Origin of the sequence: Halobacillus litoralis (assembly GCF_009856415.1) — a bacterium.
Lineage (GTDB): Bacteria > Bacillota > Bacilli > Bacillales > Halobacillaceae > Halobacillus > Halobacillus litoralis_C.
This window is the reverse complement of sequence record NZ_WMEZ01000007.1, coordinates 1-114,306: the sequence shown is the minus strand read 5'-3', so window position 1 is coordinate 114,306 and position 114,306 is coordinate 1. Positions and strand designations below refer to the sequence as shown.

Below are 114,306 nucleotides of genomic sequence, written 5' to 3'. Positions count from 1 at the left end.
TCTTCACTACGTCGCCCGTCTTTCCCATATTTCTAAGCAGGAATCTCAAAAACTAGCGGAACAGTTGCTGGATCGTGTTGGTATCGCGGATGCCAAAAATCGAAAAATATCCAAGTACTCCGGTGGCATGAAGCAAAGACTCGGGATTGCACAAGCGATGATCCACAAGCCGACCGTTCTTTTGCTTGATGAACCGGTATCCGCTTTAGATCCAATCGGTCGTCGCGATGTATTAAATTTGATGGAAGAATTGAAGCAGGAATCTACGTTGCTCTATTCCACTCATATCCTAGGGGATGCGGAGGAGGCAAGCGATGAAATTCTCCTTATGCACAAAGGAGCTATTGTAGAATCAGGTTCTCTTCAAGAAGTAAGAAAACGACATCAGGTAGATAAAATCACTTTACGCTTTGAAGGAAACATGCAGGCTTATAAAGGGAAAATCGAGGCGTTCCCGTTCGTCACACATACAGACATTCAAAAGCAAAATATCCATGTGTATGTACAAAATGTCCATGAGGCTCGTGACGTTTTGTTAGAGCATGTAAACAAGGAACAATGGCCCCTTCTTTTCTTTGAAGTAGGACAGACGACGCTTGAGGATCTATTCATGAAGGTGGTGAATGAGCATGCAATGGATGACCATCTATAAAAAGGAATGTCTGGAGTCCGCAAGAAATTACAAGTGGGTTTGGGTTCCTCTTGTCTTTATTCTTTTTTGTATCATGGACCCTTTGACAACCTATTACCTCCCTCAAATACTTGAATCTACTGGAGGGCTTCCGGAAGGTGCGACCTTTGATATGCCGACTCCACCACCAGCGAATGTATTCATGATGAGTATCTCGCAAATGAATACACTTGGAGTGCTTGTCATCGCCCTGATTACGATGGGAACGATCGCTGGAGAACGAAAATCGGGTGTAGCGGAACTGATTCTTGTAAAGCCGGTATCCTATACCAACTATGTGACCGCCAAATGGGCAGCCCACATCTCACTCGTTCTTCTTTCTATTTTCGTCGGCCTGCTTGCAAGTTGGTATTATGTTCAACTTCTTTTTGGTGACATATCCTTCATTTACGTATTGATTACAACTGCCTTTTATGGCGTTTATATCATTTTCGTTCTCAGCATTAGTCTTTTCATGAACACATGGACGAAAGTTCCCGGCTTTGTCTTGTTTTTAACCATCAGTATCCTCATGATATTAAATATCATCTCAAGTGTATTTTCTCACCTTTTGGAATGGAGTCCAACAAAGATTCCTTCCTATCTCCCCTCTTTGCTAAGAAGCGGAGAAGTGGAGACAGACCTTTGGTTCGCAAGTCTATTCACCATTGTTACAATTGTTCTCCTTCTTTTCGGAGCCATACAGACCCTAAAACGAAAAGAGATTGTATAGCCAAAACACACCAGACCAGGTCATCCAAAATTTGGATGACCTGGTCTGGTTATTTATGGGGAACAGACGTGTGATTTGTTCTTCTTGGTAATTGGGTATAGACTATTAGCATCTATTGCATTCGAAGTTGATAAAGGAGAGATTTTCATGAAGCCAACTGCATTGATCACAGGAGCCTCGGGTGGTATCGGATATGAGCTTGCCCGTCTATTCGCTAAATCAGGGTATAACTTGATTGTCGTTGCACGATCCGAAGACAAGCTTCATCAGTTAAAAGAGGAACTGGATGGTCATCCGATCACAATCATTCCTAAGGATTTATCAGAACCTGGAGCAGCTGAAGTTGTGTATAGTAAAGTGAAAGAGCTTGGTCTCCATGTTACTGTTCTTGTAAATAACGCTGGTTTTGGTTTGAATGGTCTTTTTGAAGAGCTCCCTCTACTAGACCAACAGAAAATGTTGCAGGTAAACATCAATGCCCTTACTGAACTTACCCATCTGTTTTTACCTGAAATCAAAGCCGCACGCTTTCGCTCCATCCCTAAAGGGGTATTGAATGTAGCGAGCACGGCTGCCTTTCAGCCTGGTCCAAAAATGGCGGTGTACTACGCTTCCAAAGCTTACGTCCTATCCTTTTCAGAAGCTCTTGTAGAAGAGCTTAAAGATACAAGCGTGACAGTTTCAACCTTGTGCCCAGGGGCAACAGAAACGAACTTCTTCAAAACAGCGAAAGCAGAGCATACGAAACTTGTAAACAGTACCATGTCTCCAGAATCAGTAGCCAAGTCCGGATTTCTCGGCTTTGTGAAAGGAAGACGAGTCGTTATTCCCGGGGCGATGAACCAGGGGTTAGCCTATGCCTCCAAGTTCATTCCACGCTCATTCGCCGCTAAATTAGCTCATTATGTCGATAGCTAAGGAGAGGTCATACAAGTCTATTTGCGAACATTCTCTTTTTCTCCTTCCCCCCTTCCTATATAATAGAAATTACTGGTAAACACTTTTAAGGGGGCTGTACATGAAGAGATTAATTGTATGGTTTTCATTCTGTCTATGTATTGGTGCCGTGACAGGAGCTTATTTGTATGTACAAACTCAAGGGGCATCCACAGCGCAGGGTGTAACAGGAACAGTGAATGCAGAAGAACTGAAAGCCTATGAAAGAGATGGGAAGAATCCTTTTGGAGGAGAGATTTCAGGGCCGGAGTTGACTGACAAGGAATACCAGGAATATATTCATGGCATGTCACATCAGAAAGTGAAAGCAGATGAAAAATGGACGTTTTTTGAAATCCACCCCCTTCGCATTTCCTGGCTGCTTGAACATTTGGAAACGAATGACTTGACCCATAAGCATGTCTATAAACAAATTTTAATGAAATGGGCTGATGAGGATTTTTCAAATGCTGTAGCTGACCATAACACGATTTGGGAAATGCAACGTGGCACGATTGGAAAAGCGAAGCGTCTCCTCAGTCCTGAGGAAGAAGCCGAATATATAAATGAAAACAACTGACCCGATCATCTCGAGTCAGTTGTTTTTTTACATTTCTTCAGCGGATTTCCTGAATCCATAAAAAGAGCGGTACCCTTGATGAACATAGTAACCCTCGGATTTTGTGGATGCTAACATTTCCACGCGTGTACTTGGATAACATTCGTGAGCGGTTTGGATCAACTTCTCCGCAATCCCTTGATTTCTAAAACTTTCTTTCACGAGCAGATCACAAATATACAACGTTATGGAACCATCTGTCAGCCCTCTGAGGAAGCCGACGAGTTCATGATCCACAACCGCAACCAGAGCTGGTTCTGAATTCAACCAGGAGCATAACGTTTCCTCACCGCGTTCCACAAGGCCGCTCCATCCTTCTTTTTCATTCAATTGCTGGACAGCCTCAAAATCTTTTTCAAGAAACGTACGAATTTGAATAGTCTCCATGTCATCCTACCTTTCGCTATGATTAAGATTTTCCCCTTTGAGCCGTCACCCAGTCTATTGATTCTTTTTATCTATTCTTTATTACGTTTGATTCCCTTAAACGTTTCAAGTTATATAAGAAAATCTGACTATTTTTCAAATAACCTTTAAATTCTTCCTACTTCCTGGAAGCAAACCCTACCTGAAACACTAGCAATGGGTCGGAAAACAAATCAGAATTATTAAGAATCAGATGGAGCAAAGTATGGTAAAATGTGAACGGGAGTTTTTCTTTTTATGTTCAAGGAGTGGAAAACATGTGGAAAAGAATTTTACTGTTCGCGACATTGATTTTTCTCGCCGCTTGTTCTTCGCAGAATTTATCGCTTGAGGATTTGAAAACGGCTTATCCGGAAACGTTCGCTCAGCCGGTAGATGACTTATCGGAGGAGAAGAAGGAGAAGCTTGGTCTTCCTGAAGATATGCCATTCGAAGTCACCCAGGTTGAGTCAAATGTCGAAGACGAGAGAGTCGATGTCCTCTACCAATCGAATGGTTCAGAAAAAGCCATGGTGAGCACTTTGTATGAGCCAGGGAACATTCTTCAAGAATCTGAACTGCAAGTCCCTTTGAACTCTGGGGCTATCGCTGGTGTCCAGGAAAAAGAGGATCATATTTTTGTAGAATGGTATGATGGAGATCTCGATGTCATCTATCAACTGGAATACTATGGTCCTGAAGAGGAACGGGCAGAAAAAGCAATGAATGTTGCAAACGCTATATAAAATCCTATGTCTCTTTCTAATAGGATTTCTAAAGAAGAGCCGTCACGTATCGCGTGGCGGCTCTTCTCACTTTCCTATAGTTTTTCTAGTTTCTTAAAGTTCCGACTGATCGGTCTCGGAGCTTTAAGTCGATCAAAAAAGACCATGTAATTGTTTTTCTTCTCATCGACTTCCTCAATAGAACCTTCACCAAAAACAGGATGTTTAACACGGGTTCCTTTTTCGAAGAAGTCACCAGATGGTTCTTTCTCGAGGCGGTGAGATGCATGTATATACTCTTTTGCCTCTTCTATGAGGGATTCATCCAGCTCTCCGATGCGGTCATAAAGCTGGTCTTCGACTTCAAATATAAAACGGGAAGGGTATTTCTTTTGTCCACCATTTTGAAAGCCTTCAGATTCTGTTAAGTAAAGTTCCTGTTCCGCTCTCGTCACAGCTACATAAGCCAGCCTGCGCTCTTCTTCAAGTCCTCTTTCTTTCCGCTGTCTAATCGCACGGACATTGGGAAGAACACTTTCCGACATACCTATTACGAATACATAAGGATACTCCAGCCCTTTGGCTGTATGAATCGTCATGAGTTTAACGGAATCCACCTGGTCTGCCCTGTCATCGTCTGTATAGAGGGCAACCATTTGTAGGTACTCGTCCAAATCAATATCTTCGCCGAGCGTTTGCTCATACTGGACAATGGAATGAAGGAGCTCGGTCATATTATCCAACCTCTCCTGATCCCCGTCTTCTCTCCGGTAAGCTTCGTATCCTGTCACTTGCATGGCCTCTTGCAATAGTTCCGATACTTTTCGCTTGCTTCGGATCTCCTTCAAGTACTCGATGGCTTCTATGAAAATGCGTGCACCTGTACGCCTTAGGCGATCGTGGTCAGCATATTTTTTCAGGGTTTCATAGAGGGATTGCCCCTCCTCTTCCGCTTTTTCTCTAAGAAAACTCATCCGCTTCTTTCCAATTTGACGTTTGGGTACATTAATGATGCGACTGAAAGACAAATCATCCTGAAAAGCAATCATCCTCAAATGAGCGAGAGCATCCTTAATTTCCAGACGGTCAAAAAATTTAAAACCTCCGAAAATCTTATATTCGATGTTTTCAGCAATCAGTTCTTGTTCTACAAAGCGTGATAAGTAATTCGCTCGATACAAAATGGCGATTTCACTCAAATTTGCTTTCTTTTTTTCCACGATTTGTTTAATCCTACTTACAATCCACTTCGCTTCCTGTATCTCTTCCTTTCCATGATAATGAACCACTTTCACTCCAGAAGGATTGACAGGAAGCATGTCCTTATCCACCCTGAAATAATTATTCCGAATCAAAGCATTTCCCAATGATAGGATTTCCGGTGTGGAACGGTAATTTTCCTTCAAAAAGATGGTCTGAGCATCAGAAAAATAATTCTCGAAGTCAACCATATACTTAGGATCGGCTCCCCGCCATTCATAGATCGTTTGATCGGGATCACCAACGACGAATAAATTTCCTTGTTTTTCAGCAAGCATCTTCACAAGTTCGAATTGCTTAAAGCTGCTATCCTGAAATTCATCGACTTGTATATAAAAAAGTCGATCCTGCCATTTTTCAAGCACTTCTTTATTCTGCTCGAAAAGAGTAAAAACAAAATTGAGTAAATCATCGAAGTCCAGCCCGTACACACGCTTTTGCTTCTTGAGATATTGCTGAATGATCTGACTGTCAAGGTCTCCTGAATCTTCTACGGAAGGCATGGCCCCACGCAAGATCATTTGTTGGACATAATGGGTGTTCCCTTTAAGTATTCCGATCTTATCGAGAATCCTTTTGAATGTTTTATCATTGAGTTTTAACCCCATATCTTCAAAAATCTCTCTCAGTAGAACTTTCTGATCTTCCACGTCCAAAATGACAAAATTCTTCGGATAAAAAAGTCTGTGGATATCTTCACGTAGGACACGGACACAAAAACCGTGATATGTGGTTATAAAACCTGTGTCCTGTTCTCCCCCAATTAATTTTTTCACCCGCCGTCTCATTTCATGGGCGGCTTTGTTTGTAAAAGTTACAGATAGTATATTAGCAGGGTCGATTCCAAGCTCATTTACGATGAAGGCATACCGGTGAGTTAAGGCTCGTGTCTTGCCAGAACCTGCACCAGCGATGACGCGGACGTACCCTTCTGTAGATACGACTGCTTCTTGTTGTGATGGATTAAGCTCGTCCAGTAGTTCTTCCATATCGATCACCTTTCAAGAACATTTGTTTGTATTATAGCACATTAGGTAGTTGGCAGTCTGTGTTCTTATGTTTGAATGAAAGGATTCACTGAACCATTTTGAGAGAAGAAAATAAATATGGAGGAAGCACCCAAAACCGTAACTGTTTTAAGTGGATATTGTGAGGGAGTTGGGATAGCCGGCCTTTTCTTCACTTCTTAATGGGTGGAATCATTGGAGAATGGCTGTTGGGTTGATAAAAATGGGGTGCACGACCACCTTCTGGAAAATGAGGGCTGCTTTCCTTTAATATCTTGTCTTGGGTAAGGAATTGCGTACTTAAAGGGTTTGCTTTCGATCACCCTCGTGCTTATGAATTACGAAGGGAGGCCGGTTTTCAGGAAACGGATAAAGCTCTGAACTAGCCCCCATGGCCGGTCGGAAACCCTCTTTCACACCTATTCGAACCTCGGCTTCAACCCCGTTTCCAAGAAATACTTCGTTGCTTGTTGGACGTTCATAAATGTCCGTACCCCATCCAACTGGATACGATTCTCTGCAAATTGCATCACTACCTGGGGGCGCATGCCGGCAAGAACAACTTCAATGCCCAACAACTTAAGACTCATCATAAGGTTTTTCAAAAGGACCGCCCATTCTTCGTCAATCGAAGTGATGCCCGAAAACTGGATCGCCAAACGACTCACATTCTGTTCCTGGCATAAGACAGGTACTCTTTCCAATAAGATATGACGCTGTTCTTCTCTTAAAATCGGCTGTAATGGTAAAAGAGCATACCCTTTAGCAATGGTTACAATATTAGCCGTCATTTCTTCAATCATATGAATCAATTCTTTCTCTCTTCTTGATTGCTCCGTCATATTGAAAATTCGGATGAGGATAAAATTCTCCCCTTCATGAGTGAAGCGTTTTGTGTAAATGTGCAGCACCATGTCCATACCCTGCCACTGAAACTCCATCCCTTCAAAATCTATGTCCTTTTTCTCTTTGATAGACTTAGACAGGAGCCTTTTTTCTGGCGCTAACTCTGGATACAAATGATTGAGTTTTTCTCCAACGATGCGCTCTTCCTCTAATTGGAACATCCTTACATAGGCAGGGTTGACATAAGTGATGGTATATTCTTCGTCACTAATCAGTACTCCCTCATCCAAAAGGTCCATCGCATTCCGTAATAGCATGAGTATCCCCCCAGTACAAATCTCTTACTTTTATTATGATGATATACATGAGAAATGCAAGGTAATTCGCCACTATTGTCGAAATATTACGACTAAATAACAATCCCCTTCCATATCTTCAACTTAATGGCAGGATTGTGGAAGAATCAGTTTCGAGCCTATTGTTGAGTGTATCGGGGCTGCGGGGAATAACTCCCTTTTCGCGGCAGCGCGATAATCTCGAAGCTGAGTCTTCCACAATCGGGAGCTTTTGTCGAATAAAAAAGAAGAAGTGCGTCAACGGTTCAAGAGCTGAGCCGCTGACGCACTTCTTCTTAAGCTTTTTCCATCTTGTCGCACTTAGACAAAATCGCTACGTGTTTTAAATTACCAATGGAATCAAATTCTATTTCAACATAATCTCCTGGTTTTACAAAGCTAAGCCTCTCTCTGAGTACAGAAAGTTCATTCTTAAATTCGGATTCTTCGACCAAAATCGCATAAGCCCCTTCGTATCGATCCAGTTTATATTGATTCACCGATTCAATCCCCTTCTGTTTTAAGATCAGGCACCATGCAGGACAGGCGTGCCTTGGTTGTTCCCATTTCCTTTTATGGTATAAATCCACTTATTACAAAGCATTCCCTTCCTTATTCATGACTAAACATGTCGAAATTAGAGGTCTGGACAACATTCATATGGCGTGGTAAAATAAAACTAACAAACGTTAGTTAGTGAAAGGAGAGAGCTGAATGACAAAAGAAACAATTATTGAAGAGAGTCTTAAGCTCTTTGCCAATTATGGATACGAAAATACGACACTTGCCAATATTGCGGAAGCTGTTGGAATAAAAAAACCTTCTCTTTATAATCATTTTGATAATAAAGAAGATATTTTTCTCCATGTTCTTTATGACGTGGGAGAAAGAGAAAAGAGTCATTTGATGAATCAAGCAGGCTCCATTCAACAGGATTCAGTGGCTGATCACCTTCATGAGATCTATCGTGTCTATCTCGACCATATGGCTCATTCTACAGAAGGCATGTTTTTTAAGAGGGTAACCTTTTTTCCGCCCGACGAATTCGCAGATGAAATTAAGAAAGTATTCTTGATGGTCGAAGATTGTATGACTGATCTTATCCGCCCGGTATTTGAACGTGGAATAGAGAAGGAAATCATCCGCCCTCTTTCTACAAATACGCTGACTTCCGCATTTTATACGTTGATTGACGGTTTGTTTCTGGAAGAAAATTTTTATGACCGGGATGTTTTTGAAAAAAGACAGGAAGCGAGCTGGCAAATTTTTTGGCTTGGCATTAAAAACCCGGAACATTAGGGAGGTATGAAACGATGGCATGGATTTATTTATTCTTCGGTGCTTTTTTCGAAATCGGCTGGGCTGTTGGATTGAAATTGTCAGAGGGCTTCACGGATCCCCTCTTTTCAACCATTACCGTCATTTGTATCATTATCAGTTTCACTTTTTTCACGAAAGCATTAAAAGTCATTGATATTGGAACAGGTTATGCGATATTTACAGGGATTGGCGCAGCAGGTACAGCTTTAATCGGGATGATCTTTCTTGGCGACGGAGGCGGAGCTGGGAAAGTCTTTTTTATTATGCTTTTAATTACAGGCATTATTGGTTTGAAAATGTCTGAAACCACTTCAGAACAGGTACAACAGGAGGGATAAGGATGGCATGGGTATTTTTAATGATGGCTGGAGTAGGCGAAATGACGGCCATGTTCTTCTTGAAGCTGTCGGATGGCTTCCAAAAACGTAAACCGGCGTTCATGGCTATCCTTGCAGGGGCAGCGAGCTTCTATTTTCTTTCTTTATCCCTAAAGGACCTTCCAATTGGAACGGCTTATGGGATATGGACAGGAATTGGGTCGGCAGGTACCGTTTTGCTGGGCATTTTTTTCTTCAAAGAAAAAGCGAATCGAAAGCGTCTGTTATTCATTACTTGTATCGTTGCCGGCGTCATTGGTTTAAAAATGGTTTCTTAGACGTAAGATACGCTTGTAATCTTATTTTCGAACGCTTACAATAAAATAAGCAACAATCTACAATATTCGACAAAACCTGCCTTTTTCTGTCGTTTTGTAGTGATGGAGGAAATATAATGAGAAGAATTTTACTTGCCATTCTTATGATTATTGTCATCGGTTTCAGTTATGTCGGCTATACAAGTATGGATACGGATGCAAATCCTTCCATTCCTAAAGAAACAGAAAGTTATTGAATTCAATGATTTAAAACCCCTTCGCAGAAGCGAAGGGGTTTTGTTTTTGTATAAAAGATGGCGTCGAATAGTGAAAATGAAAAAGCTTATTTCTTAGGAAAATCCACTTCTAAGTCTTCTCCCCATTTTTCTTCTAAATATTGATCGCGACCGGAATTTCCACGGTAAAAATCGTACCTTAGATTATTTTTCTTATAATAATCCTGATGGTATTCCTCCGCTTTATAAAACTCTTCCGCTTCCAGGATAGGAGTGACTAATTCATTCTGAAAGCGACCTGAATTTTGAAGTGCTTGTTTGGATTGTTCAGCGATTTCCCTCTGCTCAGGGGTGTGATAAAAAATGGCGGTCGTATATTGGTACCCTCGGTCCACAAACTGCCCTTCGTCATCGGTCGGATTGATTTGTCTCCAGAAGACATCGAGAATCTGTTCATAGGAAATGACGTCTGGATCAAAATAGACTTGGACAGACTCAATATGTCCCGTTCCTCCAGAAGATACTTCATCGTAAGAAGGATTTTCTGTTTCCCCTCCCGTATAACCGGATACGACACTATGGACGCCCTTCAGTTTTTCAAATGGAGGCTCCATACACCAAAAGCACCCTCCCGCCAAAGTTGCCACCTCGTACCCTTCAGGGATCTCACTTGCTGTCACAGCTTCACTATCATAATTTCGTTTTGTTAAATAGGCATAAGCTTCCGGGATGGCAAAAACAGCAACTAATGAAAGTACGGCTATAATCATGACCCATTTTGTCCGCTTCTTCACATCCTTCACCCCTTTTGGCTATTTTCTTCAGAATAACACGTTTATCTGTGGCAATTGAAATGCTAACACTCTTTCTATGTGCACGCTCATTCTTCCTCTTCCAAAGTTAAGCCATCCACATGTTTTCGATCCATTACTTTTTTTATCTTCCTATATTCCTTGGATTTGAAAATAATATCAAAATCATAATCCTCCGGGTAAAGTTCCTCAGCTGAAATGTGGAGTTTCAAGCGCTTGTGGTTGTATTCTTTCTTTTCCCCTTTGATTTGGACAACATAATTCCCTAAAGCATCCGGTCCTTTATAGACGATCCCCATTTCTTCTTCTGAAGGGATCCAGACATTATCCCCCATCTGAAAACCTGCTTTCTCTTTCTTCTGAGCTTTGCGTTTTTGCCTGTACCGATTAATCGCCATTTGCTTAGCATAGGACGGATTTTTTAAAAGTTGATCGTCTTTCGTAAAGCTCCCTTTTTGCTTATATGTGATGTCATAAGCATGATTGAGGATTTCCGGATGCAATCCTAATTTATAGGCGATATCAAACGCCTGACTTTTCCCAGCTGTTCCGATTTGCAGCTGGTACGTAGGCTTCAGAGTTTCTAAATCGAATGCCATCGCTCCATTAACAAATCCTTCTTTTTCCATGGCATAGGTTTTCATTTCACTATAATGAGTGGTCGCCAAAATGGTCGAGCCTTTGTTCGCAAGTTGATCCAGAATGGCAGTCGCCAACCCCATGCCTTCCCCTGGGTCTGTTCCTGAACCGATTTCATCCAGAAGAAGCAAGGAATGATCATTCGCTTGTTGTAAAATGTGAATCAAGTTCGTCAGCCTTGAACTGAAGGTGCTCAAATTTTCTTCAATGCTTTGCCCATCCCCGATATCGACAAAAACATGTTGGAAAAGAGGTAACCTGGTACCAGGCTGTGCAGAAATCGGCAGACCACATTGGGCCATCAAACAAAACAGACCGACTGTTTTTAAGGTTACCGTCTTCCCTCCTGTATTCGGTCCAGTAATCAGCAGGGCTTGATCATCTACACCCATATGGAGATTCAGCGGAACGGCTTTTTCTCCTAATAAAGGATGACGCCCTTCCTTGACCTCCATTTCCCCCTGGGAAAAGGTCGGTGAATGACCATCAATAGCCTTGCTGTATTTCGCCTTTGCAAAAAGAACATCATACTGGTGCATCGTTTCCATAGCGATATTCAATTCATACTCCTTTTCCAGAACAGAGGCAGTTAAGGCATAGAGAATTCTTTCCACCTCCTGCTCTTCCTGCATTTTCAAAAGCTGGACCTGCTCTTGAAGGGACGTCACTTCATGTGGTTCTATGAATAACGTGGCTCCAGAAGAAGATTGGTCAAGGATCACACCCTTCACTTTGGATCGGTTTTCTCTTTTGACAGGAAGGGTCAACCGCCCCCCTTTATCTACTGGCCTTGTCTCTTGAAGAAAAGAGCTATACTTTTTAGCTGAACTTTCCATTCTGGTTTTCATGTTGCTGAGTGTTTTGTCTATTTTTCTTCGCAGCTTTCCTAACTCTTTTGATGCAGACTCATCGATTTGGCCATGGCGTATGTTCCCATAAATCTCTTCTTCCAATTGGGATAAATCCGCAATGGAATCGACATACAAGGAGATGGTCGGGGCTAGAATCTGCTTATCTTTCATAAACCGTTTCAACTTTGTACAATGCTCCAGAAAAGAGACAAGGGAACCAAATTGCTGCGGGCGTATATAGATGCCTTTGTTCCCTTGATCAATCATGACCTGAATGTCACCCAATGTATGAATGGGTACATGACTGTGACGATCGATAATAGCTCGAGCTTCTTTGACTTCCTCATGCATTCTTTCCAATTTCTTTTGGTCATTGGATGGTTGCAACCCCAAAATCGTTTCTTTCCCACGATCCGTATGAGCAAAGTCACTGACCCTTGTTAAAATAGTGTTCAAACCTAAACTTTCAAATGTTTGCTGATTCAATGTTTTTTCCTCCTCATTTTGACAGGTGATCAATAAAAATAAAAAAGTCCGCAACAAGCTGAAGATAGCTCGCTGCGGACTTCGTAAGGACACATAAAGAATGTCGTTCCACGAATGTACGAAAAAAAGCTATGACTGAATAAGCCAGTCATAGCTTTTAGGATCGTTTTATCCAGCTATGCTTATGCTTGTTCTTAACTGTTCCTGAAAAAGGGTATAACAAACCAAGCATGCTTTCGCACACTTTTTTTCAGGACGTATCCGGTTCATGGATTAGTTAAGAACAACCACACTCATAAATCATTTCTCCTTCACGGGTTAAAAGTTACATTCGTGGAACCATCACCTGTGTTCCCTTATAATATATGACAGGTTCCCCCAACTGTCAACGGCTGAAGATATCATTTAAAAGAGAACTATCCAACAAATCTGTTCTGGCACCTAAAGAACGCTTCATAATTCTTAAAGCATTTTCATTATCATTTTTATACTCAGAAGCTGTCCCATTTTCCGGCACCCAAATATTGTATTCCCTCATATAAGCATCATTCGCTGTAAAAATCACGCAGATATCACCCGCTACTCCAGTCAAAATAAGGTTTTTCACATCTAGATGATCTAAGAGAATACTTAACTGTGTTCCAAAAAAACCCGAATGCTTTGGTTTAATAATAAAGTAATCATCTTCATCAGGCTCCATTTGTTCAACCACAGGTTTTCCTATCCCCTTTTTACACTCTTCCAGTAATTCCGTTGCATTGTCCTGCCAAAGTCCAAAGTTATCATTCACATAAATCACTGGCACGCCTTGCTGTTTGACCTCTTTTTTGAATTTACGTAAACGCTTTGCGACAGGAAGACTGTTTTCGAGTAGGTTTTCTCCACCATCAAAGTCCATTTTATTGATCATATCAATGATGATGAGTGCTGTATCCTGCTTCATAATTCTACAATCACTCCCCTTAGAAACGTTCGGGACCAGCGGGAATTTGCCGCTTATGTTCCGTCTTCTTGTGAAGTTCTTTTAAATTCTTTTCATCTTCGGGATCGATCTTTTCCCCTCTCAGATAAGCATCGATCGTATCATATGACATCCCCAGTTCTTCTTCATCTGTCTGCCCTTCCCAAAGTTCAGCACTTGGTTTTTTATGAACGATTGAGTCCGTGACATTCAGTGCCTTCGCCATTTCCTTCACTTCTTCTTTTCTGAGATTGATCAGAGGAACAAGGTCCACTCCCCCATCTCCGTATTTCGTAAAGTAACCGGTATAATCTTCTGCGGCATTATCCGTACCTACGACAAGGTAGTTATAGTTGTTTCCAACAGCATAAAGCGTACTCATACGGAGACGGGCCTGAAGGTTCGCACCACCGAGCTGAGACTTCTCATCATTCCAATCCCCTTTTTCATTCAACTGATTCTTAATGGTGTCGTAAGTGGTTTGATAAGCATCCGTCAATTCAATACCAACATAATCAAGCTCTGCTCCTTCTACGACAGCCAACGCATCAGTTTGGTCTTCCACCCCTTTATTAATGGGAAGAATTACACCTAAAGAATTTTCAGGAAACGCCCGCTTGATCAAATAGGACACCACTGCAGAATCAATCCCGCCGCTGATACCGACCAAAAGACCGTCAGCACCTGCTTCTTCTGTCTTCTTCCGCAGCCAATCCGTCAAATACTCAATTCTCTCTTCCATGTTCATAAACTCCCTTCATTTTACAATCTTAAAGATTGCTTTCCTTAAAAAGGGAGAACATAAACCTAAAGCTTGCTTAAGAGAGTAATTAAAGTATTTTGCAGGATTGTGGCAGACTCTATTCCGAGATGTTTCGGGGTTCGTTGCTTGGGATGAGCGTCAGGGGTGGCTGGGAAGCTACTCGTCCAGTTCCATCGCCCAGACACTCGCGTCATAAGCAGAACAGCAAAGGAATGAAAAGGCACATTCCTTTGCTGTTCTGCCTATGCTAGTCCTGTCTACCAGGGCGATTCCGCATTTGAATACCTTCCTGTGGGGGAGTGCAGAGCTTCCTCGGCTATGTCCTGCGGGTTCTCGCCTATCTCCTTTCTCCCACGGGAGTCTCGCAGCTTCCCAACCACCCCATTCGATGAGGATGAAAAACGAACCCCTATTACTTAGAAGGAGCGCCTTCTAACTTCCTTGTCCAATAGTCATGAAGCGTGCTGTAACAGGATTCAGCATTACAATGGGGACGTTACAGACTACTCCATTTCGACAGATCGTGGAACTCTGCTTTTGTGGAGTGGTTTCGAGACACTGATATAATAAAGGGGCGGAGGGGAATGGTGAGACCCCACAGGACGCAGTCCGAGGAGGGTCACCGCGCTCCCGCGGAAAGCGAGTCATTCCCCGCAGCCCCCCATCCACTCAACAAAAGTCTCGAAACTGAGTCTATAAACAAATGACTTTTCATTTTTTCTGATTTAAGCAATAATGTAGGTTAGTGATCCTCTTGAAGGAGTGAAAGAAAATGATCGAACAAGAAAAACACGTACTCGTTATTTTCCCGCATCCCGATGATGAAGCTTTCGGAGTTTCCGGGACCATTTCATCTTATATAAAACAAGGAACCCCCCTTACCTATGCGTGCCTCACACTCGGAGAAATGGGACGTAACCTCGGTAAACCAACATTTGCAACGAGAGAATCCCTGCCTGAAATCAGAAGGAAAGAATTGATTAAAGCTGCGGAAGCGATGGGCATTGAAGATCTTCGCATGATGGGATTGAGAGATAAGACGCTTGAATTTGAAGATGATGGTGAAATGAAAGCTATGGTCCGCCAATTGGTTGATGAACTTCAACCCTCTTTGGTCATCAGTTTTTATCCTGGATTTGCCGTCCACCCCGATCATGAAGCGACTGCACGGGCAGTGGTGCGGGCTTTGAGGGAAATCGATGAAAAAGATCGACCGAAGTTTCACGCGGTAGCGTTTGCTAATGATACGGAAGAGAAGTTAGGCCAGCCCGATGTCATCAATGACATCCGCTCCGTGCAAAACGAAAAATTAGCAGCGATGCGCGCCCATATCTCACAAACCGCACGTATGCTTGAAATGCTCGAAGAGGGTATCAAGGTCAATGACCCTGAAGCGTTGAAATGGGTGACAGACGAACGGTTTTACACGTATGATTGGAATAAAGACAATGTCGAGTAGAGGGCAGCTTTAATAAGCTCCCCTCTTTTTTGTGAAATCATCAAGTATTGTCACAAGATAGTCTAAAATCAAGCAAGAATGTCAAAGCTTTAGATGATATCCTGAGTGTAGGTGTTGACTATCAATGACTCCAATACACAGATAAAGGAGATGCCTAATGAAAAAAGTATTCTTATTCATTCTTTTATTACTTGTGGTCAGTGCTTGTTCTGTAAACAATGACGAGCAGGATTCCTCATCAGCGGAGGAAAATAATAAGGCAGCTGAAGTTCCTGAAGTACAAGTGGAATTTGAGCATGAACCAATCCCTATTAACGAAGAAACGACCATCCAAGCATCTGTCACCCAAGGCGGAGAGCCTGTCCCGGATGCAGAATATGTAGAATTTGAAATTTGGAATAGCGAAGATGGACAGGATTCTTCTGAAACGTTCGAAGCAAAGCATACAGAAAGCGGCGTGTACACGATTACTCATAGCTTTGCAAAAGAAGGTACGTATCAGGTGATTGCTCATACTCAGGTCGATGACCTCCATACGATGCCTCAGAACGAGGTGGCCGTTGGGCAGCAAGCGGATGCCAGTGGACACGAACATGGAGATCATAGTGGAAAGTTCATGGTTCACTTGATGACAGATCAAACCTTTAAAGCTGGAGAAGCATCGACACTCACTACACACATCAACCACATGGAAGAACCTTTTTCTGAAGCGCTTGTGCGTTACGAAATCAGCTCGGATCAAATGGAAAAACACATGTATATCGATGCTGAAGAAAAGGAACCTGGAGAGTACACAGCGAATTATACATTCCCTGAATCTGGTTCTTACACCATCAATATTCATTATGAGAAACCAGCCGAGGAAATCCACGCACACCAAAAAGAGAACATCGAAGTTGTCCAATAAATATAAGAAAAGCCCGGAGCATACCGATATGCTCCGGGCTTTTCTATTGAGTCATTATACTTCTGTGTTTTGAAGCTTCTTCTTCTTCGCCATTTTCTCACGTTCGTTCTTATTCAAATACTTCTTACGAAGACGAACATTTTCAGGCGTTACTTCGCAATATTCATCATCATCAAGATACTCAATGGCTTCTTCCAGCGTCATTTGGCGAGTTTTCTTGATTGTGTTTGTGGTATCTTTGTTCGCTGAACGGATGTTGGTCAAGTGTTTCTCTTTAGTAATGTTAACGGTAAGATCATTCTCACGGTTATGCTCACCGACAATCATTCCTTCGTACACTTCTGTACCAGGTTCAACGAAAATGGTTCCACGGTCTTCAAGGTTCATGATTCCATAAGTGGATGCTTTCCCTTTATCAAGAGAAACCAGAACACCTTCTCGACGTCCGCCGACTTGACCTTTTACAAGTGGCGCATAGCCATCAAAGGTATGGTTCAAAATTCCATAACCGCGTGTCTGGGTCATGAACTCTGTCGAATAACCAATCAAACCACGAGATGGAACGAGGAACTCGAGACGCACTTGGCCATTCCCATCGTTGACCATGTCCTGCATTTCACCTTTACGGTAACCAATGGATTCCATAACTGCACCTTGGTATTCTGCAGGTGTATCAATTTGAACACGTTCTACCGGTTCACACGTTTGTCCATCGATTTCTTTCAGGATAACTTTCGGCTTGGATAGTTGAAGCTCATACCCTTCACGACGCATATTTTCCACTAGGATGGAAAGGTGTAGTTCACCACGTCCTGAAACCGTAAAGGCATCCGGGGAATCTGTTGGATCGACACGCAAGCTGACATCCGTCTCAAGCTGTGTCATCAAACGTTCTTCAATTTGACGGGACGTTACATATTTTCCTTCTCGACCAGCAAACGGACTGTTGTTGACAAGGAATGTCATTTGTAGTGTCGGTTCGTCAATACGAGGGATTTCCATCGCATTCTGGTGTTCAGGTAGACAGACAGTTTCTCCGACGTTAATATCTTCCAAGCCAGCCAGCGCGATAATATCTCCAGCTTTTGCTTCTTCAATTTCAACACGTTTCAAACCGATGAAACCGAACAACTTGGAAACACGGAAGTTTTTCACTGATCCATCCTTCTTCATCAAGGATACTTGCTGCCCCACTTTGATTGAACCATTGAAGACACGCCCAACTCCGATACGGCCAAGATAATCATTGTAATCAAGCAACGTCACTTGGAATTGTAGTGGTTCTTCTTTTGTATCTACAGGAGCTGGAATGTTGTTCATGATCAATTTGAAAATTGGATCCATTGTTTCCTGCTGATCCTCTGGTTCATCTCCAGAAGTTCCGTTCAATGCAGAAGCATAAACGACAGGGAATTCCAACTGCTCATCATCAGCGCCAAGCTCGATGAACAGATCGAGAACTTCATCGACAACCTCATCCGGGCGAGCATTCGGGCGGTCGATTTTATTCAATACGACGACAGGTGTCAATTTTTGTTCCAATGCTTTTTTCAACACAAAACGTGTTTGAGGCATACAGCCTTCATAAGCATCGACAACAAGAAGTACACCGTCAACCATCTTGAGGATACGTTCTACTTCTCCACCGAAGTCAGCGTGACCCGGGGTATCTAGAATATTTATACGCGCATCATTATAATTGATGGCGGTATTTTTGGCTAAAATCGTGATTCCGCGTTCTTTTTCCAAATCATTAGAGTCCATGGCGCGCTCATCGACATGCTCGTTATCACGGAACGTTCCGGAATAGTGAAGCATTTGGTCGACCAATGTTGTTTTTCCGTGGTCAACGTGCGCGATGATCGCTATATTACGAATATCATCTCTGTGTTGCATGAAGCACACACCTCTTTCGTATCACAAATTATTCAACCCTTCTATTATAACATAGTTCTATTACCATAGATACCAGCTTTACATATCGTTAACATCAGAAGCCAAAGTACACCCTCTCAAACAGCCAGAAGCTCCACAGTTACAATCTTACACTTCAAGCCTGACCCCCCATTTATTCCCAGGTGTACCAGGTACAACATAGAGGTGATTGCGTAAAGGGTACAGGAAAGAGTACAATATAGGGCAGTTCGTACCTGGTACCAATATGTGCGATTAACGCCCCGGGTATTCAGTAATTCAGGAAATTAGGTGTAGAAATGAAGACGAAACGTATGGGAGATTGGCTTGAGGTCATCATCCCTGACCAATGGGACGGGTTGACGATCGAAAAAATTCTGAAGAAAGAATGGAATGTACCAAGAAAATTAATGCATAGTTTCCGTTCCAACAAAGAAGTGACTTTAAACAATGAGAACCCTCATTGGAAAACGGCGAAAGTCAAAAGCGGTGACACTTTACGTGTCCGGCTCTTCCGCCCGCAACCACTTGAGGTGACGCCGACTTATATGGATATTGACGTCATTTATGAAGATGACCACCTATTGGTCGTCAATAAGCCAGCCGGCGTATTTACACATCCGAATACACCGCACGAGCATGACACCCTTGTAAATGGAGTGGCCTTTTATTTCCAAATGAATGGCATTGAGGCGACCCCGAAATATGTCCATCGTCTGGACCGGGATACTTCAGGGGCCATCCTTTTTGCCAAACACGACCTTGCTATTGCCATGCTGGGAAAAGAGCTGAAGGAGCGGAAAATTAAAAGAACGTATTTAGCATGGGCACACGGAAAGCTGAAGCCGCGTCGCGGGAAAATCGAACAACCGATTGGAAAAGACCGTCACCACCCTGTAAGAAGACGAGTCTCACAAGGTGGCCAGCATGCGGAAACGCATTACGAAGTTCTCTCGTACGATGCAGCCCACGATGCTTCTCTAGTGAAATTACAGTTACAAACCGGGAGGACTCATCAAATCCGCGTCCATCTCAGTCATATCGGACACCCGCTCCTAGGGGATGAAATGTACGGAGGAAAAGGAAGCATCGATTACAAACAAGCCCTTCATGCTGCGAGGCTTACGTTGACTCACCCGTTCACTGAAAAGGAAATCCAGTGTCTTGCCATGCCTGCAAACGATTCACCATTATTTTCAGATGAGCAAGTACAGTCTTTAGACCAATCATCCTCTTCATAAGAGAAGCCGCCCCAGTAGGGAGCGGCTTTTTTTCATTTGATTGAATCATAGAGTTCGTCATATCTCTCAGCACAGGAAAGGTCAAGTTCGGTGAGTCCCTTCGCATTCCAAGAGGTCAGCTTAAGTGTAACCATTTTATAATCGATGCTGATGAATGGATGGTGTTGAATGTCCTCGGAATACTCAGCGATATGGTTGACGAACTGGACGCCCGTCAGGAATTCTTGAAATCGGTACCGCTTAACAATGAATTTTTCGTCCGTAAGTTTCCAACCGTTTAACTGGGAAACTCGGCGTTCCTTTTCTTCTTGCGGGATCAACTTTTCTTCCATTGTTCACTCCTCCTTTTGATCAAACCAAATCCATGAATGACTCAAGATCAGAAAGACACAGTTCCAACGCATGCACCCAGAAATCTTTCTTTTCTAAATCTACATCCAAATGTTTCTTCGCAAGCTCCTCCACGGTCATCTTACCTGTATCTTGAAGCAAGGAGATATAACGATCTTCAAAAGCTGGACCGACTTCAAGAGCTTTTGCATAGATTCCCATACTGAACAGATAACCAAAAGTATAGGGGAAGTTATAAAAAGGGACATCCGTGATGTGGAAATGCAACTTGGAAGCCCAAAATGTCGGATCATACTCGTCTAACGTTTGGACGTAGGCTTCTTGTTGAGCCTCTGTCATCAACTCGTTCAGCCTCTCCGTTGAAACGACTCCTTGCTTGCGTTCATCATAAAAACGTGTTTCAAACAAGAACCTTGCATGAATATTCATGAAAAAGGCCACGCTACGCTGAACTTTATCCTCCAAAAGCACCAGTCTTTCAGCTTCCGTAACCGCCTCTTTAACGGCTGCATCTGCAACAATCATCTCTGCAAATGTTGATGCGGTTTCAGCAACATTCATCGCATACCCTTGATTCAACTCAGGCAATTCATTCATGACATGCTGATGATAGGCATGGCCAAGTTCATGTGCCAGTGTCGCTACACTCGAGGGACTGCCGGAATACGTCATGAAAATTCTCGTTTCCCCGCTGTCAGGGAAGCTTGTACAGAATCCACCCGGTTGTTTTCCTGGGCGGTCCTCTGCTTCAATCCACCTTTTTTCAAAAGCCATCTCTGCAAAGTCCGCCATTTTGGGGCTGAACTTCCTGAACTGCTGGATAATGAACTCTGCCCCTTCTTGGAAGCTCATTTTCTGATCAGCTTCTCCGAGGGGTGCTTCTACATCATAAAAGCTCAATTGTTCAAGCCCTAATCTTTCCGCTTTCTTTTTCAAATAGGGTACGTAATGCTTCTTATATTCCGTAATCGTCTCCCACATGGCATCCAACGTTTTTTCACTCATTCGATTGTAGTCGAGCGGTTCTTTTAAGACATTCTCCCAACGGCGGTGTTTATAGGTCTGAAGCCTAAAACCTGATAAGTGGTTCAACGTCTCTGTGAATAGATCCGAAGCCTCTCCCCATGTTTCTTGCAGTTTATCGAACGCTTCTTTCCTCACCGATCGGTCGGGGTGATCCAATTGATTAGATGCTTGCCCCACAGATAACTTTTCCCCATTCAACTCAATCGATAACTTCGCGACAAGAGCATCATACATTTGTCCCCACGCATGATAACCATCCACCCCTAGGTCATTAATGAGAGATTCTTTCCCTACTTCTAATTTGTCCTTAGCAAGAGAACGCCTCTCATTCAAAACAAATGAAATCTCTTTAAAAGGGGCCTGATTTATTAAGGATTTCCATACATCGTCATCGACCTGAACAAACACTTGGTCCATTTCAGTTAATGCATTACCTAAACGCGCACCCATTTCACTTCTTTTTGATTGCCACATACTTGCTTTTTTATCATGAACATTCTGCGCACTCAAACAACTCACAAAAGCACCGAATTCACTTAATTGCTTTGTCACCACTTGCATAACCTCTACAATTTTTCTGAGGTCCTCTGTTTGATCTGTATTTTTTGGAGGTGTGAACTGACGAATCGATGCCTCCAAATCATCCATTAGGCGTTCGGTTTTTATCACATAATCTTTCAGCTCTACTGACTCACTACCTCCCTGAAAAATGGAGTCTAAATTCCAAGTCACTTCATAGGTACCCATGACAACTTCCCCTCTCTTCTATGTAAATTTTCCTTGTTAAAAGCCTCTTCTATTATATCAGAATTTTCTAACCACCTCTTTAATGATCCTGTTGTCCACTTTTCTCATATTTTGTCACATTTGGTTGAAATGTTTTTGATATGTTATTGTAATACAAATGAAACCTTTCTGACTATTCAATCGTATTATGAAGTAGAATGTTTAGAACCCGTCCACTCTGTTTTTATGACCAGTCATTAGAAAGGGGATAACAAAAATGAAAAAAAGAATTGAATATGATGCCACAGAAATTGCAAGTGTTGCAGGAGGATCGGCTATTTTGACCACCCTTCTCTACCTAACCATCTATATATTATAATGACTCAAAAAGCTCCCTCGCTATGGGAGCTTTCTTTATTTACCTTCGTACATATAAGCTCCCGTTTGTGGGAGACAATACAACTTCGTGCAACCTTTATGGTTAGTTTTATGAAGGAATTCTCATTATAATAGAAAATAGTCGATAACAATGAAGGAGGGTTCCTTTTGTTTCAAGACCATCGCGGGTATCAGCAAATGCTACAACCAGACCAAATCACATTCGGCTTGACCATCCCCATCGAAAACTATGATGAATCCCCTCCAGAGATGAAGAATCAAGTACAAATGGCTCAACTAGCTGAAGATTTAAACTTTGATTCCCTTTGGTTCCAGGACGTTTTATTAGAAGACCCTACATTTGAAGATCCAGCAACAGGACAGATTTTTGATAGCTTAATCTATCTAACGTATCTGGCTGCCCACACGAAGAAAATCAATTTGGGTACAGCAGCCCTTGTTATGCCGCTCCGGCACCCTTTAAGGACGGCGAAAGAAGTGGCGAGTATCGAAAAGCTTTTTCCTGAACGCCTGATGTTCGGGATTTCATCGGGTGATCGAAGGAAGGACTTTGAAGGCCTGAACATTCCCATTATGGAGCGTGGTCAATGGTTCAGGGAAGCGTTCCATTTTTTCAATGAAGCACTCTACAATGAATTTCCCGAGGTTCACTCTTCATTTGGCACGATGAATCGTTCAAACATTGTACCAAAGCCTGAAAAGCGCATCCCGACTTTTATGACTGGCTATTGCCAACAGACACTGGATTGGGTTGCTGAACATGGAGATGGATGGATGTTTTATCCACAACGTCCAACACAGCAGAAACAAACCATCTCCCAGTATAGAGAGAAAGTGAAACATTACCACGGCGACTCAGCATTCCGTCCCTTCTTTATGCCCCTTCCATTACAGCTGGAAGAAGACCAAAATGCTCCTATTGAAAAAATTCCTGCTGGATATAAAGTGGGGAGAAATGGACTGCTGGATTTGATTGAACAGTATCGTTCCGTCGGCGTTAATCATTTAATGTTCGGTTTAGCCAAAAACAAAAGGCCTGTGGAGGAAGTTGTGCAGGAACTCGGAGAAGACATCCTCCCTCCTTTCAAAATAAAGTGATTACAAAGAAGGAGAGATGGCTGTGATCAAACCAGAAATTTTGCTTGTAGGAACTTTTCATATGTCCATGAATCCAGAGATGGTCAATGATCAACAACAGGAAATTCAAGAAATTATTGTTTCACTGAAAGAATTCAAGCCCACAAAAATTGCTGTTGAAAAATCTTTCTTATTAGAAGAAGAATTGGATCGTAAATTTAAGGCCTTTAAAAATAAAACCCTTACGCCTACCTATGACGAAGTTGAACAAGTCGCTTTTCGGCTTGCCCATGAATTGGAATTGCCAACCGTCTACCCCATCGATGAAATAGTGGATATGTCCAGCCCGACACTAAACGAGGTTTTTGAATGGGCAAAAGAACATCAACCTGCCTTATTTAAAGAAATTATGGAAGTTCAAAAAGGGCTTAAGTCGATGGAAAATAATGAAACCATAAAAACAATCCTACATTATGTCAATGATCCAAACTACAGTGCCGAACTTCAAAGAATTTATATGAAGTTGGCACGTGTGGGGGACAGGCAGCATCAAGTCGGGGTGCAATGGTTAAAACAATGGCATCACCGTGATTTGGCGATAGCCGCAAATATCTCAAGAATTGCAGGTAAGGGTGACCGTATCCTCGTTCTCATCGGTGGGGACCACCTTCACTTGCTGCAACAATTCTTAACTGATAGCGGAGACTTTAATGTTCGATCTGCCCAACCGTACCTTCCCCAATAATTCCCATTGGAAATGCAAACAAAAAAGAGGTTTTCCTTAGTTTAGGAAAACCTCTTTTTACATTAATCTTGATCAGGTTTATCTTCTAGTGCTTCAAGAGCCGATCGTTTTTTCTTCTTCTTACGGTTTTTCCAACGTCTAATGTGAATCGTACTCGGTTCATAATCATCCGATTCACGTATATCCGTGTTGGAGGCCTTCATGAAGGACCATGCGAGCAAGAACATAATCACAATAAGTGGGAATCCACCTACGATACTCGCGGTCTGTAACGTATCCAACCCTCCAAGGAACATAAGCGCAAGCGGCATTAAACACAAGGCGAAAGCCCAGAACAAACGGTTCCAACGTAAAGGTTCTCCCTCCACATTCTTCTGTACAACCGAAGCCAGAATGTATGAAGAGGAATCGAAAGTCGTTGCTAGGAAAATAATCGCCAGGATGGTAAAGATTAAGACCATGAATTTCGCTAACGGCAGTTGGTTGATGATTTCAATAATGGTCGCAGGCGCACCATTCGCATCCATAAATGCGATGGCATCGAACTGTCCTGTCAACTGCATGTACAACCCGAAGTTCCCCATGATTCCGAAGAAAAGCACACAACCCAGCGTTCCGTATACCATTGTTCCAAGTACCATCTGACGAATCGTACGTCCTCTGGAAATACGCGCAACAAACAACCCGACAAACGGAGCATACACAAGCCACCAAGCCCAGTAGAAAATTGTCCAATATTCAGGAAAGCTTGTTTTTTCAAACTGACCTAAATTTCCGAACGGCTCCATCCAAGTGGCCATCTTGAAGAAATTATCCGCCAAAATTCCCAACGCGTTGAACGTTGTCTCACTGATGAATCGAGTGGGTCCAAAGATGAAAATAAAGGCCAGCAAGAAGATTGATAGCCACAAGTTCACATCACTGAGGACTTTAATTCCCCGCTTAAGTCCGGAATACGAGCTTATTGCGAAGATCAATGTACACAATAGCATAATGACTGTTTTCAACCCTAAATTGGCTGGTATACCAGTCAAGCTATTAATTCCTTGAGCAATCATAGGTGTACCCAGAGCAAGCGTGGTTCCTGCTCCTCCCAATAGTCCGAACATGAATAACACATCAATGATGTTTCCAAGAGGACCGTCAACTGAATCACCTAATACAGGTCGGACAGCCTCACTGACTTTAAGTACAGGTTTTTTTCGAACGTAGTAGAAATAAGCAATAGGGAGGGCCGGCAATGTGTAAATCGCCCAAGCAATCGGACCCCAGTGGAACATTCCATAGGCAGATGCCCATTGGATTGCCTCTTTCGATCCAGCTTCTACACCAAAAGGAGGTCCCTGATAGTAATACGCCCATTCAATAACCGCCCAGTATAAAATACTAGAACCGATTCCGGCGGCAAATAGCATCGCTGCCCAAGAGAACGTATTGAACTCAGGCTTTTCCCCTTCGTCCCCGAGTTTGATCGATCCATTTTTACTAAAAGCCACATAAACAAGGAAAGCGAAAATAACAAAGCCCATAATCATATAAAGGACACCAAAGTTTTCCGTCATGAACGTATTCGCTTGTGATACAACCTCTTTACCGGCTTCCGGGAAGATAATCAGTGGTAACGTGACACCGAGCAGCAACACAAGAGCGCCGATAAACGTTGGCCAATCAATTAATTTTGTCTTCAAATGACATACATCCTTTCCACATCTTCTTGATTTAGTTTGTTCTGCGTGAGGTAATTCATTCAACTTTACGAGGTTATGTACCGGAGAAAAACACGAGCTTTATTCTAACAAGTGTAAAGACAGAAGGCAAATGAGGATGTATGTTTTATACCCTATCCAGTAAAAAACTAACGCGATTCTTGTCGTTGTTTGACAAAAGGAAAGAAAAAGTGGAAAGTAAATAGAAATAGATCGTGGAAATGAGGTGGGAAAATCGTGTCTGAAGAGAAGAAAAAGTGGGATGATCGTCTAAATCCTTTATATTTCCCACTCTTCACAGCCATTCCAGTAGAAGGATGGCTTACGCTCAAGGCCTCTCCCTTTTCCGGCGTTGAAGTGACGTTATTTATCATCGGCGTGCTTTTTTTAGCTTTTGCAGGGGCCGTGGAAACTAACAGTGAGGAAGGAAAGCATAGAGCCATCGGTTACATATACTTACTGTCCGCGTTGCTATTCGGAAGTATCGGCCTTTTCAAATGGCTCACATAATTTTTTTAAATGAAAAACAACCAGGGAAGAATCATAGGAATCAATATGATAATCGTTACAATTAACCATGCGCTTGAGTTTTCACTAGTCAGTTGTTTGCGGTAGGACATGCCCCATGCTAAAAATAATAGAGCCGTCATCATAATGCTTCGTAAATGGAATTCCCCGTCTTTATTGTTCATAAAAATATATACCGCACCTTCGGCTACAATGAGAACCCCGACGATGATATTAAAAATATGCGTAAACCATTTATTCATGGTTAACAAACCTCCTTTACATCCTCTATTATCTTTATCCTTTCCAAGTATATTACAACCTCATCCATAAGGAAAAGAACAAAACCATCCATGTACAATGACACCCCCACCATCTTCTAATCAACTTTATTCAACCATATGGCAGGTTTGTGGAAGACTCAGTTTCGATACTTTGGTGGGGTTCTAGGGGCTCCAGGAAAAGGTTCGCTTTCCATGGGGCGGGCGCTGAGCCTCCTCAGGCTTCGCCTACCGGGGTCTCAGCTGTCCCGCACACCCCATAGGAGTCTCACCGTTTCCCTCCGCCCCTTTGCCTAATAAGTGTTTCGAAACCAATTTTAGAATAAGCAGCCATGCAGCTTAATGGGACTGTCGCTTGTTAGAATCCTGAAAATACATCGTGTTTTATGCTTCTAATAGTCATTAGTAAAAAACAGCCTAACTTGTTAAAGGGGTTTGTTTCTCACAAGTATGAAATGGGGTGTTTGGGAAGCTTCCAAAACACCCCTGACTCCCATTATGGCAAACAAAGCCCGGAAAAATCTTGAAATCGAGTTTTTCCACAATCGGGAGCTGTTGTGGAGGATGAAGAAATAAAAAAAGCCAGTTGGAATGGGGGTTCCAACTGGCTAGAGTGTTTCGATTAATCCCTTAAGGTCCTGAGTCAACTCAAACATTGTGCCACTTTCACGAAGGATTTGCCAATAACCTTCGTAGAAATACACTTCCAATAAGGTATCTCCTTCGCACGAAAGTTTGAGAGCCCCTTCCACTTCTGAGTTTGTAGATGTTTCCTGGACGGACGGGCTGTTCTTCATTTCTTCCAGGAACTTACGGACCGCTTCTTCCTGCTCCAGTATGTATGCTTTTCTTTCTGTTCCTAAATCGTAGTAGGTAATCGTGACCGGTCTTTCATATTCACTCCAATGATGAGGAGTAACATCGTCTTGAGTGAATGCTATAGGATTGAAAAAATACCTTTGATCGACGTATATGTAGGCACAAACCACAAAAATGATAAGCCCACCAAGAATGATTAGTTTTTTTTCCATTCTTCCACCTCTTCATAGATTCCATACAATTGCTTCTACTAGAAATACGAATCGAATGAGGGGAAGGTTTCATTTTTTTCAAAATACTTCCTTTTTTTCCGAAAAGAAAAAAGGCGGAATACGTTTCCGCCTTCCTCTATCTTACATTTTCGGATAACCTAAAACTGTTTTCACTTCTAAATATTCTTCAATACCATAATCGCCCCATTCTCTTCCTATACCAGATTGTTTATATCCACCAAATGGTGCGGCGAAGTCTGCTTCTGCATCATTGATTTTGACTCGACCTGCTCGGATGCTGGAAGCAACCTTGGCTAGTGTCTGTTCATCTTCACCGAACACGTAGCCTGCGAGTCCATATTTTACATCATTGGAAATTTCAATCGCTTCTTCAATCGTGTCATAGGTAATCAAGCATGTGACTGGACCAAATATTTCTTCTTGTGCGATGACCATATCGTTATTCACATTTGTAAACACGGTAGGTTTTGCGTAATAGCCTTTATCTAACCCTTCAGGTTTCCCTGTACCTCCCACTAGAAGAGTCGCTCCTTCTTCTTGTCCTTTTTCAATATACGATTGGACAGTGTTCCATTGCTTTTGCGAAACCAATGGACCGATATGGTTATCTCCTTGAGGGTCGCCGACAGGGAACTCAGGAAGTACTTTTTTAATGGCCTCTTCAAAGGAATCTTTCATCGAAGAAGGTACTAGCACTCTTGTTGCAGCTGAACAAACCTGTCCACTGTTTGTAGCGATGTGACTGACAGCCGCTCTAGCTGCGTTTTCAACATCAGCGTCTTCAAGTACGACCAGCGGGGATTTCCCTCCGAGTTCCAAGGCAACATTGGCAATACGTTCAGACGCATTTTGCATGATTTTCTGGCCTACAGCACCAGAACCCGTAAATGATACAAAATCGATATCTGGATGTGAACTGATGCCGTCACCGATAACGGAACCTGATCCGTTCACTAAGTTGAAAGCACCTTTAGGTACGCCGACCTTATCAAAAATCTCAGTTAATATAATTGCCGCAAAAGGGGTCAGTTCTGCGGGTTTCGCAACTACGGGACTTCCAGCTGCAAACGCACTGGCGATTTTTGTTGAAATTTGGTTTGTTGGGAAATTCCATGGGGTGATCAAACCACTGACTCCTACCGAATCCTTCATGACCGTATGTCCTCCGCGATCTTCAATAAATGAAAAATCTCTTAAGGATTCTGCGGCTTGTGAAAAATGATTATACCCCATCATATAGTGAACGTTTTCTGAAATGGATTTTGGTGAACCCAATTCTGCCGTAATCGTCTCTATAATTTCTTCTTTACGGTTCTCATATTCAGCAGCTATGTTTTCGAGCAATTTGATTCTTTCTTCTTTAGGGGTTTTAGAAAAAGAAGGAAAAGCATCCCGGGCAGCCTGGACCGCTTTATCCAAATCCTCCTTCGTTCCAAGACTAATGGTACCGATGACTTCTTCTGTTGCAGGGTTAATTACTTCTTCTGTTTCATTTCCTGTAGATTCTACCCACTCACCGTTTATATAATGCTTTAAATAGTTACGCATTTTCATTTCTCCTTTATAGAAAGAAAATTTTAATTTACTTGCTACATGGAGAATGTATCCGAATTTTCCCATTTCGAAACATGAGCCTGCTTTCCAAACGGCTTTTACTCGACTATAATGGGGAGAACAAAAAGGAAGGATGAGTGTTGATGACTACCACCAACCAACAAATTCAACATTACTTAACCAAGAATGAGGATAAAGCCCGCTTGCTCGTCAGTTGCCCAGACAAACCAGGAATCGTTTCCAGCATCTCAACATTCCTCTATGAACACGGAGCAAACATTGTGGAATCGAATCAATTTACGACAGATCATGAAGAAGGAACCTTTTTCCTACGTATTGTATTCGCTTCAGAAAATATGAAGTCCAAGGAAGAAACAATGAAAGCAGACTTCTATGCCCTTGCAGACCAATTCGAGATGACCTGGCGAATGACTTTTCTGCATGAACTGAAACGCACGGCTATTTTTGTATCCAAGGAACTCCATTGCTTGCGTGAACTTTTGTATGAATGGGAAAGCGGTGACCTCGTTACGGATATCCCTCTCGTCATAAGTAACCATGAATCTGCGAGAGAAATTGTCGAGTCATTTGGTATCCCTTTTTATTACATCCCTGCAAATAAAGAGATTCGAGAAGAGGTAGAAGAGAAACAGTTGGACTTGTTAGAAGAGTATAATATTGATTTAATTATCTTAGCTCGATACATGCAAATTCTCACCCCTAAGTTTGTAGACAGTCATCCATCTAAGATTATTAACATTCATCACTCCTTCTTGCCCGCATTCATCGGCGCTAACCCGCACAAACGCGCCTACAAACGCGGGGTCAAGTTAATCGGGGCCACCTCCCATTATGTTACAGACGACCTTGACGAAGGTCCGATTATTGAACAAGATGTTATAAGAGTCGACCATCGGAACAGTGTGAATGATTTAAAGAAAAAAGGGCGCCTCATTGAGCGTAGCGTCCTAAACAGAGCCGTCAAATGGGCCCTTGAAGATCGTGTCATCGTTCATAAAAATAAAACCATCGTATTATAAAGGCTTGCCTAGAAAGAAGGACCTGACTAGTGACGTCAGGTCCTTTCTTTTAGTCAAGTCTCCTGTATTCCTACATAAAATGGTATAACCATTGTAAACGGAGGGACCGGAATGATCCATATCGTAAAACCAGGTGAAACATTAGCACAAATTTCAAGAGATTATCGTACGCCGTTGAGAGATATCCTGGCAGCCAACCAAATTCCAAATCCGAATATGATTTTTCCCGGACAACGAATCAATATTCCAGGCTTTCCGAATCCAGAGACCATTCCTTATAGGATTGATATATCCACAACTAAACGTCAATTACGTTTGTACAAAAATGGTTCATTACAAAAGGAATTTCCTATTGCCGTGGGACGCATGCTTTCAGAGACTCCTGTCGGAAACTTCTTCATCATTAACAAAGCTCCAAATCCAGGTGGGCCGTACGGAACGATGTGGATGAGTTTATCCAAACAGCATTATGGCATTCATGGGACCAACAACCCCTCATCTATTGGAAAAGCAGTTTCCAAGGGGTGTATCCGCATGTTTAATAAAGATGTAGAAGAGCTAGCTAGGACCATCCCTGTGGGAACTCCGGTTAGCATCAGACCTTAAGTGGAGTGAAAAAGGCGATGGATATCCATCGCCTCTCGATCGTTCATTATTCCAACTCTGCTCGACTTGTCACCTTTACTCCTTTTAATGCTTGTGAAGCAAGTCTGTCCGCCTCTCCGTTATCTTTTCTCGAAATAACTTCGAAGGATGGTGTAATCCCCATCTGCTTTAATTTATCATCAATACGATCCGCCCAATCATTTAAAGCCTCTTCCATCGTGGGCCACTCCTCATTCAGTTGGTTGATTACAACTTGAGAGTCTCCTACGAACCGAACAGGAATGTGATGTACGCCCATAAAATCCAATTCTTGAATGGCCAAATGTAAGGCCGCATACTCCGCTTCATTATTCGTATCTAACTCATCAACCAGGGCATTCAATCGAAGACGCATGGCTTTTCCGCTTTGAGTATAATAAATGACACAACCAAGACCTGCTTTACGCTCCTTTATTTCGTAGCCTCCATCAAAATAGACGGTGATCTCATGAGGTTCCGTTTCAAGATCATCCAAATATTTTTGTAAATCCTTCCGCTTCCAAGTCGTATCATAGGCATCGATAAAGGTAATCGATTTGGCGCGTCCTGTCTTTTCCAGATCCTCTGTTATTAACAAGGCCTGCCCAATCGTCATCTCTTCTGATCTAAAAAAAGCTTCTGTTTTCTTCGGGGTTTTATATGTAACTTCCAGTCTGATTTTCACCCACACTCCGCCCTCCTTAAAAGTTTTTACATGTATTTATTATGGCCTAATTATCTTAGATTATTTTTAGTCGAGCCGTCTATAGAACCCTGTCGCTCTTCCCTCAAATCCAAAGGAGTGATAGATCTCATGAGCCTTCTCTCTTTCCGCTCTATTTCCACTATTCAACATGATCGATTTAGCCCCTTGATTGATCGCCCATTCAACGGCTTTTTGCATAAGCATTTTCCCTAATCCTTTTCCCTGCTCTGATTCATGTACCACAAAGGCAATCACTCGTACGTGTGGATCATCGGTGTGATAAGCTTCGCAGAATGTCATTCCAATCATGCCGAGCAACTGATCGTTGGCCTCATAGACAAAGGTTTGGTAGTGTTTTTGTGATAGTATGTTTTGCAATCTATTTTCCATTGCTTCCTTACTTGATGGATAACCGAGAGCATCCATTAATGGAACGAATCCTTCCGCATCTTCAAGCTTTACACTTCGAATCATAGGTTCCTCCTTACTGAAATTTCCTTTTCAGCATAACAAACCTGAAGGCCTTTTTCGACCTTCAGGTTTTGATGATTATACTATTTCATGACATTCTCTTTTTGACGAAGCTCCACTCTTCGTATTTTTCCAGAGGTGGTCTTCGGCAGCTCTTGAATGAATTCCACTTTTCTAGGATATTTGTAAGGCGCCGTCAATTCCTTCACATGATTTTGAAGGTCAGAAACTAACTCGTCATCTCCTTCAAACCCTTTTTGAAGGACAATGTAGGCCTTTACAACGTTTCCACGAACTTCATCCGGGCTTGCAACGACTGCACATTCTTGGACAGCCTCATGTTTAACAAGAGCATCTTCTACTTCAAAAGGGCCGATGGTATAACCGGAACTAATGATGATATCATCACTTCTGCCTTCAAACCAAAAGTACCCATCTTTGTCCTTTTTTGCCTGGTCGCCCGTCACATAATAGTTGCCTCGTCGGGACATCTTCGTACGTTCCGGATCTTTATAATACTCTTTAAACAAGGCGGGCGTATCGAGATGGACGGCAATGTCCCCTACCTCGCCAGCCTCTACAGGCGTACCCATTTCATCGATGATATCGACCTGGTTTCCTGGTGTTGGCTGCCCCATCGACCCAGGGCGCACTTCCATATCTTTCATAATTCCAACAAGAAGCGTATTTTCTGTCTGGCCGTAACCATCCCGCACCGTTACATCATAATGTTTTTGGAACGTATCGATGACTTCGCGATTTAACGGCTCTCCAGCAGATACCGCACTGTGCAGTCCCTCTAATTTATAGTCTGTTAAGTTGTCTACCTTAGCCATTAAACGATATTCTGTTGGAGTACAGCAAAGAACATTCACATCGTGCTCATCCATCAAGCTTAAATATTTTTTAGGGTCAAATTTCCCTTGATAAATCAGACCTTGAGCACCTGTTCCGAGCACAGAAAGGAAAGGACTCCATATCCACTTCTGCCAACCTGGTCCCGCTGTCGCCCAAACCGTATCTCCATCTTGGATTGCCAGCCATTTATCGGCAGCCGTCTTCAAATGAGCATATCCCCAACCATGTGTATGAACAACACCTTTCGGGTTACCCGTCGTACCAGATGTGTAAGAAAGGAATGCCATATCACCTCTTGAAGTATCCGCAAGGGACAACTCCTCACTGTGGTCATCCATGAGAGAATCAAGGTCACGCCATTTTTCTTTTGCCCCACCTACAGAAAAAGTGATTAACTCATCAAATTCATTTACGCCATGGAATTGGTCTGTGTAAGGGTGATAGCTGACGACCCCGCTCACTTCTCCGTGGGAAATTCTATACTGCAAATCTTTTGTTCTCAGCATTTCAGAACTCGGAATAACGACAAGACCTACTTTAAGAGCTGCAATATACACTTGATAAGCTTCAATCAAGCGAGGGATCATGACGAGTACTTTATCCCCTTGCTTTAACCCCTGCTCTAGGAAAGCGTTTCCAATTTTATTCGCATTTTTCATCAACTTTTCATATGTAACTTCTTTTTGATCTCCTTCTTCATTCAACCACAATAAAGCTTTTCTTCCCGTTTCTTTAGCGAACTTCTCCATCTCAGAAACGACATTGTACCTTTCAGGAGCAATCAGTTCTTCTCTTTTCATGTAGCGGCCTCCTTTTTAATGAGCGACTGTTCAGTTTGTCCATTTCTATTATAGCAATTTTTCTTAATATTTCAAATAATGAATCACGAATAATCATACCACTAACGCTCCCTATTGTGGAAGACTCAGTTTCGAGACTTTTGTTGAGTGGATAGGGGCTGCGGGAAACCGTTCGCTTTCCATGGGGCGGGCGGTGAGCCTCCTCAGGCTACGCCTTCCGGGGTCTCATCTGTCCCACACGTCCCATAGGAGTCTCACCGTTTCCCTCCGCCCCTTTACCTTATAATTGTCTCGAAACCACATCCAGAATAAGCAGCTTTATTCAGTGAAAACAGAAGGAAAACTACCTCCCACGGGAGCTATTTTGAGTGCGTAAAGCTTGCTATAGAGCGTTTTATGCGTATAATACCAGGATAGTGGAAGACAGTCTCTCCCGGTGTAGGGGTTCGTTACCCGCACGACAAATGGGGTGGCTGGGAAGCTGCGAGACTCCCGTGGGAGAAAGGAGATAGGTGAGATCCCGCAGGACGTAGTCCGAGGAAGCTCACCACTCCCCCACAGGAAAGCGAGTAGCTTCCCAGCCAACCCCTGACGCTCATCCCAAGCAACGAACCCCGAAACGTCTCGAAATCGAGTCTTCAAGAATCCTGCCATATTTGAATAAAGAGGAGTATTTGAGGGTATGGTTCATATACTTGAATTGACAAATTATTTTAAGTTTTCATATAATACGTGTAAGCATAAACAGGGAGTGATCAGCAGTGGAAGCTCGCCCCGTTCGCAAACCGCTTGGACTTAGGAAGTATCCATTATTTCTCATATCCGCTATCATGGTGGTTGCCTTTTTATCTCTATCCATGATTACGAAGAATTTCAATTATACGCTGGCTTCTGTGATCACTGTCGTAGTTATTAATCTCAGTATTTTACTTAAAACTGTACGCCTTCAAAGAAAAAGAGCCTTTAAATCCGGACTGTAACCGTCTGGATTAAAGGCTCTTTTTCTTTTTTTCTATCCTGTTTTTCCTCTGGCTTATAGACATAGAGTTCAAGCTTTCCTCCATATGCTGATCGATCAACTGAAGCAAGCGTGACAAATCTTTATTTCTTAATGCTTCGAGCAATCGTTCATGTTCTTTAAAGCGTTGCTTTTCATATAGATCTTCATCGACAAACACGTCATACAACATGAGATATACATTAATTTGATTAAGGATTCGTTCCGTAAAGTCAATTAAAAACGTATTCTTAGTTTTTAAAGCAAGGGTCATATGAAATTGCTTGTTCACATCCAGGTACTCCAGAATATTTCGGGTTTCGTAGGTTTTTCTTTCATGTTCAATCCATTCTTCCAAATGAACGAAATCTTCTTCATTCATCTGGTCATAGATTTGTTCAAGTGTCATTTTCTCTAAATGACGCCTCATATCAAAGGCTTGTCTTATTTCTTCAAGCGTAGGTTCAACAACAAAGGCCCCACGATTTGTATAGATTTTGACTAGCCCTTCCTGTTCCAGCTTTTTCATTGCATTCCGGATGGGGGTTCGTGAAACTTTTAATTCCTTTCCGATCATGTTTTCAACAAGCTGTGTACCTGGTGGTAGATGGCGAAACAAAATATGGTTCTTCAAGTATTCATATACGTCATCCGTTCTGGATTGACGCTCATTGAGCGTATCTGTAAACATGCGGTTCTGGATGTTATCCCACCTTTTATGCCAAGCGTTTAAAGTTCTCACCCAGAATTTCATTCATGGAGTGAACCGTTATAAACGCTTGTTCATCTATCGCTGTCATATATTTTTTCAAACGCGTATAGTCTTTGCGGCTTAGAATCGTTGTAATGACTTCTTTGTCTTCTTGATTAAAAGCTCCTTTAGCCTGGTGGATGGTAGCCCCTCGACCGAGCTGATTGACAATGAAATGGCGAACTTGTTCACTTTCACGGCTGATAATGACGATCTCTTTATTGTCTTCGAATTGTTGTAACATGTAGTCAATAACTAGACCATTCAAAATGACACCGAAAAAAGCGTACATTCCGACGGTGGGTCCAAATAGGAAAATAGATGATGTTGCAATTGCGATATCAGAGAATAAGACCCCTTTTCCGACTTCAATGGAAAAGAATTTATTCAGGATCATAGCAAGGATATCTGTTCCGCCGGTAGAGGCTCCCTGATGGAATACAAGCGCCATTCCTGATGCCGCGATAATTTGGCCGATGATTAATTGAATGAGAAGGTCATCACTTAAAGCTTCCTGCATTGGGAAAAATGCTTCCAGTCCCCATACCATAAAGGACAGAGCAAAACTTGCATAAATGGTCTTCAAACCAAATTGAAAGCCTAAGAATATAAAACCAACAATAAAGAGTATGATGTTCAAGATGATCATGATCATTCCTAATGAAAGGTCAGGAATGACTTTATTCAGTACGATTGAAGCACCACTTACTCCTCCTGTGGCAAGATCGTTTGGTGATAGGAAAAAATGGACATTGATGGCTACCCCGAGCGCACCTAAATTCATCAACAGAAAAGACCATACTTTTTTCAGCATCAGAAAGCCTCCTTTATGTGGAAATAAGTTAGAAATTGTCGAACGAAAATTGTAGTACAATCGGGATTATAGAGCCCATAAATACGTTTGTAAACAGCTTTGATGGTAAAAAAATATTTTATTTATTGTAAGCGATTGAACGTAGAATTTTCTAATAACTATATGGCGAATAGCTGAAATTTTCGAAATTTGATGAATCCTGACACAATAAAAAGAATAAAGGTGTTCTTTGTAGATAAGGTTTCCGTTAGTCCTTTTGTCGCAAGAGTAATAGTAATAGAACATAAAAAAATCATCATCCACTGTAGGATGATGATTTTAAGGATTTTTATTTTGGTAAGGTGACGGTAACCGTTGTACCGCTACCTTTTTGGCTTTCATATGATATTTCTCCATTCAGGTCTGAGACGATCTTTTTCGTGACCATCACTCCTAAACCCGTTCCTTTTTCTTTGGTTGTAAAGAAAGGTTCACCAATTTTGGCAAGCTCTTGTGGTGTTAATCCAGGTCCATTGTCTCTAACGGAAAGCGTTAGGTTAGAGCTGGACATTTGTATGCTTACACGAACCTCTCCTCCTAGATCCACAGCGTCAATAGCATTTTTGACAAGGTTGATAAGAATTTGATTCAACCGCTTCGGTTCCGTTTCAAATTTGTCCTGGATGGGGTCACAGTCAAAGAGAAGATAAATTTGCTTCTCGTTCGCTTCTGGCTCTAATAGGCGCAACACATATGATACCAATTGTTCAGGATCTACCTGTTCAAGTTGGATGGATGATTTCGGCTTAGACAACATCATGAAATCTTGAACAATGGCTTCGATGCGATTGACTTCATCGAGAATGATTTCCTGATAGTTATCTCTCAACTCAGGATTAGCTGCACCAATCTGTAAAAATCCTTTAATTGCGGTTAGCGGATTTTTAATTTCATGTGCAATACCAGCAGACATTTGTGTGATTGTGGACAACTGTTGGGATTTCTCCTTAAGCTCCAACATCTCTTTGTATTCAGTCACGTCTTCATGAATGCCAAGAACATATGAATTCCCATAATATTCAACAGGAAAGCCTTTCGTACGGATCCATTTCGTTTCTCCTTCAGGACCTAACAGACGATATTCTACTTCCCTTTCCTTCTGTGCCATTTCATCCAACGCTGTTTTTAAAGGTGCACGGTCTGACTCATGAACTTGTTTCACCAAAGAATTGGGGTCCAGGAAAGCTTCCCGCCGGGAAATTCCGAACATCTCCTGAAAAGCTGGACTGACATAGTGCAGTTCCTTAAAGTCCGGTCGGCTGATCCAAAAAACATCTTTGATGTTATTGGCAAGTAATGCAAACCGTTCTTCTGATGCCCTCAATGCTTTCAATTGATTCTTGTATTCGGTTATGTCCTGGAGGAAGACAGTGATTCCCATTTCCGTAGGGTGAACGGTAACATGGACATTTGTATTGGTTTCCTTGAGATACCCTTCAAACTCCACAGTCTCTTGAGTTTCCATCGACCTTAAATACTGTTGAAAGAAATGATAGTGCTCCCGTATAGGGAAGATATCCCATAACTTCTTGAAATAGTTTTGTAAGAAAGGGACCTCTGTCATCTCTTCCATTTTGGGATTGGCATAAGTGACTTCCCAGTTGTGATTGATCAATGCCAGTCCGTGCGGAAATTTATCGACAAGATGCATCATTCTTTTTTCCATAGGGGAAGACTCCGATCCAAACATGTGTATCATATGTCGGTGGTGCCGATAACCGACAGATTGGTTCAATGACAAAGTGGCTTCTTTTTGCTGATTCGAAGAGAGAGTCATGGAAGCAGGACCATCGAGCAGGCCCTTTATACTTTTCAAGGAAAAAGCAATCTGACCATTCGTCAGATGAACCATTTTGCATTGATATTTATGCTTGTTCGTATCTGTCAAATGGACAGACGATTCCCTGAGTCCATCTGTCAGGAGATTATGCAACACTTGTTGAAGGCGTTGCTGTCCTGTATGACCAAAACTACGGATCCACTGAGAGAACGACATGTCCGACTCTTGCAGTTGAAGTGTTCCTTGCATCTGCTGATTAAGCGTAACTGTTTGTAGTCGCAAATCCAGTAAACATGCAGGTGTACCATTCAAACTTAGAACATCCAAAATCTCGCCGCTATGCACTTGGTCAGAATACCTCTCTCTAATTACCAATATTAAGACCTCTTTCCTTTTAGCCGTTCAATATTTTCCAGTACGGTTATCATTATAACGTAAGCGTGAACAATTTTGAATATTTTCAAAACAATTCACCCATTATTTTTCTATTTACAACAAATTATGAGATAGAAGACAAGTTTATGACCATTTTCTCATTGTTTCACCCTTCGATACTTCTCCATAGCGTTAAGGAAGCATAACTCAAATAAGGTTCCCATTCCTTACTCCACTGCTCCATTTGCTCATATGTCGGCTTAGTTTCCAATTCGAAATAAAACTTGAGAGCATTTTGGATACCAATATCGGCTTTCGGAAAAAGGTTCGGTCGCCCCACGCCGAACATCATCCAGTTTTCTGCTGTCCAAGGCCCAATCCCTCTAACCTTAACCAGTTGCTTCATAATCTCCTCATCTGATTCAATCGCTAATGCCTCCAAATCCAGCTTACCATCCACAATCAAACGTGATGTATCAATCACATATTCCGCTTTACGCTGACTGAATTGCAATTCTCTCAACGTCTCATAAGGGGTATCGGCTACAGTTTCAGGATCTGGGTAAAACCACACTCCATCCTTTTTTGTCCCTAACGTTTCCACAAAACGAGTACTCAACGTGTAAGCGAATTTCATATTCAACTGCTGGTGAATGATGACTTTCATCAAACAATCATAGAGATGAAAATCTTTCACAATCGGTGTACCTGGATGGGCTTGAAACATTTTTTTCAGACTTGTATCTAAGAAGTGGTGATGCACTTTTTCTATATCTATATTCCATTGAAATAAATCAGATATGTGGGAGAGCAACGCTTCTTTATCTTCCTCACTGTCACTCGACACCTCAAAAGAAGGATCAGCGGTTGTGCCGAGCCCCTGGACACGGACAATGTGATGATTTCCTCCTAGCTTCACTGGAACATCCACCCAACGCTCTTCGCGGTCTAGACGGGTTAGAGGATCAAACGCCCATCGAAGCAATGTGTAATCAAAATCATAAAAAGTGTTTGCTTTAAACTTTTCTTTCCACAAACTGTTTTTCCTCCCTTTTGTCGGACGATTTGTTTATAATTTGTTAAGAATGGGAACTATGCCCTAATGTCCTCTTTTACTCATTTCCATCTTCATTCCTTTTCAAACATTGTTCTACATCCCCATACATATGTCCACCTACAATGTTTTCTCATTATTGATCCTTTCATTCCACTTTAGTTAAGCTCCCTATTCTGGAAAACTCAGTTTCGAGACTAGTGTGTGAGTTTAGGGGCTACGGGAAAAGGTTCGTCTTGCTCCATCGTCCAGACACTCGCGTCATAAGCAGAACAGCGAGTAGCTTCTCGACCACCCATGACTCCCAACATGGCAGCGCATCTCGAAATTGACTGAGTCCTTAAGAATCCTGCCATATTCTCTAATAACTTATATCCCGCATCCACTCTTATATAAAAAGAAAAACCACTGCACAAAATTGTGCAGTGGTTGGACTCAAAGTCCCCAAACAGGCGCGGGAACCATCTGTTTGATCATAAGATCATTCAAACTTCCAAAACTGTACCCTCTTTTTCTAAGCTCATCAATAAGTTGCGACAAGGCTTCTGCATTATCTTGTGAAACAGTGTGTAAAAGGATGACGGCACCTGGATGGATTTGATCGATGACACTCCTATAGGCGTATTCCCAACCGCGTTGTTTGTCTGTTTCCCAGTCCACAAACGCAAGCGACCAAAACGCGTGGGTATATCCAAATTCTTTTGCCCACTCTAACGTTTTCTCATTAAAGGTTCCGCGTGGTGGGCGGACGAAGGTCATCACTTCCTGATCCGTCAACTCTTTGACAGCCTGGTCCACTCTTTCTAATTCTTTCTTCATTTTCTCTTTCGATACTTTTGTAAAGTCAGGGTGGCTCCAGGAGTGATTCCCGATTAAGTGCCCTTCCTTCGCCATTCGCTTTAATAGTTCCGGTGCACTTTCAATATAATGACCGGTAACAAAAAAAGTGGCCGGTACATCTTTCTCCTTCAATACATCGAGCACTTGACCTGTGTACCCTTGCTCATAGCCATTATCAAAAGTCAAATAAACAACCGGATCACCGGAAGGGTCTGCATAAAAACCATCATACTTTTCAATCAAAGGACCGTAGCGACCGACGTCAGGGACAGAACCATCTTTTTTCTTACTGAACCCCCAGCCTTCAGCCGAAGTCTGGATGGGCAAAATCAAGAGGAATAACGCCAGGAATACGGCGAATGTTGTTTTCCACATACGTACCACTCACTTTTTTCTTAGTATGCGTGGACATCCAATGAATATAAAAAAAGGCAGGTGGGAATATTACCCACATGCCTTTTACAAAAATAGAGAAGCCGCCCATCCGAAGATGAACAGTGGAATATTAAAGTGTAAGAATGTTGGAACACAAGTATCCCAAATGTGATTGTGCTTTCCATCTGCATTCAGACCGGATGTTGGTCCGAGTGTACTGTCAGACGCCGGTGAACCAGCATCACCTAGAGCTCCAGCGGTTCCTATTAAAGCAGCTGTTGCCATTGGTGAAAAGCCTGCGGACAAACAAATGGGTACGAAAAGTGCAGCCAAAATCGGAATGGTGGCAAACGAAGAACCTATTCCCATCGTAACGATTAACCCGACAAGTAACAGTAAGAATGCGATAAATGCCTGGTTGTCGCCGAGGTATTCAGAACTGACTTCAACAAGAGCTGATACAGACGCTGTTTCTGTCAGCACGTTCGCATAACCTGCTGCCACTAGCATGACAAAGGCGATAAAGCCCATCATACCGATTCCTTCATTCACCACTTTGTCTCCTTTGTTATAAGGAACCACACGGAAAATGAACATAAGAATGATTCCTGCGAGTGCAGCTAGAATAAGGTTCTGCCATACCGCTTGAATCACTAGGGTAACGACGATCGCGACAAGTGTCCAGAAATGATTAAGGTTGAATTTGGCCGATTGTACTTTCTCGACTTCTACCCCGTCCCCTTCAGTAGCCACATCTGGCAATTCACGTTTTTTCCGATAAGTAATAAATATGGCAATCAAAAGACCGACAATCATACCTGATCCAGGAATGATCAAAGATTGAGCGATTGATCCAATGCCTAGGTCGATTCCACTGGTGCTCATAGATGATTGAATCGTTTCATGGAAGATGTACCCAAAACCGACAGGCAGCATGACATAGGGTGCTTTCAAACCAAAAGTTAAAGATGCCGCTACAGCCCGACGGTCCAATTTCATTTCATCAAATAATTTCAGTAATGGTGGGATTAAAATAGGAATAAAAGCAATGTGTACAGGGATAACATTTTGGGACAAGCTCGCTACAAATGCGATGACAAGTACCATCATTGTTCGTTTATCCTTCAATACTCGAAGCAGATAACCGATCAGCAATGAGGTAATCCCAGAATAGCTGATGGCTACAGCAAATGCTCCTAACAGTATATAACTAAGCGCCACACTCGCCTGTTCGCCCATCCCGCCGACAAGCAGTTCCAATGAACTCACTAGAGTCTCACCGTTCATGAGTCCTGCGGTCAGTCCAGCGGCAAGAATAGCGATAATGACATTCACACGTAATAAACTTAAAATTGTCATTACCAAGACAGAGACAACAACTGCCCATGCCATAAAACATTCTCCTCTCATTCTTTTCATGCATTAACGATTTACCATGATAAAGCACGAATGTAAAAAAATCAACCCCCAAAAAAATTGAGAGTCAATTCTGACAATCCCTCGTTATTCCATATTCTTTTCAAGATCTTCCAACATGGAAATAAGACGATCGATATCTTCAACAGAAGTTTCTTCAGGGTCTAACTTTTCAATACGTCCCATAAAATCCGCCAGGCGCACTTTCAGATCCTCGATCCGTTCTTGTTGTGACATTCCTCTGCACCTCTTTTCTGTATCCTTTCACGTTTTTGCCACGTCCATCATAGTACATGTCACTCCGCCTGTCCATATAGAAGAAATCCATCCACCACTAATGCTATAATGCTTGATAGAACAAATAGGAGGACGAATCCATGTCATTAGCCGAGTTTAATGCTTACCTGGAAGAAAACGCCGTAATCAGGTTGTTATTAATTGCAGCTTTTCTTTTTGTAGTTGTTCTCATTCTCCGTAAAGTCATTCATACGTTTTTCAAGAAAACCGACTTCATTGAGGAAAGAAAAGAAAACACGCTCGAATCTATGCTCAATTCCATCATCAGTTATGTGGCACTCATCGGGTTCATTCTTATCGTTCTTGATGAATTCACCTCGATTGAAAAATTACTTGCCGGAGCTGGAGTCATCGGGATCATTGTAGGTTTTGGCGCACAGAGTCTGATCAAAGACTTTTTTGCAGGCTTGTTCCTTTTATATGAAAAGCAGCTTCATAAAGGAGACTTCATCTCTGTCAACAACACCTTCCACGGGACGGTTGAGGACATTGGTCTCCGGTTTTTAAAGGTACGCCAATGGAGTGGGAAATTACTCACCATAAGCAATGGTCAGATCAAAACGATTGAGAACTATAACTTTGAATATATGCGCGTTATTGAAAAGGTGACGACAAGTTTTCACCAAGACCCGACGCAAGCGTATCAAGTCTTAGAAAAAGCTTGTGAGCGTCTCAATGAGGAGTTACATGAGTATTTGAAGAAAGATTTGACGGATAAGCCTTATGAGCCTTTCCAAGTTTATGGCATGTCGTCTTTGAACCACGAACACCGCGGATATGAATACACAGTCGTCGGTGTGGTCAATGACTTGGTCTATTGGACAGCAGCAAAAAAAACGCGCCTCATTCTTGCTGAAGAATTGTTTGAAAACAACATCTTCATGGCAGAACAGCGCGTCGAATTGAATTCATCTAGTCATGAAGACCATCACTTCACTTCAAATGAAAAGCTCACGTGATCTTGGATCGGGATCCATGCCCCGATTCCTTGCCTCGTGACGTTCTTTACGTTCAACGTTTTTTTCGAACCTTTGAGCTGAATGTACACATCACCAAAGGTCACTTCCCCTTTTTCATTGACAGCTGGGGCATAAGCATGCAGAATTCCTACTTTGTTCGTTGGTACACCATAGGTATTGTTTTGCTTTGTCCCTTTACCAATGACGGTGTTAAATGAAAGTGGAAGCTTCGTATTCTTTTGTGCTTCCAGAAGAATAAGCTTCATCATTTGGTCGCTGTGACTGATCCTTGATGTTAAACCACCTTTGATCTGCTTTTCTTCTTTTTGGACATAACTCAGCTTTTCTGTTTGCTTCCCACCATGGTTGCTGTATTCATTCGTATTGATCTCCTGGTACTCCCAATTGATATTGGTTTCTTTGGATTCATAAGCAAGCGGCCATCTCCCTAAAAAAATCTCGCCTCTATAACCAATGGCGAACGGAGATGGTTTCAATGACGTTTCATTCAGCATCTCAATTAATTGCGGGTTCGTCACTCGAATATCCGTATCTTCCATCAATTCTTTCGTAATTTCTTCCTCTTCCAACAATTCTTGATCATCGGTCGAATTCGGGTACGTATTGTCCTTAGATATGTTCAGCACATGATTCGGAATCGCACTTTCTTTTTCTGCTTTCTTATTTTCAGCTGATATCGATCCAGCACTGATGAACATGAAGATCCCAATAAATATGATCAGTCCTAACCATTTTCTTTTCACATCATGGGCCACCTTTCTTTTTTTATATTTTGTGAAAAATGGCCCGGACTATACACAGGGAATCACGAAAGCATCTTGTTCATGACTTGATTTGCCTTCCCATCGAAGAACTGAATAAAAGGTCCGATCAAGACAATGATAATGACGGTACCGATTCCAATCGGCCCTCCTAGTACTACCGCAAGTACAAGGGCAAAGACTTCCGTCAACGTTTTGGCCGTTCGCAAACTGAAACCGAACCTTTTCTGCAAAGCAACCATGAACCCATCAACAGGGTTTAGAGAAAATTTGGGCTGTAAGTATAATGATACGCCAAAGGCAATAATGGCAATTCCGCCCACCAACACCGTCAATTGAACCCAGAACGATGCAAGCCCGAACGTATCAAATACCGATAACATCCAGAAATCAATGAACTGTCCAATGACAAAAATCGTGATAACAGCCAATAAATCGGGTTTTTCTTTCGCAATGATAGCGTTTGTAAAAATCAGCATAGCGCCGATGATAATGACCCAGCTCCCCACAGTAAAACCGATGGTCTCAGACAAGCCGACATTCACAGCATCCCACGCCCCCGCTCCGAGGTCTGATTTAATCGTTAATGTAATCCCAAGGGAAATGATAATTAGCCCTATCAAATAAAAGAAAGCTTTAACAAAAATATTCCTCATTTCATCTCTCTCCTCTTTCTTTATATAATGCCAGACATAAGGGTTGGCATATCTTAGTGCTATTTTGAACACAAAAAAAGAGCGCTTATCCAAATTCAGGATAAGGCTCTTTCATTTTACTTGCTTAGTTGAATGCACTCAAGCGTTTCTTCAACTTCTATACTATTTTGAACCGATTGAACCATGGAACAATTTTTCTGTGAGATCTCCAGATTCTTCAACAACTTATCCTGATTCAAATGATAACCTTTAATAACATAATGAAGATAAATTTTTTCGATACGATTGGCTTCATCAGGATTCCTCTCGACCTCGGCCGTCACTTTGATATCCTCATAATCCGTCCGTTGCTTGTCCAGGATCTTCCGAAAAACTCCGATGCTGCAACCTGCAATGGAAGCAACCATTAGCTGATAAGGGCGGAAACCAAACGTCTCATCCCCAGATATGTTCATTTGGCCGTACTCAAATGACGTGCGTACCCCGTTTTCTTTTAAATAAAAGTCCATGATTCATTCACTCCTTTGACAATATACTGCGCCTTTAGTTTTATAATAACCGTTTTCAGTAAGGAAATAACCTTCTTATTAGAAAGAAAAAACTTGTCCCCTCCTATTGATTTCTTATACGATAAGGAAGTATGAAAAAAGGAGGCCGTCAGCTATGGTATCCAAGCAAACACGATTCTGGATTTTGATTGGTCTCGTGACCATATCAGGATTTTCCCAGGGGATGCTCCTTCCATTGATCGCTGTCATCCTTGAACAAAACGGCATTTCTTCTTCTATCAATGGATTGCATGCGACTGGGCTTTACATAGGAATTTTACTTTCTTCTCCATTCATGGAAAGACCGCTGCAACGAATCGGTTATAAACCAATGATTATGGTTGGAGGGGCCCTAGTTATTATCTCTCTTTCCTTATTTCCCTTCTGGCAGGCGCTATGGTTCTGGTTCATTTTAAGAGTCACCATTGGAATTGGTGACCAAATTCTTCATTTTGGAACTCAAACGTGGATCACAGCCACAGCTGAAAAACACAACCGTGGTCGAAGCATCGCTTATTACGGCTTGTTTTTTAGTGTCGGCTTTACCCTTGGACCTTTGATGACCAACCTGTTGGCTTTCGGTATCCATGTTCCATTCATCATTTCATCATTCTTGAGTTTAATCGTCTGGTTATTCATGATTTGGGTGAGAAATGAAACACCTGAAAAAGACCATACCACAGCCCATGGAGCAAGTTCAATCAAAAGGTTTGCCAAAGCCATCCGTCTCGCCTGGGTTGCTTTTTTTCCCCCTCTTGCCTATGGATTTCTAGAAGCGACCCTTCATGGAATTTTTCCTGTGTACGGGATGAGGATTGGACATGATGTTAACTTATTATCCTTGATTATTCCGAGCTTTGCTGCAGCAAGTTTGTTCTCTCAAATTCCTTTAGGGGCATTGAGTGATCGGATTGGAAGGAAAAAAGTTATCTTGACCGTGGTAGCCGGAGGAATCATTGCCTTCTTTGCTGCTGCTCTGTTAGAAAACTCTGTGGTCGCTCTCTTTGCCACTTTCGCCCTGGGCGGTTTATTCGTCGGCTCCTTGTTTTCTTTAGGCATTTCATTCATGACGGACTTACTGCCAAAGGACCTTCTTCCGGCTGGTAACATTTTATGTGGGATGGCTTTTAGTATCGGGAGTATTCTAGGACCATTCTTGTCCGGTTTCTTCTTGGACTTTTGGCCGAACCTGTCCTTTTTCTACGTCATTGTTACCCTGTTAATCATTGTCTTTGCAGCTACCGTGTACAAAAAAGATCCAAGTGCTTCAGAACCACAGGAGGCTTGATCCACTTCTCTATCCTAAAAACTAAAACTTCTACTAAAAGAATACGTAGGAAAAAAGCTGCGGACGTTTTGTCCGCAGCTTTTGCTTATTCAGATAATGCTTTTGTCAGTACATCAAGGTTTTGTTCCATCAAAGTAAAGTAATTTTCATCGTTATCCACATTATCTTCTGTTAAAACAGACAGGTTGTGGAAACGGAGCGCTTCTGCTCCAATTTCATTTTGGATTACTTCTGAAACTTTCGGAGTGATGTTCTGCTCGAACACTACATATTCAAGATTATTTGACTCAGCGACTTGAACGATATTTTCAAGGTCTTTCTGAGAAGGCTCATTTGTCGGACTTAGGCCTGATACAGCAATCTGCTCGATCCCATAAGCCTCTTCCCAATAACCATAAGCAGCGTGAGAAACGATGACTTTGCTTTTAGATTTAGATTCTACACGATCATGAAACTCCTGATCTAAATCCATTAATTGCGCTTGTAGTTCTTTATAATTTTCCTCATAGAGGTCTTTCTGTTCTGGATTCATTTTAATCAACTGACTTTTGATTCCTTCTGCCATTTGTGCAGCTCGTACGGGATCCAACCAGACGTGAGGATCCATTTCTCCATGGTCGTGGCCTTCATGACTATCTTCTGCATTAGCCTGTTCATCTGTTTCATGAGCATCTTCTTCATCCGCATGCCCATCTTCTCCATGGCTGTCCTCTTCATGAGCATGCTCATCTTCCGCCTGAGCATCTTCTCCATGGTCATGAACATGTTCTTTTAGGTCAATATCCGCTGCTGCTTCCAGGATCTCTACACCTTCTGGCTGAATGGATTCAGAAATTTTCTTTGCATACCCTTCTAAACCGGCACCATTGTAAATGAATAGATCCGCTTCCGCCATTTTCACCATTTCCTTGGTCGTTGGCTCATACGTGTGTGCGTCTGAACCGGGAGGCAGAATGGATTGTACATTTACTGTCTCTCCACCTATTTGTTCAGTGAAAAATTGTAAAGGATAAACCGTTGTATAAACATTTAGTTCCCCGTTCTCATCACTCTCTGTTTCGTTATTCTGCTCGGTCGATGTCTCTTCATTTCCACAAGCAGTAACCACTAGAATGGTAAGTATAAAAGATAATAAGATTGCTAGTTTTTTCATTCGTCGACCTCCTCGTCTTCCAAAAAGATTATATCGTAACCGTTACACTTTGTAAACAGTAACGATTACATTTTGCCACACAAAAAAAAGATACCCGCGTTAATAACGCAGGTTCTTCCTCCAACCAGAGCATAGATCAGTGGCATTGTGGACATTTACCATAAATTTCGAACTTGTGATTCTCAACATCATATCCACTCAGGTTCTCATTGATACTATCCATTGGACAGAATTCAATCGACTTTGTTTTTCCACATGTTGTGCAAATGAAATGGTGGTGATGCCCGTGAGTGTCACAACCTAAACGGAAATGCTTTTCTCCTCCAAGCTCTGTCGCCTCCAAAATATCAACGTCTGTCAGCATATAAAGGTTTCGATAGATCGTATCATAACTGACACCTGGAAAATCATTTTGAATCTCTTTTAAGATTTCTTTAGCAGCAATATATTGGTCTTGTTTCACGAAGATTTCTAAGATACGCTCCCGCTGCTTTGTCCTTTTATACCCTTTTTCCTTCAATCTCTGCAAAGCTGTCTCCACATTCATTATGCTTCACCCTTTATCCATTGTTGAGCTCGTACTCGTTTGTAAAGAATCGACATAATCAAAATCAAAATAGCTGTCACAACAATCGTTCCTCCTGGAGGTACACTGAGATGATAAGACGAAATAAGACCAATCAAAACAGAGGTTTCTCCAAATGCGATGGATAGACCGATCGTCTGCTTGAAGCTTTTTGCAATCCGGATCGCTGAAGCCACTGGCAAGGTCATTAGGGCGGAAACAAGTAAAATTCCAACCACCTGCATCGAGGATGCGATCACTAGTGCGACCATGACGATAAACAGCAGATGGATCCATCTTCCATTCACACCAGACACAGACGCATGCTCCTCGTCAAAGGATAGGACGAAAAGTTCCTTATAAAACAGAATAACAATAAGTATGACAATGGAGGTAATCACCAGCACTGTCCACATACTATCACGGCTGACGGCTGTTACACTTCCGAATAAATAACTGAATAAATCCGTATTAAAACCATCTGCAAGAGAGATAAGAATCACACCGACACCGATTCCCCCGGAAAGAATGATGGGGATCGCAAGTTCTTCATAGTGTTTATACACTTTTCGAAGGCGCTCGATCAGTATCGCTCCAAACACAGAAAAGACCATACCCATGTAAATCGGGTTCCAGTCATTGACGGCGGTCACTCTTTTTTCAAGCAAAAGACTCGCAGCAATTCCTGTTAACGTGATGTGGGATAAGGCATCCGCAATCAGCGACAGGCGTCTGACCACAATGAACACTCCTAATAATGGAGCAACGATTCCGATTAAGATTCCTGTAATAGCGGCGTTTTGTAAAAATTCATACTGAAAAAAACTTTCAATCATTGTGGTTCACCTCGTGATGCGTGTGATTATGGGTCAGCTGTTGGACGGAATGGCCATAGAGCTGATTGAGGTCCTCTTCACTGAACTCCTTATATTCCTCTGAAGCTCCGTGGAAATGAACCGTTTTATTCATACAAATGACGTGTGTCGCATGGTCCGTAATCGTCCCGATATCGTGGGTGACCATCAAAAGGGTGATCCCCTGCTCTTGATTCAGTTTACCAAGCAAATCATAAAATTCTGTTACGTGCTTGGCATCTACTCCGACCGTTGGTTCATCGAGGATTAATAACGATGGATCACTGACTAACGCCCTTGCGATAAACACACGCTGTTGCTGCCCTCCGGATAATTCTCCGATGTTGGAATAGGCGTATTCCTCCATCTCTACAACTCTCAAAGCCTCTAAAGCTTTTTCTTTATGTTTTTTATTGAAAAATTTAAATGCTCCAATGCGGGAAACAAGTCCTGTCTTCACAACTTCGATCACCGTCGCTGGAAAACCAGAATTGAAACTGTTGGCTTTCTGTGAGACAAACCCAATTTCCTGCCAATCCTGATATTGTTTCAAGGTTTGACCGAATAAGTGAATGGAACCTTGATCCGGCTTAACGAGCCCGAGCATCAATTTAATCAATGTGGACTTCCCTGAACCATTCGGACCGACCAGACCAAGGAACTGGCCGGATTGAATGTCCAGATTTACGTCTTTGACAACCCATTCTCTATCATATTTAAAAGATACATTTTCTAACTTTACGATTGTTCGATTTTCCATGGTCAATCCCTCTCGAAATAATAATCATTACGAATTAAATTATAGCTGATAAGTACATACAAGTAAAAAAAACCGATCAAAATCTATTGACAGATCTTCTAAATTCCTAGTTAATAGAATAGGATAATTCATAACCATTACGATTTAAACACAATGTCCATCATAAAGGAGGATTCTACTTGAATCAAGACCATTCTTCCACGAATTACAGATTGGGATACTTTTTACTCGTCATCTTCTTCATTTTATTTCTTTTTGGAGACACGATTCCTTTTGATCGTATCTGGCCTGTTCCCTCTCAACTGCTGGATATGAATACGATCTTTATCAGCATCGTGCTTGAAGCCATTCCGTTTGTTCTTCTCGGAGTCTTTATATCCTCTGTCATCCAAACATTCTTGAAAGAAGAAACATTGAAACGTTTTATTCCAAGAAACCCAGTACTTGCCTTATTTCCTGCCGTAACAATTGGTGCGATTTTCCCTGTATGTGAATGTGCTATCGTACCCATTGTGCGTCGGTTGATCCAGAAAGGAATGCCTCTCCATGTAGGGATTGTTATTCTTGTTTCCGCTCCTGTTTTGAATCCCATCGTTTTCCTTTCTACTTTTTACGCCTTTCAAACGGATATGACCATTGCTTGGGCAAGGATGGGACTGGCCTTTATCGTTTCCATACTTATCGGTGCTGTGATTTACGCTTACTTCGGGAACAGCTGGCAATTAAACAAAAACAATACTTCTGTACATAACCACAACCATCAGGATCGAAACCGTTTAGCAGAAACATTTCAGCATGCAAGTGATGAGTTTTTCGATATGGGGAAGTTTCTCATTCTAGGTGCCCTTTTCGCCAGTATCGTTCAAACCTTCATGGCAAGGGATTTTCTTATAGAACTTGGTAACGGCATGCTTGCGGGGCCATTAGTCATGATGTCTCTCGCCTATGTCCTGTCCCTCTGTTCAGAAGCCGATGCTTTTGTCGCCTCTTCTTTCAAAGGACTTTTCTCTACCAGCTCGATTCTTGCTTTTCTCGTTTACGGACCAATGACTGACTTAAAGAATACGATTCTCATGTTCGCTTATTTTAAAAAGAGGTTCGTTCTCGCTTTTATAGGGATTGTAAGTATGATTGTTTACACAATCACGATCTTATTTGATGTCTTCTTCTTGTAACAAAAATCATGATGGGAGGAACGCTTTTATGAAACCTGAATCGCACCAATTTTTACGTGCTGTCATCCTCTTTGGATTAGCACTTTTTATCTTAAAACTATTAATTAGCGGGGATATACAAAAGTTCATAGCGCCCCGCATGATGCCTTATATCTACTTCACACTCATAGTCATCGGTGTCCTCGGAGCTATCCAGTACTTTAAAACGGGTAATGACGAAGAGCATGAAAACTGTGGATGTGCCCATGGTCACGAATATCCCAAATCAAAATTGAAATCCCTTTTGATTTACGCATTGTTCATTGTACCTGTTCTGACTGGTATGATGTTTTCCGACCATGTCATGGGCAGTTCTGCTGCTGCGAATAAAGGATTTAAGTACGAAATGCGCAGCACTGATTCTGGACTCAGTACCGAAGTTTCACCTGAGGTTGAGGACATCGATCCTATCGAGTCGAACCCAGGAGTCCTTACTCCCAAAAAACGATTTCCAGACCTCTATCAAACGATGACTGAATCGAACGTTATCCAATTAACGGAAGACAATTATATCGGAAGCATATCGTTGATGGAAGACCACATGGGAGAATATATAGGAAAAGAAATTGTCATGAATGGTTTTGTTTTCCGTGAAGACAACTATCCCGAAGATCGTATCGTTGTTGGACGGTTTGGAATCAGTTGCTGTGTAGCTGATGGTGGAATCTATGGAGTCATGGTTCAAGGGGAGAACTTGAGCACCTACAAAAACGATACATGGGTTGAAGTTAGAGGAGTACTCAATATGGTCGATTATAACGGTTGGGAGCTTCCACTAATCGAACCAAAAGAAATCAATGAAATTGAAACCCCTCATGAACCTTACGTTTATGAAACATTTGAATTCTCAGGTTAAGTACCAGCCCCATCTCCCTAGAGATGGGGCTATTTCATTTCATTCCAGAAACGCTTCACTACAGAAACTGAACCTGGTACCAAGGTCGGTCTTCCCGGTACCAGGTACCATCAGCAATTATGTCGGTACTTGTTATGAGATTGCTAAAGTTCCGAACCTGGTACCTATTCAAGTTACGGACGTGCCAGGTTTAAAAAGGTAAAGACAGATAAAAGCCAGAGCTGAATGTACAGCTCTGGCTTTTATCATTTATAGATATCGGTTGTGACGCTTCTCCAAGTAATCTTGAAGAGCAGAAAAAATCATGGTAAGCGGCCAATACACGAGGGCTGCTGTAATATACATCGTCATCGAATCGACCGTACGTCCTGCTGCAATCTGTGCTTTGTTCAAAATCTCAGGCACAGAGATCATGGCCGCAAGTGATGTGGCTTTCAGCAAATCTAGAAAGACATTCCCAAGCGGCGGAATAGCAATTCTCGTTGCCTGAGGCATGATGATTCTTCTTATCGCCTGCCAATACGTAAATCCTAGCGCACGGGATGATTCCCATTGACCATTCGGAACACTGTTCAAGGAAGCTCGATTGATTTCTGCAATATAGGCCGCACTGTTTGTTCCGAATCCGATAATGGCAGCTACGGTTGCCGGCATTTTTATTCCTACAACAGGAAGACCGAAATACAAAACGAATAAATACACAAGAATCGGCGTACCCCGCATAAAAGAAATATAAAATCGGGCCGGCCATCTGAGCCAAACACGATCCGATCCTCTCGCAAGTGCTAAAAAGAAACCCAGAACGAGCCCGACCAGCATACCACTCAAAGCGACCAGCAAGGTCAGGGGGACACCTTCAAGAATAAAAGGAAGGTTCGCCCAGGCACGCTCCGCGTTAAAAAGCTTTTCGATTTGAATTTCGTTTATTTCGATACCTAACATAAGTATCTCCTTACAGTTCTAGACCTTCGATTTCACGGATATCCGCTTCTGGTTTTTCAGAAGCATCCTTGCCACCGAAGAACTCTTCAGAAAGCTTCGTAAGGGTTCCATCTTCTCGCATTTCTTGTAGCACCGCATCGATTTCCTCTTTCATCTGAGAGGCATCATTCGGCATAACAATGGCTGAGTTCGTCGGATGGAACTTTAAATCTGGATGTAGTTGTACTTCGATATTAGGCAGTGCTTTTAATGCAAGGGACTGCAAGTAATAATCATTGATGATAAAGTCTGTATTCCCGTTCTCCACATCTCGCAGGTACACATCATTGGTTACATTGCCGTATGTTTTCGTATCGGCACCAAAATGTTCAGCAATTTGGGAGAACACGGTAGTCGCTCCACCGCCATGTGTTTTTCCTTCGAGGTCTTCCAATTTCTCAATTCCAGATAAGTCAGACTCACGGACAATCATTGTGGAATAAGAATATTTATATGGTTCACTAAACGTAAACTGTTCCTGCCGAGCTTTCGTCACTTCCATGTCGTTAATGACTGCATCAATACGTCCACTGTTGATGGCAGAAAGCAGTCCGTCCACTCCATATTCTTCAAACTTCAATTCAAGACCGAGGCGATCCGCTACCTCTTTCATGATTTCAACATCATATCCAGTCATCTCATCAGAGTCTTCTGGGTAATAAGAAGCTGGGAAAAGCGTACCGGAAGTACCGACAACAATCTCCCCTTTTTCTTGGATTTCGCTCCATTTGCTATCGGAAGCCTCTTCGCTTCCATTGCTATCTGAACTGCTTTCTCCTTCATCACTTGAACCACAAGCAGCGAGGAATCCGGCAAGTATGAGCATAAGTATAAATAAAAGACCTTTGCGCATTCGTTTTTCCACCTTTCATATGTTTTTTGCACCTGTCTAATATAGCAACTTGACACCTGTAATATCAACTGCCTGGATTCTTTTTTACACATCCCGTTATTTCCACTTGTATTCTCACCCTTTCGTGATATTATAATAATATATATTAAATTAAAATTATTTTAAATAAATACCTTTTTTCTCTACATTAATTGACTATCATTCTCAATTAACAAAAGGAGTTGAAAATTGTATGAATCAATCACGTACCTTATCCTCCATAAAGTGGTGGAAATTACCATCCGTTTCTACTCTTAAGGAACACGCTGAATTAATGGCAGCCATAAGCAGCGGATTCTTAATTTTAATAGCGTGGTATGCCGAAAACCATTGGGCATCTTCTGTTTACGTCAGTTTATATGTGACGGCCTTTCTGATTGGTGGTTTTGCCAAAGCGAAAGAAGGATTAGAAGAAACGGTAAAAGAAAAATCACTCAATGTAGAACTGCTCATGATCCTAGCCGCTATAGGCTCAGCTTCAATCGGATACTGGACAGAAGGAGCCATCCTCATCTTCATCTTCGCTCTGAGCGGAGCGCTGGAAACGTACACGATGAACAAAAGCCATAAAGAGATCTCTTCGTTGATGAGTTTGCAGCCAGAAGAAGCCTTTCTCATTACAAATGCTGGGTATGAATGGGTTCCTGTAAAAACGCTTCAAATCGGCGATCAAATATTAATCAAACCGGGGGAGCGTGTCCCTGCAGATGGCAGGATTGTGAAAGGCAGCTCGACATTAAATGAAAGTGCCATCACCGGTGAATCCCTCCCTGTTAACAAAAGCGAAACTGGGGATGTATTCGCAGGGACAATGAATATTGACGGCAGTCTTGTCGTTTCAGTCACCAAACCAGCAAATGAAACGCTTTTTCAAAAAATCATTGCCATGGTCCAAAACGCTCAAAGTGAGAAATCTCCTTCACAACTGTTTATCGAACGATTCGAAAGTACTTATGTAAAAATCGTATTAGCCGTCGTAGGCCTCATGTTATTCCTCCCTCACTTTCTATTCGGGTGGACGTGGATGGAAACCATTTACCGTGCGATGATTCTCCTTGTCGTAGCATCTCCTTGTGCCCTTGTCGCTTCCATTATGCCTGCAACGTTATCAGCCATATCGAAAGGGGCACGCCAAGGCATTTTGTTCAAGGGGGGCGTTCACCTCGAACATCTCTCTCATCTAAAAGCAATCGCTTTTGATAAAACGGGGACGCTCACGAGGGGAGAGCCCGAGGTTACTGACTTTCTTCCGTTAGAAAGTGGCATGAAACATTCGATTCTTTCTGTCGTTTCTTCCATTGAAAATGAATCCAATCACCCTCTCGCCCAGGCGATTGTGAGCTATGCGAAAAAAAATGACTGCTCTTTTCCTTCAGTCGAAAACGTCAAAGATCATAGCGGCATGGGTGTAAGCGGGCAATATGACAACGAAGAGTGGAAAGTCGGAAAAGCCGATTTTGTCGGGAAAGAAGCCGCAACTTCCTACAAAGATAACCATGCAGAAGTCCTTGCTTCAGAAGGAAAGACCGTAATTTTTGTGGCAAAAAACGAAAGAATTGTTGGGCTCTTCGCACTGAAGGATACGGTTCGAAACGAAGCAAAGGCAGCGATCTCAACATTAAGAGCGTATGGAATATACACCATCATGTTGACGGGTGACAATGACCGGACCGCAAAAGCCATCGCTGAAGAAGTGGGAATGGATAACTATATCGCTGAATGTATGCCGGACCAGAAACTTCAGGAAATTAAAACCTTAAAAGATCATTTCTCTCATGTCGCTATGATCGGGGACGGGATTAATGATGCGCCAGCGCTTGCAGAAGCTGATGTCGGTGTCGCGATGGGCGAAGGAACGGATGTTGCATTAGAAACGGCCGATGTGGTCTTAATGAAAAATGACCTTCCGAAGATTGGGGAAGCGATACAAGTTTCCCAAAAAATGAACAAAATCATCAAACAGAACATTATTTTTTCCATTACGGTAATCATGCTTTTGATTGTGAGCAATTTCTTACAAGTCCTTGATCTTCCTCTAGGTATCATCGGACACGAAGGCAGTACGATTCTTGTAATATTGAATGGACTCCGACTATTAAAATAAAGAAAGGAAAGGCGGAACCTCAAGCGGTCCCGCCTTTCTTTATCTGTTTATCCCCATGTCTCTTTCGTTCTACGATGATGACTCATCGCATTGATCTCCCCTCCCAGAATAATGACGACTCCTGAAAGATATAACCAAATCATAAGCACAATCACCGTACCTAGACTCCCGTATGTCGCAGAAAAATTCCCAAGACTGCTCACATAGAACGAAAACAACAAGGAAACTAATTGCCATCCAAATGTGGCAAACACCGCCCCCGGAACGGTATCACGGTATTTTAACCGTTTATTTGGTGCCATAACGTACAAGAAAGATAAGACGATGTAAAAGATGACGGATGAAATGACCCACCTCATCCCATTCCATAAAGTTAAAAAGTTTTCAGAAAGTCCGAAGACGGAAAACAGTTGGACCCCGATCGTATGACCAAGTACAGGCAGCAGAAAAGCAATGCCTATGACGAAAACCATCGCCACTGTAAGGACAATTGCGATGATGCGCGATACCAGAAACGAACGGTTCTCTCTAACATTATGGGCACGATTGAATGCGCGCATAATGGCATTGACCCCATTCGATGCAGCCCAAAGGGTGCCTAGTAAACCGATGGATAGCAAACTTCCATTTTCACTGCTTAATAAGGACGAAACGTTTTCAGTGATCAAATCGAATGTTTCAGGTGGCGCATAGGTACTGACGAAAGCAAGCACTCGTTCTTCGTCAATATGTAAATACCCGAGCAGTGTAAGCAGGAATATCATAAAAGGAAACAAAGATAGTAGAAAAAAATACGACAGTTGAGCTGCCATCCCTCCGACATCATCTTCGCCAAAGCGAGTGAACAGCTCTTTGCCAAAATTCTTGATGGTCTTCACGATATTCCTTCACCTCTTGTGATCAAGAAGCTTCTTTTGAATCGTCGACAGCTCTCAGCTGTTCTTTCACTTCTTGATTAATTTCCCCTACTTTATTCAGCATACTCTCTGCCTTATCCAATAATTCCAGAAGATCTTCCACTCCTTTATTAACTTGGGCAGAAAAGGACTCATAATTCACTCTAACTTTGTGGATCGCCTCTGATGGGTGCTTCATATAACTTTGACACTTCGCACCTGTCGTTCGTGATTTCTCACCTACATATTGTCTCGTTTCTTTATCCAAAAGAGCGGCTACTCCTCCAACCAAGGCTCCTAATAAAACACCTTTCCAAAGTTTGCTCTGTCCCATAAACATCCTCCTCAAAGATTATGATCGTATTTTATTTTCTCTAAAAGTTTAAAACACCCATCATGGACGAGCTCAAAAACATATTCAAAATTACCTGTGAAATATGGATCCGGCACTTCACTTTCCTTCGAATGAGGAACGAAGTCCAGCAGTTTAGCGACCACGACATCATTTTTTTCTCGAATTCCTTTCAGGTCCTGGATGTTTTTATCATCCATCGCAACCAAGTAATCAAAGTCATCCCAATCGGACTCCTTCACTTGTCTTGCACTCATGCCCTCATAAGAGATGTTCTTATCATCAAGGATGGCCCGTGTCCCTTCATGAGGTTCAGCACCGATATGCCAATGGCCAATCCCTGCAGAATCGACGGTTATTTTTTCGTCCAATCCTTCTTTTTTTACCAGATCTTTAAAAATAGCTTCTGCCATAGGTGAACGACAAATGTTACCGAGACAGACGAATAATACACGAATCATAACTATGTTCCTCCAATGTAGTATTTCTCATCTGTTTATTTTCTATGAAAGAGTCGAAAATCCTGCCCAACTAAAACAGTTCACCCAAATATCTTCCCTTTTATTGTCGAAATCAACCGTTCTTTTTTATTTTTGTACGTAAATGACCTTGACATTTGTTTCTAATTTTCGGAATATTTAATATATGAACAAATATTAACAATATGGATAGGGGGAAGATGATGGGTGAAGGTAGTGCACTACACAGTTTTTTAAGTGAATTAAGTGGAATCGTCTGGGGACCGTTCCTCTTGGTTTTATTAGTCGGAACAGGGGTTTATTTGACACTTCGTCTGGGTTTTCTTCAGTTCAAAACGCTCCCTTACGCTTTAAAGCTTGCTTTCAAACCAAGCAAAGAGAAGAAAAAGAATGAAAAGGGGGATATTTCGCATTACCAGGCACTGACCACAGCTCTTGCTGCTACTATCGGAACAGGAAACATTGCTGGTGTAGCAACGGCCGTTGTCCTAGGTGGACCAGGCGCTGTTTTCTGGATGTGGGTGACAGCAGTATTTGGCATGGCCACAAAATATGCCGAAGCTGTACTAGCCGTCAAATACCGAATTGAAGGAAAGAATGGTGAAATGTCCGGGGGACCAATGTATTACTTATCCCGTGGTTTGAAAACCAAATGGCTCGGACGTCCGCTCGGGTTTTTATTCGCGATCTTTGGTGCTGTTGCTGCGTTCGGAATTGGCAACATGGTCCAGTCCAACTCCGTTTCTGATGTCATGGAAGGCACGTTCAACGTTTCTCCATGGGTGACGGGAATACTGCTTACCCTGTTGGCTGGTTTGGTTTTGCTCGGAGGAATTAAAAGTATTGGGAAAGTCACGGCTTTCTTTGTCCCAATCATGGCTATTTTCTATGTTATTGGTGCATTAATCATACTTATTCTCAATTACAACATGGTCATCCCGGCTTTCGGAACCATCTTCAATGATGCGTTTACCGCAAGTGCGCTTGGTGGCGGTCTACTCGGAACAGTCATACGCTACGGAGTCGCACGTGGTGTGTTCTCCAATGAAGCAGGTCTCGGTTCTGCACCGATCGCTGCTGCCGCTGCCCGTACAGACTATGCAGGACGCCAGGCACTTGTTTCCATGACCCAAGTATTTATTGATACCATTATCGTTTGTACAATGACAGGCTTAACGATTGTCATGGCTGGTCAATATCAAGGCGGACTGGATGGTGCCGACTTGACTTCTACCTCATTCCAAATTTTCCTTGGTGATGTAGGGGCATACATCGTAACCATAGGCTTAGTCTTCTTTGCCTTCTCGACCATTGTCGGTTGGTCCTACTATGGGGAGAAGTGCTTCGGTTACTTGACCAAGCAACGATTCATCGGCGCTTACAAAATAGTGTTCGTGGCATTCGTTCTTGTAGGAGCTGTTTCCCAACTGAGCACAGTATGGGTTTTCGCAGATGTCATGAACGGCTTAATGGCCTTCCCGAACTTGATCGGACTACTACTCCTATCCGGGGTCGTAGCCGCCGAAACGAACAAGTTCCTGAAAGTCGCCAAAAAAGAAAAACAACAAGAACGCGAACAACGACAAGCAGGTTAACCTTAAAACCTAACATTCAAAAAGAGCTTACAGCACAAATCCCGCTGTAAGCTCTTTTTTTTTGATAGAAACGCTCCCTTTTCTTGAAGACTCAGTTTCGAGATGTTTGTTGGAGTTTAGGGGCTCCGGGAAATTGTTCGCTTTCCATGGGGCGGGCGGTGAGCCTCCTCAGGCTACGCCTTCCGGGGTCTCACCTGTCCCACACGTCCCATAGGAGTCTCACCGTTTCCCTCCGCCCCTTTACCTTATAATTGTCTCGAAACCCCTCCCACAAATAGCAGATTTCGCAAAGTTTATTGAAATGAAGAAGTATGTGATTTTCCCCACTGATGCCGGTATAGCGTGCTTTATGGCTACTGGACAAGGAGGTTGGAAGACTCACCTTCTATAGGGGGGGTTCGTTCTCACACTCATAGAATGGGGTGGTTGGGAAGCTGCGAGACTCCCGTGGGAGAAAGGAGATAGGCGAGATCCCGCAGGGCGTAGCCCGAGGAAACTCGGCACTCCCCCACAGGAAAGCGAGTTGCTTCCCAGCCACCCCTGACGCTCACTCCAAGCAACGAACCCCGAATCATCTCGAAATCGAGTCTTATACAATCCTCCCAGATTCTTTAATAAAGGGACGGTTACGTTAAGGGGGTGATGCAGTCAGGGCCTTCGTTTTTTGCTGAGTTTACGTAGTCGCTAACTTCATAGGCACGGAGGTCGTCCATTGTCAGTTGTTCAACAAAACCCTTAGCATCCGAAGGCGACCATTTCACTGGTTCAATCCACTGATCCTGCTTTCCTTTCGGCAATATGACAGGCATTCTGTTGTGAATCGGAGCCATGAACTCATTTGCATCCTGCGTAAGAATCGTGCATGTATAAAGGGATTCCTCTTCCCCTCCCCACTGGTCCCACAAACCTGCAAAAGCAAATAGAGAACGGTTTTCCGGTTGAATTCTTACGGCTTGTTTTCCTGATTCCGTTTTTTGCCACTCATAAAAACTATCTGCTACAATCAAGCAGCGCTTCTGGCTCATCAGCCTTTTGTAACTAGGTTTTTCATGAGCGGTTTCACTTCTTGCGTTTATCATTTTGTAGCCAATTTTAGGATCTTTGGCCCACGAAGGGACAAGCCCCCATTTCATATAACCTGCGCGCTTTTGTGTTCCATCATGGATCACAGCCAGCACCTTTTGACCTGGTGCGATATTGTACCGTGGTTCATAGCCGTCGATCGGCCTTTCTATTCCGTACTCTCTCAATATTTCCGCTTCTTCTGCTAACAGAGTGTATCTTCCGCACATATCGTCACCTCCTTCTGTAAAACCGTGAGCCACTGCTAAAAGTTAAAAATTCTGACCGTATTCAGAATCCGAAACGCCGGTTAATTTTGCTTTGGTATTGTTTGAATGCTCCTGACTGGTCCAATTTTCTCTTTTCCATCATCATGTCGAAACGAAGCTTTTTTTCTTTCCATTCTTTTTTATAGTGAGCGGATAACTGAGGGTCTGTAATTCCAGCTAGGAGATCTTCAATCTCTACCATTTCTTTTTTTAGGATCATTTCTTCGGGGAGCATGTTGGCATTCTTCAAGATCCGGTAACTGTTTCTAAGTTCAGGAGGCAGATGAGCGAATTCGTCTTTGGGGAGCGGCTTTCCTTTCCCAGGCAAGTTGTCAAAATCCCCATTTTTCATGGATTGTTTAATCTTTTCCTCAATCAAATGTCCATAATCCATCTTTCTGCCTCCTATCCTTTCTTCATCGCATAGGCTTGCATTGCATCTAATTCACTATTTTCGATTGGTTCATGGATCATCGTGATTTCTCGTTGGTCCTGTGTTTTTTGTAGGTCTTGATAAACTTTTTCTGATAGGGTAAGTCCCACACGACTTGCCTCTTCGACGGATTGGGAGTAGATGACTTTTTTCAAATTAGAAAAATACATGGCCGTGAGACACATCGCACAAGGTTCTCCACTCGCATACATCGTACAATCACTCAAATCAATCGACCCGCGTGCCTGCTGGGCTTTCTTGATCGCAACCAATTCAGCATGGGCGCTGACATCGGGGTGTAGATGCAGTTCATTCACACCCTCAGCAATGATTTCTCCGTTACAAACAAGGACAGCTCCAAACGGATGGCCCCCATCTTCCACATTTTTTATAGCTAATTGTAAGGCCCGTTCTGAAAAAGGATTCATGATCTCTTCCCCCTCTCACTTTTGCAGACGCTTGTTCAGCAATTGCTTTAATCCATCGGCTAGTGGTTCAACAGCTACAATCCGTCTGATTTTATTGGCGTTATCTCGATCGTGGTAGCGCACTTCATTGACATCATCCACTGTCACTCCATCAGGGTGGGGCTCAATTAAAGTCATGTAATCCCCTGGGGACACTTCCCCCTCCCGTAACACCCGCAAATAAAATCCTGAGAACCCTTTTTCCATAACACGAGCCGGAAAATCATCGATCCCATGAGTGCGGGCAATGATATAGCACGGCTTCCTTGGCTCTGATACTTGCAGGATGGCTTCTCCGAGCTGAAAAACATCCCCAATCCGGATATCTCGTTCATCAATCCCCTCTACAGTCAAATTCTCCCCGAAAGAAGGAAAAGGAAATTCTTGACTGTAATGGTCTTCCCAGTGCCTATAGTGTTGGGCTGGATAGAGACATACAGCTTTATCACGGCCGCCATGATTCTTTTTATCCGCTTGTTCATCCCCCTCAAAGTTCAAGTAAGTTAAATGAACAGGACCTTTGACAGAGGTTTTCCGATAAGCACTGTTCAATTCGCCTTTATCGGTTTCATAGGTTTCTGGACGACCAACATTCAAAGATAAGAGTTTATACTTCACTTAGGGTCCCCTCTTTCCATTGCTTGATCCAGGCTGGGAGGTAATCATAACTCCACGCATCCATTGGATAATCAACAAAAACATCCTCGCCATTTTCATAGAGCGCCTGTATTAATTCGTTGATACTTCCGAAATAAAACTGATAGAGAAACTCATAGCTGAACGGTTCTTTTGGCATATGCTGATCAGCACAAACTTGTGGATCACTGTAGTTCAAATAGGTACGACAAGGGATCGGACGCACTTCATAAGCCATACACAATTGAGTTCCTGGATCCAGCATCGGGCAAGGCAGATTCAACTTTTTGTATTCTAACTTCGTCTCTGGTGCCTCATAATCCATAGCCATAGCTATTTGCAATTTGTCCTGCTGTTTAACATAATAATTTTCCCAATGGGTATAAATCGCCTTTTTCCGCTCTTCTGAAAAGTTTTCGATGGAACGAAACAACATTTTCGCTTCCATTTTTGTGATAACAATCGGGAAGTAGCAGCAAAACGCACACCCCATAAAACAATTCGGCTTCATGGAGGTGAATTCCTCCATCCGCTCGATTTCGTGGTCGACTTCAGCGAGAAGGCGTTGAAAACCACTTAATATCACGGTTTCTGTATCCTTTTCACTATCCAATAATTCATCGACAATCCCATCAAAAAAGGAAGGATCGATTTCATACGATTGGTTTATTTTTTCACACCGCTTTATAATCTCTTCATGTTTCAAAAAACTCATAGAAAAACTCCTCTGTCTATCGTTAGTCCCATTATACATGGGGGATGACTTATGACACCACTTTCTCCTGACCACGAATTTCCTGTTGTTCAACCCCCAAAAAACTCCTATGATATGAGAAGACATATAAATAGAATATTTCACCTTTGGAGGTACGTCTACATGTTATCAAACGCAGAAATCGGTATCGATCTTGGTACTGCTAATATATTGATTTATTCAAAATCAAAAGGAATTTTACTTAACGAACCGTCTGTTGTCGCTTATAATACGGAAACCAAAAACGTGGTGGCCGTAGGAAAAGAAGCAAAAGAAATGGTCGGAAAGACACCGCGAAACATCATCCCTGTCCGCCCGTTGAGAGATGGTGTCATCGCTGATTATGATATGACTGCGCAAATGTTGAAGGAGCTTTTGAAAAAAGTATCCAAAAAATCCGGGATCTCCATGCGGAAACCGACCGTGGTTATATGCACACCTTCCGGCTCAACTTCTGTTGAACGCCGCGCCATTCACAATGCAGTGAAAAGCTATGGTGCTAAAAATGTGCACTTGATTGAAGAACCAATCGCAGCCGCCATTGGTGCTGACCTTCCAGTCGATGAACCCATTGCAAACGTAGTTGTAGATATTGGTGGCGGAACGAGTGAAGTGGCCATCATCTCCTTCGGTGGTGTCGTATCCTGCAAGTCCATCCGCACAGGTGGAGACGTCATGGATGAGGAAATCATCCAGCACGTGCGTAAAGCTTACAACGTGTTAATCGGTGAGCGCACAGCCGAGCAAATCAAAATGGAAATCGGCTACGCACTAGTCGATCATCCGGAAGTAACGATGGAAGTAAGAGGTCGTGACATGGTCACAGGTCTACCAAAAACCATCGAACTAAAATCCACAGAAGTTCAAGGAGCTCTGAAAGAATCCCTTGAACAGCTGTTAGAAACGATTCGCGCAACCCTTGAAGATTGCCCACCGGAACTAAGTGGAGATATCGTAGACCACGGTGTGATCCTTACCGGAGGCGGAGCCTTGCTCAACGGTATGCAAGATTGGCTGTCCAACGAAATTTCCGTACCCGTACACATGGCCCCAAGCCCACTAGAATCCGTAGCCATCGGAACCGGCCGCAGCCTGAAAATGATTCAGAAACTGCAAAAAGCAAGTAAGTAAGAAAGAAGTGTGGAATCACCCTGGTAGACTCGACAAGCATAAGACAAGCGGCGCAGTGGAGTGCTCTTCCTCCACGGAGGCGATTGACTTATGTCTCGAGAGTCTGGGTGATGGAACCGGACAATCAGAAAGGCGTAAACGCCACGGGAGGCCCGACAAGCATAAGACGAGGGGCGCATTGAGGTGATCTTCCCTCACGGAGGCCATCGACTTATGTCTCGAGGGACTGGGCGTTGGAGCTGGACTGACTGAAGTATGGTCTATCTAATAAAATGAAAAGCAAACAAAACCTCCGGAGATCCCGGAGGTTTTGTTGTTTCATCCCTTACTCCTCTTCTAAGAGGAAAATAAGCAAATCTAAAATTTCCTTCAAAAGAGAGGAAATCATAGCGACCGTGTCGAAATAACGCATAAAAGTAGAGATTGATTTACACTTTTGGTAGAATGTTTCGAAACAACCCAAGGAGTGGAATGTGAAAAGAGAGGTCTATTCCCCACTCTGATACCTAACACAATAGATAACTATAAGGAGCAGATTCCAATGAAATTATCTACCTTACTCAAGTGGTTAACAGGTGGGTGCGAGGCATTCTTAGCGATTCCTATAGCAGGCGGAGCCTTCATATTCAGCAATGCCTGGCTGCCGCTTCTGTTCATGTTTGTTTTCCACTTGATCACCCTCGTCATTTCAGCTAAAGACAAGCGTTCTTATGCTGGAAGTATTCTCGGAATGATCACTAGTGCTATTGGAGCCATTCCTTTTATCGGTTGGGTCATGCACACAGTGACTGCCATCGTTCTTTTGATCGATGCTGGACGGTCAACAAGCCTGGATAATAAATCCTGATAACCTTTACCACAGGGGGAATAAAAATGTTTACGGTCATATGTCTTTTTAGAGTTAAAAAACGAAATTTGGATGAGTTCATGGAGTTGAGCAGAAAGTCGGGTCAACTTTTGAAATTACATGGAGCACTCGACCATAATATTTATTTTTCTAATAAGTTGACTGGCAGCCAAGGATCCATGGGACTCTTGAATGTGGTAGACGTTGAGGAAGATGAAGAACTCATTCTCGGGCAATCTATTTTCAAGAGTGAAGAGCATTACCACGAAATCATGAAGACAGCAGGATTTGACGATATCATCCAATATTTAGACGACCACATTAAAGATGTTGTAGAGTCGACCAGAATTATTACCTCAAGCTTCACAACAGAACGTAGCAAGGAGTTAGAAGCATAATTTCTTCGGAGGTGTAGGAAATATGAAAATCGTAGTTTTAGGTGCGGGAGCTTTAGGAGCCTATTTTGGAGCGCGCTGGCAGGAAGCTGGACACGATGTTATTAACCTTGTCCGCGAAGGAAGAGCCGAGCAAATTGAAAAAAACGGTTTGAAGCTACATAGTGAAATAGGAGATTATGAAGTTCCAGATCCCGTAATTGCCAGGAGTCCAGAGGAAATCGAAAACCCCGACCTTGTTTTTCTTGCCGTCAAAGGCTATCATCTTCACGGTACATTAGACTGGCTGAAAACTTTGGTAAATAAAGGCGCAAAAGTGTACCCCGTTCTTAATGGGATGGAACACATCAGTATTTTGCAAAAAGAATTGGGAGAGGAAGCTGTCATAGGTGGCCTTTCTTACATTATTGCTACCCTAGATGAAGCAGGTCACGTTATCCATACAAGTCCTTTCCATGATCTTGTATTCGGTCCGCTTCATACTTCTCAGCAAGCCATCTGCGAAGAGCTTGCCCTCGCGTGCAACCAGGCCAATTTAAATGGAACGTTAAGTACGAATATTTTGGAGGACATGTGGAAGAAATACATGTTCATTACTGCTTTTTCCGGAATTACAACAGCTGTCAATCAACCCATCGGGGTTGTACGAAGCTATCCACAAACGTTCCGAATCGCAGAGCGAATTCTTGCAGAAATGAAAGAACTCGCAAACGCCCACCACATCAGCCTGACAGATGAACAAGTGCAGCAGGCATTTGAACGTTTACGTGGGTTTGACCATGAAATGACGTCATCGATGCATCAAGATCGACGAAAAGGACTGCCTCTCGAAGTTGAGCACCTTCATGGCGGTGCTTTACGGCTAGGCAGCGAAGTCGGCTTGAGCATGCCTTATATACAAACCATCCATGCAATGATCAAACCTTACGAAGAATATCAACAATAAACAAAAGGGTGCCCCGACTTCTGGGACACCCTTTTTCTATCTATTCTTCATCTGCATATTCGTCAACTTCCGGTCGTTTTCCTCTTTTCAGCTCCCTAATTGATAATCCAAAGTCCATTTGCAAATGAGGATAATCCTTAAAATTTTCCCAGTCGCCTCCCCATTCAAACCCAAGACCTTTAGCTGCTTTTACGATCTCTAACCAATCCGACCGTCCGTTTCCATTTCCATCGTATTCTGTATCCCAAATGATCCGGCCGTCTTCGTGTTCAAGCGCAAAATCGATAGCAAGACCATAATTATGATAAGACTCACCACCTCTTGCATGAGTGACGATTTGCCCATTTGAAGAACGGCCTTGTTCATACAACTTGTCCTGTCTCTCAACGGATCGGTGCCCTTCCGTGATGACGATGTTAATCCCTGCTCCTTTTACCTTTTCGACCAGCTGATCTTTTCGCTTTTCTACCGTCGGGTGAAGGTTCGTGGGCAATGGGACATCTTCTTTATAAAACACACCTTGAGGAAGTTCCTTTTCTACTTGTGGGACCAAAAAGAAAACCACGAGAGCGACCACGACAGCAAAAAAGAATAAGTTCGTCAGAATGCGCACTTCTAGCTTCCCTTCCATTCATTTAGTGATTAATTTGAGAATACCACACGAACCTGAATAGAGAAATGAATAACTTCCTTTTCATAGTCTCCTATAGTATATTTACAGAAACATCCAATTTGGAGGGAACCCTATGAAATCCGTCTACTTATTACTATCAAACACAGGTACGATTACAAACCAGGCCATCAAAGCGTTCACTGCAGCCCCCTATAATCACGCTTCTCTCTCCCTGGATAAGAATATGAAGCGTTTATATAGTTTCGGAAGACGTCGGCCTACAAATCCTTTCTGGGGCGGATTCGTCCAGGAAGACCTTGTTCAAGGAACCTTCAGTTGGTACCCTTACGCGACTTGTGCGGTTTATGAATTAAAAATGACAAGAAGAAAATATCAAAAGCTCGAGCGTCTCCTTAAGGCCTTCGCTAAAAACTATAAAACTTACTTTTACAATTATTTAGGTCTTTTAGGGGTACCTACAAACCAGCCCATTCATGTAAAGTCCAGTTATTTTTGCTCCCAATTCGTAGCTGAAGTACTTAAGCGAGCAGGGCTTAACCTTTTTCACAAAACGAGCGCCCTGGTCACTCCTGATGATTTTCACGATCACGAAGAACTCCAGTTGATTTATGAAGGACCTCTTTATGAATATCCACATCTATACTCAAGACCCTATTATCATCCAAAAAGGTACAGATCCTTTCCGTTCCGGAAGTACATGAAGCAGCAGGTAAAGTCGGAGGTACTCGGAATACAAGAAGAGAACGGTGAGCTCTACCAGTTCAGGGATGGGTTTATCAAACCTAAGAAAATTTTAATCTCAAGAAAATGGTACAGAATCAGAAAGATACTAAACATATAAAATTCCTCCATCTTCAAGAATAGCTCCCGATTGTGGAAGACTCCGTTTCGAGACTTTTGTGTGAGCTTTAGGGGCTGCGGGAAAAGGTTCGCTTTCCATGGGGCGGGCGGTGAGCCTCCTCAGGCTACGCCTTCCGGGTCTCACCTGTTCCCACACGTCCCATAGGAGTCTCACCGTTTCCCTCCGCCCCTTTACCATATAAGTGTCTCGAAACTCCTCCCAAAATAAGCAACTTTCGAGCGTAATAGAAGTTGCCGGAATCACTCTTAAAACAGCAACACTTGTATTCTGATGATTGCTATAGGGCCCTTTTCAACTAGAAAGGAGTTGTTTTGGAAGATGCTGCTACTGTGTATTTGGGTTCGTTTCTCACCTACTTCACATGGGGTGGTTGGGAAGCTGCGAGACTCCCGTGGGAGAAGGAGACAGGCGAGATCCCGCAGGACGCAGTCCAAGGAAGCTCGACGCTCCCCCACAGGAAAGTGTTCAAATGCGGAATCGCCCTGGTAGACACGACTGGCATAAGCCAAACAGCAACGGAATGTGCCCTTTCATTCCATTGCTGTTTGGCTTATGACGCGAGTGTCTGGGCGATGGAGCTAGACGAGTAGCTTCCCAACCACCCCTGACGCTCAACCAGGCAACGAACCACGGAACATCTCGAAATCGAGTCTCACAATCCTGCCCGTTTGTTGAATAACTTTAATCAAAAAAATAAACACCCCTGTCGGATGTTATACCGATTCGGGGTGTTTCTTTTGTTTTATTCAAATGTCCCTTTCACTAATGCTTCTCCATTCCTGACCATTTCCTTCCCTAAAGCGATAACACGGGAAATCTTGAGTGTTTCTGGGTCCATCATGACGAGGTCAGCATCTTTTCCTTTTTCGAGTTTGCCTTTCGCAGAAAGCCCTAAAATAGTAGCCGGGTTAAGGGTGATGACTTTTAAGGCATCTTCAACGCTCACCTTCTGTTCTAGAACGGCCTCTTGAAAAGCTTCATACAAAGAGGCGACCTTGCCGACTTTCAAACCAATCAAGTTGCCTTTATCATCAAAATCAGGGAGGCTTCCCTGAGCGTCGGACGTAAAGGTGATTTGTTCGATCCGCACCCCCTGATCAAGCATTCGTTTCAGGGCTTCACTGCTTTTCACTTCTCCATCCTCTAAAAATTTCGGGATTGTGCTCGTTGTAAAATCAACGAATCCTCCCTTTTTAGCGTATTGGATGCCTGCCTCAAAAAGATCGGAATTACGGTTGATATGTGTCGGATAAAATTGTGTTATGGGTAAATCAGTCGTCTCAATGACTCTCTCTATAAGTTCTAATTTATCTGGGCTATCTCCGACATGCACATTAACGATCCCTTTTTTTCCAGAAAGCATCCCGCCGATCCGCGCCTCGGAAGCGATTTTCGCCAATTCTTCAACCGTAGGCTGGGAGGATCGATGGTCTGAGATGGCGATTTCTCCCGCTCCAATAATTAAATCAATCAATAGAATGTCGTCTTCAATGTTGCCTGTCAATGTTTTTACAGGGACTTGATAGGAACCTGTGTGACAATAGCAGGTGATCCCTTCTTCTCTCAAAGCGCGCGCTTTAGCTACGAGATTCGTCATGGTCCGTGTCGTCCCGTCCGTACCGATGACACCAACAAGGGTCGTCACGCCGTTCAAAGTCGCATCGGTCAATGTTAACTCGGGTGTGCGGGACCGGAAACTTCCTTCCCCGCCTCCTCCTGTAATATGCACGTGGCCATCGATAAACCCAGGAGTGAGCACCTCCCCCTTAGCTTCAATGACGTTCACCTGTTCACCGGTCAAGTTTATATGATCTTGTATATCCGCTATGCGTCCATCGGCGATCAGGACATCTTTTTCTCCTAAAAACTCAGGAGCATATACGGTTGCTTGTTTAATTAGAGTAATCAATTCTCATACCTCCTGTGTTCTTTTCCTTTAATTGAAATTGATGATTACCGCGACAACGATAAAGACAGACGCGAGTCCGAAGAGCATCAATTGGAATTTGAAGATGAAACGGAACCAGTTGGACCAGTCCAGTCGTGCTGCTCCTAGTGTGCCCATAAGTGCCGCGGAAGTAGGTACGATGATGTTCGTCAACCCGTCGCCTAATTGGAAAGCGAGGACAGCCACCTGTCTGGTTACTCCTGCAATGTCAGCTAACGGAGCCATCAATGGCATCGTCAGAGCCGCCTGACCAGAACCGGATACGACAAAGAAGTTGAAGACCGACTGGAATAAGAACATCAACCATGCAGAAATGACCTCAGGCACACCTTCGAACAATTGCCCCGCTGAATGCAGAACCGTATTCAGCACAGAAGCTGTCGCCGGATCATCTCCTCCTAAAATGATAATAATCCCTTTAGCCATTCCTACAACCAAAGCAGCTGGAAGCAAATCTTTCGCCCCTTGAGCAAACCCTTCGGCGATGTCGTTCACTCTCATATTATTCAGTTTAAAGATTACACCAATGATTCCTGCCACAAGACCAATGGTAAAGAACTGACTTGCGATTTCAGGAATATAATAAGCGTGTTGAATAACACCCCAGATGATCCACGCAATACCTAATACAACTGTTAAAATGACAAGGATGTGACCGAATTTAAAATTGACCTTCAAATCTTTTTGCTCAAAGTCATCTCTGAAGTACTGATCGGATTTATAGGCGAGTGACCGAGTCGGGTCTTTTTTCACAGAACTTGCATATTTCCATGTATAGAAAGTACCAACAGCCGTAAAGATCAGCCACATGGTAAACCGGAATGGGGTCCCTGACAGAACAGGCACATCGGACACCCCTTGAGCAATGGCTACACCAAATGGGTTCATCCAGGATGTCGCAAATCCGATTTGCGTGGCTACATAAGTAATCATGATTCCAGTAATGGCATCATAGCCAAGCGCCACCACGAGTGGTACAAGAATCATAGCAAAAGCGATGGCTTCTTCTCCCATACCGAAGACAGCGCCACCCAAGGAAAACAGGAAGAACATGATCGGAATGATCAACACTTCTTTTCCCTTTGTTCGATCAATAACAGACAGAATCCCTTCCTCAACGGCCCGCGTCTTCATAATAATTCCAAAGGCACCGCCAATAATTAGGATAAAAGCGACGACTCCAACAGCAGAACCCCACTTATCCCCAGAAACTAACCCCTCAAATACATAATTTAAAAGACCAGCTCCTCCAAAAGGCTCAAATAAGCTTGTCCCTTCCTGAGCACTTTCTTCAGCCACTGAAAAGCTATCCGGTACGAGAACTGTCCTTGATTCTTCCGTGCCTGAATTGTCATACGTCACCTCTTTGGTTTCAAATGTCCCAGCAGGTATTAAATAAGTTAATAGAGCTGCAAATAGGACAACGAAAAAGATAATGACATACGTATGAGGCATCTCAAACTTCTTTTTCCCCTTTTTATCCATGTGTTTTCCCCCTTCTTGATCCTTCTACTATATACATGCAAGTTTCATGCCAAAAACATTTTCTGAATATTCCGCCTCAAAAAAGGCCGTTTATCTAAAATAGGTTTTAATTGGGTGTTATAATATAAACCAATAAGAACAAAAAAGAGGAGTGATCGGATGAAAAACCAATTAACCTTGTTAACGGGAACAAAAGAAACAAAAACGACACTGCACGAACAATTGGAAGACATCTTAGGAGAGTTCATTCATATTGAGAGCTACGCTGTCGATGAATATGTCCCCGATCAAGTCAGCGATGATTTAATCATATTTTCTTCCTATTTAATTGAAAAAGAAGCTGCCCCTTTCATCGCTCCCGGATCACCACATAAAACAGCCATCCGTACGATCAATTATCAACACATTGAACGATTGTTGGAATTAGAAGAAGGAACCTCTGTCCTGTGTGTCAATGACACTTCCGAAATGGCAGAAGAAACGATCGATACATTAAAAAGGATGGGGATGAACCACCTTACGTTCACCGCTTATTATCCCGGTCAAAAGAATACACATGGGATCCCTACCGCCATTACGCCAGGGGAGGTAACCCTTGCCCCTCCTTCGGTAGAAAAGGTCATTGACATCGGCGTCCGACTTATCGATATTACAACATTAATTGAAATTCTCGATCACTTCCATTTAAAAGAAAAACTCGGCGGAACGATATCGAATCGATACACCGGAAAAATCATTGAGTTGAGTAAAAAGCTTTCAGAAATGAACAAACAGACAGAACTTTTAAACCAACACCTTCAACAAGTAGTCGACGGGGTAAATGATGGCGTCATGGCCATCGACTCCGACCAAAAGGTCACCGTATTCAACCCTTTCATCGAAGAATACAGCGGACTATCCCGTACGCACGCCATGGGTAAGCCGGTACGACAATTGTTCAAAGATCCTAAACTTCTTGAATTCATAACCAACCCGCAGGATGAAGGGATGTATTTTTCTTTGAACGGTTACAACCTTATGCTCTATCGCGTCCAATGGGAAGAAAGTGACAATGTAATCTTCATTTTCAAAAATTCAGATGAAACCATCACGATGGAAAAAGCAGCCCGAAAGCAGTTGTTAAAAACGGGATATATCGCGAAGTACACATTTAAAGATATCATTGGAAACAGTCCAGCCATTCGAAGAGCGAAAACCATCGGGTATAAACTTGCGAAGACTCCTCTCCCTGTTTTAATACACGGGGAAAGCGGCACCGGCAAAGAACTGTTCGCCCATGCGATCCATCATGAGTCCGACCGCCTTTATGAACCTTTTCTTGCTGTGAACTTCAGCGCACTACCCGAAGACTTATTGGAAAGTGAACTGTTCGGTTATGAAGAAGGAGCCTTTACCGGAGCCAAAAAAGGCGGCAAGAAAGGATTGTTTGAACAAGCAGATGGCGGAACCATTTTCCTTGATGAAATTGGAGATATCAGTTTGAAGCTGCAAGCCCGGTTGTTACGTGTGATCCAAGAGATGGAAATTCGTAAGATCGGAGGGTCGAAAACCATCCCCATTAACGTAAGGATCATCGCCGCTACGAATAAGGATTTACTTGAGCTGATCGATCAGGGGAAATTCAGAGAAGACCTTTACCACAGACTTAAAGTTCTATACGTTTCCGTCCCTCCACTCAGAGAACGAAAAACAGACATTCCTGCACTTGTGGAACAATTTTTACTTGAAAACCACACCCCAAATAAGGCTCTGGGCAAAGGATTGATTGGAGAATTGATGAGCTATGATTGGTTTGGGAACATTCGTGAATTAAAAAATACGATTTCCTATCTGCTTACGGTTTCAGAAGGGGACACCATTACGGTCAATGACCTTCCTGGTGAGGATTTTTTCCAAAGACCGAAGAAGAATACGAAGCGAGAAACGACAAGTCTCGTGGATGATCATTTGAATAAGAAAGTGCTATCGATTGTCTTGGCATTGAACGAAGCGATGATCAATGCGAGCCGCAAGAAAATATATGAACAACTTTCCTCAGAAGAGTCCAACCCATTATCAGAACAACAGATTCGCAGAGTTTTGGCAGAGCTAAAAGAACGTGGATTCGTTACAATCAAACGCGGCCGGGCAGGCACACAGATCACAGAATCCGGTGCTAATTACATCCGCCAAAGTTAATGTTCTCCACTTAATAGAATGATATAATAGTGTCCAATCGACAAAATTAGGGAGAGAGGCAAGACGATGGGACTACAAACTAGAAATTCCAGTAAAACCTTCTATGAATTATTCATGGTCGCTCTTGCCGCTCTTTCCGTCGCGACGATTTGGCAGCAAACCGGCTATAACAGTGTGATCGTTTGGACGACATGGTCCATCTTCTTCCTTGACTTCCTTTACCGTTTATATAGAGCTGAAAGCAAATGGGGTTTCATAAAAAAGCACCCCTTCATTGTCATTGCCGCCATTCCCTTAGACGCTATTTTTCAGTTTGCAAGATTTGCAAGAATCCTTCACCTCTTGAGGTTGAAATCCATTACAAAATATTACACGATGCCTTTTATACGTTTCCTTAAAAGGCAGCATGTCTTAACGGTAACTGGGGTCACCTTCATTCTTGTATTCCTTTTAATCATCCCCCTAAATTTAGTAGAAAATGAATTAGACACTTATGGAGATGCTTGGCTTAGTGCCATCCTCTCCCTCACCTTCTTCGGCAAGTCTGGATTTGAACCTGAAACGATGGTGGGACATGTCATCATCGTCATCTTCACCATTCTCGGGGTCGTCATTCATGGCCTCGTGATCAGCACCACGTTAGATTACTTGATGCAAACCACGCTTTTCCAATCCATTAAACGCAAATTCACCGATAAATAAAAGCCGCCATCATTTGGACGGCTTTTTTTCATGCACCTGGTTAGATCTAAGTTTAACTCTTTATGTAAAAAGGAACCATAACCGGGACACCCATTTTCTGGAGGTGAAAGAGATGGCTGATCAAAAACGCAACAAAGTATCTGAAAACGACCAAAGCTTCCAAGAAAAACTAAAAAAAGAACAGTTGATTGATGGCATTCCTGATGAAGAAGTGAAAAAAGAAGAGCGCGAACAAGAAAAGGGTAGGAAATCCAAGCAGGATTCTGTAACGGAGGAAGATTACGATGAAGACCTCCGCCCTTAACATGGAAATGAGGTGATAGGTTGACAACTTTTAAAGCATATAAAGTCGATCAAACGGAAGAAGGTATTCATGGTTCAGTTCAAGAACTTTCTTTTTCTGATCTGCCTTCGAGCGACGTTTTAATCAAAGTCCAGTATTCCAGCGTCAACTACAAAGATGGAATGGTTACCCAGCCGGATAACCCTCTCGTTAAGGATTACCCGATCATTCCAGGCATCGATTTGGCCGGAAAAGTGGTTCGTTCCAATGATGGAAGGTTTAAGGAGGGCGATGATGTCATCGCTACCAGTTATGAAATCGGCGTCAACCATCACGGGGGTTACAGTGAATACGCCAGTATCCCCGCTGAATGGGTGGTCCATCTTCCCGAAGGGTTGACGACAGAAGAAGCGATGATTTACGGAACTGCAGGTTTTACGGCTGCGCTTTCCCTCCATCGTCTGGAAGAAAGCGGTCTCACTCCTGAACAGGGTCCGGTTCTCGTAACCGGAGCTTCCGGTGGTGTTGGCAGCATAGCGGTTGCCATGCTTGCCAAAAGAGGCTATACCGTGGAAGCAAGTACAGGAAGCCCTGAACATGAAGAATACTTAAAAGACTTAGGCGCTTCTAAAATCATTTCTCGTCAAGAGGTTTACGATGGGAATCTTCGAGCAATAGCAAGCGGACGTTGGGCCGGAGCTGTCGATCCTGTCGGAGGAGAACAACTCGCCTCCATTCTTAGTCAATTGAAGTACGGAGGTGCCGCAGCTGTAAGTGGACTGACCGGGGGTACAAAAGTGCCTACACAGGTTTATCCTTTTATTCTACGGGGTATATCCCTTATTGGTATTGATTCTGTCAATTGTCCCATGGACCAGAGAAAAAAAGTATGGCACCGTATGGCCAATGACTTAAAAATCAAAGAGGTCTTCGACCGAATCAAAGTCGTTCATACTCTGAACGAAGTACCTGAAACACTGGAAAATATTCTACAAGGAAAAACACGCGGTCGATCGATCGTGAAACTATGAATGGATGGTAGTTTTCCAAAACGTATACTATTGACATCTATAAATATAAAGTTTATAATGATTTAATAGTGCCTTCATTAGAAGGTAACTCGGAAAAGAAAAGAGTGATTTGTATGAGACTGGCATTCTGCTACGTTTTGATACAACTTAATCACACTGGATCAGCTTCGGAGCTGTAAGGATGCAATAGAGGTAGGGATTGCGTCGTTTAAGTTGCCAAAAACTACCATGTAGAATTTTTGAACCGCGGCATTAACATGGACAAAGTTCCACAACGCTTGCAATAAAAGCAAGTAGGTAAAACTTGATATTTTCCGAAAGTATACAAAGCGAGAAGGGCGGCCGTCCTTCTCGCTTTTCCAATTTACATAGGTTTAAAGCGGCGCTTTCATGGTAATATAAGCCATAGAAGCATAGAAGGAGGCTAATGAAATGTCTCGATACTTAGACCGTATTGAACCGGAAGATGTCCGCTTTCTTATGGACTTATCAGAATTCAAAACCATCGTACTCGATATACTCGGCGAAGCTCGTGATTTGGTGAACATACAGATTAACTACGACCTTCTTGATGAGCCTGAAGGAGACACACTAGTCCGTCCCATGGTCCAACTCAATGAAATTAGTAAGTTCACAGAAGAAGACCGTCATACATTGCTGCAAACTGGTTTTTCCATCGATGGCGAGCCTTTTGATAATGGGGACTATGCCATGGAGCAAATCTTCGGTGCAGAGTATTCAATCCTAGCGGTTACAGAAGACGAAGATGGTGCTTTTTTCACGATTGAAATGCCCTACAGGAATTTTGAAAAACAAAAGAGCCCTGTGTAATCGTACGTTTTAATTTCTCTCAATAAATGTAAAGAGCCCATGTTTTTGCATGGGCTCTTCGTTTTTGCAATGAAGCTAATCTTAGGAATGTATGTTCTTTACTCGACCGACTTGACCATCTTCCAGGCGCACTTTTATTCCGTGAGGGTGGTTCGGGGACTTGGTGAGAATGTCCTTCACTTTCCCACTGGTCAGCGCGCCTGTTCGTTGGTCTTTCTTCAGGACGATCTCCACTTCTGCCCCTATTTTAATGTCACTTCTTTTTTGTCCATTCATTTTTGGAACCTCCACATTCAGTCTCCCCCGTATTCTATCACACTTCCCATCCCGTCACTTATTCAACTAAAGCTCCCGATTGTGGAAGACTCAGTGTCGAGATGTTTCCGGGGTTCGTTGCCTGATTGAGCGTCAGGGGTGGTTGGGAAGCAACTCGCTTTCCTGTGGGGGAGCGCCGAGCTTCCTCGGACTACGTCCTGCGGGATCTCGCCTATCTCCTTTCTCCCACGGGAGTCTCGCAGCTTCCCAACCACCCCATTCGATATAGTGGAGAAACGAACCCCCTTCGCACAGTAGAACAGTCTTCCACTGTCCATGTGGTGTACGCAGGAATCTCTCTATATCAAGCATTAGGAATACAATTCCTGACACGTGTACTAAAAACTACTCATCTCCATCAGTTGAAAATGAGTTGATTCCAGAAGTGATTTCGAGACACTCACATGGCAAAGGGGCGGAGGGGAATGGGGAGACTCCTGCGGGAAGAGAGTGCTAGGAGAGACCCCACAGGACGCAGTTCCGAGGAGGCTCACCGCGCTCCCGCGGAAAGCGACTCATTCCCCGCAGCCCCAACCCTCATAACAAAAGTCTCGAAATCAAGTCTTACACAACCCTGCCAGTTAGTTGAATAATAATTACCTTTATAAAGATGCACATAAAAAAAGCACTCGTTTTAGAGTGCTTTTTTTATGTTTGATTAACTGCTGTAGTCGTATTGATTTTGAATTTTACCTTCTTTGGTATGGATGACCGCTGAAGTCCCTTTGTTTTGGGCGATTTCTTTTGCACGGTCAATCGCGTCCTGTTTATTCTCGTATACCTTGGTTGCTTGTTCCGCACCTTCTGCTTTAACTGCCCAGCCTTCTTCATGAGAAACTACATGTTCTGCTTGCTTTTTACTTTCAGCCACTTTGAATTCCTCCTTGAATATTTATTATATAAGCTATATATCCTGTTACGAAAAGACGTAAACCTATGATTCTCCATCGATTTACATTTTTTCCTGAATACTCCCATCTTTTTTATGAATGACTACTTGTGTTCCTTTGTTTTCAGCAATCTCTTTCGCTCGGTCAATCGCTTCCTGCTTTTTCTCAAAAACATCGGACGGTTGTTTCGCATCTTCCGTCTTTACTGCCCATCCTTCTTCATGAGCGACCACATGCTGACCCTTTTCCAGTAGTTCAGGGCGACTCTCTCCCCGCCTGCCTTCTTCGTCCCTAGTTTTCAGGTTTTTATCACTCATTTGCTTTACACGATTGATTTCTTTTTCATCTGCGTTTTCATACCATTCTTTCGCCTGCTCTGTAGCGATAGGAATGGCCTGTCCCTCTTTATACCCTTCATCAATCATCGCATTCGCTATATCAATTGCTTTTTTCCTAATCGGTGTCTCCAGGTTTTTAAATGAGCTCGGATAATCGTCGGTATCCCATGGCATTTCAATCGCCCTCCTTATTCATTGATTATCTATTTTATTCCCTCCCACAAAGCGCCACTAAACCAATCGGGGACCTTCGTCGAATTGAAACAGCCGGTAAAATAGGATACGATATTAACGTGAATAAGTTAGAAAAAATGACATCTTTTGATATTTTCTTACCAAAATTACACGTTTGATTATCACAGTCAACGTTTACAGCCTCGCATCCGATATGGTTGCTTGTCATCAATACTATGCATAGGAGGTATTTTCTTGAATATAAGCATTCACCCTCTTGGAGATCAGGCCCTCCTTATTGATTTTGGTGAATCGATAAATGAGGAAACTAATCAACAAGTACGTCAAGCTGCCACAAAATTAGATGAACAAAAGCCCGACTGGATGATTGAATACATCCCAGCTTTTTCTACTCTAACCATTCTATATAATCCCTACTACATAGCTAAAAAAATACGTTCACAAGAGCTCCTTCCCTATGAATGGGCACGAACAAAGGTACTAGACTTATTATCCCAATCCTCCTCCTATCATTCTGAGGAGAGAACTATAGAAATACCAGTCTGTTACGGTGGAGAGTGGGGACCAGACCTCTCCTTTGTCGCTTCACACAATAGCATGAGCGAAGAAGATGTCATAGATATCCACATGAAAGGTGACTACCTCGTGTACATGATAGGATTCGCACCTGGATTTCCATATATCGGAGGAATGGATAAAAAAATCGCCGCACCGCGTCGAGACGACCCAAGACTTTCGATTCCTTCAGGCTCTGTTGGTATTGCAGGAGAGCAAACAGGGGTATATCCTATCGAAACCCCGGGCGGATGGCAGTTGATTGGCCGAACCCCACTCAAACTTTTCGAAGCTGACAGAGATCACCCTTCTCTACTTCAAGCAGGAGACCGCATTCGCTTCACACGCATTGATGAAGCCGAATATAAACATCTAAAGGAGGGGGAACAATGATTTCCGTATTGAAATCGGGATTGATGACGACCATTCAAGATACAGGCCGGTACGGCTATCAAAAGGATGGAGTCATTGTAAGTGGTGCCATGGATCAACAGGCCCACCGAATTGCAAACCTTCTCGTTGGTAATTCTGTCGATGCAGCGACAATGGAGATTACGCTTATGGGACCTGTTCTTGAATTTCAAGAGGATGCCCTCATCGCTATCTGCGGGGGAAACCTAACGCCGATCATTGACGGTGACAGTGTTTCGATGTGGAAACCTTTATACATAAAAAAAGGAAGTGAACTTCGCTTTGGGCAGCCAAAGAAAGGTTTCAGATGCTATCTATCTATTTCGGGTGGATTTCAGGTACGAAAGGTTATGGGGAGTGCCTCCACATATCTGCGGGCAAATATGGGTGGTTTTGAGGGACGAACTTTAGAAAAAGGAGACCAACTCCGTTTTGGTCAACCGGATTCCCTCCCTAAAGATTCGAAAGAACAACTTAAAACGTTGAATAAGGCTACATCTTTTAAGGAAGCCTCCTGGTTCGTCGGTCCTGAGTTCACTGATTATATGAAGAACGACCAGCCGATCCGAGTTATGCCTGGCCGTGAATTTGACTTATTCACAGAGCAGAGTAAAGAACACTTCTTTAACGGCGCCTTTCAAATCGATTCAAAATCAGACCGTATGGGCTACCGTTTAAACGGCACGACCTTAAATCTTGAAAATAAAAAAGATATCGTTTCAGAAGCCGTTACATTCGGTACCATCCAAGTGCCTCCCGATGGAAATCCTATCTTGTTATTAGCGGATCACCAGACCACAGGTGGTTATCCAAAAATCGGACAAGTGGCTACGGTCGACTTACCGAGAATCGCACAAATGCGTCCAGGGGAGAAGATTAATTTCTCACCTATTTCCCATGAAGAAGCTCAACACCTGCTTTTAGAAAAAGAAAAAAACTTAAAACAGTTACAAAGAGGAATAGAAACAAAACTTTTTTAAGGAGGAGATTCCATGCATATCGTCGATTTGAATTGTGATATGGGAGAAAGTTTTGGCCGCTATACCATCGGTCGCGACGAAGAAATTCTAAAATACGTAACATCCGCGAACATCGCATGCGGTTATCACGCCGGGGATCCAACCATCATGAAAAAAACGGTTCAGATGGCGTTGGAACATAATGTCGGTATCGGAGCCCATCCAGGTCTGCCAGATCTAGTAGGTTTCGGACGCCGGCCAATGGATATTTCCGAAGAAGAGGCTTATGATATGGTTGTCTATCAAATTGGAGCTCTGAAAGGGTTTGTGGATACAGAAGGTGGACGATTACAACACGTTAAGCCCCACGGCGCTTTGTTTAACATGGCTGCAAAAGATCAACCGTTGGCACGTGCCATTGCCAAAGCGGTTTACGATTTGGACCCAGAACTCGTTCTCTTTGGACTGGCAGGAAGTGAACTCGTGAAAGCCGGGCATGAACAAGGACTTAAGACAGCAAGCGAAGTATTCTCGGATCGTACCTATCAACAAGATGGATCACTTACTTCACGGAGAGAACCAAATGCGCTCATCACCGATCATGAACAAGCGGTCGAACAAGTGATTCGCATGATCAAAGAAAACAAAGTCCGTACCGTACAGGATACGGATATCGATATTGATGTGCACACCATTTGTATTCATGGGGATGGGGCAAGCGCTATCGATTTCGCTAATTATATTACAAAAGCCTTGAAGGAGTCAGAGATCACGCTCCAATCCATCGGTGAATTTATCGCAAAATAAGCAAACAATAGGAATCATACATCACAATAAACCCAGCAAAGGAGCTACTCCATGAAAGAACAATCGACAAGAAGTCTCCTGTTGGGAGCCGCATTCCTGATGGCGACGTCCGCTATCGGTCCTGGCTTTCTAACACAAACGACTCACTTCACTCAACAACTTGCAGCAAGTTTCGGATTTGTCATCTTGATCTCCATTATTATAGACATCGGGGCCCAACTGAATATATGGCGAATCATTGCGGTATCGGAAAAACCAGCTCAAGACATCGCCAATAGCCTCCTTCCCGGCCTTGGAGTATTTTTATCTGTGCTCATTGTCGCTGGTGGCTTAGCCTTTAATATAGGCAATATCGCAGGGGCTGGTCTTGGTACCAATGTACTTTTTGGAATCTCACCTGAAATGGGGGCATTATTCAGTGGCATTGTCGCGGTCGCCGTCTTTCTCGTACGGGAAGCCGGGAAGGTTATGGACCGCTTCGCACAGATTGCAGGATTTATCATGATTGCATTGACGATTTTCGTTATGTTCTCTGCCCAGCCACCTGTTGGAGAAGCAATCACGAAAACATTCGTTCCTGATACGATTGATTTTCTAGCCATCATTACCCTCGTCGGCGGAACCGTCGGCGGATACATTACCTTCGCCGGGGGCCACCGTCTTCTAGATGCAGGGGTAAAAGGAAAAGAAGCACTCCCCCAAGTCACAAAAAGTTCCGTGTCTGCGATTGGAATTGCTTCCGTCATGAGAATCTTCCTTTTCCTTGCTTCTTTAGGTGTTGTAGCCTCAGGTTTCACACTGAATCCTGAAAACCCGCCAGCTTCCGTCTTCCAGGCAGCAGCAGGAAATGTCGGATACAAAATTTTCGGTGTCATCATGTGGGCCGCTGCTGTAACTTCTGTCGTCGGAGCCGCTTATACATCCGTTTCATTTATTCGTACATTCAATAAAACAATCAACAAGCACCACAAATGGTTCATTGTAGCGTTTATCGTCATTTCAACGACCGTCTTCGTTTCTGTTGGTGAACCTGTCAAAGTGTTGATTCTTGTTGGCTCGTTAAATGGACTAATTCTACCTATCGCACTAGGTGTCATGCTGGTAGCTGCTTATAAACAAAAGATCGTCGGGGATTACAAACACCCCCTATGGTTAACCATCTTCGGAGTCCTGATTGTCATTGCCATGTCCTACATGGGCGGCATGTCACTCATCCAAGGCATTCCAAGACTATTCGGTTAACCCCTAAGAGCTCAGTCCTTCTGAGCTCTTTTTTCATTTACTAAAGCTCCCTATTCTTGAAAACTCAGTTTCGAGATGTTTGCTGAGTGGAAGGGGCTTCGGGGAATAGCTCGCTTTCCGCGGGAGCGCGGTGAGCCTCCTCGGACTGCGTCCTGTGGGGTCTCACCATGCACTCTTTTCCCGCAGGAGTCTCGCCACCCCCTCCGCCCACTTGCCAGAAGAGATTCTCGAATCTACCTCCCAGTAATAAGAGCTTTTATGGTTAAGAATCCTATACCGGCGCAGATTAAGCAGGATTTTACAACACAACTAGGCAGGTTACTATAAGAGGGATTTCGAGAGCCTCATTTGGTAAAGGGGCGGAGGGAAACGGTGAGACTCCTGTGGGAAGTGCGTGGTAGATGAGACCCCGCAGAGCGTTAGCTCGAGGAGGCTCATCACTCGCCCACGGAAAGCGAACCTTTTCCCGGAGCCTCTAAACTCCAACAAAAGTCTCGAAATCAAGTCTTCCACAATCCTGTCATTTACTTTAATAAGAAACAGGTTATCTGATGCACCTTTTTGCTCGTTTTTTTAATGAAGGAGGATTACACTAGAAGAAACTTATACATTAGGAGTGGTTTGGTTGAGTAACCTGGATACTTGGAAGCAAGTGGATCAATACTTTATCGATCAATTAATTCCCGCAGATCCTGTCATGGAGGACGTGCTAAAAGCAAACGAAGAAGCTGAGCTCCCTTCCATCGATGTGTCTGCCATCCAAGGAAAGATGCTTCAGCTGTTCGTGAAAATGAAAGCCGCGAAAAATGTATTGGAAATTGGTACACTGGGCGGATACAGCACCATCTGGATGGCGAAAGCCTTACCTGAAGCTGGTCATGTCACCACACTAGAATTCAACCCGAAACATGCGGAAGTGGCTTCCAGGAATATGGAAATGGCCGGAGTGAAAGATAAGATAGAAGTGATTGTCGGTCCCGCACTTGAGTCTCTGCCCACTTTAGATGGGCATGAACCCTTTGATTTTATTTTTATTGATGCGGATAAGAATAATAATCCCCACTATATAAAAGAAGTTCTTAAGTTATCTAAGCCGGGAACGACGATTTTAGTAGATAATGTCGTCCGGGATGGAAGACTGATCGACTCAGAAAGCAAGGATAAGAGTATTATGGGCATACGAGAGATGTTTGACTTATTGAATAACCACCCCCAACTGGATTCAACCGCGTTTCAGACAGTTGGAAGCAAAGGGTATGACGGCTTTGTCCTTGCGGTCGTAACATAAGCAACCAAAGTAAGTGCACCTTACAAAAAGGTGCACTTACTTTAATTTGATCCACACCGCTGTTCTGTCATCAATATGGAGAGAATGTTTATGGAGATGATCCGTCAATTCATCAACATAGGTCTCCAACCCTGCTTCCCGGATTCTAGCATACGTCTCTTCAAGTGTAAGTTCCGGATGAAAGAGACCATCAGAAATAAGTAAGAGGCTCTGGATCCCTTTCCTATCTATTACTCCTTGATCAAGATAGTCCATCACTTCAGGCATTCCATTGGCAACGGTATAGCCGCCTTCCACATTCGCGAGCCGTCGATTATAGCGGAGCTTGTTCATTCGTATATCATAATAACTTTCAGGAGGTATTTCCTCCCCACCCTTTCGTCCTTCCGCGCGTTTTTGCTTCGCCCTTTCGCTAATTCCTTTGACAGAGTCAGTTGTGACAACAGTAAATTTACCGTCCTCACCTTCTACAAGAACCATAGAATCCCCTAGTTGGACATAATGAATGTGGTCATCCATGACTTTAACAACAGCCACGCATGTGGACCAGCGTTCTTCTCCGAGGTCTGTCTGGACGGCATACCTTTCCATTTCTTCCTTTAGATGAAGGTTCGCGTCTTCTACCGCTTTTGATAACCCTTCTCCACCCTTTAACTGCTCCATTTTATTTTTGAAGATTTGTGCGGCTAGGTAGGCTCCATTATGACGTGATTCATCCTCAAAACAGACGAGCGGAGTAGCCCCATCTAAAACGCCATAAATACTCGCTTCTTCGTTTAGAATAAAGGCATCTTCACACTCCTTTTTTACCGGACTCTTTTTTTGGATATGTTCCACAGACATGACATTCAAGTGATCTCCTCCTTCTTCAGCCACTCCTCTTTCAACATTCCGTATACCACATGGTCTGTATATTCATCATAAAGTCTGGCTGCTTGACGGATGACACCTTCCTGCTTAAAACCCAACCGTTCCGGCACTCCCCTGCTCTTTGTATTCTGAGATGCCGCTCGAATTTCGATACGGTTCATACCTAGTGTCTCAAACGCATAGTCGAACAGGACGCGACAAGAACGTGTAAGCAGTCCCTTCCCTTTGTAATCGGCTCCCATCCAGTAGCCGATGCTTGTCACTTTGTTTTTCTCATCGATTTCATGAAAGTCAACGACGCCCGCAATGTTTCCCTGATAAAGAATACAAACGGTCAGTCCGTTGTTTTCTGCATACCTGCGTAAACTCATCTTTATGTAATTTCTTGTATCTTCGACCTCCTTCGTAAAATGGATCCATGGAAGCCATGTCTTTATGTGATCCCTGGAACGATCGGATAGTTGAAATAGCTCTTCCGCATCGCGGTGGTCAATCATTTTCAGTGATAAATCTACATCAATTCTGTGCTCAAACATTCGTCTTCTCCCCCTTTTTATCTGTGGTCACTTGTATTCGACAGAATCCCCCCTTCTTCCTGCAAAAAAAGTACGACAGAACAAGTCTGCCGTACTTTTTGTATATTATGGCTTTAAGACCAGCTTTCCTTTTGTCTTTCTAGCCTTCATAACCTCATGTACATGGGCCGCTTCCTCTAAATCAAACACCCCACCAACGGTCAACTTCAATTCCCCGGACTTTATCATTTTCAATAAGTGATTCAAGCTTTTTTCAAAAAGGACGGGTTTTTTCATGATCTGCGGTAAAAAGAATCCGATCACCGATAAATTGCGATTCATTAGTCCAGAGGGATACATTTGAGCTGGCTCTCCACTGGCCACCCCATAAACAACCACTCTGCCGAATGCTCTCATGCATTTAACGGTCTCGTGGAAAATATCGCCTCCAGCCATTTCCAGAGCCACATCGACGCCCCTTCCATCCGTCGCCTCTAATACTTCTTCACGCCAATTCGGATGCGTGTAATTGATCGCATGATCTGCCCCTAAATCGCGGGCCAGCTTCAACTTTTCTTCCGAGCTTGCTGTCGCAATCACATTTCCTGCACCGAAATGTTTAGCTAGTTGGACGGCTAGGGAACCAACTCCCCCAGCCGCTGCATGGACTAGTACGGTTTCCCCTTTTTCCAACCTCCCCATGGTTGTGAGAATATGGTAGGCGGTTAAGCCTTGTAAGGGTAATGCAACAGCTGTTTCATCTGTGACTTCGTTTGGAATGGGAATCAAGGTACTCTCATTCGTTTTCACGTATTCGGCATAGCCCCCTGAACCAATGAGGGTCACGACACGATCGCCCTTAGAGACACGGTTCACCCCTTCGCCAACTTCTTCCACGACACCAGCGACTTCTGCTCCAGGAATAAAAGGAAGTGGTGTAGGTACGACATACGACCCTTCACGCCTTGCTGTGTCCGCATAGTTCACCCCAATAGCATGAACCTTGAGAAGAACTTCCCCTTCGCCAAGTTCTGGACGATCGACATCCACTTTTTCCAATACGGAAGGTCCACCATATTCTTTAAATTGAATTGCTTTCATCGTTTTCCTCCTCATTTCCCTACAAAGTTAGGTTTGCGCTTTTCCTTGAATGCCTGCACACCTTCTTTATGATCTTCCGTTGAAACCATCATGGTCTGCGTTATTCTTTCCTGCTCAAGAATCGTGGCTAAGTCTGAGCGGTCGGCCTGATCCACGATCTTTTTCATCATTCCCATGGCTCTGCCCGGACCTTTGGAAAGAGCAAGAGCATAGTTCATCGCCTCTTCTTCTAAATCAGCTAGTGGAATGACACGATTGACAAGTCCCCATTCAGCAGCTGTCTCAACAGGAATCGGTTCTGCGCGGAACAGCAATTCTTTCGTCCGGTAAGGACCTAATAATCTTGATAAAAAGTAATGCCCGCCACCGTCTGCAACGAGTCCGACTTGTGCAAAGCTAAGCACAAATTTGCTTTCTTCCCCTGCCAAAATCTGATCACAGGCAAGCGCAAGGTTGAATCCAGCTCCTGCTGCGTATCCATGGACCACCGCCACTACTGGCTTGGCTAAATCTTTGATTTTCAGAATCAATTGATTTAGTTCCCCTACATGGTCATACAAGTGTTGGGCATCAGCTGTCCCCATGGATTTCACATCTCCCCCCGCTGAAAAAGAGCGGCCAGCTCCTGAAAGCACCACAACTTTCACATCATCATTACGTTCAGCTTCAGCTAAGGCCTCCTGTAGACCTATGATCATTTGATCGGAAAAAGCATTCAATGAATCCGGCCTGTTTAATACACAGGATAATACCGGGCCCTTAATATCGACAGTTAAGTGATCATTACCTAGTTTCATAATCGTCATCTCCTTTTTATGATCCATACTGGCCTGCAGCAATCATTCGATCGGCAAGCTTACGGTTTCTTTCCAGCGATCCTTCCCATTGATATTCACTTAGAAGCATTGGGATATGACGCAATGTTTGAACACGTTCCTCCCCTTGCAAAAGCGCGGATAATAGCTGCGTGATTGAACGCTGTACGTCCAAAGTAGACTGTTCAATTAGCGTATAGGTCATCATTTCTTTTAATGGAAGGCTCGAGTCTTTCGCATGTTCCGCTTTTCTTGTCCTTAACACCGCGGATTCAACCCGATAAATTTCAATAGCAAGATCAGCAAGCTTCATTAATATCTCTTGTTCTTCCTGAATCCCTTTTCCGTACGTTCGGTATGCGGCCCCTGCACAAACAAGGTATAAATCCTTGAATAAAGCTACGGCTTCCTGCTGTTTCTCTGAGCGTTTATAACCACCGTTCTTCAAAGAATACTCCGCTTTTTCCATCAGTGATGCTGCATCAAATTCTTCTTTGGCTGCTTTTTGAAAAAAGGCCCCCGGAATCAACAGACGGTTAATTTCATTGGTTCCTTCAAAGATCCGGTTGATTCTTGAATCTCGATAAGCTTGTTCAATTGGATATTCCTTGATGAACCCTGCCCCGCCATGTAGCTGCAACGCTTCATCTACCACTTCGTCCAGCGTTTCTGATCCGGTGACCTTACAAATGGCAGCTTCTAGCTTATGCTCATTCATCGCTTTAGCTGTGGCTAAACGATCTTCTGAATCATAGTGACCATGAAGCGAAGCCTCTATATGACCAGCTGTTCGATAAAGCAGAGATTCCGTACCATAGATCCGTGCGGCCATTGAAGCGAGTTTTTCTTTCGTTGCCGGAAATTCTGCGATGCTTCTTTTAAACTGTTTCCGTTCTTTCACATGGGTGATGGCTAACTGGAAACTGTATTTCGCTGCTCCCAAGGTGGCAAACCCTAAATTAAAACGCCCTAAATTCAGAACGTTGAGAGCGATCAAGTGACCTTTACCAATATCCCCGAGCAAGTTTTCAACCGGCACCTCACAATCTTCCATCACTACTGAACAAGTCGAAGAACCTTTAATTCCCATCTTCTGTTCTTCTGGTCCGATAGAAAGCCCCGGAAAATCCTTCTCGACAATAAAAGCGGTAAAATGCTCTCCATCTACTTTTGCATAGACAATAAACGTATCGGAAAAAGCGGCATTGGTGATATAAATTTTGGTTCCGTTCAAGAGATAGTGGGTACCTGTTTCATTCAGCACAGCGGTCGTTCTTGCGGAAAGGGCATCTGATCCTGCTTCCGGCTCTGTTAAACAATAAGCCCCTATGTACTCTCCTGATGCGAGTTTAGGCAAGTACTTTTCTTTTTGCTGTTTTGTACCGAAATAGGTGATCGGTAATGTAGCAATACACGTGTGGTTCGAATGCGCAACACTATAGCCACTCGCGTTCCCCAATGCTTCACCGACGATCCCTTTACTGATCTTATCCAAGCCAAGTCCTCCATAGTTTTCAGGGATACTGTGACCGAGCAGCCCTAAATCGCCGGCATGACGCATTTTTTCCGCTACAAAATCAAAATCCCCATTCTCAATCCGCTCTCTATGTGGGTGGATTTCCCGGGTAATAAATTGTCGAGCAGTGCCAGCCATCATCTTATGCTCTTCGGTTCGGTCTTCCGGTGTAAACACTGCCTCCTCTGAAACCTCTGAAATCAAAAACTCTCCACCTCGAATGTTATGCTGAACTGGTTGCATTTTTACCCTCCTTGATTTGTCCGCTTTCACGGTCATACATTAATATAGAATCGAAAAAACCTTCCTCAGCAGCAAAATCAATTTCTTTAGGATCCAGCCCGGCATGGACAAGTAACTTCCCAATCCTGCAGGTTCTTAATAACTCTTTTGCAGCACCACTTCCTTTATAAAACCCGAGAGCCGTTACCGCTGCATCGGAGAGTGCCCAGTTGCCCTTTTTTTGCATGTGATAGACTAAGCTGCCGACACCATAAAAATCCTCAACCGTAAATTTCCCACTTGACCCTGCACAGACGAGGACAACATCTTCCCCTTTATGATGATCTGCCATATGAGCCGCCATCGCTGGATTGTTCAGAAGAGAAGATGCGTATAGTGAAGATGCTTGTCTTGATTGATGTAAGGCAACAGTTCCATTTGTCGTCGTCAAAATCAGATGTTTATCCTGTATGATCGACTTCAAGTAGGTTCTCAGTGGTGGTTCGAACCCATCAATCCTTCTCCCTTTATCTTCTCCGGCCATAACGAAAGGATCTTTGAATTGTTCAGCTTTTTTCCGGGCGTCGTCTGCGCTGAATACAGGAATGACACTGGACGCGCCATCTGCGATCGCTGCTGTAATGGTCGAGGTGGCAAATAAAACATCAAAGACGACAACCACTTTCCCTTTCAGCTCTTCTGGACGTATATCTTCTTTCTTAAAGATCACTTGGACTTCCCCCATGCTAGAGACCCGCAGTTTCTTCCGCATGACGGATCAACTGATTGACGAATACGTGCATCCCTGCGAACCTCGGATCCTTGGTTTGACCGTTTTTGTATCGATAATAGATTTGCTGGACAATCCCCGCCAGTTTGAAATAGGCGAATGTCAAATAGAAGTCGATGTCCTCTACGTCACGACCACTTTTTTCTGCATAGCGGTGAATGAATTCATCTCTTGTATAGAACCCTTCCTGAACAGTGAGAGGCGGCTTTCCTAATCCCGTTTTCAGAAGTTCTGGATCGTCTTTCTGAACCCAATAGCTCATGGCAGCACCAACATCGGCCATCGGATCACCGACTGTCGTCATTTCCCAATCAAACAAACCGACCATCCGCGAAGGATCATCCTTGCTGAACATGGCATTATTCAATTTGTAATCATAATGAATGATGGATGTATCTTTAGATACCGGAATATGATCGGCCAGCCACTTTTTCAAACGCTCTCCAGAAACCACATCATCGGTCCTCGCTTTTTCATACCGCTTAATCCATCCATATACTTGCCTTTCCATAAACCCCTCAGGCTTGACCATATCTTTCAAAGAAGTGTTCCGGTAATCCAGAGCATGAAGCTGTGCTAACCGATCGACCATGGTTTCTGATAGTTTCCTCCCTAGTTCTTCTGTCGCTTCCACACCTTCAGGATAGGTGTGATCAAATACAAGTCCCTCTCTGCGTTCCATGAGAAAAAAAGGACGTCCAATCAGATTGCCAGATTCATAGAGATAGGGTTTAGGTGCCAACGGATAGACCGGATGTAAGGATTGAAGGACTTTGAATTCACGTTCCATGTCGTGTGCCTTTGGAGCGACCGGTCCCATGGGAGGACGGCGTAAAACCGCTTTCCACTCATCATTCACTGACAGTTCATAAGTCAAGTTGGAGTGACCCGCCCCGAACTGCCTGATTTGCATGTCACCAGAAGGAATGTCCAACTTTCCCCTCAAAAAATGTTCAAGCTTGTTTACATCGAGCTCCTCCCCTTGACGGACAGGCCTTGTATCTTCTGTATAAACCATGAAGAACCTCCTTTATTTTGCTACCATTTGATAGGATGACAAGGATTCTTTCATCTCAGAGTTCAATGCAACACTTTGCTGTTGGTCAAAGTCGAATTGAACAATGACCGACAATCCCTTGGCCACCAGTTCCCCCGATTCTTTTTCATACATATCCTGCTCTAAGTGAAAGCTTGAGCGCCCAATTTTTACGACATGGCTGCGTATGATCAGCGTCTGATTGAAATACACCTGCTTGATGAAATCACACTTCGTCGAAGCAAGGATGAAGTTCCAATCATCTCCTACAAGCGTCAGGTCATTAAAAAATCGAATGCGCGCATCTTCCATATAGACAAAAAAGTTGTTGTTGTTCACGTGCCCCAATAAATCGGTCTCACAAAACCTGACATTCACTTCTATTTCATGCATCCTTCATCCTCCTCAACTTTTCACAGGGCTGTCATAAGTGTAAAAACCCTTCCCTGTTTTACGGCCAAGCTCTCCTGCTTTCATTTTGTCTTCTAATGTTTTAGATGGGCGGTCATTTGGATCGCCTGTTTCTTCATACTGCTGCTGCATGACGTAATAGCCGACATCTATCCCCGATAAATCCATCAGTTTAAAAGGTCCGATTGGATGGTTCAGCGCTTTTTTCGCTATTTTATCGATATCCTCATAATCGGCGTATCCACCCTCATACAAGCTCATGGCTTCTTTTTGAATGGCGAATAAAATACGGTTGGCGATAAATCCCGATATTTCTTTTTGTAAAAGCACCGCTGTACGATTCATCTCTTCGCATACCTTCATCGCCACCGCAGCCGTCTCTTCTGAGGTGTGTTCTCCTTTGACGACTTCCACACAGTCCATGACGAGTGGTGGGAAGAAAAAGTGCATATTGCACACCTTTTCAGGCCTTGACGTGGCATCAGCAATCAATGAACTGACGATGGTCGAAGAATTAGTCGCTAAAATCGTATGGGAAGGAGCGTACTCATCCAATTCTGCGAACACTTGCCGTTTTACGTCCAGTTTTTCCACGACAGCTTCAATGACAAGGTCTGCATCTGAAACCGCCTGTTTTAGTCCTGTTGTGAAATGAAGGCGGGTAAAAGCTTCTTCACGAGCGGCCTGAGAAATTTTTTCCTTCTTCACCCACTTATCCATAATTCCTGCCAGTTTCGCCTCTGCCTTTTCTAATGATTCCTGGCTGATGTCCTGCAGCTTCGTTTCATATCCAGCTAATGCACCAAGCATGGCAATTTGATGGCCCATGCTGCCTGCTCCGACAACCGCTAATTTGTTAATGGTCATTGGTCTCCTCCTCAATCCCTTTGAAAATCATCTGCATATACAAATCAGTCAAAGACTCTTCGTTCACTTCTCCATCTGGTTCGTACCAAAAATAACTCCAGTTCGCCATCCCAAGGACAGCATAAGATAGCATGTCTGCACGCAAGTCTTTCTTGAACTCTCCAGCTTTCATCCCTTCTTCCAAAACCTTTTGGATGTTTTCTTGGAATTGTTGGCGCTTCGGCAGAATGATGGCGGTCTTCTCTTCACTCAGGTGTCTCATTTCTTGAAAAAACACGAGTGCACTATGACCGTTCGTGCGAATATTATGGATCAACAACTCTACGATTCTATTCAACTTTTCACAATTGGAAAGATCTTCGTTAGTAATGATTTTCTCTTGTCCTTCCAGAAGATGATCAATGAAAGATTGGTGAATGTGAACGAGCACGTCTTCTTTGTTTTTGAAATAGTAATAGAATGTCCCTTTCGTCACTCCATTCGCTTCGACGATGTCCTGGATTGAAGTGCCCTGGAACCCCTTTTTACCAAATAACTCTATGATTGTGTCCATCATTTTTTCTTTCATGTCTACCGTCCTAACTCAGCAAAATCTATTAACAGGAAGCGTGCATGCCACCGTCGACAACGAGAACGTCTCCGGTTACATAATCCGATGCTCGGCATGCCAAAAATAGCGCGGCTCCTTTTAAGTCTTCCTCAGAACCAAATCGTCCGAGCGGGGTGCGATCAAGTATGAAATCTCCACCGTGCTCAAGCACCCCTTTTGACATTTTCGTAGGGAAAAATCCGGGAGCCAAGGCGTTCACCTGAATGTTGTGCATGCCCCACTTCACGGCAAGATCCTTCGTAAAAGTGATGACCGCACCTTTACTGGCATTGTAACCGACCGTCTCCATAAACCTCGGATCCGCTCCGCCAAGTCCAGCAACAGAAGCGATGTTGATAATTTTTCCTGAATTCTGCTTGACCATATGCTCGCCGACCTTCTGGGACATTAGGAATGTTCCAGTCACATTAACGTTCATTACCTTTTGAAAAGCTTCAAGCGGCATTTCAAGTGTCGGCGCGCCCCACGTGGCTCCACTGTTGTTGACCAGAATATCAATCGCACCGAATTTGGCTGTTGCTTCCTCTATTACACGGTCGATATCTTCAGGGTTCGTCACGTCACACCCGAGCGCCAGGGTCTCCACACCACATTCATTCTCAAGCCTGAGCGCCGTTTGTTCACACGCCTCTTTCTTACGGGAACAAACGATGATATTCGCCCCTGCTTCCGCAAGACCTTCAGCAATTTGTTCACCAAGGCCACGTCCCCCTCCCGTAACCAATGCGGTTTTCCCTTTCAAATCAAAAAGATCTTTTACATGCATGGTCTCACTCCTCATATTTGGATAATTCAAGTTTAGCGATTTGCCTCCGGTGGACCTCATCCGGGCCGTCTGCCAGCCTCAGTGTTCGGGAGTTCGCCCATTGAGCAGCTAAGGTGAAATCATCACTGACTCCTGCACCGCCATGTCCCTGGATCGCGCGGTCAATCACTTTTAACGCCATATTCGGGGCGACGACCTTAATCATGGCGATTTCTGTTTTCGCTTTTTTATTTCCGACCGTGTCCATCATATAAGCGGCTTTCAAAGTAAGCAGGCGTGCCTGTTCAAGTTCAATCCGGGAATCAGCAATCCACTCCCTCACCACCCCTTGCTCAGCTAATGGACGATGAAAGGCTTCCCTGTTTTGAACGCGCTTACATAAATCCTCAAGCGCTCGTTCCGCTGCTCCAATTAACCGCATACAATGATGGATTCTTCCAGGTCCAAGACGACCTTGAGCGATGGCGAACCCTTTCCCCTCACCCCAAATCATGTTTTCCTTCGGTACACGGACATTGTGGAAATCAATTTCCGCATGTCCATGAGGAGCATGATCGTATCCGAACACAGGTAACATTCGTTGGATATGAACGCCTTCTGTATCCATAGGGACAAGAATCATTGACTGTTGTTCATGACGCTTGGCATCCGGGTCCGTTTTCCCCATGAAAATGGCTATTTTACACCTTGGATCTCCTGCTCCTGAAGACCACCATTTCCGGCCATTGATGATATAATCGTCTCCATCTCGTGTAATGCTTGCCTTAATGTTTGTAGCATCAGAAGAAGCCACATCCGGCTCGGTCATTGAAAAACAGGATCTGATCTCCCCCTTCAGAAGAGGATCAAGCCATTCTTTTTTTTGAGCTTCACTTCCATAGCGGGCAAGCACTTCCATATTTCCTGTATCTGGTGCGTTGCAATTGAAAACTTCGGGACCAATAAGCGAACGGCCCATCATCTCGCAAAGCGGGGCATATTCAAGATTCGAGAGACCGGCTCCATATGTATCATCAGGTAAAAATAAATTCCAAAGCCCTTCTTCTTTCGCTTTTGATTTCAGCTCTTCCATGATAGGTGGCACTTCTGAAAAGCGGTCTTTTTGTGCATTTAATTGGTCCTCATACACCGACTCATTGGGATAAACATGTTCATCCATAAACCGTTGCAGCTTTTCGAGGTAGCCTTTCACCTTATCGGAATAATCAAAGTTCACCTTTTTTCCTCCTTCTTCACAAAAACATACCAAACGGTTAGTATGCATCCATTTTATACCTACTATTCTGAAAATTCAACAAAAAGTGAATGATTATTCATATTTTCAGGTTGTATTTCTACTATTTAAAAGAAAGCTCCCGCTTGTGGAAGACTCAGTTTCGAGACTTTTGTGTGAGCTTAGGGGCTGCGGGAAAAGGTTCGCTTTCCATGGGGCGGGCGGTGAGCCTCCTCAGGCTACGCCTTCCGAGGTCTCACCTGTCCCACACGTCCCATAGGAGTCTCACCGTTTCCCTCCGCCCCTTTACCATATAAGTGTCTCGAAACTCCTCCCAAAATAAGCAACTTTCGAGCGTAATAGAAGTTGCCGGAATCACTCTTAAAACAGCAACACTTGTATTCTGATGATTGCTATAGGGCCCTTTTCAACTAGAAAGGACTTGTTTTGGAAGATGCTACTGTGTATTTGGTTTCGTTTCTCACCTACTTCATTTGGGGTGGTTGGGAAGCTGCGAGACTCCCGTGGGAGAAAGGAGATAGGTGAGATCCCGCAGGACGTAGTCCGAGGAAGCTCACCACTCCCCACAGGAAAGTGTTCAAATGCGGAATCGCCCTGGTAGCCACGACTGTCATAAGCAGAACAGCAAAGGAATGTGCCTTTTCATTCCTTTGCTGTTCTGCTTATGACTCGAGTGTCTGGGCGATGGAGCTGGACGAGTAGCTTCCCAGCCACCCCTGACGCACATCCCAAGAAACGACCCCCGAAACATATCGAAATCGAGTCTTTCACAATCCTGCCATTATGGGTAATAAAGAGAAATAAAAAAGATGCCAGTGTACGCTGGCATCAGACCGTAGGGAAATTTTCCATGGCGTGGCAAACCATGAACCTTGAGCTTTCATGAGCTCTCAGTACTATAAGGTATGTCTTCTATCTCTTATTGCCTTGGCGTTCACCCACAATTTTTACAAACTATGAAGATTCTTAGAATAATAGGCTCCTATACAAGCACTCGCTATGAAAAGCCATAGAATGTAAAGAAAAACAAAGAAGGAGATGTTTTTATGAGTTGTAAAGGAAAAGATAGCAGCTGTGTGCGCGATGTCATTAAAGAGATCATTAAAGCACAAGACGAAGTTGCTGCTTTGATGGATAATGGGTGCTGTGATGTCAGCTGCGACCGTTCCATCCGTGATTTGCTGTCACCTGCTGCCGAAACACCGCGTAACACAACGGTCCCTTTCATTTTGTACTGCAAAGATTGCAAGCCATTCATCGGTAGTGGTGTCATTCGCAAGCAACTAGGAATGTCTGAGAACACTTTCCTTGATTGCTTGAGCTCACCAATCTTCAGAGCAAAAAAATTCACGAACGATGGAAAATGCGTCAAGTTGGAGCTGTTGATCCCTGTAACTATGGGCGGTTCACAGCCTGGACCATCCGGTGGTGGAAAGCAAGTATGTGATTACTTCCCTGGAAGTTCTGTGCGTAACCTTCGTGCGACAGGAGTCTGCATTACTGTAGACCTGGATTGCTTCTGCAGCATTACATGTCTAGAGCCGACGACTCCATTGATGGCTACACGTCAGGAAATGGACGACGCAATGTCTCAATTCGAAGATTAATTTAAAAACGTGCATGGAATCTTATTCCTGCACGTTTTTTACATAATAGATACACGAATAGGATAATAAGCGCGCGTGATACCTCCATCAGCGTCCTCCCATTGGACACCGATACGATAGACCTTTTTAGAACCATCCAAACCATAGACTTCAAAACTCGTTCCATCTACGGTTCTAGTTGTCACCGAATTTGAATCCATTTTATCGTAGAAGACCACATCTGGGTCTCTTGTTGAGAAATTAAACATGATCTCTGACCCACGCTCCAACTCATACTCTTTTATTTCCATCTCTTTCTCTAATTCAGAGATGGAATGTTGTTCTTCAGAAACGGAGCAATTTTTCTCGTGGATACAAACGACTTTACCCATCAAAGGATGAGATTCTCCTCTTATTTCCAGAGTGATCTCTTGAATAGTGTCTTTTCTAAGAGCCTCCTGCTTATCATTTCCATCCCCAATAAAAAGACTTACACTCCCAAGGATCGCTAATAACGCGAGGATTATACCATATTTCTTCATAAAATTAACCTTTCACTACTGGATTTATCCCCCACCAACCGTTTCTTTTTCGAATCGAAACAATTTGACCGATATGATAAGCATTATGCATGAATAAATTCGAAAGGGTTTCCGCCCACATCTCCAATTTTTCTTGACTGCAGAAGAGAAGCTCTTGTTTGAACATTGTCATGACCATTTGAAAGTCAGTCACACGTGTATGCCACTGTGCTTGTCCGTGGTTTTGAAACGTATCATAATGACGCGGATGCTCGGCCACTTCCTCCCCGCGGAATCGGCTTAAGTACCGTTCGTTGTAAAAATAAAGATGATGGACGATCTCCGCAATGGAATGGGCTTGATCTTGCAGCTTTTCTACCGCTTGTGGCTCTTCTAATTCTCTTACGGCATAATTGAAACAGACGAACCAGCTGTTTTCATCATGAACCGATTTCAACTGCTCTAATAAAACCTCTCTTAAAGCCATTTCACCACCTCCTCGTTTTGATATTCCCTTTTTTAACAACCTTAAGTCAAACCTATTGGAAATGAATAGTTATACCATTTATAATGAGAATAACTGATGATCCTCTCAAACTACTCAATTAGAGGCTCATGGAACAGAGAGGAGCTTGTGAATGGAATCGAATCAAGCTTTACATGATTTTCTTTTACAAAAAGCTGAAGTTTTAACAGATGAATGGTACAATTCTTTGAATCAGCATGACGTTTCAGGGGTGTATGCTGCTACAGATTCAGAAGTCATTGATCAACTAAAAGCTCAGAATTATGAATTTCACAAATATATGCGCCAGCTTTTCATTTTGGAGCGTGACGAATTTTTCAAACAAATTAACGGTTGGATTGTTAATATTGGCAGAGACCCCCAACATTTAAACACACCTACCCACGAAATCATTCGAGAATTCATGCGCGTTCGTGAGCAGTATTTAGATTTCCTGGATGATTTTATCCTTCAACAGGAAACGCCCGTGTCCCGAGACTTGGAAAATCAATGGAAACGTTTATTGATTGAAGTCTTTGATGAAATTATGTTCAAAGTCTCAGAAGAAAAATCCAATCAATTGAATAAAAAAATTGACCATCAACGTACGGTGATTAACGAATTAAGTTCTCCGCTCATTCAGTTATCTAATGAGCGGGCCCTACTCCCACTAGTTGGGAATATTGATACAGAACGGGCTTCGGCAATTCTGGAAAACACGTTGAGGAACTGCACGGAAGAGAATATCGATGTCCTCTATATTGATCTATCCGGTGTTTACCTTGTTGACACAATGGTGGCTCAACAGATTTTTCAATTGATTGATAGCTTACAATTAATTGGGGTTTCATCGACCGTTGTCGGTATTCGACCTGAAATTGCTCAGACAGCTGTACAGCTTGGAGTCGACTTCAGAAACGTCACGACAACGGCCACACTTTCCCAAGCGATGGCGGGCCAATCCTTCTAATCGATAGAACTCCCTTTATGTGGGAGTTCTATTTTTCATTTCTTCAATCATTCTCTTCAAAAAAGGAATGGTATACGTTTCATGCCCCCAACACTCTTCAAGCCACTCCATTTGTTTTTCCATCATCAAAGCCATCTGAAGCACAGCCTTTTCATGACTATCCAAAGAGATCCAGCGATACACGTTCTCCATCTCCTGTATTTGAGAGGATGGAAGAGCTAGCGGAACAGCCTTCAAACCAAGTTGCGCTCGATCTGGTGCGTATTTTTGTAAAAGAACCTTCGCTATATTCACGCCTATATCATTGGCTACCTTAACCGCCCAAAGATCATTCCCACGATCAGCCGCTTTCTTGTATTGCAGGAAAAAGAAAGCAACATCATCGACCGCATACAAAAAGTCCTTTTCAGACAAGTAGAGATTTTGATGCGCTTCATGTTTTTCCATACGTTTTTCTGGATCATAGAGAACACGGAAAAAATCTTTATGTACGAGCGTTTGTTCTGTAACTGTAAAAAGGTCGACATGCAGCAAGTTTTCATATACAGCAATGATTTGAGGAGCGATAATAAAAATATCATCATAAAAAATGATCCGTTGGTAGCTTTCGAGATGCCTTTGTCTATTTTTTAAAAAAGCGCCCTTATCTGCTTCGTCGACCAACACATACAAATCGACATCCGAATGCCCGTCTTCCTCCCCTCTCCCCATCGAACCCTTTAGAAACACAGCCTTCACAAGATTATCTTTTTTCAAACTTTTTGTGATCGTTTCAACTGCTTCTCTCTGTCTCATCCAACCCCTCCTAAAAATAAACATTACATCATCATATAATAGAATGAATTTTTTGTAAAAGAAGTTTGTCTATGTCACGAGAAAAATCTCTGGAGATACTAAAGCTTGAATCTCTACTTCATAGAATCCCCATCCACCATCCCCTCAGAGAAGAAATAGCAAATCACTTAGGCCGCTTGTCTGCTGGGCATTTTGGTGAATCATCAGCTGATCATTACATGAAGTACCTGCCCGGAAAAAGCTTACAGGACATCAGGCTTCACGATGGTGTCCGGCCTTTCCAGATCGATGCTCTCTTGCTTTTTGAGAAATGTTTAGTCATTTTGGAGGTGAAGAACTACAAAGGAGAGCTGCAGTTCGATTTTGACCACCGAAAGCTCACAAGAGCGATAGAAGAAAAAAGTGAGATCTTTCAAGATCCCTTTGTACAAGTAGAATTGCAGAAATTCCAGTTGCAACGCTGGATCGAGAGGTCCGGCTTCCCCTCCATCCCCATCCACTCTTTCATAGTCATCGCTAACCCCAATGCCTCCCTTACATTTCATGGAGAAGATCGTAATAAAAGAAAGAGAGTCCTTCTCGTTAAACAGCTTCCTACTCATCTAACAGCATTCATCGAAGGTTTTAAAGGGGAAAGCGTGTGGACTGACGATGACTTGATCGAATTCTCCGCAAAAATTGAAGCAGATTACACTCCATACGATTCAGATGTCATGAAACAATATGGCATTTCAAAAGATGAGCTCAATTGGGGAGTGCCTTGTCCCTCTTGCCGGTCACTGGGTATGATCCGCCGCCGCGATCATTGGCTTTGTGGACGGTGTGGAACGAAATCAAAGGATGCGCATTTACAATTATTAAGAGATCACCAATTGCTGATCGGAGACACGATTACAAATGCAGAATTCCGTAGAATTGCTGGAGTTAAAACAGAATATATTGCAAGAAAGCTTTTGAATGAATGCTGTAGTCCTAATTTTGGGCGTACTAGGAATAGAAAATATATCATTAAGCTGTTATTTTAGAATTCGACTTTGTTATTTGAGTATTCGACAAAGAAAGTTAAGTATTCGACAGCGCTATTTGAGAATTCGACAACGTTAATTCAGTATTCGACAGCGCTATTTGAGAATTCGACAACGTTAATTCAGTATTCGACACCCTCACCTCCCGTCCCAAGCACAAAAAAGAAGGAAAGCTCCTGAGAGCTTCCCTTCCGCTTAAAACCTTATCGGATTTGGCCGGTACCCTTCATCAAGAACTTCACTGTTGTCAGTGCAGGAAGTCCCATCGGGCCGCGGGCATGCAATTTTTGGGTGGAAATACCGATTTCGGCACCGAAGCCTAGCGCACCACCGTCTGTGAAACGTGTGGATGCATTGTGGTAAAGAGCGGCAGCGTCCACAAGTGCAAAGAATGTCTCTGCTGATTCTGCATCTTCTGTCACAATTGCTTCTGAGTGTTTCGTGCCATACGTTTCAATGTGTGCGATCGCCTCGGTTAGATCGTCTACAGCTTTTACGGCGATATCTGTGCTCAAGTATTCGTTCGCCCAATCATCTTCGTCGGCAAGGACGGAACCTGGGATAATATCCAAGATATACTCATCCCCGTGCACAGCAATATTGTTTTCTTTCAATGCAGCAATCAGTGCATCTTTATTGTCGTTCAACCACTCTTTGTGGACAACGAGTGTTTCGGCAGCGTTACATACCGCCGGGCGGTCTGTTTTTGCGTTCACGAGAATGTTGATCGCTTTTTCAACGTCTGCATGCTTATCAACATAAATGTGGCAGTTTCCCACACCTGTTTCAAGTACAGGTACCGTTGCGTTCTCAACAACGGCTTGGATCAACTTACCGCCCCCACGTGGGATGAGTACGTCGATGTGTTCTTTCATTTTGAAAAGTTCATTCGTTGCTGCACGGTCTGTAGATGCGATGAATTGTACCGCTTCTTTCGGAATCTTCGTTTCTTCAAGACCACGGTGCATCACTTCAACAATCGCCTGGTTAGAGTTGATTGCAGAAGATCCACCTTTCAGAACAATCGCATTACCAGATTTCAGCGCTAGACCAGTTGCATCAACGGTCACGTTCGGGCGTGCTTCATAAATCATACCGATGACCCCTAAAGGTACCGTTACTTTTTCAACTTGCAGACCATTTTCAAGCGTCCAATCCGTCACCACTTGACCAGTCGGATCTTCAAGTTTGGAAACATCGCGTAATCCTTGGGCAAACTCAGCTACACGCTCTTTAGAAAGGGATAGACGGTCCATAAATGCATCGGTGAAGCCTTTTTCACGACCATTCGCCAAATCTTTCTCGTTGGCCGCTAGAATCGTCTCGTATTCACGTTCCAGTACATCGGCTAAATGATTAAGCGCCTGGTTCTTCTCTTCTTCAGAAAGAATCATCAATTTTTTCGAAGCTTTCTTCGCTTCCATTGCTTGTGCTTCAACGTTCACATTTGTTGTTAGTGTCATCAAAGACCTCCTTGATTATTTTAAACACCTACGGGCAGGGCAACATCTAAGTGGCAGACAAAATCTTTACGTTCAATCGCTGCTTGTTCATATGATTCAAGTTCAGGTTCAGTCAAGCTGATCATTTCTTCCATCTCATCTGAAGAATAATTGACAACGCCTAGACCGATCTCATCTCCATCAAGGTCGTGAATACGCACAACGGCACCTTTTTCAAAACGTCCCTTTACATGGTGAACGTTCATCGGTAGAAGACTCTTCTTCATATCAACGATTGATTCTTTCGCACGATGGTCGATAATGACTTCGCCTTCTGGTCCAGAGTTGAAGGCAATCCACTGCTTCTTCTGGTCAAGGTTTTCAGAGTCAGTCGTTGTTTCGAAATACGTTCCTGTTGCATCTCCGTATACAGCATCATAAACGATGTTCGGTGTGTTTGCTTTTCCTAAGAAGGAAGAGATACCGGATGCCATGGAGATCTTGAATGCGTCAATTTTGGATTTCATGCCGCCTGTTCCAACTGCACTACCTGGATCACCAGCTGCGGCTTCAATTTCAGGGGTAATTTCGTGGACTTTATCAAGTAGTTTCGCGTCCTCGTTTTTTCTAGGATCTGCATCGTAAAGTCCGTCAATATCGGATAAAATGACCAATTGATCGGCATCGACAAGACCTGCTACTTTAGCAGAAAGAGTGTCATTATCTCCGAATTTCAAGCGATCGATTGTAATCGTGTCATTTTCATTGACGATTGGAATAATGCCGCGTTCCAGTAGGACATTAATCGTATTACGTGCATTGTTATAGCGGTCTTCATCAGAGAAATCGCTACGTGTAATGAGGATCTGAGAACCCATATAACCGTGGGATAGGAAAAGATCGGAATAAGATTCCATCAACAATCCTTGGCCAATGGATGCGGCTGCTTGCTTTTCAGGTAAAGAGCTCGGGCGCTCGAGGCAACCGAGTTTACGATAACCTGCAGCTACAGCTCCTGAGGATACGAGTAAAACTTCGTGGCCGTCGTCTTTCAGTTGGACGACTTCATCTACTAATTTTTCTAATTTACGTCGGCTGACTTCTCCGTGCATGCTGGTGAGGGAACTGCTCCCTATTTTAATTACTACCCTTTTTTTATCTTGACTCAACATATCACTCCTGTTTAACATTTTCGCATCGATTGGCTTTGTTTATTTACTGCCTACAAGTAGTCCTTCAAGTTCTTTGCTCAATTCTTTTGAACGACCGGCTGCTCCTTTGATCGCTTCAGAAATGGCGTAACCTCCACCAGCCTGATCAAGAGCGTTAAGGCCTGCGGCTGTCGTACCGTTCGGTGATGTTACATTTTCACGTAGTTCAGTCGGGCTCTCATCGCGTTCCAGCATCATTTTTGCTGCTCCAAGCAATGTTTGAGCTCCGATTTCACGAAGAGTTTCACGATCCATGCCTTCTGCACGCCCTGTTTCTTCAATGTGTTCCATCAAATAATAGAAGTAAGCGGGTCCGCTTCCTGCTATTCCTGTAAAGACGTCCATTTTATCTTCTTCAATGACGAAAACTTCACCAATGGATTTCAGTAGTTCTTTTGCAACAAGTACATTGTCCATGTCTGCAAAACGTCCTGGCGAAATGGCTGTCGCAGATTCGCGAAGCATGCTTGACGTATTCGGCATCACACGGATGACTTGCTGTCCTTCATTCAATCGTTCTTCCATATATGATGTTGTAATTCCCGCAAGTACAGAAACAAGTACTTGGTTTGCTGTCAATTTATCTTTTAAATCGGCAAGTACCGCATCAATATCTTTCGGCTTCATTGCCAAAATGAACTGATCGACTTCTGCAAAGTTCAATTCATCTTTCAATACTGTGCGTACGCCGTATTTATGATTGATTGTGTTTAAACGTTCTTGATTACTTCTATTGGTCACGATGATGTTCTCAGCTGGAATATTGCCGGATTCCACCATGCCTGAAATCATCGCTTCAGCCATAGAGCCTGCACCTAGAAAAGCAATCGTTTGTTTAATCATTTGGGTTAATCTCTCCCGTTCGCATTTTTTGTTCGCTTTGTTTAAGACGTTTTTCATCATAACATTGGGCAAATCTTATTCAAGGGGTTTTAGGCAAGTCGGGTCTATATACGCCAATTAGTTAGTGTAAACGGTTTCATGGAGAGGTATTTCCAATTCATCGCTTCTCATCGCAAATAATCTCGTCTCAGACATATATTTGCGGGTTGAATTTTCAAGAAAAGCCGGAGAAAGCAAAATTGAGCGAATTGTCAGATATTATTTCTTGGTATGCACACATAAAAAAAACCACCTGTTGAGGGGTTCAACAGATGGTCATGCTTCATTAATGAAATGATTCAGTTTGGTCAGTTGCTGGTTCAGCTCCCCAATTGGAACAAAGCGGGCTTTACGAAATAGCTCTTTCCCTTCAGAGTAGATCAAAACAGCAGGAACCGTCATGACTGAAAACTCTCCGGCCACTTGTGGAACTTCATCAGCGTTCACATGCCTAGCCTCAATTTTTGGATATTCCTTCAACAAGTTTTCCACTTGCGGAAGCAACCCATGGCAGACCGAACATCCCGGCCTTGAAACATAAACAATGGAAAGCGGATGTTCGTGAACAAATGTATTGAGTTCTTCAATGGTGTGTATGGATTCCACTTTTCTCACCTCAGCTCCATTATATCAAGGAATAGATCAAAATGCCTGCACGGAGACCTAATTTAAACGATCCGGATGAACCTGTTGATGCTGCTTCGTTTCTACTTCCTTAAATAGATTTTCAGCAGGTGGTGGCGTTGTCGGTGTCTGGGTTGCCTGATTCGGATTTAACATCTGTTTTAATGAAAGAATTTGTTGATATAAATCATCAATATCCTTCTTAGTCGCTGGCTTTTTATGTTCTTTCAGCTCATATCCGACCTGACCATTCGGTTCCAAGGTTGCCGAATTCAAGTCATCTATGGATGTGACGTTGCTTTGTCTTAACTTCATTTCTAACTGGTCGACAGTAAAACGCAGTTTCTTTATATTCTTTTCGTTCAATTGTCCATTTTCAATAATGGACACGGATCTCCCCGTAAGGAAACGCTCCATAAAATCGAACTTTACCTGAGTGAATTCCATAACCATTAGTGTAAGAACAAGAACTCCTCCCACACCAAATGTTACCCAGATATTTTTTCCCGCCACAGGTTGAATCAATAAGGAACCAATGGCAATCATAATGACCGTCTGTGATAAAGTCATTTGCGAAATGGACTTTCTACCAGCAATACGCAGAATGATCGTACCTACGATAATGATAAGGACAGCTTTCCAAATCCAATCCCAATCCATCTTAAATCACCTCTTTCCGTATGTTCACCTAAATGAAAAAAGATATTCGCTAGGAAAGGATTGCAAAAGGGAAAGCTTTCCGCTATAATCTTTTCAAATATAGAAATTCTAGGAAAAAGAGAGTAGCTACCAGAAACAGAGCAGCGACTCAGGGATGGTGGAAGCCTGAGCAGGATTTCAGTAGTGAAACGGACTTTTGAGAAGCTTTCCTGAACGATGAAGTAGGGATAAGCCGGGGACGCCCCCGTTAACAACATCGAGTGGCTATAAGATAGCTATAAGAGTGGTACCGCGAGCACAGACCTCGTCTCTTTTTTAGAGACGGGGTTTTTTATATTTATGGAGGTGTCGTTCATGGAAAAACAAATTCTTGCCCTGCAAGTCGCCCATATCCTTGGGGAAGAGTATCGACGAGAATGGGTGCAACAACAAATTGAGACGCCCAAGCAGTCCAACCACGGAGACCTGGCTTTTCCTTGCTTTCCGTTGGCAAAGTCGTTGAAAAAAAGCCCGCATCGAATTGCTGAGGAGATTGCTGCTCATTTAAAACATCCAATATTTAAAGAAGTGCAAACCCTAGGCGGCTACATCAATATTTTTCTTGACCAGGGGTTCGTCGCTGAACACGCATTGAATCAATTTTTCCAAGACCCAGAAGCCTACGGGACGCACGAATTTGGAAAAGGAAAGACTGTCGTCCTTGATATGTCAGCGCCGAATATTGCCAAACCTTTTTCCATGGGACATTTAAGATCCACGGTAATTGGCAACGCTCTTTCCAACCTTGCTCAAACATGTGGATATGAAACGGTGAAGATCAATTACATCGGAGACTACGGCACACAGTTCGGAAAACTGTTAGCCGCTTACCTTAAATGGGGCGAGGAAGAAAGCCTGAGACAAAATCCGATTCAAGAATTGACGCGCGTGTATGTGAAATTCCACCACGCTTCGAAAGACAATCCATCTTTGATTGAAGAAGGAAGAGAATGGTTTAAAAAATTGGAGGATAACGATGAAGAGGCCGTTGCCTTATGGAAATGGTTCAAAGCCGTATCTCTCGAAGAGTTTGAAAAGATTTATAAACTCTTAGGCATCACCTTCGACTCGACCCGCGGCGAAGCCTACTACAACGACAAAATGACTGCAACCATCAACATGTTGCAGGAAAATGGATTGTTGGAAAAATCGGATGGCGCACAAGTCGTTCGCCTCGATGAAGAAGAGTTACCTCCTTGCCTGATTCGAAAAAGTAATGGCACGACCATCTATGCCACGAGAGATTTAACAGCTGCGATCGATCGCAAACAAATGTATGACTTTGATGAAGCGCTCTATGTGGTCGGCCATGAGCAAACGCTTCATTTCCAGCAGATTAAGCATGTTTTGAAAAAAGCAGAGTTTTCCTGGGCGGATCAATTAAAACATGTCTCCTTTGGAATGATGCTTCAAGACGGCAAAAAAATGTCCACTCGCCAGGGAAAGACCGTTTTACTCGAACAAGCGCTGCAAGAGGCCATTTCACAGGCTGCCAAAAATATAAAAGAAAAGAACCCTGAATTGAAGGACGCTCAAAAAGTGGCGGAACAAGTCGGGGTAGGTGCTGTCATCTTTCACGACCTTAAACACGACCGTCGCAATGATGTGGAATTTTCTTTGGAGGATATGCTCACCTTTGAAGGCCATACGGCTCCATACCTGCAATACACCTATGCACGTACCGTCTCCTTACTGGAAAAAGGGAACTTTGATTACAATAATCCTGTCACAGACGTTCAAACAGAATCGGCTTGGGGTCTGATTAAAACCATCCGCCTTTTCCCAGAAGTGATTGAAAAGGCATATAAAGCGTACGACCCATCCAAACTTGCGAGACACCTGTTAGATGTTGCACGTCACTTCAATAAATTTTACGCCCATACAAAAGTAGTGGGAAGTGAGGAGGAACAAGCGCTCCTCTCATTGATCTACGCCGTTAACTACCAATTAAAAGAAGGTTTGTCCATCCTCGGGATTCAGGCACCTGAAAATATGTAGCATAGAGAACTTTAGCACTTCCCCCTTACTTCTATTATAATAGAAGTAACAAAAGGGAGAGGAGCGCATCCTATGTACCCGATATATTACGGACTTGCAATCATTGCTTCGGTAGCTGCATTGATAGGCACAATCGTTATAGCAAAAAACGTAAACAAACCCGAAAACACATCTTCACCCGAAGATGACGCCAAACAGTTGAAAAGCGCAGGGAATGACACGGGAAGCATCCCGTTACTAACGACCATTTACGCCATCACGTTTGTCATTACAGCCATTCTTATGTGGATCTTTATTTTTTAAGCGTTTAGGGAGAAAAGGTGCGCCTTTTCTCCTTTTTTGTTTTCACAATGAAGACTTCACAATAAAATCAGCTTGTCTTTCAGGATCGACCGTTGCTATGTAGTAATCTTCCGCTTTCCAGTACCTCTCTTTGAACTTATCGATTTTCTTTCTCGTTTCCTCCCTTTCTCTTAAAAACCTTTCTTCTCTTGGACACTGGACATAGGCAACAAGATCAAAAAAACTCCGCCATTCTTCCCTTTGTAAAAATACACCTTCCACAATGACTAATCTACTCTCTTTTACTATTGCTTTAAATAAGTCCTCCTTTAATGCTTTGATATCCCATTGCAGAAAATAATATTCGTACCAAGGTTCATATCCTGTATGGTATCTCTTTTCTCTTTCCACAACATAATCATCGATATGATACGTCACCACAGGAATAGACATTTTATGTAGTTTCTTCTTTATTTTCTCCGTAAGCGTCGTTTTCCCAGAACGACTCAAACCATCGATTCCTAATACGAATCTTTCTCCCTCATTTAATGAAGGAATTCTTCGAAGGATCTGCTCAACCACCCTCTCCCCCTCCTTTCGCTAATTTTTTTATTTAAGAATATGACTGGATTGTGGAAGACTCAATTTCGAGACACTCATAAGGTAAAGGGGTGGAGGGAAACAGAAACGGTGAGACTCCTATGGGAAGTGTGGGACAGATGAGCCCCCGGAAGGCGTAGCCTGAGGAGGCTCAGCGCCCGCCCCATGGAAAGCGAACGGTTTCCCGGAGCCCCTATACACACTCAAACATCTCGAAACTGAGTCTTCCACAAATGGGAGCTTTTACTGAACTCTTAGTTCCGGAACTTCTGTGTAATACTCCTTCTCGATTTGCGGTATTGATTCCTTTGCCACAAGGGGAAGGAAAACTTTTTTTCAATGAAAATGCACATAAATTTTTCAACACTGACACATACTCTCGATAAATTCATGTTATCTTTCGAGTAGGTCTATGAATATCTTAATAAAAGAATGGTCACTAGCTCATTGACGTACAATCCCTTTCTTTTGAAAAATTTAAGGAGTTGGCTACTGTGAACCAATCCCATGTGTTTCAAAACCTTACCCATAAAAAAATGAAGTTCGAAGAAGTGTTTTCTCATATTTTAACGTTTATAAAAAGTGATCCGATCGGGGATTACAAGCTCATGATGGGTACCGATTCCCAAGTTCACCCTTCCCACACCCTGTTCATTACCGGTATTGTCATCCAGCGAGTTGGAAAAGGAGCCTGGGCCTGTTTCCGTAAAGAAGTGGTGCAAAGAGAAATGACGACACTACATGAACGTATTTCCTACGAGACATCCTTAACGGAACAAGTCGCTTCCTTGTTTACCGAAGAAAAGAAGAATGACCTCATCGAAGTTGTCCTCCCCTATATTTATAAAGGAGCAACGTTCACCATCGAAGGACATATTGATATCGGGAGTGGAGATCGAAACAGGACAAGAGTCTATGTAAATGAAATGATGGCCAGAATCGAATCGCTTGGAATGGAAGCGAAGATTAAGCCGGATTCCATTGTTGCAAGCAGTTACGCCAATCGATATACCAAGTAGCAGGCGGTGATTGTTGATGTATCAAAAGGCCGTTACATCTTGCGTTTTGGGAATCATGTCCATTTTCCTTCCTTTTATCGGAATCATACTTGGATGGGTCGGGTTTCTTTTTGCAAATAAAGCTCTCAATGAACTTACCACCGATGCGTCGGGATTCCGTTTTGCTTTAGCAGGGAAAGTCTGCAGCATCCTCGGTCTTTGCCTTCAAAGTTGTATCGTTATTTTCATCCTTGCTTCCTATTTCTTTTTTATGAACCTGCATCTCTTTATGTAAAATAAATAACAAAGCGCCCCCTATATCCAGAGGACGCTTTGTTGTTATGCGTTTATTCTTTTCAATTCTCCAAGAACGTCAGATGGTTCGGCTCGATCTTTGTAGTCCGCTTTCGTATAGTCATACATAATCGTCCCATCGGTATCGATGATATAAGTCGCAGATACTGGCAGGGTCCACGTTTCGTCGCCGTTATGCTTGTCCACATGCAGCCCTTTGTCTTTGTACACATCGACGAGATAATCCGGCAATTGGTACACCAAATTGTATTGATTGGCCACTTCATTTCCCACGTCGCTCAGCACATGATAGTTCAGTTCATTTTTCTCCTGTGTTGTCAATGACTGATCAGGAGTTTGTGGGCTGATCGCAATCAATTCAGCTCCTTCCCCGTGAATCTCTTCAAGGATTTGCTGATAAGCTCTCAGTTCCATGTTGCAATAAGGGCACCATCCTCCGCGGTAAAAAGTAAGGACGACTGGTCCACTTTTCAATTGTTCATAAAGCTCAACCGTTTTCCCCTTCGCGTCAGGCAAGTTGAAGTTTGGCGCTTTCTCTCCTGTAGACAAACCTTCTCCCTCATTCGAAGTTTCAAGTTCATCAATCGCTTTCTTCATTTTTTCTTGTATCTCATCAGGAGTTGCTTTCTTGAATTTTTCAATGTAATCGTTATAATGCTTTCTCATTTCTGTCTTCATGAAAAAACTCCTTTCCTGTGGATTCACTTTTCATTATATAGAGGGGCGGCACTCGAGGAAACTGATTTGCTCCCTCTCGTCATCCATAAGGCAAGACCGACGGCTAATAACCCAGCTGTTAATTTACCGATAAGTACTGGAAAAATCATGTCCTTTTCTACACTCGCCACGAAGGCAAAATGGCTGCCGATGACGAACGCTCCACTCACGGCAAACGCAGCATTGACCGTTTTCCCTCGCTCATCCATATCTTTCATCGTTGCTAACATAGGTAAATGGTGCGCCGTGGAGGCGATCACCCCTGTTAAAGATGTAGAATTCATGCCTACCTTTTCACTCAGTTGTCCGAAATATTTCTCTCCCCGCTGGTTGATGAAAGCAACAAGAGGGTAAGCACCCGCTAATGTGACGGTAATCCTTCCAACGATGACCACCCCTTCAGATAAAGGAGCCATACCCGGTAGAACGACGAACCCTGTCAATGTTTCGATAATAATGAGCGCAAGACCTGTAATAATGAGGAGTTCAATGGTTTTTCCGAAATAAGAAAATAACCGGATCGTTATGTTCGTGAACAACCACAATCCCGCTCCAATACAGGCGGAAAGCAAAATAGCCGGCGTCAAGTTCCGCAACATCCATACCGTTTCATAGCCTGCCAGTGCACCACCAACAAAGCATCCGATCGGAACCGTAACTAAACCAGCTAAAATTCCTTTTGAAAAGAAAGGGCGATCCTCTTTTTTTACAATCGTAAGCGCAACAGGGATTGTAAAAACAAGCGTCGGACCCATCATCGTACCGAGGAGTGCCCAGGAAAAAGTCGCCGCTTCTTCCTCCATGGCAAGAGATTCCGCCAAAGGATAGGCTCCCATATCAATCGCAAGCATCATGGATGCAAACATCGACGGATCGGCCCCGAACCATAGAAACAAAGGGCGGATGACAGGCGCAAGCCACTGGGACAGTACGGGGGCGAGGGATATAATCCCAACCATCGACAGAGCTAGCGGCCCCATCATCATAAACGCTTCGTAAAAACGCCGTCCGAGAGATAGGCGGTGATGAAGCACATAATAATCAAGTGCACCCAAAACCATAAAGATGCACATCACAATTAAGATCGCGTCATTAACCCACAAAAGCCCAGCTCCTTTCTATATTTTTTTGATTTATGTTTACGGTAACTTTTACACAGGGTAGGAGTTCTTCTATAACGGCTTGTCGTTATGTGGCATAGCCTTTCCATATTTATAAAAAAGGAGAAGAAAAAATGGTACAAGCTCTGTTCGTCGTTGCGCTCATTTTCATTGCAGCGAATCTCGTGTACTTTTTCAAGAATAAAACATACAGAAAAAGCTACTTTAGCACGGCACTTTTCTTTCAATTATTTTTTGTAATGACAGGTATTTTAATAGGATTTACACTCTTCTACTATTTGCTGTCTCTAGATGGAGTCATTCTAGTTACTAGTTTATCATCCCGGGACCCTGTCGACCCAACCTTTTTGGACTTGCTCTACTTCAGTGGGGAAACGTTGTTGAGCGTAGGTTATGGTGACATGCTCCCTGTTGGGATGGCCCGCTTTTTTGCCTTGCTTGAATCAGGCATCGGCATCCTTCTCCCTACGGCTTATTTCTTGAAAGCCATGGATGCCTCCAGGCAAAAAGAAGATGGATAAGGTTTACCTATATAAAAAGGACCCTAGTGAAAGGGTCCTTTTTATTATCCAATGGAGCATGCGGCAGAGCCATGCTTTTGTAAATATTTCTGGTGATGCTCTTCCGCTTCATAAAATGTTGTCGCTTCTTCTACTTCTGTAACGATTGGGCGTTTGAAAATCCCTTTACCTTCCCATTCTTTGATTTTTTCTTCAGCAATGTATTTCTGGCTTGCATCCGAATAAAAAATGACCGAACGGTATTGGTGACCAACGTCGATTCCCTGCTTGTTGCGGGAAGTCGGATCGTGAGCTTCAAAGAAAATATTCACAAGTTCTGCATAGGTGATGACGGTTGGATCGTAGTTCACTTTCACAGATTCCGCGTGTCCACTCTCACCTGCTTTGACTTGTTCGTAAGTCGGGTTCTCCAGGTGGCCGCCAATATAACCGACCTTTGTTCCTGTCACCCCTTCAAATTTTTCAAAAAACGCTTCTACTCCCCAAAAACATCCTGCACCGAAAATAGCTGTTGCCATTTAACATCTTTCCTTTCCCTTAACGCAACTTCTATCGAGAGCCTTGACGGTTATGGTGCTTACACGAAAAGACCCCTTTTCTTATCCAGTAAGAAAAGGGGTCGCTAATATCCGCACGATCCTCTCATCTCTTAGAATGTTGATACATTCTACAGGAATTGGCACCGTTCTCGTCAATCCGTAGATTGATTCGATGGTTGCCGGGCATCAAAGGGCCAGTCCCTCCGCCTCTCTGGATAAGAAGTTTCCGTTATTTATTTTTTGTTAGTACCCATAGTACTACGTTTTTGTAACGAAGTAAAGGATAACAGATTAAAAATTTCTACATAAATGCACATCGAGTTTTTCTTTGATGTCATTATATTCAGAGCTTAACATGTTCATGCCTGTCTGTAAAAAAATCCGCTTCAGCTCAGCTCTGCCCTGTCGTGTAGACTTCCTCGAACGGCTGAACAATGACGAATCCATCTCCTTCAAACTCCATTTGAATAGACTCCCCGCTTCCACGTCCAATCAACGTTTTAAAACTGATGTCTGTTCTGAAATTCGGCTCCAAGTGCCCGGACCAAGCCACAGTAGCATGCGGGTCAGTAATCACAGGTTCTCCTGGACGAACGAGCAGCGTCAATGGTTCATAGTGCGAAGTAATCGCGACGCGTCCACTGCCGCTGAGGGTTACATTGAACAACCCTCCAGAAACCATCCCGGCTACTTTTTTCATAAGTTTGATATCCCAATCAATGCTTGGTTCAAAGGCAAGAAGATCGTTGCCATTCACCGTGATGGTTTCATTATCCAGGTCAAAAATAGTAATCTTCTTACCTTGATCGGCAAGGTAAAGGCGCCCACGGCCTGTGGCCTTCATGAGAGAACTTCCTTCGCCGGTCATCGCTTTTTTAAATAAACGACCGACGCCATGCTCAAGGATGCCCTCTCTCTCAAATTTGATGTTTCCATTATAGGAAATCATAGCGCCTGCTTTGGCCCATACTTGATCAAGAAGGTTCACCTCAAGAATTCTCGGGGTCTCCAGCTCAAAATAATCATTTTCTGATTCATCCTGCTTTGTTTTTCTAATAAATTCATCAATGGAGTAGTCGCTCATCGTCTGTTCCTCCTTATCGTATTCTATGGTTATTTATGCTTTCTCATTGCTTCTATACCACAGGGGATCAAAATCGAGTCCTAAAGTTTTTGTATCTTATTGGCTATGATGTAACGGGGTTTAGAAATTCCCTATTTTATATACCCGGATAAATCCCTCCTTTAAATTGGCATTTTATTTCTCTAGATGCTTTTCAAACCAATCCAAAACTTCAGGCGCATACTTTTTGAAATGGAGCCTCAGGCCATGATCCCCGTTTTCATATTCAACATACCGGTGGAGATCATGCTCACCTCCCATCAAGTTTGCGAACATTCGCGCCTGTTCAACCGGGACTGTCCGATCTCTTTCTCCGTGAAGCATTAATGTTGGTACATCTATGTCCTGCACCCAATGGATTGGAGCAAGCTCACGATACCAACTTTGGTCGCCCCCTGGCTCTCCCATCAACTGTTCGATTTGTTGCTGAACAGGTTCCGGTTGTGTTAAATACAGCTGCTTTAAGTCAGGAATGCCTCCAATGACCGCGACAGCATCGACCTCCATGTCTTGTTTAACGGCAAGCAAACTCATCCACCCGCCCCGGGAATAACCGAGCATGACTGTTCGCTCTTCATCGACATGGTCAAGCTCTGTCCCAACCTTCTTTAAATCCAGAACATCTCGGACAAAGTCTTCCCGATCGTTGGGTTCAAACTTTTCTTCTGCATTTTCCCTGTAGTGGGACGCCAGTACAACATACCCTTGCTTCGCCCAATAAGATAGGTTTTTAAGTTCTTGTGCATCGGTTAACGGACTTTCCCCACCCCTCCACGATTGTGAATAAGTAATGGAAGATTCCCTTCCACTTCATCCGGTTCAATCCAGAGACCGGGAATTTCAGTTCCGTTGCTATCGTATGTAATGGAATATCCTGTAACACCTGGTACACCAATTTCTACCTCTTCCTTGCTCTGCAGCACGGTTTCTTCTCTAGCATCGACAAAGAATACCACGGCTCAGATAAAACAAAGGAAAACTAAGAAAGCCCCCAGCAGCTTCTTCACCTTATCCCCCCTCTCAAATAATTGGAATAATCTGTATGACCTGGTCATGAAATATTTTCCTTCTCTTGTCTTTACATACGGGAGGGCTTTTGAAAGGTTTCATTTTTGGAGGGGCTCGGGAAAGAACTTTCTACAGGAGTTGTGATAGACTCTATGTAACTTCACTTGAAAGGGAGAATCTGTATGTATGGCTTAGATGAAAAAAGAAAGGAACTGCTCGATTTTGTTGAAGAAGTTTCAGATCAAGAAGCATCCGTTAAGCCTGAAGAAGATCGTTGGTCCATCCTTGAAGTTTTAGAGCACCTCTACTTAATGGAACAATTAATCGTTTATCAGATTAACCAGGCCCTCAAGCAAGGAGACACCCAACAAGCAACAGAAAAACCGATTCATAAAACGACCAACCGCGATTATAAAGTCGAGGCACCAGAGGCCGTTCGCCCAAAAGGGGAATTCAAGACATTAGAGGAAGCAAAAGAAGGTTTGAAAAAAACACGCGAAGCGACATTATTCCTTATTCACAATAAGGAAGAGGAAACATTACAAAACCGTGTATTCCCTCACCCCTCTTTCGGAGATATGCACTTGGAACAATGGGTAGAGTTTATCGGTTGGCACGAACTACGCCACCTGGATCAAATGAAAGAAGTAAAAGCTCACATTCACTCATAAAAAAAACAACCCCCTGAGTCAATTTTAGAGTGACCTAATAAAATGAGACTTAATAAAACACCTTCAAAGTTGTAATACTACTTACACTTGGAGGTGTTTTTCTTATGGGTAAAAAAGTTCATTATCCTGAAGAAGTTAAGAAGAAAGTTGTT

At 43.2% G+C, this 114,306-nt stretch carries 122 protein-coding genes, 1 riboswitch and 1 other annotated feature (1 of these 124 only partly in view); of the genes, 47 read left to right on the top strand and 75 right to left on the bottom strand.

Going from position 1 to position 114,306, the window contains the following annotated elements:
- From GLV98_RS15885 to GLV98_RS15870, 4 genes are all read left to right on the top strand, one after another.
- Positions 1-652: the 3' portion of an ATP-binding cassette domain-containing protein gene (locus GLV98_RS15885; protein WP_160917007.1), read on the top strand. The gene continues 269 nt to the left of window position 1, outside the view; the window shows 652 of its 921 coding nt (coding positions 270-921); its start codon lies off the left edge, out of view; the stop codon is at positions 650-652.
- A complete protein-coding gene (locus tag GLV98_RS15880) occupies positions 630-1,403 on the top strand; it encodes an ABC transporter permease (protein WP_160917005.1) in 774 nt (257 codons plus the stop codon). The genes GLV98_RS15885 and GLV98_RS15880 overlap by 23 nt, the downstream gene beginning before the upstream one ends.
- A gap of 147 nt (positions 1,404-1,550) precedes the next feature.
- Positions 1,551-2,321, top strand: coding sequence for an SDR family NAD(P)-dependent oxidoreductase (locus GLV98_RS15875; RefSeq protein WP_160917003.1), 771 nt, complete (start codon positions 1,551-1,553; stop codon positions 2,319-2,321).
- Positions 2,322-2,421: 100 nt separating this feature from the next.
- Complete coding sequence (locus GLV98_RS15870) at positions 2,422-2,919, top strand: DUF6241 domain-containing protein (protein WP_160917001.1); 498 nt, start codon at positions 2,422-2,424, stop codon at positions 2,917-2,919.
- 27 nt (positions 2,920-2,946) lie between these two features.
- Here GLV98_RS15870 and GLV98_RS15865 read toward each other — a convergent pair whose 3' ends face one another.
- Positions 2,947-3,345, bottom strand: a complete 399-nt coding sequence (locus GLV98_RS15865) for a GNAT family N-acetyltransferase (RefSeq protein WP_160916999.1) — start codon at positions 3,343-3,345, stop codon at positions 2,947-2,949.
- A 296-nt stretch (positions 3,346-3,641) separates the two neighbouring features.
- Here GLV98_RS15865 and GLV98_RS15860 point away from each other — a divergent pair, with 296 nt between their 5' ends.
- Positions 3,642-4,109, top strand: coding sequence for a hypothetical protein (locus GLV98_RS15860; protein WP_160916997.1), 468 nt, complete (start codon positions 3,642-3,644; stop codon positions 4,107-4,109).
- Between the two features lie 74 nt (positions 4,110-4,183).
- Here GLV98_RS15860 and GLV98_RS15855 read toward each other — a convergent pair whose 3' ends face one another.
- The 3 genes from GLV98_RS15855 to GLV98_RS15845 all read right to left on the bottom strand — a co-directional run bounded on the left by GLV98_RS15855 (position 4,184) and on the right by GLV98_RS15845 (position 8,036).
- Entirely contained in the window at positions 4,184-6,337 is a 2,154-nt protein-coding gene (locus GLV98_RS15855; protein WP_160916995.1) for an ATP-dependent helicase, read from the bottom strand.
- 437 nt (positions 6,338-6,774) lie between these two features.
- Positions 6,775-7,518, bottom strand: coding sequence for a PAS domain-containing protein (locus GLV98_RS15850; protein WP_160916993.1), 744 nt, complete (start codon positions 7,516-7,518; stop codon positions 6,775-6,777).
- Positions 7,519-7,832: 314 nt separating this feature from the next.
- Positions 7,833-8,036 carry a hypothetical protein gene (locus GLV98_RS15845; protein WP_089653914.1) on the bottom strand — a complete coding sequence of 68 codons (204 nt, stop codon included), beginning with the start codon at positions 8,034-8,036 and terminating at the stop codon, positions 7,833-7,835.
- 214 nt (positions 8,037-8,250) lie between these two features.
- Here GLV98_RS15845 and GLV98_RS15840 point away from each other — a divergent pair, with 214 nt between their 5' ends.
- Genes GLV98_RS15840 through GLV98_RS15830 form a run of 3 tightly spaced genes read left to right on the top strand, consistent with a single transcriptional unit; the run spans position 8,251 to position 9,511 of the window.
- Positions 8,251-8,835, top strand: a complete 585-nt coding sequence (locus GLV98_RS15840) for a TetR/AcrR family transcriptional regulator (RefSeq protein WP_160916991.1) — start codon at positions 8,251-8,253, stop codon at positions 8,833-8,835.
- Positions 8,836-8,849: 14 nt separating this feature from the next.
- The gene (locus GLV98_RS15835; protein ID WP_160916989.1) at positions 8,850-9,194 is read left to right on the top strand and encodes a DMT family transporter; all 345 of its coding nucleotides are present in this window, start codon (positions 8,850-8,852) and stop codon (positions 9,192-9,194) included.
- A gap of 2 nt (positions 9,195-9,196) precedes the next feature.
- On the top strand, positions 9,197-9,511 hold the full coding sequence (locus GLV98_RS15830; protein WP_089653917.1) for a DMT family transporter: 315 nt from the start codon (positions 9,197-9,199) through the stop codon (positions 9,509-9,511).
- Positions 9,512-9,833: 322 nt separating this feature from the next.
- Here the strand turns inward: GLV98_RS15830 and msrA (GLV98_RS15825) are convergent, their stop codons facing one another.
- The 4 genes from msrA (GLV98_RS15825) to nadE form a co-directional block, all read right to left on the bottom strand.
- Positions 9,834-10,520, bottom strand: a complete 687-nt coding sequence (gene msrA / locus GLV98_RS15825) for a peptide-methionine (S)-S-oxide reductase MsrA (RefSeq protein WP_337193765.1) — start codon at positions 10,518-10,520, stop codon at positions 9,834-9,836.
- A gap of 86 nt (positions 10,521-10,606) precedes the next feature.
- Positions 10,607-12,514, bottom strand: a complete 1,908-nt coding sequence (locus tag GLV98_RS15820; RefSeq protein ID WP_160916987.1) for an endonuclease MutS2 — start codon at positions 12,512-12,514, stop codon at positions 10,607-10,609.
- A gap of 385 nt (positions 12,515-12,899) precedes the next feature.
- Complete coding sequence (locus tag GLV98_RS15815) at positions 12,900-13,457, bottom strand: cysteine hydrolase family protein (RefSeq protein WP_160916985.1); 558 nt, start codon at positions 13,455-13,457, stop codon at positions 12,900-12,902.
- A 19-nt stretch (positions 13,458-13,476) separates the two neighbouring features.
- A complete protein-coding gene (gene nadE, locus GLV98_RS15810) occupies positions 13,477-14,217 on the bottom strand; it encodes an NAD(+) synthase (protein ID WP_160916983.1) in 741 nt (246 codons plus the stop codon).
- A gap of 793 nt (positions 14,218-15,010) precedes the next feature.
- Between nadE and bshB2 the strand changes: the two genes are divergently transcribed.
- Positions 15,011-15,697 carry a bacillithiol biosynthesis deacetylase BshB2 gene (gene bshB2 / locus GLV98_RS15805; RefSeq protein WP_160916981.1) on the top strand — a complete coding sequence of 229 codons (687 nt, stop codon included), beginning with the start codon at positions 15,011-15,013 and terminating at the stop codon, positions 15,695-15,697.
- Between the two features lie 157 nt (positions 15,698-15,854).
- Positions 15,855-16,604, top strand: coding sequence for a FixH family protein (locus GLV98_RS15800; RefSeq protein WP_160916979.1), 750 nt, complete (start codon positions 15,855-15,857; stop codon positions 16,602-16,604).
- Between the two features lie 54 nt (positions 16,605-16,658).
- On the opposite strand, the gene typA is transcribed toward GLV98_RS15800, so the two are convergent.
- Complete coding sequence (gene typA, locus GLV98_RS15795; protein ID WP_146815258.1) at positions 16,659-18,500, bottom strand: translational GTPase TypA; 1,842 nt, start codon at positions 18,498-18,500, stop codon at positions 16,659-16,661.
- Positions 18,501-18,817: 317 nt separating this feature from the next.
- Here typA and GLV98_RS15790 point away from each other — a divergent pair, with 317 nt between their 5' ends.
- Complete coding sequence (locus GLV98_RS15790) at positions 18,818-19,759, top strand: RluA family pseudouridine synthase (RefSeq protein ID WP_160916977.1); 942 nt, start codon at positions 18,818-18,820, stop codon at positions 19,757-19,759.
- A 32-nt stretch (positions 19,760-19,791) separates the two neighbouring features.
- On the opposite strand, the gene GLV98_RS15785 is transcribed toward GLV98_RS15790, so the two are convergent.
- Together GLV98_RS15785 and GLV98_RS15780 are read right to left on the bottom strand one after the other, a co-directional pair.
- The gene (locus GLV98_RS15785; protein ID WP_160916975.1) at positions 19,792-20,091 is read right to left on the bottom strand and encodes a 4a-hydroxytetrahydrobiopterin dehydratase; all 300 of its coding nucleotides are present in this window, start codon (positions 20,089-20,091) and stop codon (positions 19,792-19,794) included.
- 19 nt (positions 20,092-20,110) lie between these two features.
- Positions 20,111-21,883: a M3 family oligoendopeptidase gene (locus tag GLV98_RS15780; protein WP_160916973.1), complete on the bottom strand. Its 1,773-nt coding sequence runs from the start codon at positions 21,881-21,883 to the stop codon at positions 20,111-20,113.
- 555 nt (positions 21,884-22,438) lie between these two features.
- Here GLV98_RS15780 and GLV98_RS15775 point away from each other — a divergent pair.
- Together GLV98_RS15775 and GLV98_RS15770 are read left to right on the top strand one after the other, a co-directional pair.
- Positions 22,439-23,359, top strand: a complete 921-nt coding sequence (locus GLV98_RS15775) for a TIGR03571 family LLM class oxidoreductase (RefSeq protein ID WP_160917126.1) — start codon at positions 22,439-22,441, stop codon at positions 23,357-23,359.
- A gap of 22 nt (positions 23,360-23,381) precedes the next feature.
- Positions 23,382-24,083: a DUF5694 domain-containing protein gene (locus tag GLV98_RS15770; protein ID WP_160916971.1), complete on the top strand. Its 702-nt coding sequence runs from the start codon at positions 23,382-23,384 to the stop codon at positions 24,081-24,083.
- A gap of 62 nt (positions 24,084-24,145) precedes the next feature.
- Here GLV98_RS15770 and GLV98_RS15765 read toward each other — a convergent pair whose 3' ends face one another.
- Entirely contained in the window at positions 24,146-25,771 is a 1,626-nt protein-coding gene (locus tag GLV98_RS15765) for a BCCT family transporter (protein WP_160916969.1), read from the bottom strand.
- Between the two features lie 255 nt (positions 25,772-26,026).
- On the opposite strand from GLV98_RS15765, the gene GLV98_RS15760 reads away from it, so the two are divergent.
- On the top strand, positions 26,027-26,299 hold the full coding sequence (locus GLV98_RS15760; protein WP_202410095.1) for a hypothetical protein: 273 nt from the start codon (positions 26,027-26,029) through the stop codon (positions 26,297-26,299).
- Between the two features lie 5 nt (positions 26,300-26,304).
- On the opposite strand, the gene GLV98_RS15755 is transcribed toward GLV98_RS15760, so the two are convergent.
- The 3 genes from GLV98_RS15755 to GLV98_RS15745 all read right to left on the bottom strand — a co-directional run bounded on the left by GLV98_RS15755 (position 26,305) and on the right by GLV98_RS15745 (position 29,177).
- Complete coding sequence (locus GLV98_RS15755) at positions 26,305-26,559, bottom strand: hypothetical protein (RefSeq protein ID WP_160916966.1); 255 nt, start codon at positions 26,557-26,559, stop codon at positions 26,305-26,307.
- Between the two features lie 626 nt (positions 26,560-27,185).
- A complete protein-coding gene (locus GLV98_RS15750; protein ID WP_160916964.1) occupies positions 27,186-27,608 on the bottom strand; it encodes a hypothetical protein in 423 nt (140 codons plus the stop codon).
- Between the two features lie 141 nt (positions 27,609-27,749).
- Complete coding sequence (locus GLV98_RS15745) at positions 27,750-29,177, bottom strand: aldehyde dehydrogenase family protein (RefSeq protein ID WP_160916962.1); 1,428 nt, start codon at positions 29,175-29,177, stop codon at positions 27,750-27,752.
- A 146-nt stretch (positions 29,178-29,323) separates the two neighbouring features.
- Between GLV98_RS15745 and purU the strand changes: the two genes are divergently transcribed.
- Together purU and GLV98_RS15735 are read left to right on the top strand one after the other, a co-directional pair.
- A complete protein-coding gene (purU, locus tag GLV98_RS15740) occupies positions 29,324-30,223 on the top strand; it encodes a formyltetrahydrofolate deformylase (RefSeq protein ID WP_394219682.1) in 900 nt (299 codons plus the stop codon).
- A 111-nt stretch (positions 30,224-30,334) separates the two neighbouring features.
- Positions 30,335-30,829 (top strand): L,D-transpeptidase family protein, encoded by a 495-nt coding sequence (locus GLV98_RS15735; RefSeq protein WP_160916958.1) that lies wholly within the window; start codon positions 30,335-30,337, stop codon positions 30,827-30,829.
- Between the two features lie 46 nt (positions 30,830-30,875).
- Here the strand turns inward: GLV98_RS15735 and GLV98_RS15730 are convergent, their stop codons facing one another.
- The 3 genes from GLV98_RS15730 to mbcS all read right to left on the bottom strand — a co-directional run bounded on the left by GLV98_RS15730 (position 30,876) and on the right by mbcS (position 33,682).
- Entirely contained in the window at positions 30,876-31,532 is a 657-nt protein-coding gene (locus GLV98_RS15730) for a reverse transcriptase-like protein (RefSeq protein ID WP_160916956.1), read from the bottom strand.
- Between the two features lie 66 nt (positions 31,533-31,598).
- A complete protein-coding gene (locus GLV98_RS15725; RefSeq protein WP_160916953.1) occupies positions 31,599-32,027 on the bottom strand; it encodes a GNAT family N-acetyltransferase in 429 nt (142 codons plus the stop codon).
- A gap of 80 nt (positions 32,028-32,107) precedes the next feature.
- Positions 32,108-33,682 carry an acyl-CoA synthetase MbcS gene (gene mbcS / locus GLV98_RS15720; protein WP_160916951.1) on the bottom strand — a complete coding sequence of 525 codons (1,575 nt, stop codon included), beginning with the start codon at positions 33,680-33,682 and terminating at the stop codon, positions 32,108-32,110.
- A gap of 761 nt (positions 33,683-34,443) precedes the next feature.
- Between mbcS and GLV98_RS15715 the strand changes: the two genes are divergently transcribed.
- Complete coding sequence (locus GLV98_RS15715) at positions 34,444-34,662, top strand: hypothetical protein (RefSeq protein ID WP_160916949.1); 219 nt, start codon at positions 34,444-34,446, stop codon at positions 34,660-34,662.
- A 9-nt stretch (positions 34,663-34,671) separates the two neighbouring features.
- Here GLV98_RS15715 and GLV98_RS15710 read toward each other — a convergent pair whose 3' ends face one another.
- From GLV98_RS15710 to GLV98_RS20040, 7 genes are all read right to left on the bottom strand, one after another.
- The gene (locus GLV98_RS15710) at positions 34,672-35,421 is read right to left on the bottom strand and encodes an FCD domain-containing protein (RefSeq protein ID WP_160916947.1); all 750 of its coding nucleotides are present in this window, start codon (positions 35,419-35,421) and stop codon (positions 34,672-34,674) included.
- The gene (locus GLV98_RS15705) at positions 35,396-36,244 is read right to left on the bottom strand and encodes a YitT family protein (protein ID WP_160916945.1); all 849 of its coding nucleotides are present in this window, start codon (positions 36,242-36,244) and stop codon (positions 35,396-35,398) included. Before GLV98_RS15705 ends, GLV98_RS15710 begins: the two co-directional genes overlap by 26 nt.
- Before the next feature lie 328 nt (positions 36,245-36,572).
- A complete protein-coding gene (locus tag GLV98_RS15700) occupies positions 36,573-38,432 on the bottom strand; it encodes an ATP-binding protein (RefSeq protein ID WP_423785018.1) in 1,860 nt (619 codons plus the stop codon).
- Positions 38,433-38,604: 172 nt separating this feature from the next.
- A complete protein-coding gene (locus tag GLV98_RS15695; protein WP_160916943.1) occupies positions 38,605-39,474 on the bottom strand; it encodes a DNA-3-methyladenine glycosylase family protein in 870 nt (289 codons plus the stop codon).
- Positions 39,475-39,927: 453 nt separating this feature from the next.
- Complete coding sequence (gene pdaA / locus GLV98_RS15690; protein WP_160916941.1) at positions 39,928-40,707, bottom strand: delta-lactam-biosynthetic de-N-acetylase; 780 nt, start codon at positions 40,705-40,707, stop codon at positions 39,928-39,930.
- A gap of 84 nt (positions 40,708-40,791) precedes the next feature.
- On the bottom strand, positions 40,792-42,099 hold the full coding sequence (locus tag GLV98_RS15685; protein ID WP_160916938.1) for a Na+/H+ antiporter family protein: 1,308 nt from the start codon (positions 42,097-42,099) through the stop codon (positions 40,792-40,794).
- Between the two features lie 111 nt (positions 42,100-42,210).
- Positions 42,211-42,360 carry an SE1561 family protein gene (locus tag GLV98_RS20040; protein ID WP_167356021.1) on the bottom strand — a complete coding sequence of 50 codons (150 nt, stop codon included), beginning with the start codon at positions 42,358-42,360 and terminating at the stop codon, positions 42,211-42,213.
- Between the two features lie 140 nt (positions 42,361-42,500).
- Here GLV98_RS20040 and GLV98_RS15680 point away from each other — a divergent pair, with 140 nt between their 5' ends.
- Positions 42,501-43,379, top strand: coding sequence for a mechanosensitive ion channel family protein (locus GLV98_RS15680; protein WP_160916936.1), 879 nt, complete (start codon positions 42,501-42,503; stop codon positions 43,377-43,379).
- Here the strand turns inward: GLV98_RS15680 and GLV98_RS15675 are convergent.
- The 3 genes from GLV98_RS15675 to GLV98_RS15665 all read right to left on the bottom strand — a co-directional run bounded on the left by GLV98_RS15675 (position 43,349) and on the right by GLV98_RS15665 (position 45,326).
- Positions 43,349-44,143 carry a YfkD family protein gene (locus tag GLV98_RS15675; protein WP_160914294.1) on the bottom strand — a complete coding sequence of 265 codons (795 nt, stop codon included), beginning with the start codon at positions 44,141-44,143 and terminating at the stop codon, positions 43,349-43,351. The genes GLV98_RS15680 and GLV98_RS15675 overlap by 31 nt on opposite strands.
- 62 nt (positions 44,144-44,205) lie before the next feature.
- Positions 44,206-44,817, bottom strand: a complete 612-nt coding sequence (locus GLV98_RS15670) for a membrane protein (protein WP_160916934.1) — start codon at positions 44,815-44,817, stop codon at positions 44,206-44,208.
- Positions 44,818-44,933: 116 nt separating this feature from the next.
- On the bottom strand, positions 44,934-45,326 hold the full coding sequence (locus tag GLV98_RS15665; RefSeq protein ID WP_160914330.1) for an OsmC family protein: 393 nt from the start codon (positions 45,324-45,326) through the stop codon (positions 44,934-44,936).
- 154 nt (positions 45,327-45,480) lie between these two features.
- Between GLV98_RS15665 and GLV98_RS15660 the strand changes: the two genes are divergently transcribed.
- Positions 45,481-46,653, top strand: a complete 1,173-nt coding sequence (locus tag GLV98_RS15660) for an MFS transporter (protein WP_160916931.1) — start codon at positions 45,481-45,483, stop codon at positions 46,651-46,653.
- A gap of 85 nt (positions 46,654-46,738) precedes the next feature.
- Here GLV98_RS15660 and GLV98_RS15655 read toward each other — a convergent pair whose 3' ends face one another.
- From GLV98_RS15655 to GLV98_RS15640, 4 genes are all read right to left on the bottom strand, one after another.
- On the bottom strand, positions 46,739-47,806 hold the full coding sequence (locus tag GLV98_RS15655) for a metal ABC transporter solute-binding protein, Zn/Mn family (protein ID WP_160916929.1): 1,068 nt from the start codon (positions 47,804-47,806) through the stop codon (positions 46,739-46,741).
- Positions 47,807-47,942: 136 nt separating this feature from the next.
- Positions 47,943-48,353: a Fur family transcriptional regulator gene (locus GLV98_RS15650; protein ID WP_160916927.1), complete on the bottom strand. Its 411-nt coding sequence runs from the start codon at positions 48,351-48,353 to the stop codon at positions 47,943-47,945.
- The gene (locus GLV98_RS15645) at positions 48,353-49,207 is read right to left on the bottom strand and encodes a metal ABC transporter permease (RefSeq protein ID WP_160916925.1); all 855 of its coding nucleotides are present in this window, start codon (positions 49,205-49,207) and stop codon (positions 48,353-48,355) included. Before GLV98_RS15645 ends, GLV98_RS15650 begins: the two co-directional genes overlap by 1 nt.
- Positions 49,200-49,985, bottom strand: a complete 786-nt coding sequence (locus GLV98_RS15640) for a metal ABC transporter ATP-binding protein (RefSeq protein WP_160916923.1) — start codon at positions 49,983-49,985, stop codon at positions 49,200-49,202. Before GLV98_RS15640 ends, GLV98_RS15645 begins: the two co-directional genes overlap by 8 nt.
- Before the next feature lie 179 nt (positions 49,986-50,164).
- On the opposite strand from GLV98_RS15640, the gene GLV98_RS15635 reads away from it, so the two are divergent.
- Together GLV98_RS15635 and GLV98_RS15630 are read left to right on the top strand one after the other, a co-directional pair.
- On the top strand, positions 50,165-51,160 hold the full coding sequence (locus GLV98_RS15635) for a permease (RefSeq protein ID WP_202410094.1): 996 nt from the start codon (positions 50,165-50,167) through the stop codon (positions 51,158-51,160).
- 28 nt (positions 51,161-51,188) lie between these two features.
- Complete coding sequence (locus tag GLV98_RS15630; RefSeq protein WP_160916921.1) at positions 51,189-52,055, top strand: TIGR03943 family putative permease subunit; 867 nt, start codon at positions 51,189-51,191, stop codon at positions 52,053-52,055.
- 249 nt (positions 52,056-52,304) lie between these two features.
- Here the strand turns inward: GLV98_RS15630 and GLV98_RS15625 are convergent, their stop codons facing one another.
- Positions 52,305-52,997: an amino acid ABC transporter permease gene (locus tag GLV98_RS15625; protein ID WP_089651694.1), complete on the bottom strand. Its 693-nt coding sequence runs from the start codon at positions 52,995-52,997 to the stop codon at positions 52,305-52,307.
- Positions 52,998-53,007: 10 nt separating this feature from the next.
- Positions 53,008-53,889, bottom strand: coding sequence for a transporter substrate-binding domain-containing protein (locus GLV98_RS15620; protein ID WP_160916919.1), 882 nt, complete (start codon positions 53,887-53,889; stop codon positions 53,008-53,010).
- Between the two features lie 232 nt (positions 53,890-54,121).
- Between GLV98_RS15620 and GLV98_RS15615 the strand changes: the two genes are divergently transcribed.
- Positions 54,122-56,032 carry a heavy metal translocating P-type ATPase gene (locus GLV98_RS15615; RefSeq protein WP_160916917.1) on the top strand — a complete coding sequence of 637 codons (1,911 nt, stop codon included), beginning with the start codon at positions 54,122-54,124 and terminating at the stop codon, positions 56,030-56,032.
- Positions 56,033-56,079: 47 nt separating this feature from the next.
- On the opposite strand, the gene GLV98_RS15610 is transcribed toward GLV98_RS15615, so the two are convergent.
- Genes GLV98_RS15610 through GLV98_RS15600 form a run of 3 tightly spaced genes read right to left on the bottom strand, consistent with a single transcriptional unit; the run spans position 56,080 to position 57,741 of the window.
- On the bottom strand, positions 56,080-56,910 hold the full coding sequence (locus tag GLV98_RS15610) for a YhjD/YihY/BrkB family envelope integrity protein (RefSeq protein ID WP_160916915.1): 831 nt from the start codon (positions 56,908-56,910) through the stop codon (positions 56,080-56,082).
- 22 nt (positions 56,911-56,932) lie between these two features.
- Positions 56,933-57,262: a YtxH domain-containing protein gene (locus GLV98_RS15605; RefSeq protein ID WP_160916913.1), complete on the bottom strand. Its 330-nt coding sequence runs from the start codon at positions 57,260-57,262 to the stop codon at positions 56,933-56,935.
- 11 nt (positions 57,263-57,273) lie between these two features.
- A complete protein-coding gene (locus GLV98_RS15600; RefSeq protein ID WP_160916911.1) occupies positions 57,274-57,741 on the bottom strand; it encodes a low molecular weight protein-tyrosine-phosphatase in 468 nt (155 codons plus the stop codon).
- Between the two features lie 221 nt (positions 57,742-57,962).
- On the opposite strand from GLV98_RS15600, the gene GLV98_RS15595 reads away from it, so the two are divergent.
- Positions 57,963-59,354 carry an alanine/glycine:cation symporter family protein gene (locus GLV98_RS15595; RefSeq protein WP_160916909.1) on the top strand — a complete coding sequence of 464 codons (1,392 nt, stop codon included), beginning with the start codon at positions 57,963-57,965 and terminating at the stop codon, positions 59,352-59,354.
- 626 nt (positions 59,355-59,980) lie between these two features.
- Here GLV98_RS15595 and GLV98_RS15590 read toward each other — a convergent pair.
- The 5 genes from GLV98_RS15590 to GLV98_RS15570 form a co-directional block, all read right to left on the bottom strand.
- A complete protein-coding gene (locus GLV98_RS15590; protein ID WP_160916907.1) occupies positions 59,981-60,646 on the bottom strand; it encodes an SOS response-associated peptidase in 666 nt (221 codons plus the stop codon).
- A 61-nt stretch (positions 60,647-60,707) separates the two neighbouring features.
- Positions 60,708-61,079 (bottom strand): DUF1992 domain-containing protein, encoded by a 372-nt coding sequence (locus GLV98_RS15585; RefSeq protein WP_160916905.1) that lies wholly within the window; start codon positions 61,077-61,079, stop codon positions 60,708-60,710.
- Between the two features lie 11 nt (positions 61,080-61,090).
- Positions 61,091-61,546 (bottom strand): nucleoside deaminase, encoded by a 456-nt coding sequence (locus GLV98_RS15580; RefSeq protein ID WP_160916903.1) that lies wholly within the window; start codon positions 61,544-61,546, stop codon positions 61,091-61,093.
- 15 nt (positions 61,547-61,561) lie between these two features.
- Positions 61,562-62,203, bottom strand: a complete 642-nt coding sequence (locus GLV98_RS15575; protein WP_160916901.1) for an MOSC domain-containing protein — start codon at positions 62,201-62,203, stop codon at positions 61,562-61,564.
- Positions 62,193-62,936 (bottom strand): YkgJ family cysteine cluster protein, encoded by a 744-nt coding sequence (locus GLV98_RS15570; RefSeq protein ID WP_160916899.1) that lies wholly within the window; start codon positions 62,934-62,936, stop codon positions 62,193-62,195. The genes GLV98_RS15575 and GLV98_RS15570 overlap by 11 nt, the downstream gene beginning before the upstream one ends.
- A gap of 162 nt (positions 62,937-63,098) precedes the next feature.
- Here GLV98_RS15570 and mreBH point away from each other — a divergent pair, with 162 nt between their 5' ends.
- The 4 genes from mreBH to GLV98_RS15550 all read left to right on the top strand — a co-directional run bounded on the left by mreBH (position 63,099) and on the right by GLV98_RS15550 (position 66,294).
- Positions 63,099-64,106, top strand: a complete 1,008-nt coding sequence (gene mreBH / locus GLV98_RS15565; protein WP_160916897.1) for a rod-share determining protein MreBH — start codon at positions 63,099-63,101, stop codon at positions 64,104-64,106.
- Between the two features lie 541 nt (positions 64,107-64,647).
- A complete protein-coding gene (locus GLV98_RS15560; RefSeq protein ID WP_160916895.1) occupies positions 64,648-64,953 on the top strand; it encodes a hypothetical protein in 306 nt (101 codons plus the stop codon).
- 26 nt (positions 64,954-64,979) lie between these two features.
- Positions 64,980-65,351: a DUF1428 family protein gene (locus GLV98_RS15555; RefSeq protein ID WP_160916893.1), complete on the top strand. Its 372-nt coding sequence runs from the start codon at positions 64,980-64,982 to the stop codon at positions 65,349-65,351.
- Between the two features lie 22 nt (positions 65,352-65,373).
- Positions 65,374-66,294, top strand: a complete 921-nt coding sequence (locus GLV98_RS15550) for a ketopantoate reductase family protein (RefSeq protein ID WP_160916891.1) — start codon at positions 65,374-65,376, stop codon at positions 66,292-66,294.
- Between the two features lie 40 nt (positions 66,295-66,334).
- Here GLV98_RS15550 and GLV98_RS15545 read toward each other — a convergent pair whose 3' ends face one another.
- Positions 66,335-66,907, bottom strand: coding sequence for a M15 family metallopeptidase (locus GLV98_RS15545; RefSeq protein ID WP_423785017.1), 573 nt, complete (start codon positions 66,905-66,907; stop codon positions 66,335-66,337).
- A 133-nt stretch (positions 66,908-67,040) separates the two neighbouring features.
- On the opposite strand from GLV98_RS15545, the gene GLV98_RS15540 reads away from it, so the two are divergent.
- On the top strand, positions 67,041-67,769 hold the full coding sequence (locus tag GLV98_RS15540) for a hypothetical protein (RefSeq protein WP_337193763.1): 729 nt from the start codon (positions 67,041-67,043) through the stop codon (positions 67,767-67,769).
- 763 nt (positions 67,770-68,532) lie between these two features.
- Here GLV98_RS15540 and iadA read toward each other — a convergent pair.
- A complete protein-coding gene (gene iadA / locus GLV98_RS15535; RefSeq protein WP_160916887.1) occupies positions 68,533-69,699 on the bottom strand; it encodes a beta-aspartyl-peptidase in 1,167 nt (388 codons plus the stop codon).
- Between the two features lie 27 nt (positions 69,700-69,726).
- A complete protein-coding gene (yfcC, locus tag GLV98_RS15530) occupies positions 69,727-71,223 on the bottom strand; it encodes a putative basic amino acid antiporter YfcC (protein ID WP_160916884.1) in 1,497 nt (498 codons plus the stop codon).
- 159 nt (positions 71,224-71,382) lie between these two features.
- On the opposite strand from yfcC, the gene GLV98_RS15525 reads away from it, so the two are divergent.
- The 5 genes from GLV98_RS15525 to GLV98_RS15505 all read left to right on the top strand — a co-directional run bounded on the left by GLV98_RS15525 (position 71,383) and on the right by GLV98_RS15505 (position 76,248).
- Positions 71,383-73,401: a sigma-54 interaction domain-containing protein gene (locus tag GLV98_RS15525; protein ID WP_160916882.1), complete on the top strand. Its 2,019-nt coding sequence runs from the start codon at positions 71,383-71,385 to the stop codon at positions 73,399-73,401.
- A gap of 66 nt (positions 73,402-73,467) precedes the next feature.
- Positions 73,468-74,103 carry a hypothetical protein gene (locus tag GLV98_RS15520; protein ID WP_160916880.1) on the top strand — a complete coding sequence of 212 codons (636 nt, stop codon included), beginning with the start codon at positions 73,468-73,470 and terminating at the stop codon, positions 74,101-74,103.
- Positions 74,104-74,215: 112 nt separating this feature from the next.
- Entirely contained in the window at positions 74,216-74,407 is a 192-nt protein-coding gene (locus GLV98_RS15515; protein ID WP_160916878.1) for a hypothetical protein, read from the top strand.
- A gap of 20 nt (positions 74,408-74,427) precedes the next feature.
- Positions 74,428-75,417 (top strand): acryloyl-CoA reductase, encoded by a 990-nt coding sequence (locus GLV98_RS15510; protein ID WP_160916875.1) that lies wholly within the window; start codon positions 74,428-74,430, stop codon positions 75,415-75,417.
- Positions 75,418-75,849: 432 nt separating this feature from the next.
- A complete protein-coding gene (locus GLV98_RS15505; RefSeq protein ID WP_160916864.1) occupies positions 75,850-76,248 on the top strand; it encodes a hypothetical protein in 399 nt (132 codons plus the stop codon).
- An 81-nt stretch (positions 76,249-76,329) separates the two neighbouring features.
- Here GLV98_RS15505 and GLV98_RS15500 read toward each other — a convergent pair whose 3' ends face one another.
- The 3 genes from GLV98_RS15500 to GLV98_RS15490 form a co-directional block, all read right to left on the bottom strand.
- Complete coding sequence (locus GLV98_RS15500) at positions 76,330-76,524, bottom strand: YwbE family protein (RefSeq protein ID WP_146815384.1); 195 nt, start codon at positions 76,522-76,524, stop codon at positions 76,330-76,332.
- Positions 76,525-77,221: 697 nt separating this feature from the next.
- A complete protein-coding gene (locus tag GLV98_RS15495; RefSeq protein WP_160916862.1) occupies positions 77,222-77,434 on the bottom strand; it encodes a DUF2188 domain-containing protein in 213 nt (70 codons plus the stop codon).
- Between the two features lie 81 nt (positions 77,435-77,515).
- Entirely contained in the window at positions 77,516-77,965 is a 450-nt protein-coding gene (locus GLV98_RS15490; RefSeq protein ID WP_160916860.1) for a DUF2188 domain-containing protein, read from the bottom strand.
- A 255-nt stretch (positions 77,966-78,220) separates the two neighbouring features.
- On the opposite strand from GLV98_RS15490, the gene pxpB reads away from it, so the two are divergent.
- The 5 genes from pxpB to GLV98_RS15465 all read left to right on the top strand — a co-directional run bounded on the left by pxpB (position 78,221) and on the right by GLV98_RS15465 (position 83,248).
- Positions 78,221-78,934 (top strand): 5-oxoprolinase subunit PxpB, encoded by a 714-nt coding sequence (gene pxpB, locus GLV98_RS15485; RefSeq protein WP_160916858.1) that lies wholly within the window; start codon positions 78,221-78,223, stop codon positions 78,932-78,934.
- On the top strand, positions 78,931-79,932 hold the full coding sequence (locus tag GLV98_RS15480; RefSeq protein ID WP_160916856.1) for a biotin-dependent carboxyltransferase family protein: 1,002 nt from the start codon (positions 78,931-78,933) through the stop codon (positions 79,930-79,932). Before pxpB ends, GLV98_RS15480 begins: the two co-directional genes overlap by 4 nt.
- A 12-nt stretch (positions 79,933-79,944) precedes the next feature.
- Positions 79,945-80,718: a LamB/YcsF family protein gene (locus GLV98_RS15475; protein ID WP_160916854.1), complete on the top strand. Its 774-nt coding sequence runs from the start codon at positions 79,945-79,947 to the stop codon at positions 80,716-80,718.
- A 51-nt stretch (positions 80,719-80,769) separates the two neighbouring features.
- Positions 80,770-81,960 carry an NRAMP family divalent metal transporter gene (locus tag GLV98_RS15470; RefSeq protein ID WP_160916852.1) on the top strand — a complete coding sequence of 397 codons (1,191 nt, stop codon included), beginning with the start codon at positions 80,770-80,772 and terminating at the stop codon, positions 81,958-81,960.
- A gap of 625 nt (positions 81,961-82,585) precedes the next feature.
- On the top strand, positions 82,586-83,248 hold the full coding sequence (locus GLV98_RS15465; protein ID WP_160916850.1) for an O-methyltransferase: 663 nt from the start codon (positions 82,586-82,588) through the stop codon (positions 83,246-83,248).
- Between the two features lie 36 nt (positions 83,249-83,284).
- Here GLV98_RS15465 and GLV98_RS15460 read toward each other — a convergent pair whose 3' ends face one another.
- From GLV98_RS15460 to GLV98_RS15405, 12 genes are all read right to left on the bottom strand, one after another.
- On the bottom strand, positions 83,285-84,091 hold the full coding sequence (locus GLV98_RS15460; RefSeq protein ID WP_237417162.1) for a protein phosphatase 2C domain-containing protein: 807 nt from the start codon (positions 84,089-84,091) through the stop codon (positions 83,285-83,287).
- A gap of 5 nt (positions 84,092-84,096) precedes the next feature.
- Positions 84,097-84,654, bottom strand: a complete 558-nt coding sequence (locus GLV98_RS15455; protein ID WP_160916846.1) for a GNAT family N-acetyltransferase — start codon at positions 84,652-84,654, stop codon at positions 84,097-84,099.
- A gap of 105 nt (positions 84,655-84,759) precedes the next feature.
- Entirely contained in the window at positions 84,760-85,734 is a 975-nt protein-coding gene (locus GLV98_RS15450; RefSeq protein WP_160916844.1) for a quinone oxidoreductase family protein, read from the bottom strand.
- Between the two features lie 11 nt (positions 85,735-85,745).
- A complete protein-coding gene (locus GLV98_RS15445; RefSeq protein WP_160916842.1) occupies positions 85,746-86,531 on the bottom strand; it encodes an enoyl-CoA hydratase/isomerase family protein in 786 nt (261 codons plus the stop codon).
- Between the two features lie 16 nt (positions 86,532-86,547).
- Entirely contained in the window at positions 86,548-88,308 is a 1,761-nt protein-coding gene (locus GLV98_RS15440) for an acyl-CoA dehydrogenase family protein (protein WP_160916840.1), read from the bottom strand.
- Positions 88,289-89,017: a 2-phosphosulfolactate phosphatase gene (locus tag GLV98_RS15435; RefSeq protein ID WP_337193762.1), complete on the bottom strand. Its 729-nt coding sequence runs from the start codon at positions 89,015-89,017 to the stop codon at positions 88,289-88,291. Before GLV98_RS15435 ends, GLV98_RS15440 begins: the two co-directional genes overlap by 20 nt.
- 16 nt (positions 89,018-89,033) lie before the next feature.
- Positions 89,034-90,095, bottom strand: a complete 1,062-nt coding sequence (locus GLV98_RS15430; RefSeq protein WP_160916836.1) for a phosphotransferase family protein — start codon at positions 90,093-90,095, stop codon at positions 89,034-89,036.
- Between the two features lie 12 nt (positions 90,096-90,107).
- Entirely contained in the window at positions 90,108-90,506 is a 399-nt protein-coding gene (locus tag GLV98_RS15425) for an acyl-CoA thioesterase (RefSeq protein ID WP_160916834.1), read from the bottom strand.
- Between the two features lie 12 nt (positions 90,507-90,518).
- Positions 90,519-91,391 (bottom strand): 3-hydroxyacyl-CoA dehydrogenase family protein, encoded by an 873-nt coding sequence (locus GLV98_RS15420; protein WP_160916832.1) that lies wholly within the window; start codon positions 91,389-91,391, stop codon positions 90,519-90,521.
- Positions 91,381-91,959 carry a TetR/AcrR family transcriptional regulator gene (locus GLV98_RS15415; protein ID WP_160916830.1) on the bottom strand — a complete coding sequence of 193 codons (579 nt, stop codon included), beginning with the start codon at positions 91,957-91,959 and terminating at the stop codon, positions 91,381-91,383. The genes GLV98_RS15420 and GLV98_RS15415 overlap by 11 nt, the downstream gene beginning before the upstream one ends.
- A 28-nt stretch (positions 91,960-91,987) precedes the next feature.
- Positions 91,988-92,767, bottom strand: a complete 780-nt coding sequence (locus tag GLV98_RS15410; RefSeq protein ID WP_160916827.1) for an SDR family oxidoreductase — start codon at positions 92,765-92,767, stop codon at positions 91,988-91,990.
- A 4-nt stretch (positions 92,768-92,771) separates the two neighbouring features.
- The gene (locus tag GLV98_RS15405; RefSeq protein ID WP_160916825.1) at positions 92,772-93,983 is read right to left on the bottom strand and encodes an acyl-CoA dehydrogenase family protein; all 1,212 of its coding nucleotides are present in this window, start codon (positions 93,981-93,983) and stop codon (positions 92,772-92,774) included.
- A gap of 1,064 nt (positions 93,984-95,047) precedes the next feature.
- Here GLV98_RS15405 and GLV98_RS15400 point away from each other — a divergent pair.
- Positions 95,048-95,608 (top strand): CotY/CotZ family spore coat protein, encoded by a 561-nt coding sequence (locus tag GLV98_RS15400; RefSeq protein WP_160916823.1) that lies wholly within the window; start codon positions 95,048-95,050, stop codon positions 95,606-95,608.
- Between the two features lie 38 nt (positions 95,609-95,646).
- Here GLV98_RS15400 and GLV98_RS15395 read toward each other — a convergent pair whose 3' ends face one another.
- Positions 95,647-96,129: a hypothetical protein gene (locus GLV98_RS15395; RefSeq protein ID WP_160916821.1), complete on the bottom strand. Its 483-nt coding sequence runs from the start codon at positions 96,127-96,129 to the stop codon at positions 95,647-95,649.
- A gap of 4 nt (positions 96,130-96,133) precedes the next feature.
- Entirely contained in the window at positions 96,134-96,595 is a 462-nt protein-coding gene (locus GLV98_RS15390; protein ID WP_160916819.1) for a DinB family protein, read from the bottom strand.
- 151 nt (positions 96,596-96,746) lie between these two features.
- On the opposite strand from GLV98_RS15390, the gene GLV98_RS15385 reads away from it, so the two are divergent.
- Complete coding sequence (locus GLV98_RS15385) at positions 96,747-97,583, top strand: STAS domain-containing protein (RefSeq protein WP_160916817.1); 837 nt, start codon at positions 96,747-96,749, stop codon at positions 97,581-97,583.
- Between the two features lie 15 nt (positions 97,584-97,598).
- On the opposite strand, the gene GLV98_RS15380 is transcribed toward GLV98_RS15385, so the two are convergent.
- Positions 97,599-98,378, bottom strand: coding sequence for a nucleotidyltransferase domain-containing protein (locus GLV98_RS15380; RefSeq protein WP_160916815.1), 780 nt, complete (start codon positions 98,376-98,378; stop codon positions 97,599-97,601).
- A 71-nt stretch (positions 98,379-98,449) separates the two neighbouring features.
- On the opposite strand from GLV98_RS15380, the gene GLV98_RS15375 reads away from it, so the two are divergent.
- Positions 98,450-99,403, top strand: a complete 954-nt coding sequence (locus GLV98_RS15375) for a nuclease-related domain-containing protein (RefSeq protein ID WP_160916813.1) — start codon at positions 98,450-98,452, stop codon at positions 99,401-99,403.
- Positions 99,404-99,606: 203 nt separating this feature from the next.
- On the opposite strand, the gene GLV98_RS15370 is transcribed toward GLV98_RS15375, so the two are convergent.
- The 5 genes from GLV98_RS15370 to GLV98_RS15350 form a co-directional block, all read right to left on the bottom strand.
- Positions 99,607-100,866, bottom strand: a complete 1,260-nt coding sequence (locus GLV98_RS15370) for a glutamate-5-semialdehyde dehydrogenase (protein ID WP_160916810.1) — start codon at positions 100,864-100,866, stop codon at positions 99,607-99,609.
- A 20-nt stretch (positions 100,867-100,886) separates the two neighbouring features.
- Positions 100,887-102,017: a glutamate 5-kinase gene (gene proB, locus GLV98_RS15365; RefSeq protein ID WP_160916808.1), complete on the bottom strand. Its 1,131-nt coding sequence runs from the start codon at positions 102,015-102,017 to the stop codon at positions 100,887-100,889.
- Between the two features lie 39 nt (positions 102,018-102,056).
- Entirely contained in the window at positions 102,057-102,899 is an 843-nt protein-coding gene (gene proC / locus GLV98_RS15360) for a pyrroline-5-carboxylate reductase (protein WP_160916806.1), read from the bottom strand.
- Between the two features lie 315 nt (positions 102,900-103,214).
- A complete protein-coding gene (locus tag GLV98_RS15355) occupies positions 103,215-103,544 on the bottom strand; it encodes a thioredoxin domain-containing protein (protein WP_160916804.1) in 330 nt (109 codons plus the stop codon).
- A 57-nt stretch (positions 103,545-103,601) separates the two neighbouring features.
- On the bottom strand, positions 103,602-104,222 hold the full coding sequence (locus GLV98_RS15350; RefSeq protein ID WP_160916802.1) for a DUF421 domain-containing protein: 621 nt from the start codon (positions 104,220-104,222) through the stop codon (positions 103,602-103,604).
- A gap of 101 nt (positions 104,223-104,323) precedes the next feature.
- Positions 104,324-104,537 (top strand) — a binding site (T-box leader).
- Between the two features lie 39 nt (positions 104,538-104,576).
- Between GLV98_RS15350 and argS the strand changes: the two genes are divergently transcribed.
- Both argS and GLV98_RS15340 read left to right on the top strand, forming a co-directional pair.
- Positions 104,577-106,259: an arginine--tRNA ligase gene (gene argS / locus GLV98_RS15345; protein ID WP_160916800.1), complete on the top strand. Its 1,683-nt coding sequence runs from the start codon at positions 104,577-104,579 to the stop codon at positions 106,257-106,259.
- Positions 106,260-106,331: 72 nt separating this feature from the next.
- Positions 106,332-106,562, top strand: a complete 231-nt coding sequence (locus GLV98_RS15340) for a hypothetical protein (RefSeq protein ID WP_160916798.1) — start codon at positions 106,332-106,334, stop codon at positions 106,560-106,562.
- A 42-nt stretch (positions 106,563-106,604) separates the two neighbouring features.
- On the opposite strand, the gene GLV98_RS15335 is transcribed toward GLV98_RS15340, so the two are convergent.
- Positions 106,605-107,123 (bottom strand): AAA family ATPase, encoded by a 519-nt coding sequence (locus GLV98_RS15335; protein ID WP_160916795.1) that lies wholly within the window; start codon positions 107,121-107,123, stop codon positions 106,605-106,607.
- A 554-nt stretch (positions 107,124-107,677) separates the two neighbouring features.
- On the opposite strand from GLV98_RS15335, the gene GLV98_RS15330 reads away from it, so the two are divergent.
- Both GLV98_RS15330 and GLV98_RS15325 read left to right on the top strand, forming a co-directional pair.
- Positions 107,678-108,160 (top strand): ribonuclease H-like YkuK family protein, encoded by a 483-nt coding sequence (locus GLV98_RS15330; RefSeq protein WP_160917122.1) that lies wholly within the window; start codon positions 107,678-107,680, stop codon positions 108,158-108,160.
- Positions 108,161-108,173: 13 nt separating this feature from the next.
- Positions 108,174-108,434, top strand: a complete 261-nt coding sequence (locus GLV98_RS15325; RefSeq protein ID WP_160916793.1) for a DUF4190 domain-containing protein — start codon at positions 108,174-108,176, stop codon at positions 108,432-108,434.
- A gap of 44 nt (positions 108,435-108,478) precedes the next feature.
- On the opposite strand, the gene GLV98_RS15320 is transcribed toward GLV98_RS15325, so the two are convergent.
- Positions 108,479-109,132, bottom strand: a complete 654-nt coding sequence (locus GLV98_RS15320) for a peroxiredoxin-like family protein (RefSeq protein ID WP_160916791.1) — start codon at positions 109,130-109,132, stop codon at positions 108,479-108,481.
- A 23-nt stretch (positions 109,133-109,155) separates the two neighbouring features.
- Complete coding sequence (eutH, locus tag GLV98_RS15315) at positions 109,156-110,274, bottom strand: ethanolamine utilization protein EutH (RefSeq protein WP_160916789.1); 1,119 nt, start codon at positions 110,272-110,274, stop codon at positions 109,156-109,158.
- Between the two features lie 131 nt (positions 110,275-110,405).
- On the opposite strand from eutH, the gene GLV98_RS15310 reads away from it, so the two are divergent.
- A complete protein-coding gene (locus GLV98_RS15310; RefSeq protein WP_160916787.1) occupies positions 110,406-110,813 on the top strand; it encodes a two pore domain potassium channel family protein in 408 nt (135 codons plus the stop codon).
- Positions 110,814-110,857: 44 nt separating this feature from the next.
- Here the strand turns inward: GLV98_RS15310 and msrA (GLV98_RS15305) are convergent, their stop codons facing one another.
- From msrA (GLV98_RS15305) to GLV98_RS15290, 4 genes are all read right to left on the bottom strand, one after another.
- Positions 110,858-111,331: a peptide-methionine (S)-S-oxide reductase MsrA gene (msrA, locus tag GLV98_RS15305; protein ID WP_160916785.1), complete on the bottom strand. Its 474-nt coding sequence runs from the start codon at positions 111,329-111,331 to the stop codon at positions 110,858-110,860.
- Between the two features lie 121 nt (positions 111,332-111,452).
- A riboswitch (SAM riboswitch) is annotated at positions 111,453-111,574 on the bottom strand.
- A gap of 169 nt (positions 111,575-111,743) precedes the next feature.
- Complete coding sequence (locus GLV98_RS15300; protein WP_115824281.1) at positions 111,744-112,436, bottom strand: AIM24 family protein; 693 nt, start codon at positions 112,434-112,436, stop codon at positions 111,744-111,746.
- A gap of 174 nt (positions 112,437-112,610) precedes the next feature.
- Complete coding sequence (locus tag GLV98_RS15295; protein WP_160917121.1) at positions 112,611-113,267, bottom strand: prolyl oligopeptidase family serine peptidase; 657 nt, start codon at positions 113,265-113,267, stop codon at positions 112,611-112,613.
- Complete coding sequence (locus tag GLV98_RS15290) at positions 113,225-113,398, bottom strand: acetylxylan esterase (protein ID WP_160916783.1); 174 nt, start codon at positions 113,396-113,398, stop codon at positions 113,225-113,227. Before GLV98_RS15290 ends, GLV98_RS15295 begins: the two co-directional genes overlap by 43 nt.
- Before the next feature lie 267 nt (positions 113,399-113,665).
- Here GLV98_RS15290 and GLV98_RS15285 point away from each other — a divergent pair, with 267 nt between their 5' ends.
- Entirely contained in the window at positions 113,666-114,154 is a 489-nt protein-coding gene (locus tag GLV98_RS15285) for a DinB family protein (protein WP_160916781.1), read from the top strand.
- Positions 114,155-114,306 lie beyond the last annotated feature (152 nt).

Bases quoted from the DNA above. Each gene is read 5' to 3' on its own strand.
- GLV98_RS15880 (WP_160917005.1), top strand. From the start codon at position 630: ATGCAATGGATGACCATCTATAAAAAGGAATGTCTGGAGTCCGCAAGA.
- GLV98_RS15875 (WP_160917003.1), top strand. From the start codon at position 1,551: ATGAAGCCAACTGCATTGATCACAGGAGCCTCGGGTGGTATCGGATAT.
- GLV98_RS15870 (WP_160917001.1), top strand. From the start codon at position 2,422: ATGAAGAGATTAATTGTATGGTTTTCATTCTGTCTATGTATTGGTGCC.
- GLV98_RS15865 (WP_160916999.1), bottom strand. From the start codon at position 3,345: ATGGAGACTATTCAAATTCGTACGTTTCTTGAAAAAGATTTTGAGGCT.
- GLV98_RS15860 (WP_160916997.1), top strand. From the start codon at position 3,642: ATGTGGAAAAGAATTTTACTGTTCGCGACATTGATTTTTCTCGCCGCT.
- GLV98_RS15855 (WP_160916995.1), bottom strand. From the start codon at position 6,337: ATGGAAGAACTACTGGACGAGCTTAATCCATCACAACAAGAAGCAGTC.
- GLV98_RS15850 (WP_160916993.1), bottom strand. From the start codon at position 7,518: ATGCTATTACGGAATGCGATGGACCTTTTGGATGAGGGAGTACTGATT.
- GLV98_RS15840 (WP_160916991.1), top strand. From the start codon at position 8,251: ATGACAAAAGAAACAATTATTGAAGAGAGTCTTAAGCTCTTTGCCAAT.
- GLV98_RS15835 (WP_160916989.1), top strand. From the start codon at position 8,850: ATGGCATGGATTTATTTATTCTTCGGTGCTTTTTTCGAAATCGGCTGG.
- GLV98_RS15830 (WP_089653917.1), top strand. From the start codon at position 9,197: ATGGCATGGGTATTTTTAATGATGGCTGGAGTAGGCGAAATGACGGCC.
- GLV98_RS15815 (WP_160916985.1), bottom strand. From the start codon at position 13,457: ATGAAGCAGGATACAGCACTCATCATCATTGATATGATCAATAAAATG.
- nadE (WP_160916983.1), bottom strand. From the start codon at position 14,217: ATGGAAGAGAGAATTGAGTATTTGACGGATTGGCTGCGGAAGAAGACA.
- bshB2 (WP_160916981.1), top strand. From the start codon at position 15,011: ATGATCGAACAAGAAAAACACGTACTCGTTATTTTCCCGCATCCCGAT.
- GLV98_RS15800 (WP_160916979.1), top strand. From the start codon at position 15,855: ATGAAAAAAGTATTCTTATTCATTCTTTTATTACTTGTGGTCAGTGCT.
- typA (WP_146815258.1), bottom strand. From the start codon at position 18,500: ATGCAACACAGAGATGATATTCGTAATATAGCGATCATCGCGCACGTT.
- GLV98_RS15790 (WP_160916977.1), top strand. From the start codon at position 18,818: ATGAAGACGAAACGTATGGGAGATTGGCTTGAGGTCATCATCCCTGAC.
- GLV98_RS15785 (WP_160916975.1), bottom strand. From the start codon at position 20,091: ATGGAAGAAAAGTTGATCCCGCAAGAAGAAAAGGAACGCCGAGTTTCC.
- GLV98_RS15780 (WP_160916973.1), bottom strand. From the start codon at position 21,883: ATGGGTACCTATGAAGTGACTTGGAATTTAGACTCCATTTTTCAGGGA.
- GLV98_RS15775 (WP_160917126.1), top strand. From the start codon at position 22,439: ATGCTACAACCAGACCAAATCACATTCGGCTTGACCATCCCCATCGAA.
- GLV98_RS15755 (WP_160916966.1), bottom strand. From the start codon at position 26,559: ATGAATAAATGGTTTACGCATATTTTTAATATCATCGTCGGGGTTCTC.
- GLV98_RS15750 (WP_160916964.1), bottom strand. From the start codon at position 27,608: ATGGAAAAAAAACTAATCATTCTTGGTGGGCTTATCATTTTTGTGGTT.
- GLV98_RS15745 (WP_160916962.1), bottom strand. From the start codon at position 29,177: ATGCGTAACTATTTAAAGCATTATATAAACGGTGAGTGGGTAGAATCT.
- GLV98_RS15735 (WP_160916958.1), top strand. From the start codon at position 30,335: ATGATCCATATCGTAAAACCAGGTGAAACATTAGCACAAATTTCAAGA.
- GLV98_RS15725 (WP_160916953.1), bottom strand. From the start codon at position 32,027: ATGATTCGAAGTGTAAAGCTTGAAGATGCGGAAGGATTCGTTCCATTA.
- mbcS (WP_160916951.1), bottom strand. From the start codon at position 33,682: ATGAAAAGAGAAGAACTGATTGCTCCTGAAAGGTACAATGTCGTTTCT.
- GLV98_RS15705 (WP_160916945.1), bottom strand. From the start codon at position 36,244: ATGCTGAAAAAAGTATGGTCTTTTCTGTTGATGAATTTAGGTGCGCTC.
- pdaA (WP_160916941.1), bottom strand. From the start codon at position 40,707: ATGTGGAAAACAACATTCGCCGTATTCCTGGCGTTATTCCTCTTGATT.
- GLV98_RS15685 (WP_160916938.1), bottom strand. From the start codon at position 42,099: ATGGCATGGGCAGTTGTTGTCTCTGTCTTGGTAATGACAATTTTAAGT.
- GLV98_RS20040 (WP_167356021.1), bottom strand. From the start codon at position 42,360: ATGTCACAACAAGAACGGATCGAGGATCTGAAAGTGCGCCTGGCGGAT.
- GLV98_RS15680 (WP_160916936.1), top strand. From the start codon at position 42,501: ATGTCATTAGCCGAGTTTAATGCTTACCTGGAAGAAAACGCCGTAATC.
- GLV98_RS15670 (WP_160916934.1), bottom strand. From the start codon at position 44,817: ATGAGGAATATTTTTGTTAAAGCTTTCTTTTATTTGATAGGGCTAATT.
- GLV98_RS15665 (WP_160914330.1), bottom strand. From the start codon at position 45,326: ATGGACTTTTATTTAAAAGAAAACGGGGTACGCACGTCATTTGAGTAC.
- GLV98_RS15660 (WP_160916931.1), top strand. From the start codon at position 45,481: ATGGTATCCAAGCAAACACGATTCTGGATTTTGATTGGTCTCGTGACC.
- GLV98_RS15655 (WP_160916929.1), bottom strand. From the start codon at position 47,806: ATGAAAAAACTAGCAATCTTATTATCTTTTATACTTACCATTCTAGTG.
- GLV98_RS15650 (WP_160916927.1), bottom strand. From the start codon at position 48,353: ATGAATGTGGAGACAGCTTTGCAGAGATTGAAGGAAAAAGGGTATAAA.
- GLV98_RS15645 (WP_160916925.1), bottom strand. From the start codon at position 49,207: ATGATTGAAAGTTTTTTTCAGTATGAATTTTTACAAAACGCCGCTATT.
- GLV98_RS15640 (WP_160916923.1), bottom strand. From the start codon at position 49,985: ATGGAAAATCGAACAATCGTAAAGTTAGAAAATGTATCTTTTAAATAT.
- GLV98_RS15630 (WP_160916921.1), top strand. From the start codon at position 51,189: ATGAAACCTGAATCGCACCAATTTTTACGTGCTGTCATCCTCTTTGGA.
- GLV98_RS15625 (WP_089651694.1), bottom strand. From the start codon at position 52,997: ATGTTAGGTATCGAAATAAACGAAATTCAAATCGAAAAGCTTTTTAAC.
- GLV98_RS15620 (WP_160916919.1), bottom strand. From the start codon at position 53,889: ATGCGCAAAGGTCTTTTATTTATACTTATGCTCATACTTGCCGGATTC.
- GLV98_RS15615 (WP_160916917.1), top strand. From the start codon at position 54,122: ATGAATCAATCACGTACCTTATCCTCCATAAAGTGGTGGAAATTACCA.
- GLV98_RS15605 (WP_160916913.1), bottom strand. From the start codon at position 57,262: ATGGGACAGAGCAAACTTTGGAAAGGTGTTTTATTAGGAGCCTTGGTT.
- GLV98_RS15600 (WP_160916911.1), bottom strand. From the start codon at position 57,741: ATGATTCGTGTATTATTCGTCTGTCTCGGTAACATTTGTCGTTCACCT.
- GLV98_RS15595 (WP_160916909.1), top strand. From the start codon at position 57,963: ATGGGTGAAGGTAGTGCACTACACAGTTTTTTAAGTGAATTAAGTGGA.
- GLV98_RS15590 (WP_160916907.1), bottom strand. From the start codon at position 60,646: ATGTGCGGAAGATACACTCTGTTAGCAGAAGAAGCGGAAATATTGAGA.
- GLV98_RS15585 (WP_160916905.1), bottom strand. From the start codon at position 61,079: ATGGATTATGGACATTTGATTGAGGAAAAGATTAAACAATCCATGAAA.
- GLV98_RS15580 (WP_160916903.1), bottom strand. From the start codon at position 61,546: ATGAATCCTTTTTCAGAACGGGCCTTACAATTAGCTATAAAAAATGTG.
- GLV98_RS15570 (WP_160916899.1), bottom strand. From the start codon at position 62,936: ATGAGTTTTTTGAAACATGAAGAGATTATAAAGCGGTGTGAAAAAATA.
- mreBH (WP_160916897.1), top strand. From the start codon at position 63,099: ATGTTATCAAACGCAGAAATCGGTATCGATCTTGGTACTGCTAATATA.
- GLV98_RS15560 (WP_160916895.1), top strand. From the start codon at position 64,648: ATGAAATTATCTACCTTACTCAAGTGGTTAACAGGTGGGTGCGAGGCA.
- GLV98_RS15555 (WP_160916893.1), top strand. From the start codon at position 64,980: ATGTTTACGGTCATATGTCTTTTTAGAGTTAAAAAACGAAATTTGGAT.
- GLV98_RS15550 (WP_160916891.1), top strand. From the start codon at position 65,374: ATGAAAATCGTAGTTTTAGGTGCGGGAGCTTTAGGAGCCTATTTTGGA.
- GLV98_RS15540 (WP_337193763.1), top strand. From the start codon at position 67,041: ATGAAATCCGTCTACTTATTACTATCAAACACAGGTACGATTACAAAC.
- yfcC (WP_160916884.1), bottom strand. From the start codon at position 71,223: ATGGATAAAAAGGGGAAAAAGAAGTTTGAGATGCCTCATACGTATGTC.
- GLV98_RS15525 (WP_160916882.1), top strand. From the start codon at position 71,383: ATGAAAAACCAATTAACCTTGTTAACGGGAACAAAAGAAACAAAAACG.
- GLV98_RS15520 (WP_160916880.1), top strand. From the start codon at position 73,468: ATGGGACTACAAACTAGAAATTCCAGTAAAACCTTCTATGAATTATTC.
- GLV98_RS15515 (WP_160916878.1), top strand. From the start codon at position 74,216: ATGGCTGATCAAAAACGCAACAAAGTATCTGAAAACGACCAAAGCTTC.
- GLV98_RS15505 (WP_160916864.1), top strand. From the start codon at position 75,850: ATGTCTCGATACTTAGACCGTATTGAACCGGAAGATGTCCGCTTTCTT.
- GLV98_RS15500 (WP_146815384.1), bottom strand. From the start codon at position 76,524: ATGAATGGACAAAAAAGAAGTGACATTAAAATAGGGGCAGAAGTGGAG.
- GLV98_RS15490 (WP_160916860.1), bottom strand. From the start codon at position 77,965: ATGCCATGGGATACCGACGATTATCCGAGCTCATTTAAAAACCTGGAG.
- GLV98_RS15480 (WP_160916856.1), top strand. From the start codon at position 78,931: ATGATTTCCGTATTGAAATCGGGATTGATGACGACCATTCAAGATACA.
- GLV98_RS15475 (WP_160916854.1), top strand. From the start codon at position 79,945: ATGCATATCGTCGATTTGAATTGTGATATGGGAGAAAGTTTTGGCCGC.
- GLV98_RS15470 (WP_160916852.1), top strand. From the start codon at position 80,770: ATGAAAGAACAATCGACAAGAAGTCTCCTGTTGGGAGCCGCATTCCTG.
- GLV98_RS15460 (WP_237417162.1), bottom strand. From the start codon at position 84,091: ATGTCTGTGGAACATATCCAAAAAAAGAGTCCGGTAAAAAAGGAGTGT.
- GLV98_RS15455 (WP_160916846.1), bottom strand. From the start codon at position 84,654: ATGTTTGAGCACAGAATTGATGTAGATTTATCACTGAAAATGATTGAC.
- GLV98_RS15450 (WP_160916844.1), bottom strand. From the start codon at position 85,734: ATGAAAGCAATTCAATTTAAAGAATATGGTGGACCTTCCGTATTGGAA.
- GLV98_RS15445 (WP_160916842.1), bottom strand. From the start codon at position 86,531: ATGAAACTAGGTAATGATCACTTAACTGTCGATATTAAGGGCCCGGTA.
- GLV98_RS15440 (WP_160916840.1), bottom strand. From the start codon at position 88,308: ATGCAACCAGTTCAGCATAACATTCGAGGTGGAGAGTTTTTGATTTCA.
- GLV98_RS15430 (WP_160916836.1), bottom strand. From the start codon at position 90,095: ATGGTTTATACAGAAGATACAAGGCCTGTCCGTCAAGGGGAGGAGCTC.
- GLV98_RS15425 (WP_160916834.1), bottom strand. From the start codon at position 90,506: ATGCATGAAATAGAAGTGAATGTCAGGTTTTGTGAGACCGATTTATTG.
- GLV98_RS15420 (WP_160916832.1), bottom strand. From the start codon at position 91,391: ATGACCATTAACAAATTAGCGGTTGTCGGAGCAGGCAGCATGGGCCAT.
- GLV98_RS15415 (WP_160916830.1), bottom strand. From the start codon at position 91,959: ATGAAAGAAAAAATGATGGACACAATCATAGAGTTATTTGGTAAAAAG.
- GLV98_RS15410 (WP_160916827.1), bottom strand. From the start codon at position 92,767: ATGCATGTAAAAGATCTTTTTGATTTGAAAGGGAAAACCGCATTGGTT.
- GLV98_RS15400 (WP_160916823.1), top strand. From the start codon at position 95,048: ATGAGTTGTAAAGGAAAAGATAGCAGCTGTGTGCGCGATGTCATTAAA.
- GLV98_RS15395 (WP_160916821.1), bottom strand. From the start codon at position 96,129: ATGAAGAAATATGGTATAATCCTCGCGTTATTAGCGATCCTTGGGAGT.
- GLV98_RS15390 (WP_160916819.1), bottom strand. From the start codon at position 96,595: ATGGCTTTAAGAGAGGTTTTATTAGAGCAGTTGAAATCGGTTCATGAT.
- GLV98_RS15385 (WP_160916817.1), top strand. From the start codon at position 96,747: ATGGAATCGAATCAAGCTTTACATGATTTTCTTTTACAAAAAGCTGAA.
- GLV98_RS15380 (WP_160916815.1), bottom strand. From the start codon at position 98,378: ATGAGACAGAGAGAAGCAGTTGAAACGATCACAAAAAGTTTGAAAAAA.
- GLV98_RS15375 (WP_160916813.1), top strand. From the start codon at position 98,450: ATGTCACGAGAAAAATCTCTGGAGATACTAAAGCTTGAATCTCTACTT.
- GLV98_RS15370 (WP_160916810.1), bottom strand. From the start codon at position 100,866: ATGACACTAACAACAAATGTGAACGTTGAAGCACAAGCAATGGAAGCG.
- proB (WP_160916808.1), bottom strand. From the start codon at position 102,017: ATGTTGAGTCAAGATAAAAAAAGGGTAGTAATTAAAATAGGGAGCAGT.
- proC (WP_160916806.1), bottom strand. From the start codon at position 102,899: ATGATTAAACAAACGATTGCTTTTCTAGGTGCAGGCTCTATGGCTGAA.
- GLV98_RS15350 (WP_160916802.1), bottom strand. From the start codon at position 104,222: ATGGATTGGGATTGGATTTGGAAAGCTGTCCTTATCATTATCGTAGGT.
- argS (WP_160916800.1), top strand. From the start codon at position 104,577: ATGGAAAAACAAATTCTTGCCCTGCAAGTCGCCCATATCCTTGGGGAA.
- GLV98_RS15340 (WP_160916798.1), top strand. From the start codon at position 106,332: ATGTACCCGATATATTACGGACTTGCAATCATTGCTTCGGTAGCTGCA.
- GLV98_RS15330 (WP_160917122.1), top strand. From the start codon at position 107,678: ATGAAGTTCGAAGAAGTGTTTTCTCATATTTTAACGTTTATAAAAAGT.
- GLV98_RS15320 (WP_160916791.1), bottom strand. From the start codon at position 109,132: ATGAAGACAGAAATGAGAAAGCATTATAACGATTACATTGAAAAATTC.
- GLV98_RS15310 (WP_160916787.1), top strand. From the start codon at position 110,406: ATGGTACAAGCTCTGTTCGTCGTTGCGCTCATTTTCATTGCAGCGAAT.
- msrA (WP_160916785.1), bottom strand. From the start codon at position 111,331: ATGGCAACAGCTATTTTCGGTGCAGGATGTTTTTGGGGAGTAGAAGCG.
- GLV98_RS15300 (WP_115824281.1), bottom strand. From the start codon at position 112,436: ATGAGCGACTACTCCATTGATGAATTTATTAGAAAAACAAAGCAGGAT.
- GLV98_RS15285 (WP_160916781.1), top strand. From the start codon at position 113,666: ATGTATGGCTTAGATGAAAAAAGAAAGGAACTGCTCGATTTTGTTGAA.